Source organism: Streptomyces sp. NPDC004266, assembly GCF_042874095.1.
GTDB lineage: Bacteria > Actinomycetota > Actinomycetes > Streptomycetales > Streptomycetaceae > Streptomyces.
On sequence record NZ_JBIAMM010000008.1, the window covers coordinates 213,345 to 326,214 of the forward strand.

At 73.2% G+C, this 112,870-nt stretch carries 99 protein-coding genes, 1 tRNA gene, 2 pseudogenes and 1 riboswitch (2 of these 103 only partly in view); of the genes and pseudogenes, 53 read left to right on the plus strand and 49 right to left on the minus strand.

Features of this window, described 5'->3' with window-relative positions; all coding sequences use genetic code 11:
* The 3 genes in view from ACFYUZ_RS20945 to ACFYUZ_RS20955 are tightly spaced (each overlapping or abutting the next) and all read right to left on the minus strand, a layout consistent with a single transcriptional unit that may run on beyond the window.
* Positions 1-1,311, minus strand: partial view of a flavin monoamine oxidase family protein gene (locus ACFYUZ_RS20945; protein ID WP_389311352.1) — the 5' portion only. 66 nt of this gene lie to the left of the window's left edge; the window shows 1,311 of its 1,377 coding nt (coding positions 1-1,311); the start codon lies at positions 1,309-1,311; its stop codon lies off the left edge, out of view.
* Positions 1,308-1,604: an acyl carrier protein gene (locus tag ACFYUZ_RS20950; RefSeq protein ID WP_389311354.1), complete on the minus strand. Its 297-nt coding sequence runs from the start codon at positions 1,602-1,604 to the stop codon at positions 1,308-1,310. Before ACFYUZ_RS20950 ends, ACFYUZ_RS20945 begins: the two co-directional genes overlap by 4 nt.
* On the minus strand, positions 1,594-3,144 hold the full coding sequence (locus ACFYUZ_RS20955; RefSeq protein WP_389311356.1) for an amino acid adenylation domain-containing protein: 1,551 nt from the start codon (positions 3,142-3,144) through the stop codon (positions 1,594-1,596). The genes ACFYUZ_RS20950 and ACFYUZ_RS20955 overlap by 11 nt, the downstream gene beginning before the upstream one ends.
* An 843-nt stretch (positions 3,145-3,987) precedes the next feature.
* Here ACFYUZ_RS20955 and ACFYUZ_RS20960 point away from each other — a divergent pair.
* From ACFYUZ_RS20960 to ACFYUZ_RS20970, 3 genes are read left to right on the plus strand one after another with little or no spacing between them, the layout of a single operon-like run.
* Positions 3,988-5,676: a GMC oxidoreductase gene (locus tag ACFYUZ_RS20960; protein ID WP_389311358.1), complete on the plus strand. Its 1,689-nt coding sequence runs from the start codon at positions 3,988-3,990 to the stop codon at positions 5,674-5,676.
* On the plus strand, positions 5,673-7,220 hold the full coding sequence (locus tag ACFYUZ_RS20965; protein ID WP_389311360.1) for a patatin-like phospholipase family protein: 1,548 nt from the start codon (positions 5,673-5,675) through the stop codon (positions 7,218-7,220). Before ACFYUZ_RS20960 ends, ACFYUZ_RS20965 begins: the two co-directional genes overlap by 4 nt.
* 16 nt (positions 7,221-7,236) lie before the next feature.
* The gene (locus ACFYUZ_RS20970) at positions 7,237-9,075 is read left to right on the plus strand and encodes a hypothetical protein (RefSeq protein WP_389311361.1); all 1,839 of its coding nucleotides are present in this window, start codon (positions 7,237-7,239) and stop codon (positions 9,073-9,075) included.
* Positions 9,076-9,172: 97 nt separating this feature from the next.
* Here the strand turns inward: ACFYUZ_RS20970 and ACFYUZ_RS20975 are convergent, their stop codons facing one another.
* Positions 9,173-10,507 carry a M64 family metallopeptidase gene (locus ACFYUZ_RS20975; RefSeq protein WP_389311363.1) on the minus strand — a complete coding sequence of 445 codons (1,335 nt, stop codon included), beginning with the start codon at positions 10,505-10,507 and terminating at the stop codon, positions 9,173-9,175.
* Between the two features lie 178 nt (positions 10,508-10,685).
* Between ACFYUZ_RS20975 and ACFYUZ_RS20980 the strand changes: the two genes are divergently transcribed.
* The 3 genes and pseudogenes from ACFYUZ_RS20980 (at position 10,686) to ACFYUZ_RS20990 (ending at position 13,037) form a co-directional block, all read left to right on the plus strand.
* Positions 10,686-12,026, plus strand: coding sequence for a helix-turn-helix domain-containing protein (locus tag ACFYUZ_RS20980; protein ID WP_389311364.1), 1,341 nt, complete (start codon positions 10,686-10,688; stop codon positions 12,024-12,026).
* 589 nt (positions 12,027-12,615) lie between these two features.
* Positions 12,616-12,759, plus strand: a pseudogene (locus tag ACFYUZ_RS20985) (hydrolase); the annotation flags it as partial.
* Between the two features lie 101 nt (positions 12,760-12,860).
* Positions 12,861-13,037, plus strand: coding sequence for a substrate-binding domain-containing protein (locus ACFYUZ_RS20990; RefSeq protein ID WP_389311366.1), 177 nt, complete (start codon positions 12,861-12,863; stop codon positions 13,035-13,037).
* On the opposite strand, the gene ACFYUZ_RS20995 is transcribed toward ACFYUZ_RS20990, so the two are convergent.
* A complete protein-coding gene (locus tag ACFYUZ_RS20995) occupies positions 13,021-13,947 on the minus strand; it encodes a S41 family peptidase (protein WP_389311368.1) in 927 nt (308 codons plus the stop codon). The two genes, ACFYUZ_RS20990 and ACFYUZ_RS20995, sit on opposite strands and share 17 nt — an antisense overlap.
* A gap of 584 nt (positions 13,948-14,531) precedes the next feature.
* On the opposite strand from ACFYUZ_RS20995, the gene ACFYUZ_RS21000 reads away from it, so the two are divergent.
* Positions 14,532-15,770 carry a Rieske 2Fe-2S domain-containing protein gene (locus ACFYUZ_RS21000; protein ID WP_389311370.1) on the plus strand — a complete coding sequence of 413 codons (1,239 nt, stop codon included), beginning with the start codon at positions 14,532-14,534 and terminating at the stop codon, positions 15,768-15,770.
* Between the two features lie 574 nt (positions 15,771-16,344).
* On the opposite strand, the gene ACFYUZ_RS21005 is transcribed toward ACFYUZ_RS21000, so the two are convergent.
* The 3 genes from ACFYUZ_RS21005 to ACFYUZ_RS21015 all read right to left on the minus strand — a co-directional run bounded on the left by ACFYUZ_RS21005 (position 16,345) and on the right by ACFYUZ_RS21015 (position 18,715).
* Entirely contained in the window at positions 16,345-17,643 is a 1,299-nt protein-coding gene (locus ACFYUZ_RS21005) for a zinc-dependent alcohol dehydrogenase (RefSeq protein WP_389311372.1), read from the minus strand.
* 7 nt (positions 17,644-17,650) lie between these two features.
* Entirely contained in the window at positions 17,651-17,896 is a 246-nt protein-coding gene (locus ACFYUZ_RS21010; protein WP_389311374.1) for a hypothetical protein, read from the minus strand.
* Between the two features lie 300 nt (positions 17,897-18,196).
* Positions 18,197-18,715, minus strand: a complete 519-nt coding sequence (locus ACFYUZ_RS21015) for a hypothetical protein (RefSeq protein WP_389311376.1) — start codon at positions 18,713-18,715, stop codon at positions 18,197-18,199.
* A gap of 189 nt (positions 18,716-18,904) precedes the next feature.
* Here ACFYUZ_RS21015 and ACFYUZ_RS21020 point away from each other — a divergent pair, with 189 nt between their 5' ends.
* The 3 genes from ACFYUZ_RS21020 (at position 18,905) to ACFYUZ_RS21030 (ending at position 22,521) form a co-directional block, all read left to right on the plus strand.
* The gene (locus tag ACFYUZ_RS21020) at positions 18,905-19,465 is read left to right on the plus strand and encodes a hemerythrin domain-containing protein (protein WP_389311378.1); all 561 of its coding nucleotides are present in this window, start codon (positions 18,905-18,907) and stop codon (positions 19,463-19,465) included.
* Positions 19,466-19,573: 108 nt separating this feature from the next.
* The gene (locus tag ACFYUZ_RS21025) at positions 19,574-22,030 is read left to right on the plus strand and encodes a molybdopterin oxidoreductase family protein (RefSeq protein ID WP_389311380.1); all 2,457 of its coding nucleotides are present in this window, start codon (positions 19,574-19,576) and stop codon (positions 22,028-22,030) included.
* Positions 22,027-22,521 carry a hypothetical protein gene (locus ACFYUZ_RS21030; RefSeq protein ID WP_389311382.1) on the plus strand — a complete coding sequence of 165 codons (495 nt, stop codon included), beginning with the start codon at positions 22,027-22,029 and terminating at the stop codon, positions 22,519-22,521. The genes ACFYUZ_RS21025 and ACFYUZ_RS21030 overlap by 4 nt, the downstream gene beginning before the upstream one ends.
* 57 nt (positions 22,522-22,578) lie before the next feature.
* Here the strand turns inward: ACFYUZ_RS21030 and ACFYUZ_RS21035 are convergent, their stop codons facing one another.
* Positions 22,579-23,514, minus strand: a complete 936-nt coding sequence (locus ACFYUZ_RS21035) for a UbiA family prenyltransferase (protein WP_389311384.1) — start codon at positions 23,512-23,514, stop codon at positions 22,579-22,581.
* 78 nt (positions 23,515-23,592) lie between these two features.
* On the opposite strand from ACFYUZ_RS21035, the gene ACFYUZ_RS21040 reads away from it, so the two are divergent.
* The 4 genes from ACFYUZ_RS21040 to ACFYUZ_RS21055 all read left to right on the plus strand — a co-directional run bounded on the left by ACFYUZ_RS21040 (position 23,593) and on the right by ACFYUZ_RS21055 (position 27,368).
* Complete coding sequence (locus tag ACFYUZ_RS21040) at positions 23,593-24,675, plus strand: type III polyketide synthase (protein WP_389311386.1); 1,083 nt, start codon at positions 23,593-23,595, stop codon at positions 24,673-24,675.
* Positions 24,676-24,688: 13 nt separating this feature from the next.
* Complete coding sequence (locus ACFYUZ_RS21045) at positions 24,689-25,225, plus strand: isoprenylcysteine carboxyl methyltransferase family protein (RefSeq protein ID WP_389311388.1); 537 nt, start codon at positions 24,689-24,691, stop codon at positions 25,223-25,225.
* Entirely contained in the window at positions 25,222-26,253 is a 1,032-nt protein-coding gene (locus tag ACFYUZ_RS21050; RefSeq protein WP_389311390.1) for an NAD(P)/FAD-dependent oxidoreductase, read from the plus strand. Before ACFYUZ_RS21045 ends, ACFYUZ_RS21050 begins: the two co-directional genes overlap by 4 nt.
* A 65-nt stretch (positions 26,254-26,318) precedes the next feature.
* Positions 26,319-26,460: riboswitch (SAM riboswitch) on the plus strand.
* Between the two features lie 185 nt (positions 26,461-26,645).
* Positions 26,646-27,368, plus strand: coding sequence for an IclR family transcriptional regulator (locus tag ACFYUZ_RS21055; protein ID WP_389311392.1), 723 nt, complete (start codon positions 26,646-26,648; stop codon positions 27,366-27,368).
* A 119-nt stretch (positions 27,369-27,487) separates the two neighbouring features.
* Here the strand turns inward: ACFYUZ_RS21055 and ACFYUZ_RS21060 are convergent, their stop codons facing one another.
* Together ACFYUZ_RS21060 and ACFYUZ_RS21065 are read right to left on the minus strand one after the other, a co-directional pair.
* Entirely contained in the window at positions 27,488-27,856 is a 369-nt protein-coding gene (locus ACFYUZ_RS21060; RefSeq protein WP_389311394.1) for a VOC family protein, read from the minus strand.
* 56 nt (positions 27,857-27,912) lie between these two features.
* Positions 27,913-28,152 (minus strand): hypothetical protein, encoded by a 240-nt coding sequence (locus ACFYUZ_RS21065; RefSeq protein ID WP_389311396.1) that lies wholly within the window; start codon positions 28,150-28,152, stop codon positions 27,913-27,915.
* Between the two features lie 107 nt (positions 28,153-28,259).
* Between ACFYUZ_RS21065 and ACFYUZ_RS21070 the strand changes: the two genes are divergently transcribed.
* From ACFYUZ_RS21070 to ACFYUZ_RS21080, 3 genes are read left to right on the plus strand one after another with little or no spacing between them, the layout of a single operon-like run.
* Positions 28,260-28,895 carry a metal ABC transporter ATP-binding protein gene (locus tag ACFYUZ_RS21070; RefSeq protein WP_389311398.1) on the plus strand — a complete coding sequence of 212 codons (636 nt, stop codon included), beginning with the start codon at positions 28,260-28,262 and terminating at the stop codon, positions 28,893-28,895.
* Positions 28,892-29,770 (plus strand): metal ABC transporter permease, encoded by an 879-nt coding sequence (locus tag ACFYUZ_RS21075; RefSeq protein ID WP_389311400.1) that lies wholly within the window; start codon positions 28,892-28,894, stop codon positions 29,768-29,770. Before ACFYUZ_RS21070 ends, ACFYUZ_RS21075 begins: the two co-directional genes overlap by 4 nt.
* Complete coding sequence (locus tag ACFYUZ_RS21080) at positions 29,719-30,528, plus strand: metal ABC transporter solute-binding protein, Zn/Mn family (RefSeq protein WP_389311402.1); 810 nt, start codon at positions 29,719-29,721, stop codon at positions 30,526-30,528. The genes ACFYUZ_RS21075 and ACFYUZ_RS21080 overlap by 52 nt, the downstream gene beginning before the upstream one ends.
* A 50-nt stretch (positions 30,529-30,578) precedes the next feature.
* Here ACFYUZ_RS21080 and ACFYUZ_RS21085 read toward each other — a convergent pair whose 3' ends face one another.
* Both ACFYUZ_RS21085 and ACFYUZ_RS21090 read right to left on the minus strand, forming a co-directional pair.
* Positions 30,579-32,237, minus strand: coding sequence for a class I adenylate-forming enzyme family protein (locus tag ACFYUZ_RS21085; RefSeq protein ID WP_389311404.1), 1,659 nt, complete (start codon positions 32,235-32,237; stop codon positions 30,579-30,581).
* Complete coding sequence (locus ACFYUZ_RS21090; protein ID WP_389311406.1) at positions 32,234-34,021, minus strand: CoA transferase; 1,788 nt, start codon at positions 34,019-34,021, stop codon at positions 32,234-32,236. Before ACFYUZ_RS21090 ends, ACFYUZ_RS21085 begins: the two co-directional genes overlap by 4 nt.
* 164 nt (positions 34,022-34,185) lie before the next feature.
* Between ACFYUZ_RS21090 and ACFYUZ_RS21095 the strand changes: the two genes are divergently transcribed.
* Positions 34,186-35,361: an acyl-CoA dehydrogenase family protein gene (locus ACFYUZ_RS21095; RefSeq protein ID WP_389311408.1), complete on the plus strand. Its 1,176-nt coding sequence runs from the start codon at positions 34,186-34,188 to the stop codon at positions 35,359-35,361.
* Positions 35,362-35,405: 44 nt separating this feature from the next.
* Here ACFYUZ_RS21095 and ACFYUZ_RS21100 read toward each other — a convergent pair whose 3' ends face one another.
* Positions 35,406-36,500 (minus strand): sugar ABC transporter permease, encoded by a 1,095-nt coding sequence (locus tag ACFYUZ_RS21100; RefSeq protein ID WP_389311410.1) that lies wholly within the window; start codon positions 36,498-36,500, stop codon positions 35,406-35,408.
* Entirely contained in the window at positions 36,497-37,627 is a 1,131-nt protein-coding gene (locus ACFYUZ_RS21105) for an MFS transporter (RefSeq protein ID WP_389311664.1), read from the minus strand. Before ACFYUZ_RS21105 ends, ACFYUZ_RS21100 begins: the two co-directional genes overlap by 4 nt.
* A 323-nt stretch (positions 37,628-37,950) precedes the next feature.
* On the opposite strand from ACFYUZ_RS21105, the gene ACFYUZ_RS21110 reads away from it, so the two are divergent.
* The 5 genes from ACFYUZ_RS21110 (at position 37,951) to ACFYUZ_RS21130 (ending at position 42,667) form a co-directional block, all read left to right on the plus strand.
* Positions 37,951-38,655 (plus strand): hypothetical protein, encoded by a 705-nt coding sequence (locus ACFYUZ_RS21110; protein WP_389311412.1) that lies wholly within the window; start codon positions 37,951-37,953, stop codon positions 38,653-38,655.
* Between the two features lie 150 nt (positions 38,656-38,805).
* Positions 38,806-39,504: a sigma-70 family RNA polymerase sigma factor gene (locus ACFYUZ_RS21115; RefSeq protein WP_389311414.1), complete on the plus strand. Its 699-nt coding sequence runs from the start codon at positions 38,806-38,808 to the stop codon at positions 39,502-39,504.
* A gap of 366 nt (positions 39,505-39,870) precedes the next feature.
* Positions 39,871-40,533 carry a hypothetical protein gene (locus ACFYUZ_RS21120; RefSeq protein ID WP_389311416.1) on the plus strand — a complete coding sequence of 221 codons (663 nt, stop codon included), beginning with the start codon at positions 39,871-39,873 and terminating at the stop codon, positions 40,531-40,533.
* Positions 40,534-40,639: 106 nt separating this feature from the next.
* Positions 40,640-42,091, plus strand: a complete 1,452-nt coding sequence (locus ACFYUZ_RS21125) for a PepSY-associated TM helix domain-containing protein (protein WP_389311418.1) — start codon at positions 40,640-40,642, stop codon at positions 42,089-42,091.
* Between the two features lie 177 nt (positions 42,092-42,268).
* Positions 42,269-42,667 (plus strand): molybdopterin-binding protein, encoded by a 399-nt coding sequence (locus ACFYUZ_RS21130; RefSeq protein ID WP_389311420.1) that lies wholly within the window; start codon positions 42,269-42,271, stop codon positions 42,665-42,667.
* 21 nt (positions 42,668-42,688) lie between these two features.
* Here the strand turns inward: ACFYUZ_RS21130 and ACFYUZ_RS21135 are convergent, their stop codons facing one another.
* Positions 42,689-44,227: a PucR family transcriptional regulator gene (locus tag ACFYUZ_RS21135; protein ID WP_389311421.1), complete on the minus strand. Its 1,539-nt coding sequence runs from the start codon at positions 44,225-44,227 to the stop codon at positions 42,689-42,691.
* Between the two features lie 240 nt (positions 44,228-44,467).
* Here ACFYUZ_RS21135 and ACFYUZ_RS21140 point away from each other — a divergent pair, with 240 nt between their 5' ends.
* The 7 genes from ACFYUZ_RS21140 to ACFYUZ_RS21170 all read left to right on the plus strand — a co-directional run bounded on the left by ACFYUZ_RS21140 (position 44,468) and on the right by ACFYUZ_RS21170 (position 52,451).
* Entirely contained in the window at positions 44,468-45,310 is an 843-nt protein-coding gene (locus ACFYUZ_RS21140; RefSeq protein WP_389311423.1) for an FAD binding domain-containing protein, read from the plus strand.
* Positions 45,307-48,090, plus strand: coding sequence for a molybdopterin-dependent oxidoreductase (locus ACFYUZ_RS21145; RefSeq protein ID WP_389311425.1), 2,784 nt, complete (start codon positions 45,307-45,309; stop codon positions 48,088-48,090). The genes ACFYUZ_RS21140 and ACFYUZ_RS21145 overlap by 4 nt, the downstream gene beginning before the upstream one ends.
* A 147-nt stretch (positions 48,091-48,237) precedes the next feature.
* Positions 48,238-48,750 carry a molybdopterin-dependent oxidoreductase gene (locus tag ACFYUZ_RS21150; RefSeq protein ID WP_389311427.1) on the plus strand — a complete coding sequence of 171 codons (513 nt, stop codon included), beginning with the start codon at positions 48,238-48,240 and terminating at the stop codon, positions 48,748-48,750.
* 110 nt (positions 48,751-48,860) lie between these two features.
* Positions 48,861-49,250 carry a molybdopterin-binding protein gene (locus ACFYUZ_RS21155; protein WP_389311429.1) on the plus strand — a complete coding sequence of 130 codons (390 nt, stop codon included), beginning with the start codon at positions 48,861-48,863 and terminating at the stop codon, positions 49,248-49,250.
* Between the two features lie 93 nt (positions 49,251-49,343).
* Entirely contained in the window at positions 49,344-50,159 is an 816-nt protein-coding gene (gene modA, locus ACFYUZ_RS21160; protein WP_389311431.1) for a molybdate ABC transporter substrate-binding protein, read from the plus strand.
* 92 nt (positions 50,160-50,251) lie between these two features.
* Positions 50,252-52,207 (plus strand): ABC transporter permease, encoded by a 1,956-nt coding sequence (locus tag ACFYUZ_RS21165; protein WP_389311433.1) that lies wholly within the window; start codon positions 50,252-50,254, stop codon positions 52,205-52,207.
* Between the two features lie 25 nt (positions 52,208-52,232).
* Positions 52,233-52,451, plus strand: a complete 219-nt coding sequence (locus ACFYUZ_RS21170; RefSeq protein WP_389311435.1) for a pyridoxine 5'-phosphate oxidase C-terminal domain-containing protein — start codon at positions 52,233-52,235, stop codon at positions 52,449-52,451.
* Between the two features lie 126 nt (positions 52,452-52,577).
* Here the strand turns inward: ACFYUZ_RS21170 and ACFYUZ_RS21175 are convergent, their stop codons facing one another.
* Complete coding sequence (locus ACFYUZ_RS21175) at positions 52,578-53,042, minus strand: hypothetical protein (RefSeq protein WP_389311437.1); 465 nt, start codon at positions 53,040-53,042, stop codon at positions 52,578-52,580.
* 233 nt (positions 53,043-53,275) lie between these two features.
* Complete coding sequence (locus tag ACFYUZ_RS21180; protein ID WP_389311439.1) at positions 53,276-53,977, minus strand: hypothetical protein; 702 nt, start codon at positions 53,975-53,977, stop codon at positions 53,276-53,278.
* A gap of 261 nt (positions 53,978-54,238) precedes the next feature.
* Between ACFYUZ_RS21180 and ACFYUZ_RS21185 the strand changes: the two genes are divergently transcribed.
* A complete protein-coding gene (locus ACFYUZ_RS21185) occupies positions 54,239-55,747 on the plus strand; it encodes a DUF4246 domain-containing protein (RefSeq protein ID WP_389311441.1) in 1,509 nt (502 codons plus the stop codon).
* 103 nt (positions 55,748-55,850) lie between these two features.
* On the opposite strand, the gene ACFYUZ_RS21190 is transcribed toward ACFYUZ_RS21185, so the two are convergent.
* Positions 55,851-56,705, minus strand: coding sequence for an RNA polymerase sigma factor SigF (locus tag ACFYUZ_RS21190; protein WP_389311443.1), 855 nt, complete (start codon positions 56,703-56,705; stop codon positions 55,851-55,853).
* A gap of 259 nt (positions 56,706-56,964) precedes the next feature.
* On the opposite strand from ACFYUZ_RS21190, the gene ACFYUZ_RS21195 reads away from it, so the two are divergent.
* Positions 56,965-57,387 (plus strand): ATP-binding protein, encoded by a 423-nt coding sequence (locus tag ACFYUZ_RS21195; RefSeq protein WP_389311445.1) that lies wholly within the window; start codon positions 56,965-56,967, stop codon positions 57,385-57,387.
* Between the two features lie 30 nt (positions 57,388-57,417).
* Here ACFYUZ_RS21195 and ACFYUZ_RS21200 read toward each other — a convergent pair whose 3' ends face one another.
* The 4 genes from ACFYUZ_RS21200 to ACFYUZ_RS21215 form a co-directional block, all read right to left on the minus strand.
* On the minus strand, positions 57,418-57,822 hold the full coding sequence (locus ACFYUZ_RS21200) for an STAS domain-containing protein (RefSeq protein ID WP_389311447.1): 405 nt from the start codon (positions 57,820-57,822) through the stop codon (positions 57,418-57,420).
* Complete coding sequence (locus ACFYUZ_RS21205; protein WP_389311449.1) at positions 57,819-58,937, minus strand: B12-binding domain-containing protein; 1,119 nt, start codon at positions 58,935-58,937, stop codon at positions 57,819-57,821. Before ACFYUZ_RS21205 ends, ACFYUZ_RS21200 begins: the two co-directional genes overlap by 4 nt.
* Positions 58,934-60,616 (minus strand): PP2C family protein-serine/threonine phosphatase, encoded by a 1,683-nt coding sequence (locus ACFYUZ_RS21210; protein WP_389311451.1) that lies wholly within the window; start codon positions 60,614-60,616, stop codon positions 58,934-58,936. Before ACFYUZ_RS21210 ends, ACFYUZ_RS21205 begins: the two co-directional genes overlap by 4 nt.
* A gap of 228 nt (positions 60,617-60,844) precedes the next feature.
* Positions 60,845-61,675, minus strand: a complete 831-nt coding sequence (locus tag ACFYUZ_RS21215; RefSeq protein WP_389311453.1) for a DUF1206 domain-containing protein — start codon at positions 61,673-61,675, stop codon at positions 60,845-60,847.
* A 154-nt stretch (positions 61,676-61,829) separates the two neighbouring features.
* Here ACFYUZ_RS21215 and ACFYUZ_RS21220 point away from each other — a divergent pair, with 154 nt between their 5' ends.
* Positions 61,830-62,087, plus strand: coding sequence for a WhiB family transcriptional regulator (locus tag ACFYUZ_RS21220; protein WP_389311666.1), 258 nt, complete (start codon positions 61,830-61,832; stop codon positions 62,085-62,087).
* A gap of 151 nt (positions 62,088-62,238) precedes the next feature.
* Here ACFYUZ_RS21220 and ACFYUZ_RS21225 read toward each other — a convergent pair whose 3' ends face one another.
* Together ACFYUZ_RS21225 and ACFYUZ_RS21230 are read right to left on the minus strand one after the other, a co-directional pair.
* Positions 62,239-62,703 carry an ATP-binding protein gene (locus ACFYUZ_RS21225; RefSeq protein WP_389311455.1) on the minus strand — a complete coding sequence of 155 codons (465 nt, stop codon included), beginning with the start codon at positions 62,701-62,703 and terminating at the stop codon, positions 62,239-62,241.
* 118 nt (positions 62,704-62,821) lie between these two features.
* Complete coding sequence (locus ACFYUZ_RS21230) at positions 62,822-64,033, minus strand: PP2C family protein-serine/threonine phosphatase (RefSeq protein WP_389311456.1); 1,212 nt, start codon at positions 64,031-64,033, stop codon at positions 62,822-62,824.
* Positions 64,034-64,140: 107 nt separating this feature from the next.
* On the opposite strand from ACFYUZ_RS21230, the gene ACFYUZ_RS21235 reads away from it, so the two are divergent.
* A complete protein-coding gene (locus ACFYUZ_RS21235) occupies positions 64,141-64,653 on the plus strand; it encodes a MarR family winged helix-turn-helix transcriptional regulator (RefSeq protein ID WP_389311457.1) in 513 nt (170 codons plus the stop codon).
* A 119-nt stretch (positions 64,654-64,772) separates the two neighbouring features.
* Here ACFYUZ_RS21235 and ACFYUZ_RS21240 read toward each other — a convergent pair whose 3' ends face one another.
* The 4 genes from ACFYUZ_RS21240 to ACFYUZ_RS21255 form a co-directional block, all read right to left on the minus strand.
* The gene (locus tag ACFYUZ_RS21240) at positions 64,773-65,948 is read right to left on the minus strand and encodes a PP2C family protein-serine/threonine phosphatase (protein WP_389311458.1); all 1,176 of its coding nucleotides are present in this window, start codon (positions 65,946-65,948) and stop codon (positions 64,773-64,775) included.
* A 61-nt stretch (positions 65,949-66,009) separates the two neighbouring features.
* Complete coding sequence (locus ACFYUZ_RS21245; RefSeq protein ID WP_389311459.1) at positions 66,010-66,378, minus strand: STAS domain-containing protein; 369 nt, start codon at positions 66,376-66,378, stop codon at positions 66,010-66,012.
* Between the two features lie 56 nt (positions 66,379-66,434).
* Positions 66,435-68,918, minus strand: a complete 2,484-nt coding sequence (locus ACFYUZ_RS21250) for a SpoIIE family protein phosphatase (RefSeq protein WP_389311460.1) — start codon at positions 68,916-68,918, stop codon at positions 66,435-66,437.
* A 120-nt stretch (positions 68,919-69,038) separates the two neighbouring features.
* Complete coding sequence (locus ACFYUZ_RS21255) at positions 69,039-72,791, minus strand: HAMP domain-containing protein (protein WP_389311461.1); 3,753 nt, start codon at positions 72,789-72,791, stop codon at positions 69,039-69,041.
* Positions 72,792-73,078: 287 nt separating this feature from the next.
* Between ACFYUZ_RS21255 and ACFYUZ_RS21260 the strand changes: the two genes are divergently transcribed.
* The gene (locus ACFYUZ_RS21260; RefSeq protein ID WP_389311462.1) at positions 73,079-73,306 is read left to right on the plus strand and encodes a DUF5133 domain-containing protein; all 228 of its coding nucleotides are present in this window, start codon (positions 73,079-73,081) and stop codon (positions 73,304-73,306) included.
* Positions 73,307-73,443: 137 nt separating this feature from the next.
* On the opposite strand, the gene ACFYUZ_RS21265 is transcribed toward ACFYUZ_RS21260, so the two are convergent.
* Positions 73,444-73,605 carry a DUF5670 family protein gene (locus ACFYUZ_RS21265; protein WP_030690925.1) on the minus strand — a complete coding sequence of 54 codons (162 nt, stop codon included), beginning with the start codon at positions 73,603-73,605 and terminating at the stop codon, positions 73,444-73,446.
* An 82-nt stretch (positions 73,606-73,687) separates the two neighbouring features.
* Positions 73,688-73,960, minus strand: coding sequence for a hypothetical protein (locus ACFYUZ_RS21270; RefSeq protein ID WP_389311463.1), 273 nt, complete (start codon positions 73,958-73,960; stop codon positions 73,688-73,690).
* 160 nt (positions 73,961-74,120) lie between these two features.
* Between ACFYUZ_RS21270 and ACFYUZ_RS21275 the strand changes: the two genes are divergently transcribed.
* Both ACFYUZ_RS21275 and ACFYUZ_RS21280 read left to right on the plus strand, forming a co-directional pair.
* Entirely contained in the window at positions 74,121-75,713 is a 1,593-nt protein-coding gene (locus ACFYUZ_RS21275; protein ID WP_389311464.1) for an FMN-binding glutamate synthase family protein, read from the plus strand.
* 32 nt (positions 75,714-75,745) lie between these two features.
* Positions 75,746-77,476, plus strand: coding sequence for a thiamine pyrophosphate-dependent enzyme (locus ACFYUZ_RS21280; protein WP_389311465.1), 1,731 nt, complete (start codon positions 75,746-75,748; stop codon positions 77,474-77,476).
* Positions 77,477-77,587: 111 nt separating this feature from the next.
* On the opposite strand, the gene ACFYUZ_RS21285 is transcribed toward ACFYUZ_RS21280, so the two are convergent.
* From ACFYUZ_RS21285 to ACFYUZ_RS21320, 8 genes are all read right to left on the minus strand, one after another.
* Entirely contained in the window at positions 77,588-77,797 is a 210-nt protein-coding gene (locus ACFYUZ_RS21285) for a hypothetical protein (protein ID WP_389311466.1), read from the minus strand.
* A 168-nt stretch (positions 77,798-77,965) separates the two neighbouring features.
* Positions 77,966-78,334 carry a PRC-barrel domain-containing protein gene (locus ACFYUZ_RS21290; protein WP_389311467.1) on the minus strand — a complete coding sequence of 123 codons (369 nt, stop codon included), beginning with the start codon at positions 78,332-78,334 and terminating at the stop codon, positions 77,966-77,968.
* A gap of 273 nt (positions 78,335-78,607) precedes the next feature.
* Positions 78,608-80,122, minus strand: coding sequence for a DHA2 family efflux MFS transporter permease subunit (locus ACFYUZ_RS21295; protein WP_389311468.1), 1,515 nt, complete (start codon positions 80,120-80,122; stop codon positions 78,608-78,610).
* A gap of 186 nt (positions 80,123-80,308) precedes the next feature.
* Positions 80,309-80,815 (minus strand): DinB family protein, encoded by a 507-nt coding sequence (locus ACFYUZ_RS21300; protein WP_389311469.1) that lies wholly within the window; start codon positions 80,813-80,815, stop codon positions 80,309-80,311.
* 143 nt (positions 80,816-80,958) lie between these two features.
* Positions 80,959-81,849: an AraC family transcriptional regulator N-terminal domain-containing protein gene (locus tag ACFYUZ_RS21305; RefSeq protein WP_389311470.1), complete on the minus strand. Its 891-nt coding sequence runs from the start codon at positions 81,847-81,849 to the stop codon at positions 80,959-80,961.
* A 119-nt stretch (positions 81,850-81,968) separates the two neighbouring features.
* Entirely contained in the window at positions 81,969-82,508 is a 540-nt protein-coding gene (locus ACFYUZ_RS21310) for a YbhB/YbcL family Raf kinase inhibitor-like protein (RefSeq protein ID WP_389311471.1), read from the minus strand.
* A gap of 147 nt (positions 82,509-82,655) precedes the next feature.
* On the minus strand, positions 82,656-84,062 hold the full coding sequence (locus tag ACFYUZ_RS21315) for a pyridoxal phosphate-dependent decarboxylase family protein (RefSeq protein WP_389311473.1): 1,407 nt from the start codon (positions 84,060-84,062) through the stop codon (positions 82,656-82,658).
* A 188-nt stretch (positions 84,063-84,250) separates the two neighbouring features.
* A complete protein-coding gene (locus ACFYUZ_RS21320; protein ID WP_389311475.1) occupies positions 84,251-85,048 on the minus strand; it encodes a FadR/GntR family transcriptional regulator in 798 nt (265 codons plus the stop codon).
* Between the two features lie 156 nt (positions 85,049-85,204).
* Between ACFYUZ_RS21320 and ACFYUZ_RS21325 the strand changes: the two genes are divergently transcribed.
* On the plus strand, positions 85,205-86,629 hold the full coding sequence (locus ACFYUZ_RS21325; RefSeq protein ID WP_389311477.1) for an MFS transporter: 1,425 nt from the start codon (positions 85,205-85,207) through the stop codon (positions 86,627-86,629).
* 354 nt (positions 86,630-86,983) lie between these two features.
* Here the strand turns inward: ACFYUZ_RS21325 and ACFYUZ_RS21330 are convergent, their stop codons facing one another.
* A complete protein-coding gene (locus ACFYUZ_RS21330; protein WP_389311479.1) occupies positions 86,984-88,117 on the minus strand; it encodes a hypothetical protein in 1,134 nt (377 codons plus the stop codon).
* Between the two features lie 262 nt (positions 88,118-88,379).
* Between ACFYUZ_RS21330 and ACFYUZ_RS21335 the strand changes: the two genes are divergently transcribed.
* Together ACFYUZ_RS21335 and ACFYUZ_RS21340 are read left to right on the plus strand one after the other, a co-directional pair.
* The gene (locus tag ACFYUZ_RS21335; protein WP_389311480.1) at positions 88,380-88,901 is read left to right on the plus strand and encodes an NUDIX domain-containing protein; all 522 of its coding nucleotides are present in this window, start codon (positions 88,380-88,382) and stop codon (positions 88,899-88,901) included.
* Positions 88,902-88,978: 77 nt separating this feature from the next.
* A tRNA-Trp gene (locus ACFYUZ_RS21340) sits at positions 88,979-89,055 on the plus strand.
* Between the two features lie 47 nt (positions 89,056-89,102).
* Here ACFYUZ_RS21340 and ACFYUZ_RS21345 read toward each other — a convergent pair.
* Positions 89,103-89,882: an NAD(P)H-dependent oxidoreductase gene (locus ACFYUZ_RS21345; protein WP_389311482.1), complete on the minus strand. Its 780-nt coding sequence runs from the start codon at positions 89,880-89,882 to the stop codon at positions 89,103-89,105.
* 139 nt (positions 89,883-90,021) lie between these two features.
* Between ACFYUZ_RS21345 and ACFYUZ_RS21350 the strand changes: the two genes are divergently transcribed.
* The 3 genes from ACFYUZ_RS21350 to ACFYUZ_RS21360 all read left to right on the plus strand — a co-directional run bounded on the left by ACFYUZ_RS21350 (position 90,022) and on the right by ACFYUZ_RS21360 (position 92,683).
* On the plus strand, positions 90,022-90,870 hold the full coding sequence (locus ACFYUZ_RS21350; protein WP_389311484.1) for a helix-turn-helix transcriptional regulator: 849 nt from the start codon (positions 90,022-90,024) through the stop codon (positions 90,868-90,870).
* Positions 90,871-91,002: 132 nt separating this feature from the next.
* Complete coding sequence (locus tag ACFYUZ_RS21355) at positions 91,003-91,623, plus strand: phosphoribosylanthranilate isomerase (protein WP_389311486.1); 621 nt, start codon at positions 91,003-91,005, stop codon at positions 91,621-91,623.
* A 193-nt stretch (positions 91,624-91,816) separates the two neighbouring features.
* Positions 91,817-92,683: a D-alanyl-D-alanine carboxypeptidase family protein gene (locus tag ACFYUZ_RS21360; RefSeq protein WP_389311667.1), complete on the plus strand. Its 867-nt coding sequence runs from the start codon at positions 91,817-91,819 to the stop codon at positions 92,681-92,683.
* 69 nt (positions 92,684-92,752) lie between these two features.
* On the opposite strand, the gene ACFYUZ_RS21365 is transcribed toward ACFYUZ_RS21360, so the two are convergent.
* A complete protein-coding gene (locus ACFYUZ_RS21365) occupies positions 92,753-93,301 on the minus strand; it encodes a GNAT family N-acetyltransferase (protein WP_389311488.1) in 549 nt (182 codons plus the stop codon).
* A gap of 510 nt (positions 93,302-93,811) precedes the next feature.
* Here ACFYUZ_RS21365 and ACFYUZ_RS21370 point away from each other — a divergent pair.
* The 6 genes from ACFYUZ_RS21370 to ACFYUZ_RS21395 all read left to right on the plus strand — a co-directional run bounded on the left by ACFYUZ_RS21370 (position 93,812) and on the right by ACFYUZ_RS21395 (position 101,677).
* On the plus strand, positions 93,812-94,063 hold the full coding sequence (locus ACFYUZ_RS21370; RefSeq protein WP_389311490.1) for a hypothetical protein: 252 nt from the start codon (positions 93,812-93,814) through the stop codon (positions 94,061-94,063).
* A gap of 123 nt (positions 94,064-94,186) precedes the next feature.
* Positions 94,187-94,993, plus strand: coding sequence for an HlyD family efflux transporter periplasmic adaptor subunit (locus ACFYUZ_RS21375; protein WP_389311491.1), 807 nt, complete (start codon positions 94,187-94,189; stop codon positions 94,991-94,993).
* Positions 94,994-95,142: 149 nt separating this feature from the next.
* Positions 95,143-97,260 (plus strand): NHLP family bacteriocin export ABC transporter peptidase/permease/ATPase subunit, encoded by a 2,118-nt coding sequence (locus ACFYUZ_RS21380; protein ID WP_389311669.1) that lies wholly within the window; start codon positions 95,143-95,145, stop codon positions 97,258-97,260.
* A gap of 1 nt (position 97,261) precedes the next feature.
* On the plus strand, positions 97,262-100,225 hold the full coding sequence (locus tag ACFYUZ_RS21385; RefSeq protein WP_389311493.1) for an NHLP bacteriocin export ABC transporter permease/ATPase subunit: 2,964 nt from the start codon (positions 97,262-97,264) through the stop codon (positions 100,223-100,225).
* 110 nt (positions 100,226-100,335) lie between these two features.
* The gene (bla, locus tag ACFYUZ_RS21390) at positions 100,336-101,256 is read left to right on the plus strand and encodes a class A beta-lactamase (protein ID WP_389311494.1); all 921 of its coding nucleotides are present in this window, start codon (positions 100,336-100,338) and stop codon (positions 101,254-101,256) included.
* Positions 101,257-101,266: 10 nt separating this feature from the next.
* Positions 101,267-101,677 carry an SRPBCC family protein gene (locus ACFYUZ_RS21395; RefSeq protein ID WP_389311496.1) on the plus strand — a complete coding sequence of 137 codons (411 nt, stop codon included), beginning with the start codon at positions 101,267-101,269 and terminating at the stop codon, positions 101,675-101,677.
* Between the two features lie 37 nt (positions 101,678-101,714).
* On the opposite strand, the gene ACFYUZ_RS21400 is transcribed toward ACFYUZ_RS21395, so the two are convergent.
* Positions 101,715-102,398 (minus strand): class I SAM-dependent methyltransferase, encoded by a 684-nt coding sequence (locus ACFYUZ_RS21400; protein ID WP_389311497.1) that lies wholly within the window; start codon positions 102,396-102,398, stop codon positions 101,715-101,717.
* Between the two features lie 227 nt (positions 102,399-102,625).
* Here ACFYUZ_RS21400 and ACFYUZ_RS21405 point away from each other — a divergent pair, with 227 nt between their 5' ends.
* The 3 genes from ACFYUZ_RS21405 (at position 102,626) to ACFYUZ_RS21415 (ending at position 105,565) form a co-directional block, all read left to right on the plus strand.
* On the plus strand, positions 102,626-104,020 hold the full coding sequence (locus tag ACFYUZ_RS21405; RefSeq protein WP_389311499.1) for a rhodanese-like domain-containing protein: 1,395 nt from the start codon (positions 102,626-102,628) through the stop codon (positions 104,018-104,020).
* A 91-nt stretch (positions 104,021-104,111) separates the two neighbouring features.
* Positions 104,112-104,684: a rhodanese-like domain-containing protein gene (locus ACFYUZ_RS21410; RefSeq protein WP_389311501.1), complete on the plus strand. Its 573-nt coding sequence runs from the start codon at positions 104,112-104,114 to the stop codon at positions 104,682-104,684.
* A complete protein-coding gene (locus ACFYUZ_RS21415) occupies positions 104,681-105,565 on the plus strand; it encodes a sulfite exporter TauE/SafE family protein (protein ID WP_389311502.1) in 885 nt (294 codons plus the stop codon). The genes ACFYUZ_RS21410 and ACFYUZ_RS21415 overlap by 4 nt, the downstream gene beginning before the upstream one ends.
* Positions 105,566-105,628: 63 nt before the next feature.
* Here ACFYUZ_RS21415 and ACFYUZ_RS21420 read toward each other — a convergent pair whose 3' ends face one another.
* Together ACFYUZ_RS21420 and ACFYUZ_RS21425 are read right to left on the minus strand one after the other, a co-directional pair.
* Positions 105,629-105,757 (minus strand): hypothetical protein, encoded by a 129-nt coding sequence (locus ACFYUZ_RS21420; protein WP_389311504.1) that lies wholly within the window; start codon positions 105,755-105,757, stop codon positions 105,629-105,631.
* A gap of 46 nt (positions 105,758-105,803) precedes the next feature.
* A pseudogene (locus ACFYUZ_RS21425) lies at positions 105,804-106,088 on the minus strand (DUF4232 domain-containing protein); the annotation flags it as partial.
* 1 nt (position 106,089) lies between these two features.
* Here ACFYUZ_RS21425 and ACFYUZ_RS21430 point away from each other — a divergent pair.
* Positions 106,090-106,341 carry a hypothetical protein gene (locus ACFYUZ_RS21430; protein WP_389311506.1) on the plus strand — a complete coding sequence of 84 codons (252 nt, stop codon included), beginning with the start codon at positions 106,090-106,092 and terminating at the stop codon, positions 106,339-106,341.
* Between the two features lie 155 nt (positions 106,342-106,496).
* Here ACFYUZ_RS21430 and ACFYUZ_RS21435 read toward each other — a convergent pair whose 3' ends face one another.
* From ACFYUZ_RS21435 to ACFYUZ_RS21450, 4 genes are all read right to left on the minus strand, one after another.
* On the minus strand, positions 106,497-109,589 hold the full coding sequence (locus ACFYUZ_RS21435; RefSeq protein WP_389311507.1) for a glycoside hydrolase family 3 N-terminal domain-containing protein: 3,093 nt from the start codon (positions 109,587-109,589) through the stop codon (positions 106,497-106,499).
* Between the two features lie 38 nt (positions 109,590-109,627).
* Positions 109,628-111,538 (minus strand): ricin-type beta-trefoil lectin domain protein, encoded by a 1,911-nt coding sequence (locus ACFYUZ_RS21440; protein WP_389311509.1) that lies wholly within the window; start codon positions 111,536-111,538, stop codon positions 109,628-109,630.
* Between the two features lie 369 nt (positions 111,539-111,907).
* A complete protein-coding gene (locus tag ACFYUZ_RS21445) occupies positions 111,908-112,663 on the minus strand; it encodes a hypothetical protein (RefSeq protein WP_389311511.1) in 756 nt (251 codons plus the stop codon).
* Between the two features lie 103 nt (positions 112,664-112,766).
* Positions 112,767-112,870 carry the 3' end of a hypothetical protein gene (locus ACFYUZ_RS21450; protein ID WP_389311512.1) on the minus strand. Its footprint extends 907 nt past the window's final position, so only the last 104 of its 1,011 coding nucleotides appear in the window; its start codon lies beyond the right edge, outside the window — the gene reads right to left on this strand; it ends in the stop codon at positions 112,767-112,769.

Consider the following 112,870-nt stretch of genomic DNA (forward strand, 5'->3'; position numbering starts at 1 on the left):
GAAGAACTCGGTGCTGGTCTCCGTTCCGGCCCAGTGCACCCGCAGGTGGGGTGCCGTCAGTCCCGGGCCGTGCCGCACCCAGTCGCCGGGCCCGAAGAGGGCGGCGTAACAGCCCTTGCTGTACGTCTCGTTGACCCAGTCGGTCACGTGGAAGCCCACGGGGTCGGGAAGCATCGGGAACAGCCGGGCCGCCTGCTCGAACGCCGCCGAGCGCTGCTCCCGCGGATCGAGCGCCGCGAAGCGATGGGCCTCGGCGCCCGTGACGAAGCCGGTGAGGACGCCGACCCCGGCTCCCGCAGGCGAGTCGTCCACGGTGGACAGCAGCGGTCCCCCGGCGTTCACCGACCACCCCGACAGGCCGTGGTCCCGCCAGACCGGCGCCGGGTACACCAGGTGCACCTTGACCGCGCAGCCCCGCGCGGTGCGGTCGCCCGCCCGGCGAGCCGGCGGCTCGGGCCGGTGGTCGACGGCGTCGGCCGGCAGGGGCGGCAGGGCCATGACCGCGACGTCGGCCCGGTACTCCCCCTTCGGGCTGCGGACGGTGACCCCGTCGTCGTCCTGGTGCACGGCGTGGACCGGCTCCCCGAGCCGCACCCCGGCCCCCAGCCGGGCGGCCAGCCGCTCGCACACCTGGTGGGCGCCCCCGTCGATCCGGTCCTGCTGGGCACCGCCCTCGAAGGCGTTCAGGTAGCGCAGTCCACCGCCCGACCGCAGGTAGAAGGCCACGTGCAGGATGGACACCCCGGCCGGGTCGGCCGCCATCATCTCGCCCAGGAAGAGCGGGAAGAAGAGCCGGGCGTCCGGGTGCGTGAGGTGCCGCTCGGCCCATGCCCCGGCGGTCAGGGCGTCCAGCTCCTCGGCGCCCGGCGTGAGCCACGGGGCGTCGGGGCGGACGGTCGCGGTGAGTTCGTCGAGCCTCTCGAAGAGGTCGCCGAGGGCCACGGCGTTGAGCGGGGGGAACCGGCCGTCCCGGGTGGTCTCCTCGGTCCCGAGGGCGAAGCGGCTGGCTCCCCGCATGACGGTGGGCGTCGCCTTGAGGTCCAGCTCGGCCATCAGGGAGTGGAGCTCCGTGTGCCGGTCCCCCAGGTAGGCGGCGCCCGCGTCCACCCACGCCCCTTCGGAGACCTGGAGTCCGCGGGCCCGGCCGCCCACCCGGTCGCGTGCCTCCAGTACGGTCACGTCGATCCCGGCGGCGGCGAGTTCGGTCGCGGCCGTCAGTCCGGCGAACCCGGCTCCGACCACCACGGCGCTGGTGACGCCTCCGGAACGTCTGGGGCCGCCGTCGGCCGGGGTCTCGTCGCGCGCGGTCACCGGGCGTCCGCGATCTTCTCGGCGAGCAGTCCGGGGGTCGGAGCGCCGAGGAAGTCCTCGAAGGTCAGCTCCACCCCGTAGGAGCGGGCGACGGCGCTGAGCACCCGGGTCGCGACCAGCGAGTCGCCGCCGAGGAGGAAGAAGTCGGAGTCCGCCGAGACGTCCTCGGCCTCCAGGACGCGCCGGAAGATCGCCACCACGCCCTCGGTGTCGGCACCGGCGCGGGAGCCGTCGGGGGCGCCCGGGCCTGCGGGCGGGTTCCCGGCGGCTGAGGCGGTGGTGTCAACGCTCATCAACGGTCTCCTTTGACCTGTTCACGGTTGCGTAACGCTGGTGCGAGGCTCTCCTGTCGACCTTGCCGCTCGTGGTCAGCACGAGGTGCGGGACGACGGCGATCCGGCTCGGCACGAGATGGGCGGGCACCCGCTCGCGCAGGTAGGCCCGCAGGTCGCCGTCGAGGTGCCGCGTTTCGGTGCCCGGTCTGGGCACCACATAGGCGACGAGTGCGGCGCGGCCGACGCTGACGGCTCCGGTGACGGCCACCGCGTTCACCGCGGGGTGGCCGGCGAGGTGCGCCTCCACCTCGGCCGGATCGACGCGGATGCCCCGGATCTTGATCTCGTCGTTCAGCCTGCCCTCGTGGGTGAGGAGGCCGTCCGGCGTCCTGCCGACCCGGTCTCCGGTGCGGAACCGGCGTTCGCCGCCCACGACCGCGTACCCCTCCTCGGTGGCCCGGGGCATGCCCAGATAGCCGAGGGCCACCGCCGGGCCGCCGATCAACAGCTCGTCCTGGTCCCCGATGTCCTCCACGACGTGGGCCAGGGGCCGGCCGATCGGCGCCCTGGTACCGCTCGCCCAGTCCCAGCCCGGGACCGGGGCACGGGGGCCGTGCAGGTCGACGGCGTGGGTGATCAGGGTGGTCTCGGTGCATCCGTAGGTGTTGACCAGGCGGACGCGGCCCGTGTCGAGGCGGCTCCAGTCGGCCAGCCGGGCGGGACGGACGGCCTCTCCGCCGATCACCATCAGCCGGACGCGTTCGGGAAGCGCCGTCCCCTCCTCGGCGAGGTGGAGCACGAGCTCGTGCCAGAAGGCCGTGGGGAGGTCGAGGACGGTGACGCGTTCACGCTCGACCATCCGCAGGAACCGCGGGAAGGATCCCGAGTGCGCCTCGCGGTCGAACACCAGGGTGGCGCCGGCGGTCAGTGTCGGGAGGATCTCCTCCAGCGAGGTGTCCCAGTTGAGCGAGGCGAACTGGAGCACCCGGTCCTCCTCCGTGAGGGAGAAGAGGTCACGGAGCGAGCGCACGGAGACCGAGATGGCCCGGCGCGGTGTCACCACCGGCTTGGGCCGGCCGGTGGAGCCCGAGGTGAAGAGGATGTACGCCGGTGCTTCGGGACTCGTGTCCCGCCCGGGGCCACCGGTGGTCGCCGCCGTGACCGGCCCCGTCTCCTCCTGGTCTAATCGGATGACCGGCAGGCCGAGTCGGGGGTCGAGGGCCGCGCCGGTGCCGATGGCCGCGCGGCAGTCGGCCGCGGACGCCATGTCCTGCTGGCGCGCCGGTGGAAAGGACGGATCGACGGGGCAGTAGACGCCTCCGGCCGTCAGCACGGCGAGCAGCGCGACGACGGTTTCCGGGGTGTGCGTGGCCGGCACGGCGATGGCTCCGTGCCAGGGTCCGAGCCGCTCCGCGAGGCCGTTCACGAGCTCCTGCAGCCGGCGGTACGTCACGACCCGTCCTTCATGGACGAGTGCCGCGCGCTCCGGGTTGCGAAGAGCGGCTTCCGTGAAGGCCTCGATGAGGTCCGGGGTGGTTCCTTGGGTCTCGCACTGCATCGACTTGATCGCCCCAAATAAGCTTGAAAGCGCCTGTCCGTGCCCGACGAACGGGGACTCTACAGGCGAACTAGTGTTGCCACAATGGGAGTTGTGGAGAATCGGATGATCTCCGTGGACGCGGCGTGACGGCGGGCGCTCCAGCAGGTCAGAGCCCCTGCGGGGGTTCCGCTTCCGCTTCGGGACGGAGGACGTCACCGGAGGCGCCCCCACCGCGGAGGGCGGTGCCGGGCCCCGCCCCCGGGGGCCGAAAGTGACGGGTGGGTGACCGGGTTCCTCGCCGGGCTCGCCGTCCGGCATCCCGCCGAACCTGCGCGACCTGTTCGAGCCGCCCTTCCTGGAGGACGGGGTGCGGATCCACACGAACTCGTGGGGCCCGGTCACCCCGGGCCTTCCGTACAACCAGAGTGCGCGCGAGGTCGACCGTGTCAACGACGTCGAGCAGGTCGGCTGGCGGAACGTCCCCGCCGGGGAGGCCGAGGTCGTCGTCGGGGCCTTCCGGATCACCCGGTCGCCCAGCCGTATGCCGTCGCCTGGCGCGTTTTCTGACCGGTACGGCCGCGGTGCCGACGCGTGGAGCGGCTCCGGGGTCGCGCGTCGGGCGACGCGGAGTGACCGGGAGGTCGCGCATCGCGACGGTCGGACGCGGCGCGTCCGGTCCTCCTCGAAGGCTCCGGCCCCACCGCGCCGGCGCACGAACGCCCTGACCGGTGACGGCCGACGCTTCGACATGCGCTTCACCACACGCGGGTGAACCATGGAGGGAGGTCGTGCGTGCGGCAGCCGCAGGCGAGGGGGAAGTCAAGGCAGCTGTTCCGGCTCCGACTTCCAGAGGTGGCGAGCGTGGACGTTTTCGATGCCGTCGTCGTCGGGTCGGGTTTCGGCGGGTCCGTGACGGCGTATCGCCTGGCCGACGCCGGCCTCCGCGTATGCGTCCTCGAAAGGGGGAGGCCGTTCCCTCCCGGGTCCTTCCCCCGCAGCCCCCACGAGGCGGCCAAGAACTTCTGGGACCCGGATTCCCGGTTGTACGGGATGTACGACATGTGGAGCTTCTCGAAGATGGACGCGCTCGTGTCCAGCGGGCTGGGCGGGGGGTCGTTGATCTACGCGAACGTGCTGATCCGCAAGCCGGAGAGCTGGTTCGTGCACGAGTCCTTCGACGGCGGCTACGAGGACTGGCCCGTCACCCGTGCCGACCTCGACCCGCACTACGGATCCGTCGAGACCATGCTGGGCGCGCGGAAGTACCCCTTCGACGTGGAGCCCTACCGGAGCACGCCCAAGACCCTCGCCATGCGCCGGGCGGCCGAGCGACTGGGGCTGCCGTGGGAACTCCCGCTGCTGGCCGTCTCCTTCGGGGACCCCCCGGTGCCCGGAGCCCCCCTCGACGGCGGCGAGGACAACCTGCACCACAGCCCGCGCTATGCGTGCAGGCTCGTCGGCGAATGCGACCTCGGCTGCAACTTCGGCAGCAAGAACAGTCTGGACTTCACCTACCTCAGCGCGGCGCACCGGCTCGGGGCGGACCTCCGGACCCTCTGCGAGGTCCGCTCGTTCGAACCGGTCCGAGAGGGCTTCCAGGTCTCGTACATCGAGCACCGCGCCGCCGGGGACGAGGACCCCTCGGCTCCTCCCGTACGGCGTACCGTCGGGGCCAGGAGGCTGGTCCTCTCCGCCGGCACGCTCGGCACGACCTATCTGCTGTTGCGGAACCGCAGCGCCTTCCCGGCGCTCAGCCCAGCGCTGGGCACGCACTTCTCCGGGAACGGCGACTTCCTCGGGCTGGTGTTCAAAGCCCGGAAGAGGCGTCGGGACCGGCCCGGCGAAACGGTCCCACGCCTGCTGGAGCCGAGTTTCGGACCTGTCATCACGAGTGCGATGCGGGTGGACCGCAAGGGGAGCGGCGAGGGGGACCGGGGGTTCTACGTCGAGGACGCCGGATACCCGGAGTTCCTCAACTGGCTCGTCGAGGACAACGTCCTCACGATGTCCAACCGGGTCGCGAGGTTCCTGCTGCGGCGAGGGTGGTCGCAGCTGACCGGGACCGCGCGCAGCCGTGTGGGGCGCCAGCTCGGCGACGCCCTGGGCAAGGGCCTGTTCACCGCGACGTCCCTCCCGCTGCTCGGCATGGGAAGGGACGTCCCCAACGGCCGGATGTTCCTCCGGGACGGGAATCTGGACCTCGACTGGAAGCTGGCCGCCTCCGATCGGTACTTCGACCAGATGAACGAGACCATGGAGCGCGTGTCCCGCAGTCTCGGCGGGCACTACGCCGCGAATCCCCTGTGGTTGCTCAACCGCCTCATCACCGTGCACCCCGTGGGCGGCGCCCCGATGGGGCGCACCCGTCGGGAAGGCGTGGTGGACTCCTTCGGCCGCGTGTACGGCTGTCCGGGACTGTCGATCGCCGACGGCTCGGTGCTGCCCGGCCCCGTCGGCCCGAACCCCTCGCTCACCATCGCGGCGCTGGCCGACCGGTCGGCCGACCGCATCATCGAGGACCACCGGCAGAACTCTGAGGGCCCCTCATGACGACCGGACAGGGCACCGCGCCCCGCAGCGGATCCCCGCGCAGATCTCTCCTCCTCGCCGGCGGCGGGCTGAAGGTGGCCTACCAGGCGGGCGTCCTCCAGGTCCTGCTCGACGAGGCCGACCTGACGTTCGACCACGTAGACGGCGCCAGTGGGGGCGTGTTCAACCTCGCGATGTACTGCCAGGGGATGTCCGGGCGCGAGATCGCGGACAACTGGCGCGGGCTCTCTCCGCTGAAGGGCGTCACCCCGAACTGGCGCGAGCTGCCCAAGGGGCCCTACGCCCGCTCCCTCTTCACGCTGGACGGCTACCGGCGCCACGTCTTCCCGGACTGGGGGCTGGACTGGGAGCGGATCCGGGCCACCGACCGTGAAGCCACCTTCAACCTCTACAACTTCAGCGCCAACGAACTGGAGCCGGTGACCGCCGACCGCATGGACGAGGACCGGTTCTGTGCCGGGGTGGCGCTGCCCATGTGGTTCCCCCCGGTCGTCATCGACGGGCAGACGTACATCGACCCGGTCTATCTGACCGACGCGAACGTGGAGGAGGCGATCCGGCGGGGCTGCGACGAACTGTGGATCATCTGGACGGTCAGCCGGAGGCACCGCTGGCGCGACGGCTTCGTGGCCAACTACTTCCACATCATCGAGACGACGGCCAACGGCCGGCTGCAGCACTGGCTGCGCCGGATCGAGACCAGCAACGCCGCCATCCGCGACGGGGAGGAGGGAGAGTTCGGGCGCCCGATCGAGGTCCGGCTGCTGAGCGGCGAGGTCCCCCTGAACTACCTCATCAACTTCAGCCGGGACCGATTCGCCCAGGCCGTGGAGCTCGGGGTCCAGCACGCGCGCCGCTGGTGCACGGACCAGGGGATCCCCTGGAAGCCAGGTGAACCTCCCGGCACCCCCGACGACCCGACCCGCATGCGCTTCACCGAACGCATGGTCGGCCGTGTCGTCTTCGGGGAGGAGGACGCCCGGAAGGCGGCCTCGTCGGCGGCCGGAGCCACCGCCGACATCGCCCTGCACCTGACCGTGGACGTCCGGGGAATGGACCGCTTCCTCGTCGGGCCGGAGCACGAGGCCGAGCTGAGCGGAGAGATCCTCTGCCAGGAGCTGGGCGGTCGCCTTCCGGTCGAACGCGGAACCTTCCAGCTGTTCGTGGAGCACTCCGACCCCCAGCACCTGCGGATGCGCTACCGCCTGTTCTTCACCGACCGGGCCGGTCACCGGCTCACCCTCAGCGGGTACAAGGACGTCAGCGAGGACTCCCGTCGGGGGATCTGGAAGGACACGTCCGTCCTCTACACGCACGTCCTCCGCGGTCACGTCGATGCCGACGAGGAGTCCGGGGCCGAGTCGGTGGCCGCGGGAACCGTTCACATCCGCCCCGCCGACTTCCTGAAGCAGCTCACCACCTTCCGGGTCGAAGCGCCGACGCTGCGGGGCAGGGCGACCACCCTGGGACGGTTCGGGCGGTTCTTCCTCGGCAAGCTGTGGGACGTGTACGCGCAGAACGTCCTGCCCTGGTCCCCGCTGTGACCGAGGAGGAGCCGACGTGGACTTCCGTGAACTGCGCAGACACGCGGACGGGCTCCGGTTCACTCCTCAGGAGCCGGTGCGCTGGCTCGCGCCGAAGGAGCTGGCGCGTACGGCGGTGAAGGTCTGCCTGGCCTCCGTCTTCGCCGGCTACTCGGACAAGCGAGAGATCCAGGGCGCTCTGGAGGCCGGTCTCCTGCGGGCGCCGCTGGCGGATCCCGCTGCCGAGGAGATCTGGATCGACTTCGTCGCGGACCTCGGCGACGGATTCGAGGCGACGGCCTCGGTGGCATCCGCCCTGGGGGCGGACCGACTCGCCGTCGAGGGGCCCGGCCCGCTCCCCCGTGGCTCGCTGCTCGTCCTCGGCGGGGACCAGGTGTACCCGGTGGCGTCGGCGACCGGGTACGAGGACCGGATGAAAGGGCCCTATCGCGCGGCGCTCCCGTCGGCGACGGACGAGCCGCTCATGGTCGCGCTGCCGGGCAACCACGACTGGTACGACGGACTCACCGCGTTCCTGCGGATGTTCGCCCAGGAGAGCGCGATCGGCGGCTGGCAGACCCGGCAGACCCGGAGCTACTTCGCCGTGGAACTGCCGCAGCACTGGTGGCTCGTCGGGCTGGACAGTCAGCTCGGCACCTATTTCGACGCCCCGCAGCGGCGCTACTTCGAGACCCACTTCTCGCCACGGCTGCGCCCGGGTGACGGCGTGATCGTCTGCTCGGCCGAGCCCACCTGGCTGAGGAGCGACGAGAGGGCCGACGCCTTCAACTCCCTGCACTGGTTCGACCGCAACATCGTGCGCTCCCGCTTCGACCGGACGACCCGGCGGCGCGAGGAGACGGGCGCCTCGATCCGCCTGTGGCTGACCGGCGACAAGCACCACTACGCCCGCTACGCGGAGCGGCTGCCCGACGACGGGGCCGGGGCCGACGACGCCCTGCCCCCGGACCCCCGGCGGCGCCAGATGGTGACGTGCGGCCTGGGCGGGGCGTTCCTCGCGTCCACCCACAGGCTCCCGAAGGCCCTGCCGCTGCCGCCGGCCACCTCGCGCATGCGGCAGAAGGACCGGCCTCCGACGGCCTTCGCCCTCGCCCAGCACACGTACCCGGACGCGGCGGAGTCCCGCTCGCTCGTCCGCGCGATCGCCAAGCCCTGGTCGCGGTACTGGCTCCCGCGGCGCAACCCCGGATTCGCCGTGCTGGCCGGGGTGGTGCAGATGGTGCTCGTCCTGATCATGAGCGGCGCGTTCGCGCTGGCCGAGGGCCGGCACAATCCCGTCGAGGCCCTGCGGAGCGCCGGTGTCGACGATCTGCTCGGCCTGCTCTGCACCAGTGCCGTGCTCTTCGCCCTGCCCTTCGTGATCGGCTGGTGGAGGGGGCTGCTGCGCGAGCGGCGCCCCAGGGCGCCGTCCGGTCCGATCGTGGCCGTGCTGTTCCAGGTGGCGGTCGCCGCCGCGGCCCTGACCGTCGTCGTCGCCATCGCCCGGTCGGTCCCGTCCTCCTGGAACGGCTTCGCGTTCCTGGCGATCCTGCTGGTCGTCGCCGCCGTGACGGGCGCTTCCCTCGGCTCCCAGCTCTTCGCCCTGTGGGTGCTGTGGACGAACCGGGGCCTGGTCGCCGAATGGCAGATGTCCGGGCAGTCCATCGACGACCACAAGGGCTTCCTCCGGATGCACCTCGCGCGGGACGGCACGCTCACCCTCTACCCGCTGGCCCTCGACGGGACCTGCCGGAACTGGGAGTTCGACGAGGTCACGGACGAGGAGGGCGTGTGGAGGCGTCCGGTGCCCGAGCCGGCGCCGACCGTGCGGCTGATCGAGGAGCCCGTCGTGATCGCGCGGCACGGTCGGGGGTGACCGCGAGGAGGTACCGGACCGGGCTCGGGCCGCGTCCCGACGGACCGGACGCCCTGAGGGCGTCCGGTCCCGGGCGTCGCGGTCGACTCCGCCCTCGTCAGCGCACGCGCCAGGTGAGCGAGTTGCTCGTCGCCGCGCGGACGCCGGGGTCGCGGACGGCCGCCGTGGTGTCGGTGACCGTGGCCGTGACCCGCTGGCCGCTGCGGACCGCGCCGAGCTCCGCGGGGGTCACCGACAGGTCGCCGGTGGCCCGGGTGACCTGCTTCCCGTCGACGTACCAGGTCAGGACCGGGTTCGCCAGGCCGGACACCGGGGCGAGCCGGACGTCGAGCGCCTGGGTCGTGCCGACCCGCTTGCCGGTCGGCACGGTCGAGGTCACGGCGTCCGCGTAGGTGTAGAAGCCCTTGATCATCGCCTCGCGCCCGACGTGGTTGAACTGCGTGGAGGCCAGGGTCCGCATGAGGGAGGTGCTGGTCGGGCGGTAGACGCCCGTCTCGTAGTAGTCGCCGCCCTCGTAGGTGCCGATCACGGAGCCGGTCGGGTCCTGCTCGCCCAGCCAGCGGTACCACTTGCTCGTGCCGAGGTCGGCGGCGACGGAGATGTTGGCGCTGTCGGAGGAGGGGTACGGGTAGGCGCCGTAGCCCGCGTACTGGTACTCGTCGGCCAGCAGGCCTATCGAGTGGCCGAGTTCATGGGCGCCTATGAGGTACGACTGCGGGTTGTCGGAGGACATGGTCGCGATGCCGTGGTACGACGCCCCGGCGGGCGGGGTGGAGAAGCTGTAACCCGCGCCGCCGTACTTGGTGGAGTTGGCGATGACGAAGACGATGTCGGAGGCGGGCGCCCGGTCGGCGTACGTGGTGACCTTCGACGTGTCGACGCAGAGCAGCCTCTCCGTGTCCTCGCAGAAGAAGTAGGAGCTGAGGGCCGTGTTCTTCACGACCCCCGCGGTCGGGTCGCCGGAGACGCCGGACTCGGCGGAGGCGGCGTCCACCAGCCAGACGTTGAACAGGCCGCGGTAACTGGCGTACGGCTCGATGGCGAAGACCGCGTCGAGCGTGGCCTGCGCGTCCGCGTGGAAGTCGGCCTGCTGCCCGGCGGTGTAGCCGTCGCCCATGACGACCAGGTCGAGCCGTCCGGAGACCGGTCCGGTCTCCTGGACGGCCGTGACGGCGGCGGAGGTCGGGGCGGGCGCGGTCGCCGACCGGTGGCCGGAGATCCTCGCCGGGGCCCGGGCCGGGACCCTCTTGTGCCGGGGCTCGGCTCCGGGGCCGTCGAAGTACTCGGCCTCGTGCGTCGCCACCGTGCCGGAGCCGGCGACGGGAACGGGCTCCGCGCCGGCCGCGTTCGCGCCGGCGAGCAGGGCGGCGGCGGTGACGGCGGCGCCGACGGAGACGATCCAGCGGGTGCGGGCAGATCCGTGTCCGGGCACGGGGACCCCTCTCAAGCGATGAGTTAACTGTGCTTAACTGGGCGCTTAAGCTAGGGGGTTGGGAGCCGGGGACACAAGACCCGGGGCGGGAAGAGCAGAGCGGGCGGACAGCGCGGAAGCCGCCACGGCCGCGCTCTCACCGGCGGCGACAGGGGGAGGGACTGGCATGATGGAGCGCATGGCGAAGCGGGACGACCCCGAGACCATCGGCCACAGGGTGCAGCGGCTGCGGCGCGAGCGGGGGCTGACACAGCGACAGCTGGCCGAGCCCTCCTACACCCCCGCCTACGTCTCCACGCTCGAGGCCGGCCGGGTGCGCCCCTCCGACGAGGCGCTGCACCATATCGCCGACCGTCTCGGCGTCGCCTTCGAGGAGCTCGCCACCGGACGGCCCGCCCGCCTCGCGACCGATCTGCGGCTCCGGCTCACCGAGGCGCAACGCGTCCTCGCCGTCGGCCAGGCCGAACAGGCCGCCCTCCAGTACGCCGAGCTGCTCGCGGAGGCCGTGACGCACGGGCTCGCCGAGGAACAGGCCACCGCGCTGCTCGGGCTCGGCGAATGCGGTCTCGACACCGGTGACCTCACGGCCGCCCGCGAGCACTTCGAGCGCGCCGAACAGGCCCTGGCCGAGGCCTCGCTGCCCGCCCGCGTCCCGGCCCGACGCGGCCGCGCCGTCACCCACTACCTGGCCGGCGAACTCCGCTACGCCGTCTACCTCCTGGAGTCCACGCTCGACGAGATCAACCGCGCCGGACTGCACGACCCCGACGCCCTGCTCCTGCTCCACACCGCCCTGATCAGCCCCTACATGGACATGGGCGCGCAGGCCCGCGCCGCCCAGGCCGCGGAGCTGGCGCTCGCCCTCGCCCCCCAGGCCGGGGATCCGGCGCTGATCGCCCGGATGCACCGCTCGGTCGCCCGCACCCTGCTCGCCGAGGGCAGGATCGCCGAGGCCGACGCCTCGCTCGCCAAGGCCGCCGAGATGTACCACCAGCTGAAGATCCGCACGGAGCTCGCCAACTGCCGCTGGATGCGGGGGTACGTGTACGCGCAGAACGGCGAACTCGACCGCGCGGAGCAGGAGTTGCGCGCCGCCCTGGCCATGCTCGCCTCCCACCGCGCCACCCTCTACAGCAGCCAGGTCGCCGTCGAGCTCGCCGACGTGCTGCACCGGCGCGGCGCGTCCGAGGAGGCGTCGGATCTCCTCCGGGGAGTGCTCGGGGGCCTCTCCCCGGAACGCGGCGCGGTCCACGCGGCCGCCGCCCACCGGCTGCTGGGCATCATCGCCGAGGACGCCCAGGACACCGAGGCGGCCGAGCAGCACTACGTCCGCGCCCTGGGCCTCCTGGAACGGGCGGGCGCCGCGGGCGACCTCGCCGACCTGTGCCGGCTCCTCGGCGACCTGCTGCGCCGCACCGGCCGGGTGGAGGCGGCCCTCGACGCGTACCGCACGGGCCTCGGCCACCGCACGGCCGGCACCACCACGCTCGGTCCGGCGCCCGCGCAGCCGCTCCTGTAGAGCGGCACGGGGCCGGCGTGCGCTCCGGTCGTGGCGACGGCCCCGCCGGCCGCGGATCGGAGGGAGTCGCCCCTTCACCCCCGTGGAGGCGCGCGGACCGCCCCAAAGATCATCCGCTGTTAACGGCCGCGTTCCGAAGTCTTCGGCAAGTCCCCCTGGTCTCGCAGGCGTTCAGTTCCCTACGAAGAAGTGACATGAGCGCTTTCGCTCTCAGCGCCCTGACCGCACTCGCCACCGCGTTCACGCCGACCACCGGCCCCGTGACCCCGGTGACCGTCACCGCCACCGTGGAGACTCCCGCGGTCCACGACGACGAGGCGGGCGGCAACGCCGACGCCGCCGACCCGGCCGTACGGGTCGACGCCGCCCCGGCGCCGCACCGGTCTTCGCCGCCGCCGAGACCGAGGACACCCTCGACCTCCCCGCCGCCTTCACCCTGCCCGACGGCAGGACCTGGACGACGAGGAGTTCGAGCCCCCGAAGCCGGTCGACCGCGTCCACGGGTAGGGCACGCCCTGGACGTACGACGCGGCGGAGGAGGAATGCGTCCTCGACACCGCGCACAACCCCAGGCTCCGGCGGTGAGCACCTGCGTGCCGACGCGGAGGGCCTCGCCGTCCACCACGCCGGGGACGGCACCGGGGACGTCCTCGCCTCCAGCCAGGGCGTCAACGACCACGTCGGCTCCTTCCGCGTCGGCGGCGGCACGGTCGACGGGATGCAGCACTCCGACGGCTCCACCGTGGTCAACGTCCCCTTCGGCGGGAACTTCCCCGAGGGCCTGCTGGTCACCGGCTGCAGGAATCCGGGATTCGCGTCCCCGACGACCTGGCCGTGGTCACCTACGACGACGAGCCGGCCACCCTCGCCGATCCCCCGCTCACCGCCGTCGCACCCCCCAGGCGCGCGGTGGGCGCCGAGGCCGTCGAGCTGCTCGTCAGGAGACTGGAGGACCCCGGGCGCCCGACGCACGACCTCATGCTGAACCCCGTCCTCAACGTCCGGAGTTGAGGGACCGGTCCGCCAGCCGGGCGAGGGCCAGCGTGTGAGCGCGGTCGAGGGAGTCGGCGGCGGCGCAGGGGACGTCCGGCTGCACGCCGGTTCCCTCCCAGTTCGTGCCGGAGACGGGGTTGACGGCGCGGCCGACGGGGACGGTGACTTCCAGGTGCGGGTGCACGGTCCAGCCGTTGCACGGGTGTGCGCCGCCGCGGGTGCGCTCGCCGACGACCACGGCGCGGCCGAGCTGCTGGAGGTCGTACGCCAGCTCCTCGGCGGCGGAGAAGGTGCTGTCGCCGGCCAGCACGTACAACGGCTTGCTGCCGCCGAAGCGCGCTCCGGGCACGTGCGGCTGGCTCCAGGACTGCTCGCTGCGCTCGCCGTCGCGCCAGTACATGGTGTTGAGGTGGGTGCGCCCGTCGAGCAGGTGGCTGCAGACGAAGGCGACCGTGTCCGGGTCGCCGCCCCGGTTGGCACGCAGGTCCACGATCAGCGCCTGGGCGCGGGAGGCCAGGGTGAGCGCGGCGCTCAGCGGTTCGGCGGCCCACTCCAGGGGGAACAGCATCGGTGCCAGCTCCACCACGGCGACCCCTCCGTCGAGCAGCTGCACCCGGGGCGCACCGCCCAGCGAGGTGTCGAAGTCCCGGCGCATGGCGTCGAGGGCGGCCGCCCCCCGCTCCGGGGGGACCGGGTCGGCGTGGTGCCTCAGCCTCAGGTGTCGGTCGCCGTTGACGGACTGCAGGTCCGCGGTGACCAGCCGGGCGAGCTCCGCGGCGTCGTCGACGTCGTACGCGCCCTCGGTGAGGCGCCCTCGGAGCAGGACGGCGAGCTGCTCGGCCGTCTCGGGGAAAACGTAGTGCTCGGTCAGCAGCCGAACCGTCTCGTCGATGACGGGGGCCGGAGGAAGCTTCGTCGAAGTCGTCACGGCAGGGAGTAGAGCACCGCCCTCGCGAAAGCGTCAAAGGGTAAAAGGATGCGGGCACTTCGGTACGCGTGATCAGCCCCCTGCCCACCGTCTCCCGTCCCGGTCGAGGCCGACGACCGGCCGCCGCGCAGACCGGTCCGCTCAGCACGACGCACCTGACCGCGCGCCGTCGTCCACCTCGCCGCAGGCGTTCCGGCCCGCGCGGTGCCGAACACCCGGCCTGGAGGGAGGGCCGAGGCAGCGCTCCGCCCGCGCTCCCTCCCCTCACGGTCGGGCCGGGAGCGCCGACGGCCGAGGCCGCGGCGGTCGCGGGTCCCGGCCGGGCGGGCGGGACGTGGCCGGGCCTCGTCGTCCCCGAGGGGACCCGGTCGCGCTCGACGGCGCCGCCGTCCCGCGGAGCGGCGACGACGGTCACCCGCGCGGACCCTCCCTCCAGGCGTCGCCGACGGCGGGAGGCCAGGATGGACGGTGCCGGGACCTCGTCTGTCGCTCGGCGGGCCGGTGTGCGGGCCGGCTCGACCGGGCCCCGCGCGCCGGAGTCCCGCGTGCCCGATGTCCCACCCGACGGAACAAAGGGAGTGCGCATGGCCGAGACGCAGTCTGGTGGCGGCACCACGCCGCCCGTCCTCAGCGGTGACGGTGTCCAGCGGTCCCTGCACACGACGCCGCGGTCCGCGGGCCTTCCCGACCTGCGGCGCGTGGGCGCGAACCCGGACCACTGGTATCCGGTCGCGCTGTCGAGGAAGGTGCGCCGGGGGCGGGCGTACGCGACCGCGTTCGCCGGCGAGCGCATCGCGCTCTACCGCGGTGAGAGCGGCGCCGTACACGCCCTGGAGGACCGGTGCGCGCACCGGCAGGTCCCCCTGAGCATGGGCGTGGTGGAGGGCGAGACGCTCCGCTGCTGCTACCACGCCTGGGCCTACCGCGGTGACGGCCGCATCTCCCAGATCCCCTACCTCTCCAAAGGGGACGGCCGGCCGCCGCGCGGGGTGCGGGGCTACCCCGTTCGCGAGGCGTACGGCCTGGTCTTCGTCTTCCCCGGGGACCCCGAGAAGGCGGCGGAGACCGCGTTGCCGGAGCTGCCGGCCCACGGTTCGCCGCAGTACCGGACCATGACCTTCTCCCGGACCGTGCGCTGCCACTACTCCTTCATGCACGAGAACCTGCTCGACATGAACCACCAGTTCCTCCACCGCGGCGTCGTGGGCAGGCTGCGCCCGGAGCTCCTGAGCCACCGGGCCGAGGGGCGGACGGTGGAGGCCCGGTACCTGTTCACGCACACCGGAGGGAAGCGGAACCGCAGCGCCGGCCTGCTGGCCGGTGAGGGCATCGGCGGTTCGGCCACCAGTGACGTCATGACCATCCGCACGGAGTACCCGTACCAGACGCTCGACCTGGTTCCGGAGAAGGCCGATCATCCGGCCCTGCGGCTCTGGGCGGCGTACGTGCCCGAGGACGCCGAGCAGCGCACGTGCCGCGCCTACGGCCTGCTCATGATCGAGAAGCCCGGGATTCCCGCCGCCCTCCATGTGGCCTGGCCGTTCATCCGCCGTTTCGCCGAGCGGGTCTTCGCGGAGGACCGGATGGCCGTCGAAGCGGAGCAGAGGGCGTGGGACGAGCAGGGCGAGGACCGCAACCACGAGGTCTTCCCGGTGATCCTGGACGTCCGCGAGGTGCTGCGCACCCACGGCGTCCCCCTTCGTTCCGGGGCCGCCGCCTGCGACCCCGCCGCCTGCGACGGCGCGCTCCGCGGGCACGCCCCTCAGGGGGAGGACGACGCCTTCCGGGACCCGCGGCCTTCACCCGCCCGGCCGGGCGGGTGAAGGCGGACCGTACCGGGCGTGCCGGCGGCGCCGGCCGTAGCGGGCCCCCGTACGACGAGCCCCTGCGGCTCCGGGTCCGGGGGGTGTCCTCGCACCTCAGGAGGCCGGTGACGGTGGTGCCGCCCAGGCCGGTGCCGCCCGCGTCGGCCTCCGGGGTGACGGGGCCGGTGATCGAGCCGCCGTCGCACAGCACGACGGGTCGAGCGGTGTCCCGGACGGTGAACCGGCCGTCGAGTCGCGCGCCGCAGAGGGTCAGGGCGAGCGCTCCTTCGGCGGAGAACGGCCCGGTGAACGCGGCGCCCGAGGCGGCCGGGGCGCCGCCCGCCTCGACCCGCACCGGCCCGGGCCGACGGGCTCCGGCCGCCGGGCGCAGCAAGCCGCTCGCGCGCTTTCCCACCTTCGTCGACGCCGAGCACCGCTTCGGCACCGCCGCCCCGTCGTACTGGACGGCGGCCGCCCCCAGCGGAAGCTCGCCCTCCCTGGGCGGCTGCTCCGACGTCCGGGCCCTCTGCCTGGACGTGCGGCACGGGCCTGACAGGTGGTCAGGTTCCGTGCTCCCCCGGCCTGTTCGGAGTCAGCCGGCGTTCTCCTCGTGGGAGCCGGCGGTGGTGGCGGCTCCGGTGCCGGCCTCCTCGCCCATGCCCGGCGCGACGGCTCCCCGGTCGTCGAGGCCGAGCGCGACCTTCGTCCAGCCGGCTTCCCTGCGGTCGAAGGCCCGGTACGCGTCGATGGCGTCCCCGAGTCCGGACCAGCGCGTGACGAGGGGGGTCGGGTCGAGCGTGCCGGAGCCCACCAGCGAGACGAGACGGGGCACATAGCGGCGGTGGTTGCAGTTGCCCGCCTTCAGCGTGAGGTTCTTCATGAACGCCTCGCCGAACGGGTAGTGCTGGACCTGCGGCGGATAGACCCCGACCGTGCCGAGGGTTCCTGCTTTGGCCACCATCTGCACCGACCAACGGGCCGCGAGGGACGGCGCGTCCCCGGCCACCCAGGTGTCCCCGTCCGGGTTCTGTTCCGGCGCCGCCTCGGCGCGTTCGTGCTCGAACTGCTGCGCCTGGTCGCGCAGCGCCTCGGCCGCCGGCCCGTGCGACGGGCGCTGCGCGTCCACGCCCACGGCGTCGATCACCCGGTCCACGCCGATGCCGCCGGTGAGATCGAGCACGGCTTCGACCGGGTCCTCGCTGTTGAAGTCGACGGTCTCCGCGTGCTGGCGCCTGGCCAGGTCCAACCGGTCGGCTATCCCGTCGACCACGATGATCCGGCCGGCGCCCTGCAGACGTGCGCAGCCGATCGCCGCCTGCCCCACCGGGCCGGCTCCCACGATCGCGACCGCGTCACCGTCACCGACCTCCGCGAGCTCGGCGCCGAACCAAGCCGTCGGATAGATGTCGGAGAGGAGGACGGCCTGGTTGTCGTCCACGGTGTCGGGCAGCGGCACGAGTCCCACGTGCGCGAAGGGCACCCGGGCGTACTCCGCCTGGAGTCCGTCCAGGCCTCCCGCCGCCTCGGGGCCGCCGAAGAAGACGGTGCCCGCCCGCGGGCCCCCCGGATTGGCGTTGTCGCACTGCGCGTAGTAACCCGCCCGGCAGTAACTGCACGTGCCGCACGCCACCGTCGACGGCACCACCACCCGGTCACCGGGCCGCAGGTTGCGCACACCGGGCCCCACCTCCTCGACGACGCCCACGGCCTCGTGGCCGAGGATCCGGCCCTCCTTCATGCCGGGCATCGTGCCGCGGACGAAGTGGATGTCGGTTCCGCAGATCGCGGAGGTGGTGATGCGTACGATCGCGTCGTACGGGTCCTGGATCCTGGGATCCGGCACCTCGTCCAGGCGTATGTCGCCGGTGCCGTGCCACACGACTGCCTTCATGACGGCGTCAGCCTTCCATGCGTGCGCGCAGGAGTCGCTTGCCGAGTTCGGCGCCCTTGCGGCTGTCCGCCTGGGCCTTGCGGAAGAGTTCGACGACCTCGCTGTCGTTCTCGCGTTCCGCGTCCTGGATGTAGGTCTCCAGCCGCAGGGCGTTGGCCAGGCAGCTTTCGACGTACCAGAGGAGGTTGTAGTCCTTGTCCTTCGTGCCGGTGACTCCACCGGTCTCGGTGCCGCCGGCCGTTCCGCTCGTCATGGGTCTCCCTCTTTCCCTTGAACTGCCGCGTACGGCCACTGCCGCGTGCGACAGCTGCCGCGTACGACCCGACCGGCTGCCCGAGCCGCCGGAGGCACCGACGACGCCGTCGGCCTCTGCTTCCTCGCGGCCGGGGTACCGGGGTCGTGGTCTGGCGGTACCCGGTGCCCCGTTCCGTATGCGGACCTCCGCGCCCCCGCAGCGGCGGAACCGCGCTTCGCGCGCCGCGTCGAGGCCACGCCCCGCTCCGGCGACCCGGAGCCCGAGCCCGTCGATCCGCGGTGGACATCCGCCCGGCGGTCAGGCGGGCAGGGCGGCCTGGAGGCGGTCCCGGAGTTCCGCCCCGTGGAGATCGGCTATCGGCGCCAGGACGTCGGGGTGGCGCAGGAGGGCCGCCGACCGGTGGTCCTCCTCCGTCGGGTCGGTCAGGCGGCGGAAGGCCACGGGTGCGGTGCCGCCGTGCGCCGCGGCGACCGCTTCGGCGGCGCGGGAGGCCAGAGCCGGGGAGCCCAGGAGGCAGGCGGCCCAGCTGGTCACGACCTCGTCGACCCAGGAGCGCCAGGCTTCGGCGCACTCCGGCGCGGTGGCGTCCGCACCGGTGATCCAGTCGAGCCGGGACGCGCCTCCCGGCCCCGAGAGGGCCACGAGTTCGGCGTCCAGCTCCGTGGGGTAGCGCAGCAGGGCCGCCACCGTCACGGCCTGGCGGGCCTGGGCCTCCGCGAGGCCGCGCTGCAACGCGCCTCGGGCGGGCGGGTAGGCCTGGACGAGCCACTGCGTCGTCGCCGCCACGATGGGGGAGAGGAAGTCGTCTGCGGGCACGGCTGACCGTCCGTACGGAGAAGAGGCGGGAGAAGACCCCGGCACGATAACCGGCACCCCGCAGACCCGAAATGACGCAGGTCACGCGGCCCGGAACAGCGACACGCTGACAGCCGGGAATGACGGCCTTTTCCCCTCCCCTCGCGCTTCATTGGAAGTCCACAGCGGAAAAGGGAAAAGGAGAGGGACATGGGACACGGTGGCGATGTCATCGCCGAGCTCACCGCCGACCACCAGGAAGTGGAGGAGCTGTTCGCGAAGATCCAGGGGCTTCCTTCCGGGGACTCCCGCAAGAGGAACTACGCGGATCAGGTCACCATGGAGCTGGTGCGGCATTCGGTCGCGGAAGAGTCCTACCTCTATCCGGCGGTCCGGGAACACGTCCCCCAGGGCGACGAACTGGCCGACCAGGAACTCCGCGATCACGCCGCTGCCGAGCGCACGATGAAGGAGCTGGAGGGCTGCGCCGCCGACGATCCGCGGTTCGACGAGCTGATGACGCGGCTCATGAACGAAATCCGCTCCCACATCGCCGACGAGGAGAACGACCTTTTCCCCCGGCTGCGGCAGGCGTGCTCCGCCGACATGCTGAACGAATTGGGCGACAAAGTGCGGCAGGCCAAGAAGACGGCGCCGACCCGTCCCCACCCCTCCGCTCCCGACACGCCCCCGGCCAACAAGCTCCTCGCCCCCGGAATGGGTCTCGTCGACCGGCTGCGGGATGCCATGACCGGGCGCGGCAAGGACTGAGGCGCCCGCGTCCCGGTCCCGTGGGCCGGGACGCGCACCGCTTGGCCGGAGGCTCCAGGGGTAGACGCACGCCACCGAAAGGCCGGAAGGGAAAGGCGGAGGTGTCGGATGGATTCTCCGAGCGACCGCATCGCACGGCCCTGGGGCGGACGGACCGCCTACGGGCCCGGCGGGACATGGCCGGCCCGGGTGGACACGCACCTCGCCGAGGGCGTCACAGCGGCCGATGTCGAGCGATGGGTGCAGTCCGCGTCGCTGCTGCATTCGAACGGGGACGCGATGGACATCGCGGTGCGGGACGGCCGCATCGTCGGCGTCCGGGGACGTGCGGCGGACCGGGTGAACCGGGGCCGGCTGGGGCCGAAGGACCTCTTCGGCTGGCAGGCCAACCACGCCGCCGACCGGTTGCGCGCTCCGCTGGTCCGGGAGGGCGGCCGGCTGGTCGAGTGCGACTGGGACACGGCCATGGGCCGCGTGGTGGACCGCTCCCGTGAGCTCCTCTCCGCCCACGGCCCCGGAGCGATCGGGTTCTACACCACCGGGCAGCTGTTCCTGGAGGAGTACTACACCCTGGCCGTTCTGGCCCGCGCCGGGGTCGGCACCAACCACCTCGACGGCAACACCCGTCTGTGCACCGCCACCGCGGCCGAGGCGCTGAAGGAGTCGTTCGGCTGTGACGGCCAGCCCGGCTCGTACGCGGACGTGGACCACGCGGACACCCTCGCCCTGTTCGGCCACAACATGGCCGAGACGCAGCCGGTGCTGTGGATGCGGGTGCTGGACCGGCTGGAGGGCGGGGACCCACCGCGACTGCTGTGCGTGGACCCCCGTCCCACGGTGGTGGCCCGGCGCGCCGACGTCCACCTGGCGCCCCGCCTCGGAACCAACGTCGCCCTGCTCAACGCGCTCCTGCACGAGATCATCCGGAACGACCGGATCGACCACGCCTTCGTGGAGTCGCACACGGTGGGCTTCGAGGAACTCCGCAAGCAGGTCGCGGAGTGCACTCCCGCCTGGGCCGCGAGCGTCTGCGACGTGCCCGCCGCGGCCATCGGCCGGGCCGCGGAGCTGCTGGGCGGCGCCGAGCGGCTCCTGTCCACGGTGCTGCAGGGCGTCTACCAGTCGCACCAGGCCACGGCGGCCGCCGTCCAGGTCAACAACCTGCACCTGATCCGCGGGATGCTGGGACGGCCGGGCTGCGGCGTCCTGCAGATGAACGGCCAGCCGACCGCCCAGAACACCCGCGAGACCGGTGCCAACGGCGACCTGCCGGGCTTCCGCAACTGGCAGAACGACCAGCACGTCGCCGACCTGGCCCGGATCTGGAACGTCGACCCGTCGGACATCCCCCACTACGCCCCGCCGACCCCGGCGATGCAGATCTTCCGCTACGCCGAGCAGGGGTCGGTGCGCATGCTGTGGATCAGCGGCACCAATCCGGCCGTGTCCCTGCCGGACCTCGGCCGCATCCGCGGCGTCCTCGGGCAGGAGGGTCTCTTCACCGTCGTCCAGGACCTGTTCCTCACGGAGACCGCGCAGCTGGCCGACGTGGTGCTGCCGGCCGCGACGTGGGGCGAGAAGACCGGTACGTTCACCAACGCCGACCGGACCGTCCACCTCTCGGAGAAGGCGGTGGAGCCGCCGGGGGAGAGCCGCCCCGACCTGGACATCTTCCTGGACTACGCGCGGCGCATGGACTTCCGCGACCGCGACGGCGGCCCCTTGGTCACGTGGAGCACGCCCGAGGAGGCGTTCGAGGCGTGGAAACGCTGCAGCGCCGGCCGGCCGTGCGACTACACGGGGCTGACGTACGAGAGGCTGCGGGGCGGCAGCGGCATCCAGTGGCCCTGCAACGAGGACGCTCCCGACGGCACCGAGCGCCTCTACACCGAGGGCATCAGCTGGGCGCGTCCCGACGTCTGCGAGAGCTACGGCAAGGACCTGGTCACCGGCGCGTCCGTCGAGGTGGTCGAGTACCGGTCCCTCAACCCCGACGGCAAGGCGGTCGTCAAGGCCGCCGAGTACCTGCCGCCGCACGAGGACACCAGCGAGGAGTACCCCCTCCAGCTGACCACCGGCCGCACCCTCTACCACTTCCACACCCGCACCAAGACCGGCCGGGTGCCGCAGCTCGACGCCGCGGCCCCGGAGGTGTGGGCGGAGCTGAGCCCCACCGAGGCCGCCGCCCTGGACCTCCGCGAGGGGGACCTCGCCCGGATCACCACGGCGCGGGGGTCGCTGCGGGCCCGGGTCCGGATCACCGACATCCGCGACGGGCTCGTCTTCGTGCCCTTCCACTACGGCTACTGGGACACCCCCGGAGGCCATGGCCCCGCCTCGCCGGCGGAGGGCCGGGCCGCCAACGAGACGACGATCACCGACTGGGACCCTGCCTCCAAGCAGCCCCTGTTCAAGACGGCGGCGGCCCGCGTCGAACGCGTCGCACGCGGTGACGGCACGCCGGCTCCCGCCCCGACCACCACCGCCTCCGCCCCGTCCGCGCCGGACGGCGTCCCGGCCACCCGTGGAGGGCCGCGGGCCTACGCGACGGAGGAACGGCCATGAACGGCATCGCCCTCACCCTGCGGGCGCTCCACCGCGGCGAGCGCCGCCTGGAGCGGGAGCTCGCGGCCGTCGCGGACCGCCACCGCGCGGAGCACGAGGTCCACCACGTCGCCACCGATCTCGCCCGCTGGTCCGACGAGCACGCCGGCCGCATCGCGGACGCGGCCCGGGCCTACGGGCTCGACCTGCGGGGCGGCGCGGAGGAGGAGGCCGACGAGGGACCGCTCTCCCGGGTGCGGGAGAAGGCCGCCGGGTGGCCGGGGCACCGGCCGGAGCCCGGTCTTCTCCTCCTGCGTGACCTGCGCTCCCTCCACCTGGCGGCGGCCGGGAACTCCCTGTACTGGGAGATGCTCGCCCAGTACGCCCAGGCGGCGAAGGAGGACCGGCTCCTGACCCTGGCCTCCGACTGCCACCCGCGGACACTGCGGCAGATGCGCTGGACCAACACCATGATCAAGGTGGTCTCGCCGCAGATCCTCACCGGTCTCTGAGCCGAGCTCGCGGGACTCCGGCCGTCCGCGTCCACCGGGCGTGGCGGCCGTCGTCGGTCACGGCCAGGGCCGGCCGGCGGGCGGCGCGCTTCCGGCCAGTACCAGGAGCGCGGCGTCGAGGCCGGCCATGGCCAGGACCGCGACGAAGGGCACGCGTCCGCGCATCGGAGCGGGCGGTCCGGCCACCGCCACCACGCAGAGCGCGAGGGTCACGCCGAGCAGGCCCGCCCCGGCCGGGGACACCCGGCCCGTCGGGCCCGCCGTCAGCATCACGCAGGAGGCGAGGGCCAGGACCGCGGCCGACGCCACGGACCCGCGCCGGCCCGTTCTCTGCGGGAGTCCGCGCACCCCGGCCGCGAGGTCGTCGTCGATGTCCGGCAGGACGTTGGCGAAGTGGGCGCCGGTCCCCAGGAGCGCCGCCGCGGCGGTCAGCCACAGGGGTGGCCACGGGCGGCCGGGGAGAGCCAGCGTCAGGAACGCGGGCAGCAGTCCGAAGGCGACGGCGTACGGCAGCCAGGAGAGGACCGTCCGCTTGAGCCACAGGTTGTACGTCCAGCCGGCGGCGACGCAGCCGAGGTGCACCGCGCCGGCCGGGAGCCCGCGGCCGAGTGAGAGCGGGACGCAGACCAGCAGGGCCAGACAGGCCGCCGTGCCCACCGTCCCCGGCCGCGCGGCCCCCGTGGCCAGTGGCTTGTCACGGCGTCCGGCGGCCCGGTCGCGCCGCAGGTCCAGCCGGTCGTTGCACCATCCGATCGACAGCTGGCCCGCGGCGACCGCGGCCACCGCCCCGGCCCCCGGGCCGAAGTCCAGCCCGGAGGCAGCGGCCAGCAGCGCCGCGAGGAGTGTCACCGCCGCCGCCGGCACCGGGTGACTCGCCTTCAGCAGGCCTACGACGACCGGAAGTTCCCTCCGGCCCGGAACAGCCGGGACGGCGAGGCGGTGGGTTCCCTCGTCCGTGGTGGGGCGGCTTCCTTCGTCCGTGGTGGGGCGCACCGCACCACGCTAGGCGACGGCGCGCCCATGACCTCCGGGTTGAGGGTGTCGACGCCTCACCGTCCCTATGTTGGAGCAATGACCCGCGTCCTCGCGGTGAGCACGGCCTTCCCGCCGCACCGCTACATGCAGCACGAGATCACCGAAGACCTCGTCTCCGGCCTGCCGCCCGGATCCGACAGGGACGTCGTGCGCCGGTTGCACGCGGCCGTCGGCGTGAAGAGCCGTCATCTCGCTCTGCCCCTCGACCGCTACCGCGACCTCGGCGCTTTCGGCGAGACCAACCGTCTCTTCGTCGAACTGGCCACCGCGCTGGGCGCCGAAGCCGTCGAACGGGCTCTCCACGGCGCCGGCGTGCGCCCGGAGGACGTCGACCTGGTCGTCTCGACGACCGTGACCGGCATCGCGACGCCCTCCCTGGAGGCCCGCCTCGCGGCACGGATCGGCCTGCGGCCCGACGTCAGGCGCACGCCCCTGTTCGGGCTCGGATGCGCCGCGGGCGCCGCCGGTCTGGCGCGCGTCCACGACTTCCTCGACGGCCGGCCGGAGGGCACCGCGCTCCTCCTCTCCACCGAGCTCTGCTCGCTCACCTTGCAGCGCGCCGACACGTCGCCGGCGAACCTGGTGGCGAGCGGTCTGTTCGGGGACGGGGCCGCCGCGCTCGTGGCCGTCGGCGGTGACCGCTCCCCCGCGTCCTCCCGTACGGCGTCGCCCCCCTCCGGGTCCTCCGTGCCGAGCGTCGTGGCGGTACGCAGCCGCCTGTACCCCGGGACCGGGCACCTGTTGGGCTGGGACGTCGGCGACTGGGGCTTCCGCATGGTCCTCGGGCCCGAACTCCCCGAACTGGTCAGGCTGCACGTGACCGAGGAGGTCGAGTCCTTCCTCGCCGCGCACGACCTCAAGCCCGGTGACGTGGGGGCATGGATCTGTCACCCCGGCGGCCCGAAGATCCTGGACGCGCTCGCCGAAGGGCTCGGTCTGCCGGACTCGGCCCTCGCGGCGAGCCGCCGCGCCCTGGCCGCCCACGGCAACCTGTCCTCCGCGTCGGTCCTGCAGATCCTGGAGGACACCCGGACCGACCGGCCGCCGCCCGGGACGGTGGGCCTGATGCTCGCCTTCGGACCCGGCTTCTCGTCCGAACTCGTCCTCCTGGCCTGGTGAGGCCGGAGTGACCGTGACGCTGTACACCGTATCGGTCCTGCTGGTCGTCGCCGAGCGCTTCGCGGAACTCGCCGTGGCGCGACGCAACGGCACCTGGAGCCGGGCCCGGGGCGCCCTCGAGCACGGCGCCGGGCACTACCCGGTCATGGTCGTCCTGCACGCGGCGCTCCTCCTCGGCTGCCTCGTCGAGCCCCGGGCGGCCGACCGGCCCTTCCTGCCGCTGCTCGCCTGGCCCGCGCTCGCCCTCACGCTGGCCGCCCAGGCCCTGCGATGGTGGTGCATCGGCACGCTCGGGCCCCGCTGGCACACCCGGGTGCTGATCGTCCCCGGTCTCCCGCTCGTCGCCTCCGGCCCCTACCGCCGCTTCCGGCATCCCAACTACGTCGCGGTCGTCGTCGAGGGCGCGGCCCTGCCGCTGGTGCACACCGCCTGGCTGACCGCCCTGGGCTTCTCGCTCCTGAACGCGGCGCTGCTCGCCGTCCGCATCCGCTGCGAGAACACCGCGCTGGCGCCTTCGCACGCCCTCTCCTCCCCCGGTGCCGCGTCGTGATCGACCTCCTCGTCGTCGGCGGCGGGCCGGCGGGACTGGCCACCGCGATCCACGGAGCGCGACGAGGCCTCGACGTCATGGTCGCCGAGCCGCGGCCGGGGCCGATCGACAAGGCCTGCGGAGAGGGGTTGATGCCCTCGGCGGTGCGCGCCCTGAGCGCCCTCGGCGTACAGGTGCCCGGCCCCCGCCTCCGGGGCATCCGCTACGTCGACGCCGTCGGCGACCGAAGCGCCGAGGCCCGGTTCCGCGCCGGGGCCGGTCTCGGCGTACGCCGGACCGTGCTGCACGAGGCGCTCGCCGCCCGGGCCGCCCGGCTCGGCGTTCCGGTCGTCCCGCACCGCATCCGCCGGGTGACCCAGTCCGACGCGTACGTGACCGCCGACGGGATCACCGCCCGCTATCTCGTGGCGGCCGACGGGCTGCACTCCCCGACCCGGCGCGCGCTCGGCCTGACCGTACGGCCGGCCGCCACCCGGCGACACACGCCCCGGTACGGACTGCGGCGCCACTACGCCGTCGAGCCGTGGACCGATCTGGTCGAGGTGCACTGGTCCGCCGACTGCGAGGCGTACGTCACTCCGCTCGGACCGCGACAGGTCGGCGTCGCCGTCCTCACCTCACGCCAACTCCCCTTCGACGAGCAGCTGCTGCGTTTCCCCCACCTGGCCGCCCGGCTGCGCAGCGCCGACAGGACACCGGTCAGGGGCGCCGGGCCGCTCCGCCAGCAGGCCCGTTCGCGGGTGGCCGGCCGGGTGCTGTTCGTCGGCGACGCCGCCGGGTACGTCGACGCGCTGACCGGCGAGGGCCTCACCCTGGCCCTGACGGCGGCGGACGCCCTCGTACGCTGCCTCCGCGAGGGCCGCCCGCAGGAGTACGAACGGGCCTGGTGCCGCTTGTCCCGCAGCTACCGCCTCCTGACGGGGTCCCTGCTCTGGGTCCGGAACCAGCCGCCGCTGGCCCCCCTGATCACTCCGGCGGCTGCCCGGTTCCCCGGCCTTTTCCGGGGCGCCGTGAACCTGCTCGCCTGACCGTCGTCCCCCGTGGCCGGAAAGCCGTTGGCAGGTCGCCCCGGGAGTCTTGTATGGTTCCTCCCGAATCATCCAGAGGGGTGGAGGGACCGGCCCTACGAAGCCCCGGCAACTCCCCGGTCGACTCGGCGTTCCCTGTTCGCGCCGTGCCGTCGGGATCAGTGCCAACTCCGGCCCGCGCCAACGTGGCGCGGGAAAAGATGAGGAGACACGGTGCTCTCTGTGCTGCCCTTCGCCCAGGCTCTGCCCACGCCGGGCTTCCCCCGTACCCGTCTCGTGACCGCGGTGCATCGGCCGACCGCTTCGGCCCTTTCCCGCTGATCACCCCTGCCCTCCCCGGGCGAGGCCTCCGCGAACCACGGCTCGCGGACGAGACTGGAGTACCCCTTTTCGTGAACGCATCCGATGTTTCCAGTGGTGTCGGTGTCCTCGACAAGGCCACCGTGATCCTCGGCGCGCTGGCGGCGGGCCCGGCCACTCTGGCCGAGCTGGTCGCCGCCACCGGCCTGGCACGGCCCACGGCCCACCGGCTCGCCACCGCGCTCGAACACCACCGCATGGTCGCCAGGGACCTGCAGGGCCGCTTCGTGCTCGGCCCCCGGCTCGCCGAGCTCTCGGCCGTCGCGGGCGAGGACTGCCTGCTGGTCGCGGCCGGCCCGGTCCTCACCTCGCTCCGGGACACCACCGGGGAGAGCACACAGCTCTACCGCCGCCAGGGTGAGGTGCGCGTCTGCGTCGCCGCCGCCGAACGGGCCGCCGGCCTGCGCGACATCGTGCCCGTGGGCTCCGCACTCCCCATGAAGGTGGGCTCCGCCGCCCAGGTCCTGCTCGCCTGGGAGGACCCCGAACGCTACTACCACGGTCTGCAGGGGGCGCGCTTCACGGCCACCGCCCTCGGCGGCGTACGGCGCCGGGGCTGGGCCCAGTCGATCGGTGAACGCGAACCGGGAATGGCCTCCGTCTCGGCGCCGGTGCGCGACCCGGCCCATCGCGTCGTGGCCGCCCTCACGGTCACCGGCCCGATCCAACGCCTCACCCGTCACCCCGGCGCCCGGCTCGCGAAGGCCGCCGTCGACGCGGCCGACCGCCTCACCGACGCCATGCGCCACTCCTGACCGCGGTGCCGTCGGCAGGAGGCCGGGGCGGTCGCAGAGGCGGTGAGGGGTGTACGGGTCGACAGCGGCCCTCCGCGCCCGGCACGGTGGCCGGGCGTTACGAGCGGCGGGCTACGGCGTCACCGGGCGGGGATCGGCTGGGTGAGGTTCACCGGGTTGCCGTCGGGGTCCTTGATGTGGGCGACGCGCTGTCCCCACGGCATGTCGTTGGCGCCGCCGCCGACCGAGCCTCCCAGCGCCGCCACCCGGCCGAGCGTCTCGTCGACGTCGTCGACGCCGATGCTGAGCAGGATCCGCGGCGCCTCCCGGTCCCCCGGGTCCGCCGTGGCCACCAGCCCGAGGTCGGTGTCTCCGATGCGCAGGCCGAGGTAGAAGAGCGGGCCTTCCTCCGGGATCCGGGAGACCTCCTCCGCGCCGAACAGTTTCGTGTAGAAGCCGAGCAGGACGTCCGGGTCGGCAGTGAGGATCACCGGCTGGATGGTGGACATGGCACTCCTGTCGTGAACGGTCGTGTCACCGGGTGGACCGTTCGGGGACGGAGAACTCATCGGCGGGGAGGAAACCGTGCCGCTCCGGCTCGGGGGGCGCGGCCGGACCTGCCCCAGCGGCCCGGGCGTGAGTTCCGGACGGTGCCCCGGGCCTCGTGCTCCGGCGTCTCCTCCGGGTTCGTCGCCGCGTCCGCGCCCGGTTCGCGGCGGACCGGCCAGAGCGCGAGTTCGAGGCCGGAGGTGCTGCCGCCGGCGGTGACGGGGTCGCCGTCGCCGACGACGCGGGCGTTCCTCACCAGGCCGCCCTCCGCGGTTCCCGCCTGTTTCCGGGAACCCGGCGCTCCGTCCGTCCGACTCCTCCACCGCACGAGCACGGCGGTACGGCGGCGCTGAAGGGCACGGGATGGGCGGACTGGACATACGGATGCGGGGTGTCGCGTGCCGGCACGGCCGTACCGAGGCGGTCGCCGGGGTCGATCTGGAGATCGCCGCCGGCGAGCGGGTGGCGCTGACGGGGACGAACGGGTCCGGGAAGACGACGCTGCTGCGCGCGGTCCTCGGGCTGCACCGGCAGGTCGGCGGCACCGTCGAGGTCGGCGGGCGGTCCGCCCGCACGGCGGCCGAGTGGGCGTGGCGGCGGCGGTCCTGTGCGTGGATCCCGCAGAAGCCGGCCGCCGGGAGGTTCCCCCTGCGCGGGGACGAGCTCCTGGCGAGCAGCGGCGCGCCGGCGGAGGCGGCCGGGGGCGCCGAGCGGCTGGGCGTCGGGGCGCTGACCGGCCGGCCCGTGGACACGCTGTCCGGTGGGCAGTTGCAGCGCATGTACCTGGCACGGGCCGTCGGCTGCGTCGCGGCCGGTGCGCGGGTGCTCCTCGCCGACGAGCCGACCGCCGCCCTCGACTTCGCCGGGCAGGAGGAGGCCGCCGACGTGCTGACCGCGCTGCCGGTGACGCTCGTCGTGGTGACCCATGACCGGGCGCTCGCCGAGCGGTGCGACCGGGTCCTGGAGATGGCCGCCGGCCGGCTCAGGGAGGTCCGGTGACTGCTCTCGCGACGGCCGACCTCGGGGCCGTGCTCCAGCTCGTGCCCGTCCGGCGGGCCGGTGTCGCCCTGCTCCTGGCAGCCGTCGGGCTGCCGGTGATCGGCGTGATCATCGTGGGCCTCGACATCATGCCGGTGCGCTTCGCGATGATGCACGTGGCCCTGCTCGGCATCGCGGTCGGCCTTCTGACCGGACTGGATCCGATGCTGTGCGCGCTGGTGGCGTGCGCCCTCTCCGGAGCGGGGGTCGCCCCGCTGGCCCGTACGCCCGGCGGACTGTCCGGCGCCATGGGCCTGTTGATGAGCCTGGCCGTCGCGGCCGCGCTGCTCGTCCTCGCCGTCTCCGGGGTCGACGCCTCGGGCGCCTTCGCGCTCCTGTGGGGCTCGATCCTGTCGGTCGGCACCGCCGACCTCGTCGTCCTCGCCGCGCTCGCCGTGGTCGTCCCGGTCCTGTTCCGGTGGAGGCGCAGGGACGTGGCCCTCCTCCTGTACGACCGTGAGCTCGCCGAGTGTTCGGGCGTACCGGTCCGCCTCCTCACCACCGCCCTCCTCGTGCTCGTCGCGGTCGCGGTCGCCGGCACGATCAGACTGACCGGTGCCCTGCTCGTCGACGCGCTCACCCTGCTGCCCGCGCTCGCCGCGCGGCGGCTCGGCCGCTCGCTGTGGTCGATGACCCTCTGGGCGGTCGGCATCGGCCTCGCCGTCAACCTCACCGGCTTCCTGCTGGCCCTCTGGCTGGACTGGCCTCCGGGCCCGGTCCTCGTCCTCACGGCGGGGGCCGTCGTCCTCGCCGCGCACCTCGTCCCCGAACGGAGAAACAGCTCATGGCGCGCACCCGCGTCCGTACCCCCCACATCGCTTCCCTCGTCGCACTGACCGCGGCGGTTCCGCTCCTCACCGGATGCGGGAGCGAGGACGCCTCGGGCCCGGAGGGGCACAAGGCCGCGGGGCACAAGCCGGTGGTGGTGGTCACGACCACCTGGGAGGGGGCCTTCGCCAAGGCCGCCGGGGCCGAGGACGTCACGGTGATCGTGCCGCGGTCGGTCCACCACGCCCCCGACTACGACCCGAAGCCCTCGGACCTGGCCGCCGTCGCGAAGGCCGACTTCGTGCTGTACGCGCCGTTCGAGCCGTACGCCGCGAAGATCAAGGAGGCCGCCGGGTCGAAGGCGAAGCTGGTGGAGGTGAACCTCGACAACGACCCGGCGAAGGCGGGCGCCGAAGTCACGCGCCTGGGCGGGCTGTTCGGTACGGAGGAGGCCGCCGCACGGTTCAAGGAGCGCCTCGACGGTGAGGTCGCCGAGCTGAACGGCGAGCTCAGGGCCGCGTGGCCGGGCGGGAGGAGCCCGTCCGTCGCCGCCCAGGTCTTCACCGGGTGGGCCGCGGGGCTCGCCGGCGCGACGACGGTGGGGACGTACGGCCCCGAGCCCGTCACCCCGGCCCAACTGGCCGCGCTCTCCGCGAAGAAGCCCGCTTTCGTCCTCGACAACGCCCACATGTCGGCGGGAACCGTCCTGCCCGACACCGGCGCCGAGCAGGTGGAGATCGTGAACTACCCGGGCGAGGACCTGGACCTGCTCGCCGTGTACCGGGGCGCGGCCGCCGAGCTGAAGAAGGCGATGAGCGGATCCTGACCGCATGCGGTGAGGGGAGGGTCGCGCGTCGGCGCGGCCCTCCCCTCCTGTCATGCCTGCGCCGGTACGGTGGACCGCCCGTCCACGGCCCGGCGTCTGAGCGCGGCCCGGTCCGGCTTGCCCGCGGCGGTGAGCGGCAGCGCGTCCAGGACCAGCACGTGCTCCGGGTGCTTGTGCCGGTCCACGCCACGGGCGGTGAGGTACGTGCCGAGGCCGTCCGGGGTCGGGCGCTCCACGCCCCTGGGCACCACGCAGGCCACCAGCCGCTCCCCCATCAGCGGGTCGGGGACGCCGACGCAGACGACGTCCCGGACCGCGGGGTGGCCGGTCAGTTCGCGTTCCACCTCGGCCGGGCTGATGTTGGCGCCGCCGCGTATGACGACGTCCTTGAGGCGTCCGACGACGTGCAGGACGCCGTCCTCGTCGAGGTAGCCGAGGTCGCCGGTGCGGACCCAGCCCTCGGGGGTGCGGTAGCGGGCGTCGAGGTCCGGGGAGGCGACGTAGCGGAGCGGGGTCATGGGGCCGCGCGAGACGATCTCGCCGATGTGTCCGTCGGGCAGCGGTTCGTGGCTCTCGGGGTCGGCGACGCGGATCTCGGCGACGCGCGGGTCGGGCCGTCCCACGACGGTCCCGGAGCGGTCGGTCGGCGGGACCTTGTGGTCCAGGCCGGTGTGGCAGTTGACGCCGTCGGCCGATCCGTACAGGTTGACGACGGAGCATCCGAACGCGTCCGCGGCGGCGGACGCGGTGGCTTCGTCGAGCGGGGCGCCCCCGAGGACGAGCGCGGTGGGGGCGGGCACGTGCCCGCCCGTTCGCTCCAGGTGTTCCAGCATCATCCGGATCATGGTGGGGACGCCGAGGACGTGGGTGGGCGTGTGTTCCCGCATCGCCGCGAGCGCGGCCTCGGGGGTGAAGTGGTCGATCAGGACGAGGGATCCGCCGTGTCGGGCGAGGGTGACGGCCGTGCCGTTCGAGCCGAAGGCGGAGCCGAGCGGGACGAGGAAGAGGCACCGGGGCGGGGTGTCGTCGGGGATGAGGGAGGCGAGGAAGTTGCCCCGCCCGCCGGCCAGGGCGTTGTGGGAGTAGGCGATCATCTTCGGCTCCGCCTCGGAGCCGGAGGAGACGAGGATGCGGGCCGCTCTGTCGGGGTCGGGCCGGGCCGCGACGAAGCGGGCGGGGTCGGTGCGCAGGAGCCCTCGGAGAGGAATCGTTCCTTCGGGTGCGGCGCCCGGTCCGGCGGAGACCACGTGCCGGAGGGCCGGCAGGGCGGGCCGGAGCGCGGCGAGGCCGGCGGCGTGGGTCTGGCCGCGGTGTTCGGTGGCGGCGACGACGGCGACGGCCTCCGCGCGGCGCAGCAGGCACTCGGCCTCCACCGCCCCGCGCCCCACCGGGAAGGGGAGGGCCACGGCCCCGAGGGCGGCGACGGCCAGGTCGGCGATGACGGCGTTTCGGTGGTTGGGAAGCTGGACGGCGACGACGTCGCCGGGGCCGACGCCGAGCCCGCGCAGGCCCTCGGCCAGGCTTCTGACCTTGCGGTCGAGAGCCGTGTAACAGAGTGCGCCCTTGGCGTCGAGGATCGCCGTCCGGTGCAGATCGGCGATCTGCCGGGCCCGGAAGAGGCTGTAGAGGTCGAGGTCCGGGCAGGTGCCGTCCAGCGCCCATGAGCGGCGGAGTCCGGCGGGCAGCAGGTCCGTGAGGGTGACGGTCACAGGAGGCTCCAGGGGTCGGGGACGGCGGGGGCGCCGTGCGCGTCCCGGCCGATCGGGCCGGACAGGCGCGGGTCGTGCCGCAGGTCGGACAGGTCGGTGGTGACGGCGGTCGCGGTCAGGCCGTGGGAGCGCAGCCGGTGCAGGGCGTCCTCGGTGCACATGCCGCTCAGGTCGTACGCGGCGGCGGCCGCCGCGCAGGGGTCGCTCGGCGCGATCCAGCCGTCGGAGGTGCGGACCGGGCGCCGGAACCCGGCCGGCGGCCGGGGGTCGTGTCCGCGCCGGACCCGTTCCAGGGCCGGGGCGAGCAGCGTGTCGGCCGCGCCGAGGAGCGAGGAGTCGACCCGTACGCCGTGACCGGTGCGCTCGCGCAGGAGCAGACCGGCCAGGACGGCCTCGGCGCCGTGCAGGCCGCCGAGGACGTCGAGCAGGGTCATGAGGGAGGGCGCGGGCGGCTCGTCGGCGGGGTGGACGGCCTCGCCGACGCCCGTACGGGCCTGCACCATGAAGTCCGTGCCCATGGGGGCGTCCGGGATCCGGTCCGCCCATCCACCCGTGTAGGCGTGGACGAGGGCGGGGTTGGCCGCGGCCAGGTGTTCGGCGTCGAGTTCGAGCTCGGTCGCCTTGCCCGGGGCCCAGTTGTGCAGGAACACGTCCGCCTCGGCGGCCAGTCCGCGCAGGCGGCGCCGGTCGTCGGGCGACTTGATGTCGATCTCGACGGCCTCCTTGCCCCGGTTGAGGGCGAGCCAGCGGGCGGAGACGCCGGAGCAGGCGGGCGGCATGCCGCGCAGCGGGTCCCCGCCCGGCGGCTCGATCCGGATCACGCGGGCACCCAGCAGGCCCAGCAGGTGGGCGGCCAGCGGTGCCTGGATCCGGCGGCCCGCCTCCAGGACCGTCATTCCCTCCAGCGGCCGGACCGGGCTGACCGGCCGCGCGGCCGCGGGAACGCCGGGCAGGAGGAGGCGCAGGGACCAGGGATCCGCCCCGTCGTCCTCCGTCGCGCGCTCCGCGAGCGCGCGCAGGGGACACACCTCGGCTCCGGAGGCGGCGGCCGCCTGACGGATCCGTTCCAGGGGATGCGTGCGGGCGATCTCGTGCAGGACCGGCGGGAAGGGCGCGCAGGCCGTCGCGTACCGGAACTGGAACGGCCGCCAGCCCGCCCGCATCGCGTCCGCCGGAGCGTCGAGGGCCCGCCAGAAGCCGGCCCAGGCTCCGGGGTCGAGTGTCTCCAGCTCGAAGACGACGCCCTCGGCCGACGTGAACGGCGGGCCGCCGACGCCGATGCCGACGGCTTCGGGCTCGTCGGCATCGGAAGCCGCCAGGTACTGGGAGACGGCGAGCAGACCGGCCCGGTCGGCCGTGGTGGTCACGTGGCGGGGGCCGTCGCCGCCGCGCGCCTGGGCGACGAGCCCGGCGAGGAGCCCCTGGACGGTGAGCACGCCGGTGGCGGTGGCGAGGTGGTCGACGCCGAGGCCGCGCGGCGCGCCGTGGCGGCGGCCGTGCACGGCCATCACGCCGGTGGCGGCCTGGGCGGTGGCCTCGTCCTCGATCCCGGAGCCGGGCGCACCCCAGCCGGTACGGGCGGTGACGGGCGCGAACCCGGCGCCGCCGAGAGCGATCTCCGCCGACGCCGTGTCCCGCACCCGCCCCCCGAGGCGTCTCAGGTGGTCGGCGACGACCCTGGTGAGGGCCGAGGGGCCACCGATGTCGAAACACAGGGCGTCGAGCGGACGCGGGACGTCGAGCGGGCGGCGGACCTCGGTGTGCGGAGGCGCTGATGACGCCATGCCTCTCCTCTCCTCGCGCGGCGATGGCCGGCGCACGGGACTGTCACGGGCGCGGGAACCGGCGGGCGGGTGCGCCCGACCACTTCCACGGGCAGGCAGTCGTACGCGCGTTCTGCCGAGTTCCCCGAACGGAGGAAACAGTGACGGATCATGAGGTAAGGGTCGTGGCCGGCGATCTCGATCTGCTGCGGAAGCGGGTGTCGGCGTTCGTCCGCGACCGCGTGTGTCCGCGCGAGTCCCTGCTGGACGCGGGTGGTCCGACCGCCCGGGACCTGCGGGGCCGTTTGCGGGCGGAGGCCCGGGAAGCCGGACTGTGGGCCCTGCCGCTGCCGTCCGGACTGGGCGGCGGAGGACTGCCGTTGCGCGCGTACGCGTCGATCGCCGAGGCCGAGGGCGCCAGCGACCACGGACCGGCCGCCCTCGGGTCGGCGCCCTTGCTGGACGTGACCATGCTGTCGCGGCACGGCTCGTCGCGGGTGCGCGCCGAGTACCTCCGCCGTCTGGTCTCCGGCGGGCTGCGCACCTGTTACGCGATGACGGAGCCGGACGCTCCCGGCACCGAGCCGCTCCTCACGACCACGCGGGCGGAGCGGCGGTCCGGTGGCGGCTGGACGGTCACGGGGCGCAAGTGGTTCGTGTCGAACGCGGCGGACGCGGACCTGGTGACCGTGCTCGCCCGGACGAGCGGGACCACCGGGGACCGCGACGGGCTGTCCCTGTTCCTCGTCCCCACCGGCTCGCCCGGCTTCCGGGTGGTCCGCGAACTGCCCGTCCTCGGGGCCACCGGCCAGTACGAGATCGCCCTCGACCACGTGGACGTCGACGAGGACCACCTCGTCGGCGAACCCGGTCGCGCCCTCGCCCTCGCGGGCGAGCGCCTCCAGCTGGGGCGGACGCTGCGGGCGTTGCGCTGGGTCGGCCAGGCGCAGCGCGCCTTCGACCTCCTGTGCGAGCGCGCGGTGGGACGGCAGGGCGCCCGCGGGCCGCTCGCGGACCGGCAGCTCGTCCAACAGCACGTCTTCGAGGCGCTGTTGGCGATCCGGACCACCCGTCCCCTCGTGTACGAGGCGATGGACCTGGTCGCGGAAGGGCGCGAGGCCCATGTGGAGGTGGGCCTGGCGAAGACCGCGGCGGCCCGCACGCTCCAGGAGGTCGCCGACCGCGCCGTCCAGGTCTTCGGCGCCGCCGGCCTCGGTCCGGACACGCCGCTCCCCGCCCTGTTCCGTACGGGGCGGACGGCCCGGATCCTCGACGGCCCCGACGAGCAGCACGTCTCCGCGGTCGCCCGGCGCGTGCTGCGGAGCCCGCGGCGGCCGGGACCGGCGGTCACGCCGCTCTGAGGCCGGGCCGGCCGGCGCACGCGGCCTTCGGCCCGGATCGGCGGTCACACCCGCCCGAGGTCGACCCGACCGACGAGCGCGGCCAGGCCGAGGGCGAGGAAGAAGTCCCCCCAGACGAGTTCGTGGCGGGCGGCGGTTCCGCTCCTCGCGTCGTAGCAGCCGTCCAGGAGCATGCCGGCGGGGCGGGAGCCGCCCGGCCGGCTGAGGTGGGCCTCCACGAGCCTGCGCAGGACGGCCTCCGCACGCCTTCCGCACGCCTCCGCCCACGCGGCCCCTGGAAGGCGCGCGAGCTTCAGCAGGGCGACCGCGGCGATGGCGGCGGCGGAGGTGTCCGGAGGGGCTCCGGGCTCATGGGCCTCGGCGGGCGGGACGAGCGGTCCGTCGAGGAACTCCCCCTGCCGGAGCAGGAGTTCCACCGCTGAGGCGAGTCGGTCCGCGCGCCAGGACGGGCCGTCCGCCCGGAGCAGGCCGTCCGCGGCCGCCAGGAGCAGCCAGGCCTCGCCCCGGGTCCAGCCGGGCGCGGGGTCGTTCTCCGCCGCCCAGGTCCCCCGCGTCCGGTCCCGGCGCCACGCCGGACAGGGCCGTCCTCCCTCCTCCCCCGACAGGCACAGGTCGAGGTGCCGGTGCAGGTGGGCGGCTGCGGCCGCCCGCCCTTCCGGTCCGGCGGACCCCAGGAGGGGCACGAGGCCGGGGACGCCGTCGGCGCGGGCCCGCAGCCGCGGGCCGCCGAGGGCCGCGCCCCACGGGACCAGGCCGAGTGCCGGGTCCCACGCGGCGAGCGCGGCCTTCGCCGCGCGCTCGCGGAGGGCGGTGGCCACGCCGTCCTCGGTGGCCAGGGCCGTCCCGTACCAGAGGACGAGGCCGCGGGCGGCGGTGTCGGCCTCCGCCCAGGGGGCGAGCCGGGCGGTGGCGGCGGACGCCGCCGAGCGGTCCTCGGCCCTGCCCGTGTGCCGGGCGCGCAGCCAGAGCAGTCCGGCCCAGAATCCGCCGGTCCACGAGCCGCGCCCGGTGGTCGTCCAGCGGCCGTCGGCCGGGTCCGCGTACAGCGGGAAACGGCCGCCCACCTGCCCGAGGGTCTCCTCCACGCGCCGGAACAGGAGATCCAGCGCCCCCTCGGCCCGGTCCCTCGCACCGGTCACCTCGCGCCGCCCCGTCCCGTACGCCGGTCACGGACCGCCCAGAGGAAGCCGACGGCCGCCGCGAGGGCGAACTCCCCTGCCACCACGGCCCATCCGGCGCCGTACCGGCCACGCTCCGCGAGCAGTCCGAACAGCGGCGGCCCCAGGGCGAAACCCGTGAAGAAGCCGGCCGCGACCAGCGCCGAGTCCTGCCCGGCCCGCCCCGGTGCCGAGCGCTGCATCACGAGGACCATCGACACGGCGTTGCCCGAGACGGCGAACACCCCCACCGCCACGGCCGCCGCCCACACCAGCGGCTCGACCAGGACGGCGGCCGCGAGCAGCACGGCGGCTCCGACGGCCCCCACGGCGAGCAGGCCGGGGAGCCACGGGGCCCGGCCGGGCGTGGCGGCACGGGACCAGCCGATCCGGCCGGCGATCCCGGCGACGCCGAGGACCGCGACGAGGGCGCCCGCCACCGCCGGCCCCATGCCGAGCCGCTGGGCTCCGAACAGCGCCACGTACGTGTTGACGGAGGCGATGCCCGCGCCGAGGAAGAGCGAGAACCCGGCGAGCCACGGCACGGGGCCGTCGGGCGGGGCCGGCGCGGAGGCCGCGGCGCCCGCCCCCGGCGGCGGGTCGGCCGGCAGCGCCCACCAGGCCCACAGGGCGGCGGCGAGCGCGGCCGCGGCGGCCACCCAGGCCGCGCCCCGCCAGCCGAGGAGACCGGCCACCGCCGCGAGCGGCAACCCGGCCGCGAAGGCACCGAGTTGCACTCCGGACTGCTTGGCACCCGTGACGGCACCCCTGCGCGGTCCCGGGACGGACGCGAGGATCGCCTTGTTCGTCGCGGGGTTGGCGAGCGCCTGCGGGAGACCGCCCAGCGCGACCGCCGCGAGGAGCGGGGCGGGTCCCCGGGCCGCGCCGATCAGCCCGAGGGCCGCCGCCGAGACGGCGAGCAGGGCGACGAGGGCACGCCGGGGGCCGACGCGGTCCACGGTCCGGCCGCCGACGGGCGAGAGCACGGCGGCCGTACCGAACCCGACCGTGGTCGTCAGACCGAGCAGCGTCTCCGACAGGCCGAGGCCGTCGACGAGACGCGGTCCGAGCGCACCGAGCAGGAAGAGCTGCATCACCGAGAAGGCCATGGCCGTCGTCAGCAGCGCGGTCAGCCCGCGCGGCGCGACCCGCCCGGCCTCGGTGGCCGAAGCCGCCACCGCACGCGTGGACTTCACGTGGCCCCCTCCCCCGCGACGGCCGGTCCTTCCGCCGTCGACGTGGAGAAGTCGTCGCGAACGGGCCGGGAGTTCCCGGGGCGTACTTGTGGGACGCACCACAGTCGCGTACTCATGACACGGCGGGCCGAGGGGGCGGCCTCGCTCGGCGACGTACCCGCTCCGCCTCCGCAGAAGGGTGCAAGGATGGGCGCGCCATGACCCCAGGCCGATGTTCGCGAGGAGTGCGGGCCGCGATGTTCGCGGCCGTCTGCGTGCTGCTCGCGTCCACCGGTCACGTCCTGATGTCGGGTCAGGACCTCCCCGCACCGGCGCTCGGCCTCGCCTTCGTCGGCACGCTCGCCGTCGCCTGGATCCTCGCGGACCGCGAGCGCGGCCTGCCGGCCGTGACGACGGCGGCCGTGGTCGTCCAGGGCGTGCTGCACGCGGTGTTCTCCGCGTACCAGCAGCACGATCCCGTACCGGTGCCTCCGCCTCACACGGCGACGGGCCGGATGGACACGGGGGGCCACGCGGACATGGCTCACCTGCCCCTGCATCACATGCCCGTGGACCACATGGGCATGGACCACATGGCCATGGGGCACATGGCGATGGGGCAGGGAACCCTGGGGCACGCGGCCATGGACCAGGCGGCCGTCGCCCACGACATGACGGACATGCCGTCGTCCCTGGGCATGCTCTCCGCACACCTCCTCGCCGCGCTCCTGAGCGGACTGTGGACGGCGTACGGCGAGCGGGCCGTCTTCCGACTCGTACGGACCCTGCCCCTGGGGCTTTTCCGGCCCGTGCGACTCCTGCTCGCCGCCGTCGTCCCCGTACCGCCGCGGCGTCCTCGCCTCCGGCCCGGCCGCGCCGGTGACGAGCGCGCTCCCCGACGGCTCCTGCTCGCCCATTCCGTCATCTCCCGGGGCCCACCGAGGGCGTTCGCTGTCGTCTGACAGCCGGAACCCCGAGCCCGACGGCGCGCGATCCGCGCCACCGTCGCTCGGGCACCGGCCCCGCCGCCGTGGCGGGCCGTGACCCCTCACCGGCGCCGCCGCGCTCCTGCGCGCCGCCGGATTCCCCTTGCCCCGTAAGGACGTGTGGCGATGACGCCTGCCCATGACCCCCTTCCCCAGGGACCCACCGGACCGCCCCGCTCGGGGTACGCGCCGGACGCCGACACCGACGCCGCGACCACCCGGCTCGCTCTCGCCGCGCGGGACGGCGACCCCGCCAAGGCCGACCTGTTCGTCCGTGCCCTGCACCGCGACGTGTGGCGGTACGTGGCGTACCTGAGTGCCGACCGCCAGGCGGCCGACGACCTCACCCAGGAGGTCTTCCTCCGGGCCATCGCCGCGCTGCCCCGCTTCCAGGGGCGGTCCTCGGCCCGCACCTGGCTCCTCTCGATAGCCCGCCGCACCGTGGTCGACAGCCTGCGGCACGCCGCCGCACGCCCCCGCCTGTCCGACCGCGAGGACTGGCAGGCGGAGGCGGAGCACACCCAGCCCCTGGGCCTGCCCGGCTTCGAGGACGGGGTCGCCCTCGCCGAGCTGCTGGACTCGATCCCGGCCGAACGGCGCGACGCGTTCGTCCTGACCCAGCTCCTGGGCCTGCCCTACGCCGAGGCCGCGGACGCCATCGGCTGCCCGGTCGGCACGGTCCGCTCGCGGGTCGCCCGCGCCCGGACGTCCCTGGTCTCCCTGCTGCGGGGCGACGGGGAACCCGACCGGGCGGCCGACCGGGCGGGGGCCGGAAGCGCGGTTCCCGCGCGGAGGCGGGGCACGAGAGCGCTCGCCCTCGCCTGACCCCCGTACCGGGCGGACGAGGGGGGTGGGTCCCCGGCCCCGGGCGACCCGCCCCTCCCGCCGGAACCCGAGCGTCCCGCGGTCCGGCTCCCGCCCCGTGGTCCGGCTGCTCCGGACGCTCGCCGTCGACGAAGGGCGGCGGGCACCCGCGGTCCCGCTTTCCGCAGGAGGGCGCATGTGATTCCGCCCACCCCGAAGGGCTCGTTCCGCCGCTCTCGCCACGCCGCCGCCCCCGCTCCCCGGGGCGAACGGGCGCTTCTCGTAGGCAAGTTGGCGGCACGACAGGTCGGCCCGTACCGCGCCGGACGCCGGAGGACGCCGTCGAGAGGTGCCGTCGCTCCGACGGCCGCTGGATACCTTGTGCCGGTGGGGGGACGGGACAGCTGGCCGAGACGGACTTCGAGGGGTCTGCTCTGCGCTTCGGCGTCCCTGTCGCTGGGCGCGGCCGGCCACGTCGCCGCCGGGGGTTCACTGCCGGGGGCTCGCGGCCTCGCGACGGTCCTCATCGGACTGACCGTGCTGGGCACGGCGCTCTCCGGCGGTCGACGACGGCGGCGTTTCGACGTCTCGGTGCTCGCCCTGGGCGCGACGCAGTTCGCCCTGCATCTGGTGTTCCACCGCCTGACGATGCCGCCGGCCGGCGGCTCCGGTCACGGAGCCATGACCGGCGGGCACCACCACGGCGCGGGCATGGCCATGTCGGCGCGCATGGCCATGCCGGCGGACACGGTCATGCCGGCGGACACGGGCGCGTCCGGCTCCGGACACGGGATGACCGCCTCGATGACGTCGGGGCACGCCCTGGCCACGCTCGGCACCGCCCTCTGCGTGATCCACGGGGAACGGGTCCTGCGGCGGCTCGCCGTCCTCCTCCTGACCCGGCTCCCCCTCGCCGTCCCCGTCCGCTCCCGCCCGGCGCCGCCCGCGGGGCGTCCGCCGGCGCCGTTCACGGCGGGCCACGTACGCCTCGGCGTCCTCCTCGCCCGCTGCTGTCCCCGACGAGGCCCTCCCCCGGTGGTCCCGGCCTGATCGCACGGACGCGATCACGACACCCGCCCTCGCGGCGGTCCACCTCACCTTTCGGCTTCTTCGCACGCGCGCCTTCGTGACGCGTGCGCACCTTTGGGGATCACGCATGTCCGCAACCATCGACCAAGACCCGCAGAGAACGGCTCCCGCAGCCGGGGCGGCGCCTGCCGGGCGCTCCTGGCAGGGCGTACGGGCCCTGCTCGTCCGGCTCCACTTCTACGCCGGGGTGTTCGTCGCCCCGTTCCTGCTCGTCGCCGCGCTCACCGGCCTCGTCTACACCTTCACCCCGCAGCTCGACCAGCTCGTCTACGGTGACCAGCTGCGCGTCGAGCGGGTCGGAGACCGGCCGCGCCCGCTGTCCGAGCAGATCGCCGCGGCACGGGCCGCGCACCCGGAGGGCGGCCTGGCCTCCGTGACCACCCCGGCCGAGCCGGAGGACACCACCCGCGTGGTGCTCTCCGTGCCCGAGCTGGGCGAGAAGCAGCGCACCGTCTTCGTCGACCCCTACACCGCGAAGGTGAGGGGCGACCTCACCACCTCGTGGGGGTCCACCCCCCTGACGACCTGGCTCGACGAACTGCACCGGAGCCTGCACCTCGGCGAGGCCGGCCGTCTGTACGCGGAGGTCGCGGCCAGCTGGCTCTGGGTGCTCGTCGTGGGCGGCCTCGTCCTGTGGCTCGGCCGCGGTCGCGGTCGGCGCGCCCGGTCCGTCCGGGGCGCCCTGCTGCCCGACCGTGCCGCCCGCGGCGTGCGCCGGACCCGGAGCCTCCACGCCGCGACCGGTGTCTGGCTCGCCCTCGGTCTGCTCTTCCTGAGCGCGACCGGCCTGACCTGGTCCACGTACGCCGGCGAGCGCTTCGGGCAGCTCCTCGACGCCGCCGAGGGGCACGCGCCGGAGCTGGACACCCTGCTGCCGGGCGCCCCGTCGGCCCCCGAGGCCGGCGGCGACGAGCACGCGGGCCACGCCGGGCACGGCGGGGCCGCCGAGCCCGCCGACCCGGATCCGGCCGCCTTCGAGGCGGCGCTCGCCACGGCCCGCGGGGCGGGCCTGGGCGGCAGGGTGGAGCTCACTCCGGCCGCCGACGCCTCCAGCGCCTGGGTCGTGGCCCAGAAGGACGACGTCTGGCCGGTGCACTACGACCGGGTCGCCGTCGACCCCGCCAAGGGCGAGGTCACCGCGCACACCCGGTGGGCCGAGTACCCGCTCCTCGCCAAGCTGTCGAAGCTCGGCGTGCAGGGCCACATGGGCGTGCTCTTCGGGATCGCCAACCAGATCGTGCTCGCCGTGGTCGCGCTCGGTCTGATCCTCGTCGCCTTCTGGGGCTACCGCATGTGGTGGCAGCGCCGCCCGACCCGCGAGGGCCGCGCGGCCCTCGCCGGCAGGGCCCCCGCCCGCGGCGCCTGGCGCCGCGTCCCGCTTCCCGCGCTCCTCGTGGGCGTCCCGGCGGTCGCCCTCCTCGGCTGGGCGCTCCCCGTCCTGGGCTGCACGCTGCTCGCGTTCCTGGTGGTGGACGTCGTCACCGGTCTCGTGCAGCGGACGCGGACGGCCCGCGCGTAAGGACGGCTGATCGCGCCCGTACGGCGGAAGGGGGTGGCACGGCGTCCGCCGCGCCGCCCCCGTCCTCGCCGCACGCCCGCGCGGCGCCGCCCGTGGGCGGCGGAGGCTCGACGAACCGGGCGGGACCCGGCCCGCCCGCATGCCGGGGGAGGTCGGGACGTGGCCTAGAGTGCGACGGTGCCGTCATACAGCATTGGGCAGGCCGCGCGGCTGCTCGGAGTGAGTTCGGAGACCGTTCGCCGGTGGGCGGACGGCGGCAGGCTCGCCATGGAGCGGGACGGCTCCGGCAAGCGGGTGATCGAGGGGACGGCTCTGGCCCGCTTCGCGCGGGAGCGGGGCGCCGGGCTCCACGCCGTCCCGGAGGACGACGTGCCCACGTCCGTCCGGAACTCCTTCGTGGGGATCGTCACGGGGGTACGGGTGGACGACGTGGCCGCGCAGGTGGAGGTGCAGTCGGGCCCGCACCGGCTGGTCTCGCTGGTGACGCGGGAGGCCGTGGAGGAGCTGGGGCTCGACGTCGGGGTCACGGTGACCGCCCGGGTGAAGTCCACGAGCGTGCACATCGACGTGCCCTGACCTCTTCCGGCGGCGGGGCCCTCAGTGGCAGAGCAGTGCCGCGCGCAGGTCCGCCTTGTGGTCGAGCCGTGACAGGTCCCGGCCGGTGAGGGCCTCGATGCGTTCGACGCGGTAGTGGACCGTGTTGACGTGGACGTGGAGGGCCTCGGCGGTCCTCGCCCACGAGCAGTCGTGCGCGAGGAAGACCTCCAGGGTCTCCAGGAGCATCGCGCTCGACCCCCGGCCGGCGCCGAGGAGCGGTCCCAGGACGGTCCGGCGGTACACGTCCCGTACGTCGACGGGGACTCCGGCCAGCAGCTTGCCCAGCCCGTCGAGGTCGCCGAGGCCGGCGACGCGGGACGACGACGGCGTTCCGGAGCGGACCGCCGCCAGGGCGTAACGGGCCTGGGGCAGGGCGGTGTTCAGCCCCTCGGGACCGACGGCGGACGCACTCACACCGGCGTGCAGGACGAGGTCCGGGCTACAGGCGTGGATCAACGGCCACACGTCGCCCAGCCGTGCCCGTACCCCCGGCGCCGCTTCCTTCCCGTGGGCGACGACCGCGACGGCCTCACCGCCGGTGCCGTCGGCGACCGCGAAGGCGACGGACGGCACGTGGCGCAGCGCCTCCGTGAGCGCGGCGACGCCGACGGCACCGCCTTCCCCGTGCGGCTCCGCCGCCGTGACGACCACGGTGTACGCGTCCCTGCCGGCGAGACCGCACGAGGCCAACGCGGCCCGCACGCGGTGGGCGTCGGAGCGCGGGGCGCCCATGGCGTCCACGAGCTCCGCGAACGCGGCAGCGCTCGCCGCCCGGTTCCGGTCCTGCCGGCGCCGGTGCCGGCCGAGGAGTTCGGCGATCTCCTGGAGGACCCGCGGGGGCACCCGGCCCGCCTCGGGCAGGTGGAGGTGCCAGCTGTCGTAGGCGGTACCGCCGTCGGCCTCGACGCGTACGGTCGTACCGTGGCCGCCGCGCACGAGTTCCGCGGCCCGCCGCGCGGGCAGTTCCGTCCGGGCGGCGCCGGTCCGGGCGACCGTACGGCCGCTGCCGGTCAGCAGGTGACAGGCCGGGGCGCCGAGGTGGGCGAACGCCCGGACGAGCAGCTCACCCGCCGTCGCGCCGTTCTCCAGCGCGCGGTCGAGGTCCAGGCGGACGTTCTCCGGCAACGCGAAGTGGTCCGTGGGACGGCGGCTGAGCTCGCTCCACTGCCGGAGGTAGACCGCCTCGGTGATCGTCCGGAAGGTCGTGTGCGCCGGCACGGCGATCAGGGCGACGCGGTGCGCGCGGCACGCCTCGGCCAGCTCCCGGGGCACCTCCCCGTGGGTCTCCTCCCCCGCGAGCAACGCCACCGCGCCCGCCTCGCGCAGAGCGGAGACGAAGCGTTCGGTCTTGCCCGGATCGCCGTCCCGGCTCCACCACACGAGTCCGCTGAGGACGATCTCCCCCGGCTGGAGGAAGCGCGCCGGATCCTCCAGATCGGTCGCCGTCACGCCGCCGATCTCCTGGCCGAGCAACGCCTCGTCACCCCAGACGAGGGAGAGGTCCAGACGGTCGAGACGGAGGAGGTGGTCGACGTGCATCAGAGGCTCCTAGCGAGGTCGCGGGAGAGACCCGCACTCACATTAACGAGGCGAATGCGAGACGAGACATCGTAGATGCCAAAGCCAGGTCGTAGAAAAGCTCTTGGTTGATTCTCCAGGGCACGGCTCCGCACGGTGAATGTTTTCCGGCTTCCCGTCCAGTCGTTCCGCCGCTCTCCCCCGGCTTCACTGGCCTGAGGGAACCGGTCGGAGCGCACCGGGCGGAAGGCATGGGGAGAGATGGATCTGAACACGATCGCGGACGTGAGGGACGCGCGTCGGCACGAGCCGTGGCGGCCGGGCGACGCGTGGCTGGGCGGCGGGACGTACCTCTTCTCCGAACCTCAGCCGCATCTGCGCCGGTTGGTCGACCTGAGCCGGATGGGCTGGGAACCGCTCGTCCGGCACGAGGACGGCTCGCTGGAGATCGCGGCGACGTGCACCGTCGCCCAGCTGTCCCGCTTCGGGCGGCGGTCCCTGGACGCGCCCGCGGCACCGCTGTTCGAACGGTGCTGCCGGGCCTTCCTCGCCTCGTTCAAGATCTGGAACATGGCGACCGTCGGCGGCAACCTGTGCAACGGCCTGCCCGCCGGGCCCATGATCTCGCTCGCCGCCGCGCTCGACGGCACGTGTCTGCTCCGGGCGCAGAACGGCTCCACCCGCGAGGTGAAGGTGGCCGATTTCGTGCGGGGCGCGGGCGTCAAGGACCTCGGGGAAGGCGAGCTGCTCCGCTCGGTGACGCTGCCCGGCCGGGCGCTGGAGTGCCGTACGGCGTTCCGGCAGGCCTCGTTGTACGGCCTCGGCCGCTCGGGCGCGCTGGTCATCGGGACGCTCGACCCGCTCGACGGCTCACTGGCGGTCACGGTGACGGCGGCGACCACCCGCCCCTTCCGGTTCTGGTTCCCGCTGCCGCCGGACCGCGAGCGACTGCGCCGGGCGATCGACGAGGCGGTCCGCCCCGACGAATGGTTCGACGACATCCACGGACTGCCCGCGTGGCGACGGCACATGGCACTGCGCCTCGCCGAGGAGGTCCGCCGCGAACTGACCACCCCCGACGGCCCCCGGGAAGGCGTCCGATGAGCTTCGACATCCAGGTCAACGGCCGTCCGTTCGACACCGAGCCGCGCGCCGGCCAGTGTCTGCGCACCTACCTGCGCGAGCGAGGCTGGTTCGGCGTGAAGAAGGGATGCGACGCCGGTGACTGCGGGGCCTGCACCGTGCACGTGGACGGGGAGCCCGTGCACAGCTGCCTGTATCCGGCCGTACGGGCGGAGGGCCGCTCCGTCACGACGGTGGAGGGACTGGCCTCCCGGGACGGCGGACTCCACCCCGTACAGCAGAAGTTCCTCGACGCCCAGGGCTATCAGTGCGGCTTCTGCACCGCCGGCTTCCTCATGACGACGGCCGCGCTGGAGGCCGAGCGGGGCTCGGAGCACGACGACGGCAAGCTCGACGACCTGCCCCGGGCCTTCAAGGGCAACATCTGCCGCTGCACGGGCTACCGGGCGATCGAGGACGCCGTGCGGGGCGTGCGGCACACCGAACGGCCCTGTGCGGGAAAGGCGGTGGGGCGGAACGTCGGCGCGCCGGCGGGGCCGCAGGTCGTCACCGGCACCGCCCGCTACACCTTCGACGTCGAGGTCCCGGGCCTGCTGCACATGAAGCTGCTGCGCTCGCCGCACCCGCACGCCCGGATCGTCGCGATCGACACCACGGCCGCGCTGCGCGTCCCCGGCGTGGTGGCCGTCCTCACCCACGAGGACGCACCGGCGACGCTGTACTCCTCCGCCCGCCACGAGCACCCCACCGAGGACCCCGACGACACCCGGGTCCTGGACGACGTCGTCCGGTACGTGGGCCAGCGGGTCGCGGCGGTCGTCGCCGACAGCGAGCGGGCCGCCGAGGAGGGCTGCCGTCGCGTCGAGGTCACGTACGAACGGCTCCCTCACGTCACCGACCCGGAGGAGGCGATGCGCCCCGGCGCGCCCGTCATCCACGAGGGCAAGGGACCGGAGGTGCGCATCGCCCGGGTCGAGAACAACGTCGCGGGCGAGGTCCACGGCGAGATCGGCTCGGTCGAGGCCGGCTTCGCCGAGGCGGACGTCGTCCACGAGGAGACCTTCCGGACCCAGCGCGTCCAGCACGCGAGCCTGGAGACGCACGGCTGCGTGGCGTACTTCGAGCCGAAGGAGGACGGCGGCGGGGAGCGCCTCACCGTGCGCTCCTCCACGCAGACGCCGTTCTTGACCCGGCGGGCGCTGTGCGCGCTGTACGGCCTGCCGGAGGACGAGGTCCGCGTGGTCGCCGGCCGGGTCGGCGGCGGCTTCGGCGGCAAGCAGGAGATGCTCACCGAGGACGTCGTGACCCTCGCCGCGCTGAAGCTGCGCCGACCGGTGAAGCTGGAGTACACGCGGGCCGAGCAGTTCCACGGGGCGACCACCCGCCACCCCTTCACCATCCGCATCAAGGTCGGAGCCCGCGCCGACGGCACCCTCACCGCCGTGCGGATGCGGGTGGTGTCCAACACCGGCGCGTACGGCAATCACGGCCCGGCGGTGATGTTCCACAGCGTCGGCGAGTCCTTCGCCGTCTACCGCGCCCCGCACAAGAAGGTCGACGCCTACTCCGTCTACACCAACGTCGTCCCGGCCGGCGCCTTCCGCGGCTACGGCCTGGGCCAGGTCACCTTCGCCGTCGAGTCCGTGATGGACGAACTCGCCCGCCGCCTCGGCATGGACCCCCTTGTCTTCCGCGAGAAGAACGTCATCGGCCCCGGCGAGTCCCTGCACAGCCCGATCGGCGAGGAGGAGGACCTGCACATCGCCTCGTACGGCCTCGACCAGTGCCTGTCCGTCGTGCGCAACGCCATCGCCGAGGACCGCAGCGCCGAGGAGGCGCCGGAGGGCTGGCTGGTCGGGCAGGGGACCGGGATGGCGATGATCGCGACCGGGCCGCCGGGCGGCCACTACGCCGACGCCCGCGTCTCGCTCCTGGAGGACGGGACGTACGACGTCGCCGTCGGCACCGCCGAGTTCGGCAACGGCACCACCACCGTCCACCAGCAGATCACCGCCGGCGCCCTGAACACCACCGAGGACCGCGTCTCCGTCCGACAGTCCGACACCGACGTCGTACGCCACGACACCGGCGCCTTCGGCTCCGCCGGCACCGTCGTCGCCGGCAAGGCCGTCCTCCTCGCCGCCACCTCCCTCGCCGAACGCCTGCGCACCCTCGCCGCCCGCCACACCGGCGTGGCGCGGCACCTGTGCGTGCTCGGCGCCGAGGCCGTCGACTGCGCAGGCCGTACGGTGACGCTGAAGGAGCTGTACGAGGCGGGGCACGCCCTCGGCGCGACCGGGGAACTGGCGGCGGACGGGCACTGGGGCGGCTCGCCGCGCTCGGTGGCCTTCAACGCCCAGTGGTTCCGCGTCGCGGTGGATCCCGACTCGGGCGAGATCCGGATCCTGCGCAGTGTGCACGCCGCCGACGCCGGAAAGGTCATGAACCCGATGCAGTGCCGCGGCCAGGTCGAGGGCGGGGTCGCGCAGGCCCTGGGCGCCACGCTCTTCGAGACCGTCCGGGTCGACGAACGCGGCGAGGTCACCACCGCCGCCTTCCGCCGCTACCGCCTGCCCCAGTACGCCGACGTCCCCCGCACCGAGGTGCACTTCACGGAGACGTCCGACGCGATCGGTCCGCTCGGCGCCAAGTCGATGAGCGAGAGCCCCTTCAACCCCGTGGCCCCCGCGTTCGCGAACGCCCTGCGCGACGCGACGGGCATCCGCTTCACCGAGCTGCCGGTGACCCGCGACCGCGTCTGGCTGGCTCTCGACCGGGAGGCACGGAACGTCGGTCGATAGACCGGGAGGATGTGAGCCATCACCTCGTAACAAGCTCACAAATACCGTGCAGTAGGCCGAATCAGGGTGGCAAACACGGTTCCTCGCTCCGATGGTCGGGTATCACTGCGCGCAGCCGCCGCACCGACCGCCCCGAAGGGACCGACGATGAGCCTCCCCAGTGCCGTGCCTCACGCCCCGTCCGTCACCACGCCCGCGCCCCCCGGCTCCTTCGTGCTCTGGGGGGACGTGGCCGGCCCGGCCACTCTCGCCGTCGCCGATCTGCGCGAAGGGTGGGAGCAGCACAGGGCGGAGGTGGTCTTCGACTGCGCCACGGCGGGGCCGCAGCACCACACCTTCACGGGTCCGCTGCTGCGCGAGGTCATGGCCGTGGCACGCCCCGGCTTCGACCCCGCCCGCCGCAAGGAACGCTCGCGCTTCCTGGTGTCCGTGAGCGGCGGCGACGGCCACCACACCGTTCTGTCGTGGGCGGAGATCGACGCCGACTTCGGCAACGCCCCCGTACTGCTCGCGACCCGCGTGGACGAGGAGGACCTCGATGCCGTCGGCACCCAGCTCGTCGTCCCCTCCGACCGCTGCGGCGCCCGCTACGTCAGCGCCGTCACGGGGATCTGGATCGGTGCCCACCGGCTTCCCGGCACCCCTCCGTCCGAGGACTGAGACCACCGGGCGACTCCGCTTGTCCCTTTCTCCAAGCCTCCTCTCATCCGCGATGGAGGGTCCTACATGTTTGTTGCAGATGAGAGGCAGAGGGCCCTACGGTGTCGCATATGCAGTCCTACACCATCGGGCAGGCCGCTCGTCTGCTGGGCGTTAGCCCGGACACCGCCCGGCGCTGGGCGGACGCGGGCCGGGTCGCGACCCACCGCGACGAGAGCGGCCGGCGCGTCATCGACGGCAGGTCGCTGGCCGCGTTCTCCGTGGAGATCGCGCAGGACGGCGACGAGGACGTGTCGTACACGACGGCACGCAACGCGTTCCCGGGCATCGTCACGGCGATCAGGCTCGGTGACATCGCGGCCCAGGTCACCATCCAGGCCGGACCGCACCGCCTGGTCTCCCTCCTCACCCGCGAGGCCGTGGAGGAGCTGGGACTGGAAGTCGGCATGCAGGCCACCGCCCGCGTGAAGTCGACCAGCGTGCACATCGACCGCACCTGACCCCTCACGCGGTACCGCAGAAGCATCGGCCGTCGGCGCGGCCGGCCTCCCACCGCACCTTCCGTTCTTCGTCCCCAAGGAGTCCAGACCCTCATGTCCCTCGTCCTCACCCCCGCCAGACGCCGTACGGCCGCCGCCGTCCTCACCGCCGCCCTGCTGGTGCCGCTCGCGGCCTGCTCGTCGAACGACGACACCAAGAAGGACACGGGCGGTTCGGCGGGCTCCGGTTCGAGCTCCGCGCCGCAGGCGAACCTGACCGTCCTCGCGGCCGCGTCCCTGACGGACGTCTTCAAGACGGCCGGCGCCGCCTACGAGAAGGCGCACCCGGGCACGAAGATCACCTTCTCCTTCGCCGGCTCGCAGGAGCTCGTCGCCCAGGTCGCCCAGGGCTCGCCCGCCGACGTCCTGGTCACCGCCGACACCAAGAGCATGGACAAGGTGAAGGCCGACACCGGCACGCCGGCCGTCATCGCCAAGAACCGGCTCGTCATCGCCACCGGCAAGGGCAACCCCTTCAAGGTCGACGAACTGAAGGACCTCGCGGACACCAAGCTCAAGGTCGTCCTCGCCGCGCCCGAGGTACCGGCCGGCAAGTACAGCAAGAAGATCCTCGACGCCCAGAAGATCACCGTGAAGCCGGTCTCCCAGGAGCCCAACGTCCGCGCGGTGCTCAGCAAGGTCGAGCTGGGCGAGGCCGACGCCGGACTCGTCTACAAGACGGACGCCGAGAGCGCCAAGGGCAAGGTCGACGCCGTGGAGATCCCCGACGCGCAGAACGCCGTGGCCTCGTACCCGGCCGCCACGCTGAAGGACTCCAAGAACGCCGAGGCGGCCGCCGCGTTCGTCGCCTGGCTCTCCTCCCCCGAGGGCCAGAAGATCCTCCAGGACGCCGGCTTCCAGAAGCCGTAACCGTCCGGGATCACACCGATCGCGAGGGGCTGCCCGTACCGGGGGGACGGGCAGCCCCTCGTCCTCCATGCCCCATCTCCTCGGGACCATCGATGAAACGAGCAGGCTCGCGTCCTTCCGGCACCCGTCCGCCCCTCCTGCTGGCGCTGCCCGCGCTGGCGGCCGTGGCGTTCCTGACCCTCCCGCTGGTCGGCGTCCTCGCGCGGACCGAGTGGAGCGGACTCGCCGGCCATCTGAGCTCCCCCGGCACGGTCCAGGCGCTGAAGCTCTCGCTCCTCGTCTCGTTCTGGGCGCTCGGCCTGTCGCTGCTGCTCGGCGTGCCGCTGGCGTGGCTCCTCGCCCGGGTGTCCTTCCCCGGCAAGGCGCTCGTCCGCTCGCTGGTGCTGCTGCCGATGGTGCTGCCGCCGACCGTCGGCGGTGTCGCGCTGCTGCTCGCCTTCGGGCGGCGGGGGCTCCTCGGGCCGTGGCTGGAGTCGACGTTCGGCGTCACCCTCCCCTTCCACACCTCGGGCGCCGTCCTCGCGGCCACGTTCGTGGCCATGCCGTTCCTGGTCATCAGCCTGGAGGGCGCGCTCGGCGGGCTGCGGCCGCGGTACGAGGAGACGGCGGCCTCCCTGGGCGCCTCGCCGGTCCGGGTCTTCTTCACCGTCACCCTGCCCATGGTCGCGCCCGGCGTCCTCGCCGGCGCCGCCCTGACCTGGGCGCGGGCGCTGGGCGAGTTCGGCGCGACGATCACCTTCGCCGGCAACCTCCCCGGCACCACCCAGACCCTCCCCCTCCAGGTCTACCTGCTGCTGCAGGACGAGCCCGAGGCCGCGACCTCCGTCTCCCTGCTGCTGCTCGCCATCGCCATGGCCGTACTCGTCGCCCTGCGCGGACGATGGACCGGCGCTCCGGCCGACCGGAAGTCCCGGCCCGCGCCCGAAGCCGAAGCCGCACCCGCACCCGCACCCGCACCCGCACCCGAGGGGAGTCCCGCGTCCCTCTCCCCCGAGGCGAACGGGTCCGGCGAACGCTGGTCCCTGCACGCCGAGGTCACCGGCTTCACCCAGCTCACCCTGGACGCCGAACCGGGCACCACCATCGCCGTCGTGGGACCGAACGGCGCCGGCAAGACCACCCTGCTCCGCGCCCTCCTCGGCCTCACGCCCCGCGCCCACGCCCACCTCACCCTCGGCGCCGTCGACGTCACCGGTCTGCCCCCGCACCGCCGCCGGGTCGCCTGGGTGCCACAGGACGGCGCCCTCTTCCCCCACATGACGGCACTCGCCAACACCGCCTACGGCCTCCGCTCCCAGGGCATCCCGCGCGCCGGAGCCCGGCGGGAGGCCCAGAGCTGGCTCGACCGTCTCGGCGTCGGCCACCTGGCCCACCGTCGTCCCGGCCAGCTCTCCGGCGGCCAGGCCCAGCGCGTCGCCCTCGCCCGGGCCCTGGCCGCCCGGCCCCGTCTGCTCGTCCTCGACGAACCGCTCGCCGCCCTCGACCAGACCACCCGCGCCCACGTCCGCCACACCCTGCGCACGCACCTCGCGCGCTTCGGCGGTGTCTGTCTCATCGTCACCCACGACCCCGTCGAGGCCGTCTCCCTCGCCGACCGCGTCCTCGTCCTCGACAACGGCCGTGCCCTGCAGGACGACCACCCCACCGAGGTCACCCGCCACCCCCGCTCCCCCTGGGTCGCCCGCATGCTCGGCCGCAACGCCTGGCCCGGCGCGGCCACCACGGACGGCCTCGCGCTCGACGGCGGCGGCACCCTCGTCGCGGCCGATCCGCCGCCCCCCGGCACCCCCGCGCTCGCGATCGTCGCGCCCGAGGCGGTGTCGCTCCACCGCGAGAAGCCGACCGGCAGCCCCCGCAACGTCTGGCCCGGCACCGTACGCGAGATCACCGCCAGCGGCAGCCGACTGCGCGTGCTGATCACCTCCGACGACGCGCCCGACCTCGTCGCCGAGATCACCCCGCAGTCCGCCGCCGAACTGGGCCTCGCCGACGGAGTGCCCGTCTGGACCAGCGTCAAAGCGACCGAGACGACGGTCATCCCCCTCTGACCGGCCGAGACGAAGCGAGGAGCACATGACGGAGAAGGACGCCTCCAAGGTGCGCGACCGGGCCCTGCGGGACAGCCCCGCCAGGATCGAGGCGGAGCCGGACCTCGTCGACCCCGCCTGGACGCTCCACGCCGTCGTCCCGGACGTCGTGGAGTTCCGGCAGGCCGCCACGACCCGCGCCCACGTCCGGCCGCGGTACGAGCGGGAAGGAGCAGACCGGCAGCGACGACAGCTCCGGCCCTGACACCCGGTTCTCTCACGTGGCGCGAGTGCTCGGGCGGCGGAGAGGGAGATCACGGTCGGCTTCACCAGGGACTGGACCGCGCCCGGGCCTTCGACCGCTCGCCGAACCGCCGATGGACCGCTGCGTCTACGGCTTGCTGGAGCACACGGTCTCGGTCCAGGTCGCCCGGAGGTCACGGCAGACAAGGGCGAGTGTGCCCTCCCAGCAGGCGATCTCGTGGCTACAGCCGCCCTCGTGCGGCAGGATCTCGTCGAGAATCACGGTTCCCAGGCCCGTCCCCGTGGCGTCGGCGAGATCGACGACGAGGGACGACACGCCCGTGTAACGGATGACCAGGTCTTGATCGTGCTTCCAGCAGTTGTGCCGGAACTCGATCTCCACCTCCTCGTCGCCGACGCTTCGGACGGCCTGAAGCGTCAGGTCTTTCACGCATCGCCCGCTGCGGAAGTCGTAGTGGTCGCCGTCGGTGGCGAAGGCCCGGGCACCGGGTGGCAGATCACCGGAGATCGAGGGCAGGTGCCGCAGATAACCCGCTGGGTCCAACACCCCTGTCAGGTCACCGACCTGCGCATCGACATCGACGTACTCCATCGTCCTTCGCCCCCCGCTCCTGACTTCCTGCCGTCCGACGAAGCGCCGCACGCCCCCTCGCACCTTGCCCGACGAACACCGTGACCACCGGCCGCCCCGACGGCACAAGCCCCTGCCCACCGGCACACCCTCGGCGGTGGCTTCGGCATCGTCCCGCCCTTCACCCTGGTCTGGCACGACGCCGGCATCGCCCGGCAAGCCCTGGCCGATGAGGTGTCCCAGGGAGGACTCACCTACTTCGAGGACGTCGTCCGGCTCCTCGAACTCCGCGGAGCCACGGTCGTCCTCGACTGACCGCTGTTCGGCGGTGTCACCGGTGCGGGCAGGTCCAGAGCGCGGCCGAGGGCGGAGGCGACCGGGGCGGCGTAGGCGGGCAGGTGTCGGGCGGCCCAGGCAGCGGCCAGCTGGAGGAAGTCGACCAGGTCTCGCTCCGCGCCGACGAGCAGGCCGCGCAGGTCCGTGACGGGGACCTCCATCACCGGGCTGTCGTCGCGATCCGCGTCGACGGTCAGCCGGACGAGTTCGCCGTCACGCTCGGCGAGTGGGGACGGGTCGTGGCCGAAGGAGGCGCAACCGGTGCCGTCGACGACCTCCAGCCAGTCGCGCCTCTCGTCCAGCCCGTGACAGCAGCCCGGCAGCAACGTGGTGCCGGTCGTGGTGTCGGTGATCCGCAGGCCGCCGGACGCGAAAAGGTCCTCCATGGTGAGCAGTCCGTGCAGGAAGCTCCCGAGCGGGTCGGCGGGCCGTGGTGGGCGGCCGTCGTGCTCGGGGTCGATGTCGTTGCAGTCGGCGATGCGCATCACCGCTGTGCCGACCTCGGCAGGATCGAGCGCTCCGTTGAGCGGCAGGAAGCCGTACGGCGCGGACTCGACGACCGGCCAGAGGGTGAAACCGCCGGAGGCGTGGACCTCAAGGACGGGCTGCAGAACGATCATCCAGGAAGTGTGCGGCACGTCTGCTCACGCCGCACGGCGATTATCGCGCGAGGGGAGGGATCCCCGCCCCGGTAGGGGCAGTTCCTCGCACGGGTCAAGTCGCCGTGGGTCGAACAGGGTTCAGGGACGCCGCGCTCGGGGTACCGCCGGGCACCTTCATCGGTGACGCCGCGGGCCGGCGGCGGCAAGGAGCACGTGGGGGTGTCAGTCCGCTGAAGTATCCTTCCCGCCACCGCACACCGACTCGGAGGACCAAGAGAATTGACCGGCCTGTCCCCTTTCCCGCTGCCCTTTCATTCTTCCCGTTCCCTACCGTTCGCGACGCCCCGAACGCTGCGGGAACTCCAGATGATGCGGTGCAGCTCGCACATTCGGGCGAAGCCGGGATGGTTCGACAAGATGAACGATGCCGACATCGTCGCCCGGTGGACGCGGGAAGCGGTCGCCCAGGGGCTCACCGAAGCGCAGGTGCGTTACGTGCTCGCCGAGCTCGCGCATTACGCGGCGTTGCGGGACGGACGGACCGGCGTCGAGGTGTCCGCCGTCGACGGGGTGTGGCAGTCGGACGCCCTGGTCGACGACAAGCTCAGGTCCCGGCTGCGCGAGGCGGTCCGGGTTCTGGAGGAGGTCCCCGAAGCGGAGCGGGACTGGCATCCCGGATCCGACGGCCAGGTGCTGGATCTGGTTCATCCCTCCCTGTTCTGTCTGGTGAGGGAGGTGAGCGGCGCGCCCGAGCGGGCTTGGCTGAACCCGACGAACCACTACTCGAAGTACGAGTTCTCGGAGAAGTTCCAGTGGCTGCCCACGGACGTCGACGTCAGTGAGGACGGCGAGGTCGCCTTCCGTTCGTACGTCAACAACGTCCACCCCGAGACTCATCACGAACTCGCCTCCGTCCTGCCGGACTTGTTCGCGCGCATGCGCCCGCTGCTGGAGAACGTGCTCACCGATCTGCGCCATCCGCGGCCCCCGCGGATCGAGGCCGATCCCTACGAGTGGTACGACTCGGAGCCGGTGTATCCGGACAAGTCCTCCTACAGCGACGACGAGGCCTATGCCGAAGCCCGCCGTGCGTGGGAACGGGCTCAGGACGACTGGTGGGAGAACCGCCGCCCGGTCGTCCCGGACGCCCCGGTCTTCACGCCGCCCGAGGTGCCCGAGGGGTCCGCCCGGGTCGATCTGCGCGGCCGCGGTCTCCAGGTCATCGTCAAGCTCGCCACCATCCATCTCACCCCGGAGAAGCCCGAGTACGCCGGGGGGTCCTGGCACGTCGAGGGAATGCTGAACGAGCGGATCGTCTCGACCGGCATCTACTACTGGGACAGCGAGAACATCACCGAGAGCCGGCTGAGTTTCCGGGCGGCGCTCGACGACCCGGAGTACGAGCAGAACGACGACAACGGTGTGCGTGAGGTCTACGGCCTGGAGAACGAGGACGCGCTGAACCAGGTGCTGGGATCGGCGGCGACCCCGGCGGGCCGCTGTCTGGCCTTCCCGAACGTCCTGCAGCACCGTGTCGACTCGTTCCGCCTCGCGGATCCCACTCGCCCGGGGCACCGCAAGATCCTCGCGTTCTTCCTGGTCGACCCGTCGGAGAAGATCGTCTCGACCTCCGACGTGCCACCGCAGCAGCCGTGGTCCGACACCTCGACCATGACGCTCGAACAGGCCCAGGAGTACCGCGAACAGCTCATGAGGGAACGCAAGTTCTTCGTCGACGAACACAACGAGCAGCTCTACGAGCGGGAGTTCTCCCTCTGCGAGCACTGAAGCCCTTCGCTCCTGAAGGGGTTCGGGTCAAGGCGCGCGGCCGGCCCGGTCCGGGGCCGTTTCCCCGGGCCGGGCCGGCCCCCGCGCCCCGTGGGCCGTCGGATCAGCTGCTGTCGGCGAGCATGCCCTCACGCAGGCGGTTCAGCGTGCGCGAGAGCAGGCGGGAGACGTGCATCTGGGAGCAGCCCAGCCGTTCCCCGATCTGGGCCTGCGTGAGTTCTTCGACGAACCGCAGATGGATGATCCGCCGGTCGCGCTCGTCGAGCTCCTCGATGAGCGGGGCCAGGGCGTGGAAGTCCTCCACCAGCTCCATGGCGGGGTCCTCGCTGCCGATGTAGTCGGCCAGGGACGCGTCCCTGCTCTCGTCCTCGCCGCTCAGCGCGGCGTCGAGCGAGGAGGAGTTGTAGCCGTTGGAGGCCAGCCGCGCCTCGGTGACCTCCTCCTCCGTGAGGCTCATCAGCTCGGCCAGTTCCTTGACCGTCGGCATCCGGCCCAGGCGCGTGCTCAGCTCTTCGGTCGCCTTGGCCAGCTCCACGCGGGCCTCCTGCAGGCGGCGGGGCACGTGGACCGCCCAGGAGGTGTCCCGGAAGAACCTCTTGATCTCCCCGACGATGTAGGGGACGGCGAACGTGGTGAACTCGACCTCCCGGGAGAGCTCGAAGCGGTCGATCGCCTTGATCAGGCCGATCATGCCGACCTGGACGATGTCCTCCATCTCGTCGGCGCGGTGCCGGAACCGCCCGGCCGCGTAGCGGACCAGGCTCATGTTCATCTCGATGAGGGTGTTGCGCGCGTACTGGTACTCGTGGGTCCCCTCCTCCAGCACCGTGAGCTGCTGGAAGAAGACCTTCGACAGGGCGCGGGCGTCCTTCGGCGCGACCGCCAGCGGGTCCGGGACCGCCGGCAATGCCTCCGTCCCGACCTCAACGCCCGTGGTCGACAGCGTGGTGACCGTCACACCTTTCCCCTCTCATCCTCGTCCCGAACCCGGATTCGTGGCCCGATGGCAGCCCGCCTACCCGGACTACGCAGGTCCATTCCAAATTTTTTCCCGGGACGCGCGTGTCGGGCATGATGGGGCGTCAGCCACCGGCGCCACACGGTCCGTCGCGGCCGTCCCGGTCGCGCCCCGCCCGGGCCGGATCGCCGGCCCCCGGGTTCCCGCGCCGAGGGGCAGGGCAGACGGAACGTGCAGCACGGCCGAGCGGAGGAGAGACATGGCGCGGGACCCCTCACTGAGAGCTGTCGGATGGGCGCGCACGCTGCCCGTCAGCAGCGGCGTGAAGACGGCGCGGGACTGGACGCGTGAACACCTGGCGGCACTCGGCTGGGACCGCACGGCGCCGGATCTGATGGACTCCGTCGTCCTGGCCGTCTCCGAACTGGTGACCAACGCCCACGTCCACGCCCACAGCGACGCGCAGCTCATCCTGACGTGGGACGAGGAGTGCCTGCACGTGACCGTGCACGACGCGTCGTCCCACGTGCCCGAGCAGCGTCGTCCCGACGACGGCGCCCTCGGCGGGCGCGGCCTGCTCCTGATCGACGCCCTCGCCGACGACTGGCAGGCCCGCCCCTGCCCCCGCGGCAAGGACGTCACCGCCTGCTTCCGGCCCCCCTCCTCCGTCCGGCCGTCCTGAGGCCTCGCCGACGCGGCGGGCCGCGCCCCGTCAGGGGCCGGGAAGCTGAGGGCTCTCCGTCTCCTCGCCCGGGGCGACGCCGTCGGACTCGGCCGTCCCGGGTATGCCCGTCAGGTGCTGGTACGTGCCGGTGAGCAGGAGCAGCCTGTCGAGGAAGGGCGGCCTGCGGTCGATGTGCAGCCGTGCTCCCGCCGCCTCGGTGTCCCGGTGGAGGGCCAGGAAGGTGGAGAGGCCCATCGAGTCGCACAAGGTCATCCGGGCGCAGTCGAGGTGGACGTGCGAGAGGCCGGGGACCGAGGAGAGGCGGTCGCGGACGGCGTCCAGCAGTTCGTCGGCGACGTCCCAGGCGAGGTCGCCGGCGAGCTCGGCGTACAGGACGCCGTCCTCCTCGGTGACGATCGCCAGTTCGAAGGTGTGGTCGGGGAATGCGGTCATGCGTGGAGTCCGGAGGCCTGGGGTGCGGGTACGCGGGTGAGGGCGCGACGTCCTGCGGCCAGGTGGGCCTGTGCGCGGGGGAAGTCGTGCTGGGCTTCGGAGAGGAGGTCGAGCGCGGCGAGCAGGGCGCCGGTCGGGACGCCGCGGACGCGGAGGACCTCCGCGGTCCAGGTGAGGAAGCCGGTGAACAGTTCGGCGTCGTCGGTGTAGAGGGACGCGGCGAGGAAGTCGACGATGTGGGCGATGTCCTCGGCGGTCCGTTCTCGCTGCTCCTCGGTGTACGCGGCCATGGCCGGGACCTTGGCCTCCAGCCCTTCGAGAACGCCGCGGGTGAGCTGGGTCCGGGCGCGGGTGACGAGGGTGTACTCCTGGTCGAGCAGATGGGGCAGGCCCTGGTCCGGGCCGGCCAGGACTCCCTCGGGACGCCGCGGGCCCTCGGCCAGGAGGGAGGCGGCGGCGCGGGCGTCGGGCGCCCACCCGTCGGCGCCGAGCAGTCGGGCGTATCTGCCGTCGGGACCGAAGGCGGCTCCGCCGACGATGACGGGGATCCCGATGGCCTGGACGGCGGTGACGGCCGCGTGGGCCGTCGGCAGGCGGACGGGCAGGGACGAGGAGAGCGCGACCACGTCCGCACCGGTCTGGTGGAGGTGCGCGATCAGGTGCGGGGTGGGGACGTGCGCCCCGAGGTAGTCGACGAGGAAGCCGCGGCCGCGCAGGACCTCGGCGAGGAGGCGGGCGGGCAGGGCGTGCCACTCCCCGTCGACGCAGGCGACGGTGACGCGCCGCGGGGTCGTCCCGTCTCCCCCCGGACCGGCCCGTCGGGGGCGGCGGGAGGACGGGGTCCGATGGGCGAGGGCCGCGACGATGCGGTCCTGGATGGCCGTCGCGGCGTGCTCCTGGGCGACGCTGATCCGGCCGGCCGCCCATTCGCGGCCGACCCGGGCCTGTACGGAACCGATCACGTCGAGCAGGACCTCCTCCACCGGTGTGCCGGCGTCACAGGCGTCGAGGACCGCCGCGGCGGCCGCCGCCTCGTCCCGCTCCCCCAGGGCCGCCCACAGCCGCTCGCGGGTGCCGGCGAGGTCGGTGGAGGAGGTCGTGGTGTGTGTGGTCATGCGGTGTACCTGCCCCGGGTGTGACCGTTGACCGCGGACAGATGGGTGGTGCGCGGTGCGGTGATCGCGACGATCGCCATGTCGTCGTGCGGGCCGCCGCCCACCCAGTCGCCCGCGATCATCTGCATGCGTTCGACGACGGCCTCCGCCGGCAGTCCGACGCAGTCGGCCAGGGCGGTCCGGAGCCGCTCCTCCCCGAACATGGCCGATCCGAGCGGCCCGCCCCGGGCCTCGGTGATGCCGTCCGTGTAGAGCAGGCACGTCTCCCCGGGCGCCAGGTGCACGGTCGCGGACCGGGAGGTGACCTCGGGCAGCGCTCCCACCAGGGTTCCGCTCGTGTCCACCTCCTCCACCTCTCCCGTGGTGCGCAGGATCAGCGGCCCGGGGTGGCCGGCGCTGGTGAGCCTGAGCCGTACCCGTCCGCCCGTCCGTCTCACCGAGGCCAGGACCAGCGTGGCGAACCGGGTGTGACGGGCGGTCAGGAGGGCTCCGTTGAGCAGCCTCAGGACGTTCTGGTGGTCGTCGGCGAGGGGCAGCAGCGCGTGCAGGGTGCTACGGATCCTGCCCGTGAGCACGGCGGCCTCCAGCCCCTTGCCGCACACGTCCCCCAGGACGGCGAGCGACTCCTGGTCGGCGTCGGCCCCGGCGTGCACGTCGTAGAAGTCGCCGCCGATCCTCTCCGTGGCGTGGGAGGTGCGGTAGCCGCCGGCGAAGTCGACCCCGTGGACGTGGTGGAGCTGCGGCGGGAGGAGTTCGGCGATCAGCACGCGGGTGATGCGCGCCTGTTCGGCGTACATCCGCGCGGCCGACAGTGCGGCGCCGGCGCGGGCGGCGAACAGCCGGGCGAAGAGTTCCTCCGAGGCGTCGAAGGCCGTCCGGCCGCTGCGCCGCAGCAGGATGAGGGCGCCCGCGGGCACGCCGTGGCCCGGCAGCGAGGTGATGGAGACGGATCCCGGGTGCCCTTCCATGCCTTCGGGCACGGCCCATTCCGGCAGCTCGGCCGGATCGATCCACCGGGCGGGCACCGGAGGGAAGCCCTGGAGGGCCTCGGCCAGGCCGGAAACCGCCGTGGGGTCCATCGTCACCTGGCGCCCGGTGACCCGCTCCCCCACCGCGGTGACCACACCGTGCCGGTTCCGCACGGGCGGGGAGATCACGAGCGCCGCGTCGGCGAGGTGGGCCGCGGCGAGCAGGACCGTCTTCTCCAGGCACCGGTCCGGGTTGAGCGAGGACAGCAGCTGCGTGGAGACCTCCGCCAGGAGCGCGGTGCGTTCCTGCTCGGTCCTCAGGGCCTCCTCCGCCGCGGTCAGGTCGGAGTCGTCGACCAGCCACCAGGCGACGTCGCCGTGGCCGGAGTCGGTGGGGTGGGCCCGCAGGAGGCGGCCCTCGTGGCTTCCCCGCAGAGCGGGTCGCCCCGCGCGGACGGACTTCTCCACGGGTCGCTTCCGCGGGGGACGGGCGAGCCGCCGGTGGGCGTCGGCCAGCCAGCCGGGGACGACCTCGTCCAGCCACGCGCCGACGTCCATCCCCGGGAAGAGGTCCGCCGCGGCGTCGTTGAACTCCACGACACTGCCCCGGCCGTCGGCCACCAGGGCCGGGTGGGGCGATCGGAGCCAGGAGGTGCCCGCGACCGTGGGGGTGCCCCGCGACCGGCCGGGCTCGTCTTCGAAAACAGTCATATGCGTGGCCGCCCGTGGGGCCCGCCACCTTCCCGCTCGACGACACTCGTCCGTCCACCTTTCACCAGTGCGCGCCGCACATCAAGTGAACCCCCCTCTTCCGGTACGGACCGGGCCCCCGTCCACCACATCCCCACCTCCCCGGCACGGGAGCTTCACGGAAAGGCCGCCCCCGGGCCGGGGCCGGGGCGACGGGACGGCGGCGGGGTCGGGTGCGACGGGGCGGGATCAGAGCTCGCGCCACTTCGCCTGGCCGAAGGAGAAGGCTCCGAAGAGCACGAGGCCGACGGCCACGACGAGCAGCAGCCAGGGACCCGCCGGGGTCTGCGCGAACGAGCGGATCGTGTCGTCCATGCCCTTCGCCCGGCTCGGGTCGAACGCCGTGGCCGCCCGCACGCCGGAGAGCCCGAGCGCGGCGAAGACGAGACCGCGCCCGATGCCGCCGGCCACGCCGGTCACGTCCATGAAGCGGCGCTGGTACGGCGACAGGCTCCCCCATGCCAGGTGATCGCGGTACTTCCGCATCACCGCCCTGCCCGCGATCCACAGCCCGGTCACCAGGATGCCGACGGCGACCGCGCCGACCCACCAGCGGCCGCCCGGGAGTTCGAGCAGGCGGGCGGTGATGTCCCGGCTCTGCCGGTCGGTCGAGCCCTCGCCGCTCCCCCGCTCCCCCGTGGCGAAGGAGAGGACGAGGAAGGCGGAGACGGCGTAGAAGACGCAGCGGCCGGCGGACAGTCCGCGTCGATACACCTTGTCGCCCCCGGGACCGGCCGCTCCGAGGACCGTCTCCGACAGGCGCCACGCCGCCATCCCCGCGAGGCCGATGCCCAGGGCCCAGAGGAGGACGGCACCGAACGGGGTGGCCGCGAGGTGCGCGAGGGCTCCTCCCCGGTCGGCCTGCTCTCCCGTCCCCGTCAGTCCGATGCGTACGGCCAGCGCTCCGACGAGCAGGTACAGCACGCCCCGCGCCGCGAAACCGGCCCGGGCGCCCGCCCGTACGGCCTCGTCGCGGACCGCTCTCCCCGTCCCGGGCACATGGACCTTCGCTGTGGTCATGTCGACTCGCTCCTCTCGGTCGACCTCCGGATGCCCTGTCCGTGCCGGGCGAATCAGCGCCGGGCGGTTTCGGTCGCGGACGGGCGGTCAGGCGGACAGAGACCGCTACCGACGCATTCACCAGGAGGATCACATGGACACCCGGGAGGGCCACATGGACGGCTGGCGAGCGGCCGCGGCCTGCCGCGAGGTGGACCCCGACCTGTTCTTCCCCGTGGGGGTGGGCCCCTCCGCGGTCGTTCAGGCCGATGAGGCCAAGGAGGTCTGTCGGCGTTGTCCGGTGCGGGCGGAGTGCCTGCGCTGGGCCATGGACGACTCCCGTCAGGTGACGGGGGTGTGGGGCGGACTCACCGAGAGCGAGCGCCGTTCCCTCCGACGGCGGTCGCGCCGCACGTCCAGCGAGCGGCGCTGAGGTCCGGCCGGCGCCGTCGGAGGGCGGCTTCCGGCCGGACGGGCGTCCGTAGGGGCCGCTTCCGGCCGGACGGGCGCCTCCGAGAGTCGCTTCCGCTTCCGGCACGCCCGGTCCCGTCGGGGCCGGGCGTGCCGCGTGGGCGCACCGGCCGTCAGGCTCCCGCCTCGGCGTCCGCCGGCACGAGGGAGAGGCGCGCCCGGACCCGCTTGCCGTCCGGCTCCGGCTCCACGCTGACGCTCTCGCAGACGGCGACGACGATCTCCACGCCGTGCTGTCCGATCCGGCGCGGGTCGTGTCCACGGGGTACGGGGGCGGCCGCCGCGCGGTCGAACACCGAGATCTCCAGGGCGTCCTGCCGCAGCTCGAGGAGCAGCCGGCAGGGGCCGGAGGTGTGCCGGACCGCGTTGGTCACCAGTTCGCTGACCACCAGCTTCGCCAGGTCGACGCGTTCCCGCGTCACCGGTTCCCGCCGGACGGCCGGAGCGGCCGCGAGGAAGTCGGCGGTGAAGGCGCGGGCGGATCCGATCGCTCCGCCGTCGGCGGCGTTGTCGAACACGGCACTCGCCGACAGCAGGGGCTCGGGTACCGCACGCTCCGCGGTGATGGCGTCCGTCATGGCCCTGGCACTCCCCTCGTACGGATGGGCGGGCGCACTGGGCACCTCGTACTCCGCCTTTCCCCTCTTCGCGGTTTCCACACCGCCCGCATCGGGGATCACGCCCACCGCCGCCGTGTCAGGGGGAGGGGGGCGGGGGCGGACCGCCGTCCCCGTCCGTCGCCGCACCGGATCGACCGGCCTCGGGTCCGTGCCAGTCGAGGCAGACGACGAGGACGGCGTCCGGTACGTCGCGGGGGGTCTCCCGCAGTGCCCGGACGACGGCGCCGGGGGCGTCCGCGCAGCTCGGACGGCCGGTCAGCGCCAGGGCGCGGGCGACGGGGGCGTCCAGCGACCCGTTCTCCCCTCCGTGCGGGGGGTCGCCCGGGTCGCAGGCGACGAAGACGAGCCGGTCGCCGGGCAGGAGGCGCAGGCGCTGCGTGTCGTAGACGGTGTCCTCGAACATGCCGAGGGGCAGTTGGCGGTCCAGTTCGATGCGCTCGGTCGTGGTTCCGCGCGACCGCCAGAGCGTCGGCGACCCGGCGTCGACGACCTCGATCCCGCCGGTGGCCAGGTCGAGGCGCAGCAGGAGGGCGGCGAGCGGGCTCTTCCCCCGGTACTGGCCGTAGAGCGCCTGGTCGGTGAGGCTGGCCTGCCCCACCAGGTCGAGTCCGGCCCGCCGGGCGTTGCGGATCGCGTTCAGGGCGAGGGTGCTCACCAGGGCGGCCGGGGTGCCGGGGCCGGTGCCGTCGGCGACGACCAGGAGCAGCTCGTCCTCGGTCACGCTCCAGTCCAGGAGGTGTCCTCCCGAGGTGTAGGCGGGCTCCCAGTAGGCGTGCAGGTCGAACGCCGGCCCGGTGCAGGCCCGGCCCGGGAGGGTGTCCCACTGCATCTCCCCGGCGACGGTGAGGGCGCGCGTCCTGCGGGTGCTGCGGTACAGGTCGGTGTGGCGGTCGGCGACGCGCAGGGCGTGTCCGAGGGTCTCGGCGACGCGGCCGAGGCTCTCGACGGTCTGCGGGGTGGCGCGGTCCGGGGGCAGCAGGACCACGAGGACGCCGAGCCGGTCGCCGCGGACGGTGACGGGAAGGCAAACGGTCGCCGTGGGCCCGTCATCACGGAAAAGATATGGTTGCTGCGTGCGGAGGACGCGACCGACGGGCCCGGTGTCCACGGGCACGTGCCGCGCCCCGGCAGGTGTCTGCGCGGGCCGCACGGGGCGCAGCGACGTGAACCCGTAGTCGATGAGCAGCAGGTCGGCACAGGACGCGCCGTACTGCTGCGCGAGACTGGTACGGAGGGAGTCCAGGAGGAGGTGTGGTGCCGCCCCGCGCAGTGCGCTTTCCACTGTCACGTGTCGATCCACCGAATCCGTACCGCCTTCTGGAGAGATGTGGAGATGTCCGGTCCGTCGGAAGGCCGACGTCCTCGGCCCCGGACGCCCGAGGAGTGTCGGCAGGCATGAACACCAACCCCGCCCCGTCCCAGCCGGAGCGGCAGCAGACGACTCAGGCCGCCCGGGAGCTCATCGAGCTCCTGGAGGTGCTGTGGGAACGCGGCCGGGACATGGTGTCGCCGACACCGGTGTCGGCGAGTCAGCTGCGCGTGCTGTACAGCCTGGACCGCGAGGAGGGGATCAGCCTCCGCACGCTGGGCGACCTGCTCGGGTCGGCGCCGCCTTCGGTGAGCCGCATGTGCGACCGGTTGGAGGCGCTGGGTTTCGTCCAGCGGCTGCCCAGTTCCGTGAGCCGGAGACAGCTGGAGCTGCACCTGACCGTCCACGGCAAGGCGTACCTGCGGGACCTGCGGGCCCAGCGCGAGGAGGCCCTGCTGGCGGTCGTCGCCGCCATGTCGCCGACGAGCCGCAAGGCGCTGCTGCGGGGCCTCACCGGCTTCCAGGAGGCACTGGGAGAGGGCACGTCGGCGGCCTCGTCACGCCCTGACACGCCGCTGAAGGGCGTCAGTTCGGCCTGATCTCCGCGCGCCGCCGGCCTCGGCCGGCCGCACACTCCATGTCCCCACTGCCACCCTCCGGTCATCCTTTGACGCGTTCAACCGGGCACGAGCCAGGTGTTGCCCCAAGGATACAGTTGTCACACGGCAACTGTTGACGGAGTCCCGTACCAGTCGAGGCAGAGCACGAGGGCGTCGTCCTCCAGCGGGGTGCCGCCGTGGTACGCGGCGAGCTCGCGCAGCACCGCCTGCGGCACGTGCGTGGGCGGAAGGAGCCGTGTCCCGCTGAGCGCGCGGGCCAGCGCCCGCTCCCCGTAGCTCTCCCCCTCGGGCGAGCTGGCGGCGTACACCCCGTCGCTGCCGAAGAGCAGACGGTCCCCCGGGCGCACGGTGAACCGCTCGGGCACATAGAGGGAGTCCTCGAACATGCCGAGGGGCAGCTGCGCCTCGAAGGAGACGGACTCGACGGAATGGCCCCGCAGCCGCCACAGCCGGGGCGAACCCGCGTCCACGGCCTCGACCTCGCCCGTGGCGAGGTCGAAGCACAGGAGGAGCACCGACACGAAGGCGCTGCCCCGGTACTGCGCGTACACGGCCTGGTCGGCCAGGGCGGCCTGGTCCGCGAGCCCCAGACCGGCCCGGCGGGCGTTGCGGAGCGCGTTGATCGCCAGGTTGGTCAGCAGGGCGGCCTCGATCCCCTCTCCCATGCCGTTGGTGACGGTCAGGGTCAGCCGGCCGGCCGAGACCGACCAGTCGTAGTTGTCCCCGAAGATCGCGTAGGCGGGTTCCAGATGGGCGCCGAGGGCGAACTCGGGACGGGCGCACGAGCGGCCGGGAAGGAGCTGCCACTGCATCTCGGCCGCGAGGGTGAGCCGCGTCGCCCGCCGCGCCAGCACGTACAGGTCCGTGTCCCGCTCGGCCACCAGGATCTCGTGCCCGAGCGCCTCGCAGACCTGGCCGAGACCGGGCAGCGCGGTCCCGACGTCGGCCCCCGACGGCAGCCCGACGGTGAGGACGCCCAGCCGGTCTCCCCTCACGGTGACGGGAAGGTGGACCAGGAGCGCGTCGGACCCGCGGGTGACGTACGGCTCCTGGGCTCCGAAGGCGCGCCCCTGCGGACTGTCGTGGATCGGGACCGACGGCGCCACCCCTGGCCTGCGCTCGACGAGCTGGAGGGTCCGCACTCCGTAGTCGGCCAGACGGAGCTCCACCCACCGGGCGCCGCAGCGCTCCCGCAGGGCGTCCTCGACGACGCTCACCAGCTGGTGCGGAGCTGCCCTGCGGAGCGCCTGCTCCACGTCGGCGATCTCGTGCACGTTCTCCCGCTTCCTTCCTCCCCTGGCGCGGTCCCGTACCCAGGGCCGCACCGCCCTTCGTCTACCTCGCGCCGCCGGCGGCGGCCAGCGCCTCGGCCACGCCGGCGTGCGGCGGGATCGTGGTCGTCACTCCGGTGATGTCCAGGATGCGTCGCACCGGCGACGTCGGCGCGGCGAGGTACAGGTCTCCCCCGACGGCGCGTGCCTTGTGGACCGCTCTGATCAGGACGTTCAGACCGGACGAGTCCATGAAGCCCAGTGCGGACAGGTCGAGGACGAGACGGGCCCGTCCCTGCCGGAGCTGTTCCGCCAGGTGGTCGTCGAGCAGCTGGGCGGTCTCCATGTCGAGTTCGCCCCCCAGGGACAGTACCGCTGTGCCGGTGTCGCGGATCGTGACGTCGACGTTCAGGTTCAGTTCTCGCTCGGACATGTTCCCTGCTTTCCACGGTGAGGGGTACGGACGGTGGGCGGGCGGGCAGTCGGCGATCAGGTCACCTGGACACCGATCAGACACGTGTCGTCGTCCGTGTCCGACTTGCTGCGCGACAGCAGCAGGTCCAGTCGTCGTTCGAGACCGTCGGCAGGCAGCCGGGCGGTGGCCAGCAGCTGGGTGACGGAGTCGTGCACGGAGGTGTCCCGCCGTTCGACGAGACCGTCGGTGTACATCAGCACGGTGTCGCCGGGTTCGAGCCGGAGCTCCGCCTCCTCGTACTCGGCCTCGGCGAGGGCCCCGAGCAGCAGCCCTCGGAGCAGCGGCAGGTCGGCCGCCTCGCTCTCCCGGACGAGCACCGGCGGGAGGTGCCCCGCCCGGGCCCAGCGCAGCGTGCGGCTCTCGGGGTCGTAGATCCCGCAGACGGCGGTGGCCGTGACGTGGGCCGTGAGGTGGTGGGCGACGCTGTTCAGCCAGGACAACAGCTGTCCCGGCCCCGCCCCGGTGACGGCGAGGCCACGCAGGGCGTTGCGCAGGACGACCATCCCGGTGGCGGCCTCCACGCCGTGGCCCGCGACGTCCCCGACGCACAGGAGCACCTTCTTCGACGGCAGCACGACGGCGTCGTACCAGTCGCCGCCGACCAGGGACTCGGACTCGGCCGGGCGGTAGCGCACGGCGACGTCGAGTCCCGGTGCGTCGAGCGGCGGTTTGGCCGGGGGCATGATGGCGTGCTGGAGCTGGAGGGTGAGCCGGTTGCGTTCCTCCGCCTCCTCCTCGGTGGCGACGAGACGGTCGCGGGTGGCCGTGAGGGCGACCTCGGTCCAGTGCTGCGCCGAGATGTCCTGGTAGGCGCCCCGGACCGCCTGGAGCCGGCCGTCGGAGCCCAGGGCCGGTTCGGCGATCACCCGGATGTGGCGCGTGACCCCGTCCCGGCGCAGCAGGCGGAAGGCCGTGGAGCCCGGCCGTCGCTGGTGCAGGACGGAGTGGAGGAAGTGCCGGATGGTGTCGGCGTCGTCGGGGTGGACGTGCGCCGCCAGGTCGCGCAGGGAGACGGGCGGTTCCGTCTTCTCCCTGCCGAAGAGGTCGAAGAGCTGGCCGTTCCAGGTGATCTCCCCGGTGAGGACGTCCTCCTCGAAGGCGCCGACACGGCCGAGCCGCTGGGCGTGCTGCAGCAGGCTGGCGAGGCGGGCCGAGTCGTCCTCGATGCGCCAGATGAGGAAGACGCTGTCCCCGTGCCGGCTGATGCTGATGTCGGCGAGCGAGGAGAGCGGCACCTGGTCCACGAGCGCCGTCAGCCGCGTCCGCCGGGAGCGGAAGGGCTCGCCCGTGGCGTAGACCCGCTCGATCTGTTCGAAGAGTTCGCTGCCGCCCGCCGTCGCGGGATACGCCTCCAGGAGCAGCGCCCCGTCGATGGCGCTCCGGGGCCGGCCGGCCGGGTCCTGGAAGAGCGCGTTGGCGTGCCGGATGCGGAAGTCGGCCAGTCTGCCCGCCTCGTCCAGGTGGGGGGTCAGCACGAGGGCGGGGTCGTGGAGGCCGTCGGCGAGTTCGGCCAGTTCCAGCGGTCCCTCCCCGCCGGGGGCGAGGGGGCGCGTCGGCGCGGCCTGGGCGGGGAGCGCTTCCAGGGTGTGGGCGCAGAGCTCGGCGAGGGCTTCGATCTGGCGCTCCACGGCCTGGGGCTGGGGGTCCAGCGGTCGGTCCCAGCAGATCTCCAGGACGCCGTGGATGCGGCCGCCGGTCCCGGCGGGGACGACGACCCGGCCGCCGTCGGGGTGGCGCGTGCGTCCGATCGAGGGGATGCCTGCGGCCGCCAGGGAGGGGTACCAGACCGTACGGCGGCCGGTGAGCGCCTGCCGGGCCGCGGTGGTCACGCCCGGCGGTACGTAGTGCCAGCGGGCCGCCTCGTCGGAGCCGAACCCGGCGTGGCCGCGCAGGCTCAGCGAGGCGTCCGGGCCGGTGGTCCAGATGGCGACGGCGACGGCGCCGAGGGGTTCGAGGGCGTGCGCCAGCAGCGACTCGGCGACGGACTGGGTGTCGCCCGCGCTGAGCGCCGCGCTCTCGGCCGTGCGCAGGCGCACGCCGACCGAGGCGTCGGCTCCGGCGGCCCGGCCGGGGTCGCCGGACCCGTCGGCGGTGGTCCTGAGGAAATCGCCGGCGGCTTCGGCGACCCGGTCACGGGCCGCCTGGTTGATGATGTCCGCGGCCAGCTCCAGCTGGGAGAGCCCGGCCTGGTCGGCCAGCTCGGCGAGCTGCCTCGCCGCCTGGGCGGGGCCGCAGCCCAGACGCTCGACGATCACGCCCTTGGCGAGTTCGACCAGGGCGCGCCCCTCGGCCGCGGCGTGGGCGGCGCGCACCTCGCCGCGCAGCCGTTCCACCGTGGCCGCCAGGCGGCCGGCCGTGAGGCGGTCCTGCGCCGGCGAGCGGTCGCCGTCGGCGGGGAACTGGTCGGGGACGGCCACCGCGGCCGCGCCGGGCGCCGGGGCGTCTTCCCCGTGGGGATCGGAGTAGGTGTCTCCGTCCCCGAGGTGGGGGCCACTCACGTCGACGACTCCTCGGGTAGGGCTGTCTCGGGTCCGCCGGACGGGCGGGACCGGGTCGCGCCGGGAGGGCGCGGTGCCCGCCGCGGGGTGCGGTACGGGCCGGTGGGGGCGGCCACGGGGCTACCCGTCGTTCAGCCAGCGGCTGACGCAGGCGATGAGTTCGTCGGCGTCGACCGGCTTGGTCACGTAGTCGCTGGCGCCCGCGGCGAGGCTCTTCTCCCGGTCGCCCGGCATCGCCTTGGCGGTGACCGCGATGACGGGCAGGCCCGCGTACTGCGGCATCTCCCTGATCCGCGCGGTCGCCGTGTAGCCGTCCATCTCCGGCATCATCACGTCCATCAGGACGAGGTCGACGGCCGGGTGCGCGAGGAGCGCCTCGATCCCCTTCCGGCCGTTCTCGGCGTGCAGCACCTTGATGCCGTGCAGCTCCAGGATGCCGCTGAGGGCGTAGAGGTTGCGGGCGTCGTCGTCGACCACGAGGACGGTACGGCCGTGCAGCGTGGTGTCGATGGCCTGCGGCTCCGGGGCCCAGTGCTCTCCCCGGACCAGGGGCACGACGTCGCCGGGCTGCTCCGCGGACAGGTGCAGGGCGATCCGCTCGCGCAGCTCGTCGAGGCTGGAGAGGAGTTCCAGCGGCCGGCGGCGGGCCAGCTCCTGGAGGGCGCGCTCCTGGTCGGCGGCGAGCCGGCGGTTGTTGTGGGCGAGGACCGGGACGGTGCGCAGGGCCTCGTCGCCGTCCATGGCCTCCAGGAAGCGCAGGGCGTCGCCGTCCGCCATGTCGACGTCGAGCACGACGCAGTGGAACGGCTGGGTGGCCAGCGCGGCGGCGGCCTCCTGAGGGCCGACGACCGCGATCAGCTCGATGCCCTCCCGGTTGGCGTGGCCGCCGTCGGCGTCGAGTTCCGTGAGGGCGTTCTCGGCGACGAGGGCGAGGAGACCGCGCGGGCGCTCCTCGATCACGAGGAGGCGTCGCGTCGGCCGGGTCGAGTGCGTGCCGGGGCGCGCCGGGAGGACGGGGACGTCGTTCCGGTCCGGCGCCGCGGCCGGGAGGGCCGCCCGGTCGTCCGCCGTCGCCTCGGTGAGGCCCGGCTGTTCCGTGAAGTCGGGACGGGTGACGGGCAGGTAGAGGGTGAAGGTGCTGCCCTCGCCGGGCACGCTGGCGACCGTGAGGGCGCCGCCGAGCAGATAGGCGATCTCGCGGCTGATCGACAGGCCGAGGCCCGTGCCGCCGTACTTCCGGTTGGTCGTCCCGTCGGCCTGCTGGAAAGCGCCGAAGATGGCCTCCAGGTTCTCGTGGGCGATGCCGATGCCGGTGTCCGTGACGCGGAAGGCGACGACGGGGCCGCCCCGGTGGACGGTCGCCGGGAGTTCGTCGTCCGACACCGGTTCGATGCGGAGTTCGACACTGCCCTGCTCGGTGAACTTGACGGCGTTGGACAGCAGGTTCCGCAGCACCTGCCGGAGCCGGGAGTCGTCGGTGACGAGGTCCACGGGGACGCCCGCGGCGGTGGAGACCGTGAAGGCGAGGCTCTTCTGCGAGGTGAGGGGACGGAAGGTGGCCTCGACGTAGTCGAGGAGCTTGCGGAGCGCCACGCGCTCCGGGTTGAGGTCCATCTTCCCGGCCTCCACCTTGGACAGGTCGAGGATGTCGTTGATCAGCTGCAGCAGGTCCGATCCGGCCGAGTGGATGATGCCGGCGTACTCCACCTGCTTGGCCGTGAGGTTGCGGGTGGGGTTCTGGGCGAGCAGCTGGGCCAGGATCAGGAGGCTGTTGAGCGGGGTGCGCAGTTCGTGGCTCATGTTGGCCAGGAACTCGGACTTGTACTTCGAGGCGAGCGCGAGCTGCTGGGCGCGGTCCTCCAGCTCCTGCCGGGCCTGCTCGATCTGCATGTTCTTGGCCTCGATGTCACGGTTCTGCGTCGCGAGCAGGGCCGCCTTCTCCTCCAGCTCGGCGTTGGAGCGCTGGAGTTCCTCCTGCCGCGCCTGGAGCTCCTCGGTGCGTGAGCGCAGCTCGCCCGCCAACCGCTGGGACTCGTCCAGGAGTTCGTCGGTACGGGCGTTGGCGACGATCGTGCTGAGGTTGACACCCACCGTCTCCATGAGCTGCTCCAGGAAGTCCCGGTGCACGGAGGTGAAGGGGCTGAAGGACATCAGCTCGATGACGCCGAGCACCTGGTCCTCGACGACGATCGGCAGCACCACCAGACTGCCCCGGGTCGTCCGGCCGAGTCCGGAGGAGATGGCGACGTAGTCGGCGGGGACGTTCTCGGCCGCGATGGTGCGGCGGCTGCGGGCGGCCTGTCCGACGAGCGACTCGCCCAGCCGGAAACGGTCCTTGCCCCCGTCGCCGGCGGGCCGGCCGTAGGAACCGACGAGGCCCAGCTCGATGCCGCCCTCCCCCTCTTCGGCCAGGTAGAACGCGCCGTACTGGGCGGCCACGAGCGGGGTCAGCTCGTCCATGACGAGTTCGGCGACGACGGCGAGGTCCCGGGGGCCCTGCATCAGGGCGGAGATCCGCGCCAGGCTGGACTTCAGCCAGTCCTGTTCCTGGTTGGCCCGGGTCGTCTCGCGCAGAGAGCCGACCATCGCGTTGATGTTGTCCTTGAGCTCGGCCACCTCGCCCGACGCCTCGACCGTGATCGAGCGGGTCAGGTCGCCCTCGGCGACGGCGCTGGCGACCTCGGCGATGGCGCGGACCTGTCGGGTGAGGTTTCCGGCGAGCTCGTTGACGTTCTCGGTCAGCCGCTTCCAGGTGCCGGAGACGCCCTCCACCTCCGCCTGTCCCCCGAGCCGGCCCTCGCTGCCGACCTCGCGGGCCACGCGGGTCACCTCGGCCGCGAACGAGGACAGCTGGTCGACCATCGTGTTGATGGTCGTCTTCAGCGCCAGGATCTCGCCGCGGGCGTCCACGTCGATCTTCTTCGACAGGTCGCCGTTGGCGACGGCGGTGGTGACCTGGGCGATGTTCCGGACCTGGCCGGTCAGGTTGCTCGCCATCGAGTTGACGTTGTCGGTGAGGTCCTTCCAGGTGCCGGCCACGTTCGGCACCCGGGCCTGGCCGCCGAGGCGGCCCTCGGTCCCCACCTCGCGGGCGACACGGGTCACCTCGTCGGCGAAGGACGAGAGCTGGTCCACCATCGTGTTGATGGTGTTCTTGAGCTCCAGGATCTCGCCGCGCGCGTCCACGGCGACCTTCTTCGACAGGTCGCCGTAGGCCACCGCTGTGGCGACGTGGGCGATCGCCCTCACCTGCGCGGTGAGGTTCCCCGCCATGGAGTTGACGGAGTCGGTCAGGTCGCGCCAGGTGCCGGAGACGCCCTGCACCTCGGCCTGACCGCCCAGCCGGCCCTCGGTGCCCACGTCCCGGGCCACCCTGGTCACCTGCTCCGCGAAGTTCGAGAGCTGGTCCACCATCGTGTTGATGGTGTTCTTGAGCTCCAGGATCTCGCCGCGCGCGTCCACGTCGATCTTCTGGGAGAGGTCTCCCTTGGCGACGGCGGTGGCCACCTGGGCGATGTCGCGGACCTGGGTGGTGAGATTGCCGGCCATGGCGTTCACCGAGTCCGTCAGATCGGCCCAGGAGCCGGAGACGCCGGGCACCACGGCCTGACCGCCCAGCGTCCCTTCCGTACCGACCTCACGGGCCACTCTCGTCACCTCGGAGGTGAACAGGGAGAGCTGGTCCACCATCCCGTTGAAGACCGTGGAGATCTCGCCCATCAGGCCGCCCGCCTCGTCGGGCAGGCGGGTGCCGAAGTCACCGTCCCGCACCGCCGTGAGACCGGCCAGGAGCTGTCGAAGCTCGGGCTCCGCCACCGCGCCCGGCTCCGGCCGGTCCCCGGTCGAGGAGCCCTTGATCGTCGTCTCAGACATGCCCCATCCTCGTTCGCCATCAGGCATCCACTTACGGACCGTCCGGTCACGGTCACGTGCCGCACCGTCCGCTCTCCCGTGACGGCTCCGGCCTCGACCGTTGCCGTACGGCAATGATGACGACCCTACCCTTCCGTGATCGACAGGAGGAGGGCGGTGCCGCGTCAGGCGGCCGGAACACGCCGTCGACCGGTTTTTCGAACTCTCTCCGGCATGCGACGCCGGAGCCCGGGTACACGGCGCGTCGAGCCGGGCGGTGGACGCCCTGACGACGAAGGGAGTAGCACGTGCTGATGGCCCATCCCGCGGTCCTGCGCAATCTCGTCGAGCAGTACGAGACACTCGAGGTGCTCCGGGCGGAGAACGGCAGCGACGAGGTGCGGCGGCGCATGGACGACCTGGCGTACACCCTGTGCGTCTCCACCGGTACGCGCGACGTGGACGCGGCGCTGATCGCGGCCCGCCATCGGCTGCCGGGCGCGCGCCCCGAGGACGACTCCGTGCTGACCGCCTGAACGCGTGAGCGAGCCCGGCCCCCTCCTTCCGGAAGGAGGGGGCCGGGCTCGCTCACGCCCTGGCGGGTTCACGCCGGTGCGGGGTCGTCCACGGTGCGAACCCGCACCGTGGACGACCCCGCACCGTGGGTGACCGCCTACCAGCGGTACCAGCGGCCCGTGCTGCCCTTCGGCCGGGCCACGAAGCCCAGCAGCCACAGGACGAGCACGATCACGGCGATCCACCAGAGCGCCTTGACGGCGAAGCCGAAGCCGAAGAGGAGCAGGGCGAGGAGAAGAACCAGCAGCAGGGGAACCATGCGTATCGACCTCCTGGAACGAGACGTGCTCAGGAACAGATGAACGGGGTGTGCGGCGGAGAGGAGGGAATCCCTCCGTCCCTCAGAAGCGGCGTCCGAAGAGCCGGGCCACCGGGCCGCGGCCGCGTCGCCCGGCCCGCCGTCCCAGCGCGTACGCGGCGGTGATCGCCGCCGTCGCGCTCACGGCGGCACCGGCCGTCACCACCGTGAGCGAGCGGACGGCGGTCCACGGCCCGTCCTCGGCACCACGGGCCGCCGGCGCGGCCGCACGGGCCGCCTCGGCCGGCGGGACCGGAAGGAACAGCAGCTCCCCCATGGTCACCGGGGCGCGCGGCGTTCCGACGCGGTCGGACACGGCGTACGGGCCGGACCGACGGAAGGGATTCTGGCCACTCTTCTCCGAAGCACTCATGAGGGTCGTCTCGCCGGACGCGCCCGCCGCAAACCTCGTCCGTCGCGCCGGGCGCCCTCCGGCGGCGCGCTTGGCCCGGCGGATCCGGGACAGACGGCCCCGCATGCTGACGCTTCTTCTCGCGGGCCTCCCGGCTCTCACCGCCCTCGGCACCGGCCTCCTGGCCGTCCTGGTGTCCCCGTGGTGGTGGTGCGCGGCGGGCCCCGCGCTCCTGCTCGCCGCGGTGGCGTCGTACGACCTGCTCCAGCGGCGTCACTCGATCCTGCGCAACTACCCGCTCCTGGGGCACCTGCGGTTCGCGATGGAGAGGATCCGTCCCGAGGTGCAGCAGTACTTCATCGAGCGGAACGTCGACGGCGCGCCCTTCGACCGGGACACGCGCTCCATCGTCTACGAACGGGCCAAGGGGACCGACGCCGAGGACCCCTTCGGGACGGAGCTGGAACTGGACCGGCCGGGCACCGACCACCTCGTCCCCTCCATGTCCCCGTGCCCGGTGCCCACGCAGCCGCCCCGGGTCCGGATCGGCGGTCCCGACTGCGCCAGGCCCTACGACATGGCCCTGCTCAACGTGTCCGCGATGAGCTTCGGCTCCCTGTCGGACCGGGCGGTCCGGGCCCTGAACGAGGGCGCCCGGCGCGGTGGTTTCGCCCACGACACCGGTGAGGGCGGGATATCGGAGCACCACCTGGCCCCCGGTGGGGACCTCGTCTGGGAGATCGGCACGGGCTATTTCGGCTGCCGCACGGAGGACGGCGACTTCGACCCGCGGCAGTTCGCAGAGAAGGCCGCCCTCGACCAGGTCGCCTGCGTCCTGCTGAAGATCAGTCAGGGGGCCAAGCCCGGCATCGGGGGCGTGCTGCCCGGCTCCAAGGTCAGCGGGGAGATCGCCTCGGTCCGGGGCGTCCCCGAGGGCCGCACCGTGATCTCTCCTCCGTACCACCGCGTCTACCGCACCCCCAGGGAGCTCGTGCGCTTCGTGGGCCGGATGCGGGAGCTCGCCGGAGGCAAACCGGTCGGGTTCAAGCTGTGCGTCGGATCGCGCCGCGAGTTCCTCGCCGTGTGCAAGGCGATGCTGGAGGAGGACGTCACACCCGACTTCATCGTCGTCGACGGGGCCGAAGGCGGCACCGGCGCCGCACCGCTGGAGTTCGCGGACGCCGTCGGGCTCCCCCTCACCGAGGGCCTGACGACGGTCCACCGGTCCCTCGTCGGCGTGGGACTGCGCGACCGGATCCGGATCGGCGCCTCCGGCAAGGTCGCCACCGGCAGCGACATCGTCAAGCGGCTGATCCAGGGCGCCGACTACACCAACTCCGCCCGGGCCATGATGTTCGCCCTCGGATGCGTCCAGGCCCAGCGCTGCCACACCAACACCTGCCCCGTCGGGGTCGCCACCCAGGACAGCCGGCGCGCCCGGGCACTGGACGTCGAGGACAAGGCGCGCCGCGTCCAGCGCTTCCAGGAGGCGACGGTCAAGAGCGCCCTGCAGATCATGGCCGCCATGGGCGTCGACGAGCCGGGCGGCCTGACGCCCGAGATGCTGCTGCGCCGGGTCGGCCCGGACAGCGTCCTGTCCCATGCCGACCTGTACGCACCGCTCGAAGCCGGACAGCTCCTCGCGCCGGCATCGGTTCCGCCTTCATGGGCAGGCGACTGGAAGACGGCCCATCCGGACCGGTTCACCCTCCGGTGACCCGGTCGTCGTCCCTCGTGAAAGGAGACCCCATGCCCCGTACCGTCGCCCAGGTGATCGTCGACGGTCTCGCGGACCTCTCCGTCGGCCACGTCTTCGGCGTGGTCGGCGACGCCCTCAATCCCCTCACCGACGCCATCCGGGTCACGGACGGCATCGAGTGGACCGGCTTCCGCCACGAGGAGGCCGCGGCCTTCGCCGCCGGCGCCCACGCCCAGTTGTCGGGCGAGCTCGGGGTCTGCATGGGCACCGTGGGACCCGGCTCGGTCCACCTCCTGAACGGGTTGTACGACGCGGCCAAGAGCGGTGCCCCGGTCCTGGCGATCTGCGGCCAGGTGCCGTTGTCGGAGGTGGGCGGCGACTACTTCCAGGAGGTGGACAACGACCTCCTGTTCCGGGACGTGGCCGTGTACCGGGCCACGGTGACCTCCCCCGCCCAGCTGCCGAGGCTGCTGGAGTCCGCGGTGCGCGCGGCCGTGACCCGCCGGGGCGTGGCGGTGCTGACCGTCCCCGGGGACCTCGGCGACCGGAAGGTCGAGGACGACCGGCCGACGCGGTTCGCGCTGCCCCGCCCGGCCGTGACCCGGCCCGACGACCCGGCCCTGGCCGAGGCGGCGGAGGCGGTCGCCGCCGGCTCCCGGGTCACGCTGCTCGTGGGGCGCGGTGCCCGGGACTCCCGTGAGGAGGTCCTGCGCACCGCCGAGCTCCTCGCGGCGCCGATGGTGCTCACGCTCAAGGGCAAGGAGGGCTTCGAGGAGGACAACCCGTACGAGGTCGGCCAGACGGGCCTGATCGGCAATCCGGCCGCCGCCCACGCCCTGGACACCTGCGACACGCTGATCCTGCTGGGCACCGACTTCCCCTATCGCGACTGGTACCCGGAGGACTGCCGGGTCGTGCAGATCGACGTACGGGAGGAACACCTGGGCCGCCGGGTCCCGGTGGACGTGGGGCTGGCCGGGGACGTCGGCGCGACGCTGCGGGCCCTGCTGCCGCTGCTCGCCCCGGTCGAATCCCGGTCCCACCTCGACGAGGCCCGCGAGCGCTTCCTGCGGTGGCAGGAGGGGCAGGCGGACCTGGCCGACCCCGCCCACGACAAGCGTCTCCTCGGGCGGGTGCGGGCGGTCTTCGACAACCGGTCCGAGGAGATCCGCCCGGAGGCGCTGGCGGCCGCGGTGGACCGTCACGCGGCCGACGACGCGATCTTCACCTCCGACACCGGCATGGCCACGGTCTGGCTGTCGCGTTTCGTCAGGATGCGCGGCGGCCGCCGGCTGATCGGCTCGTACAACCTCGGCTCCATGGCCAACGCCATGCCCCAGGCCATCGGTGCCCAGCTGTGGGCCCCTGACCGCCAGGTCGTGGCCTTCTGCGGCGACGGCGGCCTGAGCATGCTGCTGGGCGACCTCCTGACCATCCGGTCCGAGCGGCTCCCGGTCAAGCTCGTGGTCTTCGACAACCGCCGTCTCGGCATGGTCAAGCTCGAACAGGAACAGGCCGGGCTTCCCGAGTTCGGGACGGTCCTCGACAACCCCGACTTCGCCGCGCTGGCAGAGGCCATCGGGATCCGCGGCATCCGTGTCACCGATCCGGCGGAGCTGGACGAGGCCGTACGCCGGGCGCTCGCCGATCCCGGCCCGGTGCTCCTGGACGTGGTGACCAATCCCGCGGAAGTGGCCGTGCCCGGCAAGCCGACGGTGTCCCAGGGCTGGGGCTTCGCCATCGCCAAGATCAAGGAGAACCTGACCTCGGGCGACGGGTGAGCGGTGTCGCCCGGTGTGCCTCGGCCCGGGACGGAGCGAGGGCTCCGTCCCGGGCCGAGGCACACCGCCGAGGACCGCCGGGGGCGCGCGGCGAAGGGCTCCGCCGTGCGCTCAGTCGTTCTCCGGACCCGCCTCGCTCGCCCGCCGCCGCGCGTCCTCCTGGGCGCTTCGGCTGGGGGAGAGGGCGTCGGCCGCCTCACCACCCCGCTCGTCGTCCTCCCGCGGGTCGGTCTCCGCCTCCTCCACCTCCTGGAGGACCTCCTCCACAGCGGTCTTCGGACGGTCCCCGTCCCGCTCCGGACCTCGGTTTCCCTGGGTCATGTCTCTCCTCCTCGCCTTTTCGCGTACACGTCTCTGCTACCCGCCGGCCCGTGATCGACCCCGGCCGCTTTCGACCGTTCTCCTCCGGCCGTTCCCCCCGGAGCGGGAAAAGCAAAAAAGGGGAGGGCCCGAACTCGTCGAGTTCGGGCCCTCCCCTTCACACCGGGTTCAGACCACCGGACCCCCGAAAGGGCCTCCCATTCCGTAATAGGTGCCCAGTTCCTGGCGGTATCCGGGGTCGCCGAGGTGCTTTTCACGGTGGAACTCGGGAGCGTTCTTGATCTGTTCCTTCGTCCGGTCGACGAAGACCTTCCGGTCGTCCAGGTCGATGCGGACCACGGTGGAGGCCGGCAGGAGGACCTCCTTGCCGAAGATCCAGACCCCGGTGTCCACGACCAGGTAGGCGTCGTCGACCTCGTCGGAGTGCTTGTCCACCTTCCCGATGCCGCCGTCGATCGCCTCGACCTTGTAGCCGGTGAGATCGGTACCGGCCAGGTGGCCCGCGGTCGACTTGTAGCTCCAGACGTGCTCAGTCACGCGAAAACAACTCCTTCGGTGGACGAGGACGGCCGACCGGATCCCGGCCGCCCTTCTCTTCCGTGTGTTTCACCACGGGCTCGGCCCGCTTGGGATCCGCTTGCCCCGGCCTCGACGGCCCATGCACCCGATCTCACACGGAACAAGGCGATCCACCTCGGCGCCCTCGGCTCGAACAACTCGAATCCGGCGCCGACGGGCTCCGTCACGAGCAACGGACCCGGAAAAGGAAAACCGGTTTTCCTTTTCCGGGTCCGGCGTGCCCGCCCGACGTCAGCGGGCGGGAGAGTGGGCGGTCTTGTCCGTGGTGCCGTCCTCTTCCTGGGCCTCCGGTTCGGCGGGCTGCTCCGGGACGGGCGGGGTACGGACCAGCAGCGCGACCAGCACGGTCAGTCCGCCGATCACGGCGCCGACGCCGAATCCCCACCGGATGCCCGTCGCCAGGGCGCCGGTGGCGTCGGCGCCGCCGGCCGCCGCCGTGGCGGCGTGTCCCGACATGACGCTGATGACCAGGGCGGTGCCGGCGGCGGCCGCGACCTGCTGGAGCGAGCCCAGGATGGCGGAGCCGTGGGGGTAGAGGTGCGGCGGCAGGACGGACAGGCCCGAGGTGAAGACGGGGGTGAACACGAACGCCATGCCGGCGCTCAGAGCCACGTGGAGGGCGAGCACCAGCCACGGCGAGGTCTGTTCTCCCGTCAGGGCGAACAGGGCGAGGCAGAGCGCCGTGAGCACGGCTCCGGGTACGACCAGACGGGGGGCGCCGAGCCGGTCGTAGAGCTTGCCGACCTGTGGTCCGAGCAGGCCCATGGTCAGGCCGCCGGGGATGAGGAGCAGCCCGGTCTGCAGCGAGGTGAGGCCGGCCACCTCCTGGAGGTAGATCGGCAGCAGGATGAAGCCGCCCATGAGGGCCATGAAGGACAGGCACATCAGGCCGAGCGCCACGGAGAAGTGCCGGTACGTCAGGGTGCGCAGGTCGAGCAGCGGTGTCGACGAGCGCTGCAGTGCCAGCTGTCGCCACGCGAACAGGCCCACCAGCACGCCGCCGGCCACGGTCGTGACCACCGGGGGCACGGGGGCCTGGGCCGAGCCCTCGGCACCGAGCCCGCTCAGGCCGTAGACGAGGGCGCCGAAGCCCATGGCCGCCAGGGGGACGGACAGCCAGTCGATGGGGCCGGCCTGCGGCTCGCCGATGTTGACCAGGTGGCGCCGGCCGAAGAGGGCCATGGCTCCGGCGATGGGCAGCACGGCCAGGAACAGCAGGCGCCAGGTCCCCAGTTGCAGCAGCACGCCGGAGGCCGCGGGGCCGAGGGCCGGTGCGACGGAGATGACGAGGGTGATGTTGCCCATGACCCGGCCGCGGTCGTGCGGGGGCACGAGGGTCATCAGCGTCGTCATGAGCAGCGGCATCATGACGGCGGTGCCGCTCGCCTGTATGACACGGGCGGCCAGCAGCACGGGAAAGACGGGCGCGGCCGCGGCCAGAGCCGTGCCGGCGAGGAAGAGCGCCATGGCGAGGCCGAAGGCGGTCCGGGTCGTCACGCGCTGGAGGAACCATCCCGTCACCGGGATGACGACGGCCATGGTGAGCATGAAGGAGGTGGACAGCCACCCCGCGGCGGCCGCGGTGACCTCGAACTCGCGCATGAGCCGCGGGATCGCGTTGACCATGATCGTCTCGTTGAGGAGGACGACGAAGGTGGACAGGACGAGGATCCGCAGCACGGCGGTGACTCGGGCGGCCGGGAGCGTGGGCGGCGCGTGGGGTGCGAGCATGGTGCCTTCCGTCATGTGAGTGTCCTCCGCTCGGGGCGGGTCGCACTGACGGACCGCGACGCCGGGAAGAACTCATCGGTGTTCCCCGATCCTCCTGGCGCCGCCGCCGAGGCTCAACCCATTTACCGGCGCGGCCCCGGCCGACGGGACCGGTGACGGGAAGCCCCTCGGGGGCGGCCCTCCTCCGTGGCTGACGGGCCCTCAGTCGCCGGTCGTGCCGTCGAGCATCTCTCGCAGGATGTCCAGGTGGCCGTTGTGGCGGGCCGTCTCCTCGGTGAGGTGGAGGAGGATCCAGCGCAGGTCGACGTGGAGGCCGTTGCGGACGGCTCGTCGGGCCTGCTCGTCCAGGCTGTGCCCGGCGACCAGTTCGCGGTGGTGGGCGCTCTGTTCGGCGTATTCGTCGAGCAGCTGCGTGAGCGGGAAGTCGACCGCGATGCGCATCTCGCGGTCGGGGTCCTCCTCGGTCCAGGGGCCCTGGTCCTCCTCGCCGAGGAAGACCACTCGGAACCAGTAGTACTCGACCCAGCGGAGGTGGTTGATCAGCCCGCTCATGGTCATCAGCGGTGAGCCCGGCAGAAGCGCCTTGCGCGCGTTCTCCTCGGAGACGCCCTCGCACTTGGCGCGGGCGGTGTCACGTGCGTAGTCGAGGAACGTGGTGAGCTGGGTGCGCTCGTCCCACGCGGGCGGAGTGTCATCGGTTCTGGTCATCGCGTGAAGCGTCACCGATCACCGCGGCCGCTGTCGAGGCAATTATCGATCGCCCCGCCCTGCCCCCTCCCCTCGCCCTGTCCGGCAGGTCGCTGCGGCGATCCGGGGCCGGTCCGGGGCCGGTCCGGGCGGCACGTCGCCCCCTAGGGCACGGCGGCGGCTGCGTGGTCGACGCGCGTGCGTGCCGCGTCGAGGCTCGGCGGTACGCCGAACTGGCGCTTGTACTCCCGGCTGAACTGCGAGGGGCTGTCGTATCCCACCCGGTGGCCGACGCCGGTCACGTCGTGCGGACGGTTGGCCAGCAGGAGACGCGCCGCCTGCAGTCGGATCTGCTTCTGGAACTGGATCGGGCTCATCGCCGTCACCGACTGGAAGTTCCGGTGGAACGCGGAGACGCTCATCCCGGACGAACGTGCCAGGTCCTCGACCCGGAAGGCCTCGGCGTAGTGGTCCCGAATCCAGTCGACCGCCCGGGTGACGTGGTTCAGGCTGCTGTCCGCGAGGCCCAGTTGGCGGACCGCCTCGCCCTGCTCCCCCGTCATGAGCCGCCACAGGATCTCGCGCTTGATCAGGGGGGCCAGCACCCGGCGGTCACGCGGTCGGTCCAGCAGGCGGAGCAGGCGGACGATCGCGTCGATCAGCTCGGCCGGGGCCTCGCTGACCATGATCCCCGGCCGAGGCGACCCGGCCGGTCGCGGCAGGTCGCCCGGACCGGCCTGGAGCATCAACTCCGCGATGACGGCGGGCTCCAGCGTCATCCCGAACCCGAGTTGCCGTCCGCCGGGTGCGACGCGTCCGGTCACCGGCAGGTCGGCCGAGGTGACCAGGTACTGGCCGACCCCGTACTCGTACACCCGCTCCCCGAGGGCGAGCCGTTTGGCGCCCTGCGCGATGACGGCCAGCATCACGCCCGACATCGCGTACTCCGGCTCGGCGCCCGGGTCGGCCCGGCAGATCCGGACGCCGTCGACGGCCGTGTTCCGGTCGGGTCGTGCGTGCCGTTCCAGCAGGTCGCGCAGCTCGTCGAGGGACATGCGCCCATCTCATCACGCGCTGACACGTTCCTCTCCGCCGGCGAGAGGATCGTGCAAGAACACGCGACGATCGTGCGGGCGTCCCGCGAAGCGCAGGCCGCTCCCACGCCGTCGCGCGCCTACTCCCCGGCGTCCTCGTACACGGCGATCAGCCGGCCGCGGGCGAGGGTGTGGAACCGGAGGTGGAAGCCGACGAGTGCCGGCGACGCGTCCGCATCCGGCCCCAGCTTCTCCCGGTCCACGGCGTACACCGTGAACACATAGCGGTGCGGACCGTCCCCCGGCGGCGGCGCGGCCCCGCCGAAGTCCTTGCCGCCGTAGTCGTTCCGGGCCTGCAGGGCCCCGGCGGGGAGCCCCTCGAAGCTCCCGGTCCCGGCCCCGGCGGGCAGCTCGGTGACGTCCGCCGGGATGTCGAAGACCGTCCAGTGCCAGAACCCGCTGCCGGTCGGCGCGTCCGGGTCGTAGCAGGTGACCGCGTAGCCACGGGTGCCCGCCGGTCCGGCCGACCAGCTCAGCTGCGGTGAGGAGTTCCCCTTCGCGTACACGTGCGCGTCCGGCAGGGTGCCACCGTCCGTCAGGTCCTCGCTGCCGACCGACAGCTCGGGCACCGGCGGGTGGAAATCATGCGGCAGCGGACGCCGATCCGTGGGGTCGCTCATTCCTGATCCTTTTTCATGCTCTCGATGACATCGCCCGAACGGGCGTGATCGCCATCTGACCACGCCCCGAGCGACGGGGACCGGTCGGCGAGAGGATCGTGCAAGGAGTCGCCACCTTTGTGAACATGTCCTCGGATTCCCGCGGTCCTACGACCGCCCCGGCTCGCCGGAGCCGTGACCGGGCTCGTCGGCGAGGGACGTGACGATCGTCCGCACCGTCTCCTCGGTGATCCCCGGGTGCAGGAACGCCAGACGGGCGACGGTCTCGCCCTCCCAGACGCTGGGGGTGACGAACGCGAGGCCGGAGGCGAGAAGGCGCTTGGACCACGCGTAGTAGTCCTCGGACCGCCAGCCGGTGCGGCGGATCAGGACGACCGTCAGCTCGGGCTCGCGGAGCAGCTGGAGGCCCTCGGTCGCCTCGACGAGGCGGGCGGTGTACCGGGCGATCCCGGCGCCGCGCGCCACGGCGTCCCGGTAGGCGTCGGTGCCGTGCACGGCGAGCGAGAACCACAGGGGCAGGCCGCGCGGACGCCGGGTGAGGTGGTAGGCGTAGTCGCTGGGGTTCCAGTCCGTGTCGTGGTCGGCTCCGTCCGCGCCGTGGATCGCGTCGAGGTAGGACGCGTCCTGGGTGTGCACGGCACGCGCGAGGTGCGGCTCCCGGTACAGGAGGGCCCCGCAGTCGAACGGCGCGAACATCCACTTGTGCGGGTCGACGACGAGCGAGTCGGCGTGCTCGATGCCGCCCAGGCGCGCGCGGAGTTCCGGTACGAACAGGGCGGCTCCGCCGTAGGCGGCGTCTATGTGCAGCCACAGGTCGTGGGCCCGGGCCTGCTCCGCGACGCCGCCGAGGTCGTCGATGATGCCGGCGTTGGTGGTGCCGGCGGTGGCGACGACGGCCACGACGGGGGCGCCGCCGTCGGCCGAGGCCGTCTCGAGCGCCGCGGCGAGGGCCGTGCCGGTGAGCCGGTGGTCCGAGGTCGGAACGACGAGCGGTTCGACGCCGATGATCCGCAGGGTGTTGCCGACGGAGGAATGGACCTGGTCGCTCACGGCGATCCTGACGGGTGCCGTCGCGGCCAGGCCGAGGCGGCGCCTGCCGGTGTCGCGGGCCACGATCAGGGCGGAGAGGTTGCCGGCCGAGCCGCCGCTGACGAAGCACCCTCCGGCGCCCTGCGGCATCCCCGCCAGATCGGCGAAGAGGCGCAGGACCTGGTTCTCCGCGGCGACGGCGCCCGAGGCCTCCAGCCAGGACACGCCGTGGAGGGAAGAGGCCGAGAGGACCATGTCGAACAGGGCGGCCGCTTTCGTCGGAGCGCCGGGGATGAACGCGAGGAAGGCGGGGTGATCGCAGGAGACGACCGTCGGCTCCAGCGCGTCCGTGTAGGTCCGCAGCACGTCGGCCGGGGGGCGCGGCCCCGCGCCGATGGCGTCCTTGAGCGCCAGGGCGAGCTCCTCGTGCTCTCCCAGCCGGCCCAGCGGCGGGGGGTCGAGGCGGAGCCGGTCGAGAAGATGGCCCATGACCTGCTGGGTGAGGTCCTCATCGTAAGCGTGCACGGCGGGCTCCTGTGGGAACGAGCGACTAATTGGATCCTCATCGGACCCAATTAGGACCTTAGGCGGCGCCCCGAGCGCCCGTCAACCGGATCCCGCGCCGCCGCCTTCCGCCCGCCTTCCGCCAGCCACCGGCTTGCCATCCGCCGCCCGCCGACCGTCCGCCTTCGCGCGCCGCGGCGAGGAGCCGCTCAGCCGGAGGTCGAGGCGAACTGGTCCAGGAGGAGCAGGAACTGCCGGTGCGACTCCTGCAGGTGCTCGCGCATCCGGCGCTCGGCCGCGTCCCCGTCGCCCGACAGGACCGCCAGGGCGATCGCCTCGTGCTCCTCGCGGAACGCACTCCCGAAGTCCCGGCCGGTCGGGTAGACCGGCGTCCAGTCCGACCCCAGCCAGAGCGCGTTGCCGGCCACGAACATCTCGGTGCGCGCCCGCGTGACGGCCTCCGCGAGCACCTCGTTGCCGCCGGCCTCGGCGACGCCGAGGTGGAACCGGGTGTCCACGCGGTGGTACTCGCCGAGGTCGGCGACCTTCGCCTCCAGCATCTCGACGAGCCCGCGCCTGCTCGCCGCCGCGCCCCGCTCGGCGGCGAGGCGGGCCGCGAACGGCTCGATGGCCTGGCGGTACTCCATGTAGTCACGCAGGGAGGCGCGGATGCCGGCGGCGACCGCCGCCCTGCCGTCGCGGCCGCTCCGGGGCGCGGGTGCGACCCGGGTGCCGCCGGAGCGGCCCAGGGTGGTGACGACGAGCCCCTCCTCGGCGAGCTCCCGTACGGCCTGGCGGACCGTGTTGCGACCGACCCCGAAGACCGCGGCGAGGTCCCGCTCGGTCGGCAGCCTGTCCCCGGGGCCGAAGCCGCCGAGCGCGATCCGCCGGCGCAGCGCGTCGGCCACGACCGCGTGCGAGGGCGCCTGCCGGGGGCCGGCACCGTTCGCCTCCTTCCCGTTCCGCTTGCCCGCGCCGTCGTTCCGGCTCGCGCTCGTCCCGCCCATGGCCTGCCCCTCGCCTCTGGATTCCGTTCGACTCCGTCCGACCAGTCTATTGGGATCAGTCCGAACCCTATTGACAGTCCACAGGGACCCCCTTAGCGTCGCCCCATCGATTTTGGGTCCACACCGAGCCCAATCGATGTCCCCAAGGAGCCACGTATGAGCCAGTCCACGGGCACCGCAGCCCCCGCCGCCGGGGCGCCACGCCGCTCCGGGCCCTGGAAGATCGCCACCGCCGCGATGATCGGCACGAGCGTCGAGTGGTACGACTTCGGCATCTACGCCACCGCCGCCGCACTCGTGTTCCCCGAGCTCTTCTTCCCCGAGATGAGCCGGGCCCTCGGCACCCTGATGTCCTTCGCCACCCTGTTCGTCGGGGCCCTCGGCCGCCCGCTGGGCGCCGTCCTCTTCGGACACATCGGCGACCGGCACGGCCGCAAGAAGGCGCTCATCTGGTCGATGACCCTGATGGGCGCCGCCACCGTGTGCATCGGCCTGCTGCCCACCTACAGCCGGATCGGCGTCCTCGCGCCGCTGCTCCTCGTGCTGATCCGCATGATCCAGTCACTGGCCGTGGGAGGCGAGTGGGGCGGCGCCGTCCTGTTCGCGGTCGAGCACGCACCGCCCCGCCGCAAGGCGTTCTTCGGCTCGTTCCCGCAGGTCGGAGACGGCGTCGGCTATTTCCTGTCGACCGGCGCCTTCGCCCTGACCGCGCTGCTCGGGCACGACGCGCTGGCGCACTGGGCGTGGCGCGTCCCCTTCCTGCTGTCGGCCGTGCTCGTCGCCGTCGGCCTGGTCATCCGCCGCTCGATGGACGAGTCGCCCGAGTTCGAGGCCGCCCGGCGGGCCGAGGAGGCCGCGGCCCGGGACGGCCGGGGCAGGGAGTCCGCCCCCGTGATCGCCGTACTGCGCCACGACTGGAGGACGTGGCTGCTGGCGACGGGCGCGTTCCTGATCACCGTCGGCGGCTACTACGTCGTCGTCACCTTCATGTCGAGCTACGCCGTCACGGAGCTGGGCTTCACCGACGCCCAGGCCGCGGCCGCCGGAACCGCGGCCTCCGTCGTCGTCATCGTGTGCACCCCGCTCAGCGCGCTGTTCGCCGACCGGTACGGCCTGCGCCGGGTCACGCTCATCGGCGTCCTGCTGCACCTGGTCGTGGCCTTCCCGATGTTCTGGCTCGCCGACACCCGCTCGGTGGCCGGGCTGTGGCTCGCCATGTGCCTGCCCATGCTCGCCAGCACGATCGCGTACGCCTCCCTCGGCACCCTCGCCTCGGGGTGGTTCGCGCCGCGCGTCCGCTACACGGGCCTGTCCATGAGCTTCCAGACCGCGGGCCTGCTCGGCACCCTGGCCCCCGCGGCGACGGCCTGGCTCCACTCCTCCTCCGGGGGGTCCTGGGTCCCCGTCGCGGTCGCGTTCGCCGCCATGGCGGCCGTGAGCGCCGTATGCCTCCTGGCGTGCCGTCCGGCACCGGAAGCCGGCGCGTCCCCGGACCCGTCGAAGGCCGGCCTCGGCGCGGCCGCGGCGGATGCGCTCCCCGGCGGTTCGGACGAGACCGCCGGTGCCGGCCGGACCGGCTGACCGGCGCCCGACGCGCACGAGGCCGCGCGCACCGCCAACGGGCCCCGCGACGCCCGCCACCAGCTCGTGCACGTCGAGTGTCTCCCTCCGCAGGACGTCGGCCGGTTCGCCGAGCTCGGCGTCGTGGTCTGCGTGCAGGTGCGGCACCGCGCCCCGGACGGCGGCGACTCATGGGTGCCGGCCCGGACGATCGTCGAGGGGCGACGGTCTTCCGCCGCTGAGCCCACGGGTCCTCGCCCGAACCGGACGGCGTGCCGCGCTCGCGCCCGCCGTCCACCGCCCGCCGTCCACCGTCCGCCGTCCGCCCTCTGCCGGGCGTCGTCCGGTGCGCGGCGGAGGCGGCGCATGACGGCGTCAGGCGCGGCGGCAGCGCTCCCGGATCTCGGAGATCACGGCCTTCTCGCGTGCGCTGACGGCACCGTCCACGGCGGCCACCCGGTCGGCCACGTCGAGGAGGTCGCCCAGGTCCCCCGGCTCGGCGTCCATGCGCCGCCACACCTCGGCGGGCTCGATGTCGACCAGGCGGGCGAGCTCCTCGTCGACCACCTGGTGCCGCTCACGCACCAGCCTCACCAGATGCCGCATCAACAGCGCCTCGTCGTCCGTCCTCTTCCGGTCCGCCCTGATGACGAGCCACGCGACCCACAGCATCAACCGCGGGTGCCGGCTCCGCCCGCTCAGGCCCTCGGCGATCTCGATCACCCGCGCCTCGTTCCGGAAGACGGCTTGCGCGTGGCGCCCCGCGAGCAGCGTCGTGTAGCGGTTCAACGCCACCGCGAGGGGGACGCCGACCGCGGGGATGCCGATCTTGATGACGTTGCGCTGCAGGAGGAACTTCCCGACGAAGGGGAACCCCTTCGCGGCGCTCAGCACCGCTCCGGAGTAGAAGCGCTTGATCACCGGCCGCATCATGGCCGGGACCATCTTGATCACGCCTTCCCGGACCACTTCCCCGCTCTTGATCGTGAAGGCCACGCGAATGAGCTTCCACATGTCCTCGGGGTCGGACAGGTCGAGGGGGACCCGGTAGAGGACGGCGATGTCGTGGGCCAGGCGGAGCTGGAGCCGGGTGATGAACGCGACATCGACCATCACGGTGGCGAGGGCCGCCGGGACGGTCGCCGGCGAGGCGCCGCCCAGGCTCCCGAGGGTGGCGACGACGGCCGCCGTGTAGGCCCCGGCGGAGAGGCCGCCTTCGAGCGCGGCGTACCGGGCCGCCATCTTGATCCGCTGGTCGACGACGGCGTCCGCGGGTACGCCCTCGTAGCGCTCCTGGAAGTACTGCCAGTCGACCTTCTCCGTGTAGGAGTTCAGGGCCTGGGCGAGGAGCTTGGTGAACCAGCCGCCCGACTTGATGTCGTCCGTGCTCAGCTCCTGGACGAACTCCCGCAGCTCGGACCGCTCGTGCTCGACGGCCTCCCGGTCGGCATCGCGGTCGACGCCGGTCTCGGTCTCGGTCTCGGCGGCGTCGATCCGAGCTTCGGTCATGGCGAGTCCCCCCAGGCGGTTCAACGTGTAGCCGGATGCCGGGTCGGAACAACCCCGCTGACGTCTCGACACGGCGATTCGGTGACCAGAACACCTTTGTACGGACGCCCCGTTGACGTGTCACCCTAGCGCGCCATCATGCGTGTGGGGCCCTCCTGCCGATCTCCGTGATGATCACCGCGGGGGCCCGTCCTTCTCCCACCGTCCGCAAGGAGGTCGTACGGATGACGAGGTGCTCGCAGGGCGGCGAGGGGGGACCTCTGTGACCGGCTTCCTCCCGCCCGAGGAGTACGCGGCGTCGCTGCCGAAGGCGACCGTGTTCGGCGCCTTCTTCTTCACCGACACGGACGACCGGCCCGTGCAGCTCCACGCCGTCTACAGCGCCGAACACCCCTGGCAGCTGCCGGGCGGGACCGCGGAGGACGGCGAGCGGCCCTGGCAGACGGCGGTGCGGGAGACGGCGGAGGAAACGGGGCTGCTGATCCCCGGACCGCCGCGCCTGCTGGCGGCCGTCTTCGGTCTGCCCGGCGCGTCGTGGCCGCTCGCGACCGCCGGTTTCGTCTTCGACGGGGGACGGCTGACCGACCGGCAGATCGCGGGCTTCACGCTCGCCCCCGAGGAGCACGACGAGGTGCGGGTCCTCCCGCTGGAGGAGTGGCGGGCGCTGATGCCGGTGCAGGACTTCGCCCGTCTCACCGCCCTTTCGGAGGCCCGCCGGACCGGGACGGCGGCCTACGTCGGCGACTGGGACCGGGAGGGGGACGGCGAGGAGAAGGCGCGGTGAGCGCGACGGCCTCGGCGGGGACGTCGAAACCGGTTGGCGTCGAGATCCACCACCGTGTCAGACTGTGCGCACACCGAAGGGGTGTAGCTCAGATGGCCAGAGCGCCGGTCTCCAAAACCGGATGCCGCAGGTTCGACTCCTGTCACCCCTGCCACTGCTTCACACCGTGAACGCCCGGGCCTCGCGCCGCCTCCGCTCCGGTCAGTCGCGTACGTGCAGCCCGAAGCCCGTGCGGCCCTCGGGCTCCAGACCCTCCTTCAGGTGGAGCGAGGGGATCTCGTAGTCGCCGAAGTTCTGCCGGCGGAACGGGATCGGTTCCGTCGACTCCAGGGTGAGCAGGCGCTGTTCCCAGGTCTCGGCGACGCCCCGGTAGTCGTCGTCGGTCATCCGGTCGGTGCCGTACAGCACGAACGGCGGCAGCACCTCGATGCCCGGGTAGTAGAGGATGCCGTGGTGGATCGGGAACAGCAGGTCGTCGATGGGGCCGTTGATCCCACGGGCCGCGTAGTGCGACCGGGGGCCGCCGGCGGTCACCGACAGCAGTGCCCTCTTCCCCGCCAGGGTGCCTTCGCCGAAGCGCTCGCCGTACTTGGTGTCGTTGTGCTCACCGATGCCGTAGGCGAAGCGGTAGGTGAACACCCGGTCCACCCAGCCCTTGAGGATCGCGGGCATCGTGTACCACCAGAGCGGGAACTGGAAGATGATCGTGTCGGCCCACAGCAGCTTCTCCTGCTCGGCCACGACGTCCGGGGTGAGCGTCCCGGCGTCGAAGGCCCGGCCCGAGTCCAGGGCGACCTTCAACGGCCTGGAGGCCGCGGGGCCGTAGTCCGCGGCGTCCACGACCGCCTTCCAGTTCATCGCGTACAGGTCGCTCACCCGTACCTCGTGCCCGGCGGACTCCAGGGTGGAGACCGCGAGGTCCTTCAGCGAGCCGTTGAGCGACTCGGGCTCCGGGTGGGCGTGGACGATCAGCGTCTTCATGGGAACTCCTTCGGATCGGATGCCTTCGATCCTGGGCTCCGCGGCGGCCGGTGTTCAGGGAGGCCCCTTCCGTCGGACCGGACTTCCTGGTAACGGCAGGGCCACCTTCGTGGGCGCGGCCGAGGCCATACTGGAGGGCATGGACGATCTCGCGGGTTTCCTGCGGACCCGGCGCGCCCGCATCGACCCCGCCGCCGTCGGCATCCCCACCGACAGCCGCCGGCGGGTCGAAGGGCTGCGCCGCGAAGAGGTCGCGCATCTGTCGGGCGTCAGCGTCGACTACTACGTGCGCCTGGAGCAGGGCCGCGCGACCCAGCCCTCCGAGCAGGTCCTCGACGCGCTCGCCCGCGTCCTCGGCCTCGACGAGACCGAGCGCGGACACCTCCACCGGCTCGCCCGCCAGCGACGCCGTCCGACGAAGGCACCGGTCGGACGCCTCCGGCCCGAGCTGCTGCGCGTCCTCGACCTGGTCGCCGACGCACCCGCGCTGATCATGAACCACCGCATGGACGTCCTCGCCGGCAACCGTCTCGCCCGGCTCCTCTACGGGCGGCCGATCCCCGGCCTGAACATCGCCCGGCACATCTTCCTCGAGGAGGCCGAGCGCGGTCTCCACGCGGACTGGGAGACGTGCACGCTCGATGTCGTCGGGCACCTGCGCCTGGCCGCCGGCAAGCATCCCGACGATCCCCGGCTGGCCTCGCTCATCGGTGAGCTCGCCATGGGCAGCGAACGTTTCCGCCGCCTCTGGGCCCGTGCGGACGTGCGCGCCCGCACCCATGGGCGCAAGGCGTACCGGCATCCGCTGGTCGGACTGCTCGAACTGCACCACGAGAACTTCGCGCTGCCCGAGGAGTCCGGCATGGAACTGCTGGTGCTGTCCGCAGCCTCCGGCAGCCCGGCCGAGGACGGGCTGCGCCTCCTCGCGGGCCTGGACGCGGACGGGACCCCCGCGCGTCCTCCGGTCGACGCCCGGGTCCGCGAGTGACCGCCTGACGACGCTCGCCTGACGACGCTCGCCCGGCGTCGGGACGCCCCCGGGAACGGTCCGCGGTCCGCGAGCACGCGGGGGGTGAGTAGGCTCGGGGTGCCGCGCCGGGGGCCAGCAGAGGAGAGACACGTGTTCGTGAAGGTGTGCGGGCTCAGGACGACCGCCGACATCGATGCGGCGGTCGCGGCCGGGGCCGACGCCGTCGGGCTGGTGATCAGCGGGACCAGTGTGCGCGGGCTCGACCGGGACCGGGCGGCGCGACTCGCCGCCCACGTCCCGGCGGGTGTCCTGTCCGTTCTCGTGGTCAACGACACCCCCGCCGCCGAGGCCGCCCGCATCGCCGGTGAACTCGGCGTCGGCGCCCTCCAGCTGCACGGCACCGCGTACGGCGAGGAGGATTTCGCGGCCGCGGCCGGGATCTTCCCGCGGCTGTGGCGGGCCACCTCCTTGAGCGACCGGCCGGACACGCGTGTCGGCGCCTACGGCGAGGAGGTCCTCCTCCTCGACTCGCCCCGGGCGGGCTCCGGCGAGCCGTGGGACCTGTCCCTGCTGGAGGCCGCGCGGCCCGAGGGCGCGTGGCTGCTCGCCGGAGGACTCGCACCGCACAACGTCGGCGAGGCGATCGACCGGGCGCGTCCCTGGGGGGTCGACGTGTCCAGTGGTGTCGAGTCCGCTCCGGGCGTCAAGGACCACGATCTGATCCGTACGTTCGTCACCGCCGCGAAGCAGGCCGCCCCGCACGGCGCCTGACCGATGAAGATCACTGCCTTCGCCGTGCATCCCTGAAGCCCTTTCGTGCGTCTTCCATGCGCCGGGTCCGTGTCCGGCCCCGTCGCGCGGTCCGGCAGAACCCGGCCGGCTGCCGCGCGGCCCGGCCCCCGCGGACCCGGAAGACATCGATCTCTACCAAGGGCAGAAGACTTTGCTGACTCCGACACTCGGTCTGCGCAGTGCCGTGACCGTCTCGCTCACGGCCTCGGCCGTACTGGCCGGCGGCCTCTTCGCCGGCCAGGCGTACGCCGCGCCGCCGGTCCCGTCGATCACCGCTCCCGGTGGCTTCGTCATGAACAACGGGACGGGGACGACGTTGTACGGGAAGGCCGCGGACACCCGCCGGTCGACCGGGTCCACCACGAAGATCATGACCGCGAAGGTGGTGCTGTCCCAGCGGAACCTGAACCTCGACGCCAAGGTCACGATCCAGAAGGCCTACAGCGACTACATCGTCTCCAAGAACGCCTCCTCCGCCCGGCTCATCGTCGGGGACAAGGTGACCGTTCGTCAGCTCCTCTACGGCCTCATGCTGCCGTCGGGTTGTGACGCCGCCTACGCGCTGGCCGACAAGTTCGGCACGGGCACCACGCGGGCGGCCCGCGTCAAGTCGTTCATCGGGAAGATGAACGACGAGGCGAGGAAGCTCGGCCTGAGGAACACCCACTTCGACTCGTTCGACGGGATAGGGAGCGGGCAGAACTTCTCGACTCCGCGCGATCTGACGAAGATCGCGAGCAGCGCGATGAAGAACTCCACGTTCCGCACCATCGTCAAGACGAAGTCCACGACGCAGAAGGTGACCACCAAGAGCGGTGGTTACCGGTACATGTCGTGGAGCAACACGAACAAGCTCCTCAGCACGTACAGCGGTGCGATCGGCGTGAAGACCGGTTCCGGTCCGCAGGCCAAGTACTGCCTCGTCTTCGCGGCCACCCGTGGCGGCAAGACGGTCATCGGCACGGTCCTCGCCTCGCCGTCCGAGGCGAACAGGGCGGCCGACGTCAAGAAGCTGCTGGACTACGGCTTCGCCAGGTAGTCGGCGCACGACGGCGTCCGTCCGTCCCGGCTGCCTCCCGCCCGGCGGGAGGCGGCCCGGCGGCGGAACTCACACGGGGTGCTTCGCCGTCGGCCGGACGCCGAACCACTGCTCGGCGCCGTACTCCTCGAACCGGTCCGCCTCGGTGAACCCGAGCTTCGCCGCGAGGCGCACGGCGCGGTCGTTGTCGGTGCGGGTGGTGAGCACCACCGGCTCGCCGGGGAGCGCGCCGGCGTGCCAGTCGAGCGCCGCCGCGCACGCCTCGGCCGCGTACCCGCGTCCCCAGGCCTCCGGCAGGAACATGTAGCCGAGCTCCGCCTCCCGGCCTTCCGGGCGGACGTGCCCCGGGCGCTCCGGGTCCCGCCGGTCGAGCGTGATCACGCCGATCATCGCCCCGTCGAGATCGACCACGAAGAGGCCGGGGCGCCGTCCGGGCACCTCGGGCATCGCGCGGTCGAGTTCGTCGCGCGGTCGAGCGCCGCCTATGTAGGTGCCCACCTCCGGCGAGGCGAACAGTTCGACGAATGCCGCGCGGTCCCGCGCCTCGGACTCGCGGAGCACGAGCCGTTCGGTCTTCAGCGGGGCGGGCGGCCAGAGAGCGGGTCCCAGTTCGGTCATGGCGGGCAACTTAGCGCACGCCCGTACGAGAGTTCGGGAAGTGCGGGCCACGGTGAGGCGGTCGAGTCCCCGGGCGCGGATCACGTACGGCATGGCTCCCGAGGCCCGAGCGGGGCCGAGACGCCCCGGCCCGCCCCGGCCCGCCCCGGTCCGGCCCCGGTCCGCCGTGCGCCCGCCGCGTGCCTGCCGGAAACCTGCACAACGTGTGCGTGTCGAGGGTCGGGGCCTTCACCTTTCCCCGACACCACCGGGGCCGGGGCCGCCCGAACGGAACCGTTCTGTCCGTTTAAGTTCCGCGTGCGGGACGGGGCGGCCGAATCTGTTACTCGGATTCGAGGAGAAGGTGTCGGCATTCGGTGAAATTGGAGTCACGGCCGCTTCCCGAGGTGCAGAAACACCCGCACAGGGGCGTCAACCGAATTTCTCCGGTCAGCCGTTCACGTGATTTGATCAATCCCGCTGCGGCCGCAGAAGACGGATTCCCCCCCCCATGAACGAAGGGTGCGCATCATGCGTCACGACCTTGAGACCGCTGAGATCTCCGACGCCGACCTCGACGCCGTCTCCGGCGGTCTCGTCACCGTCTCCGGCGGCCTCGCCGGCGCCGTGACCGGCGACGTCACCAACCTCCTCGGCACCGTCGGCTCCCTGCAGACGATCCAGGGCGCCGAAGGCCTCGTCGCCGGCGTCCCGGGCCTGGCCGCCGGCATCACCGGTGTCTCGGTGAACACCGCGGGCATCACCGGCATCGCCGGCATCTGAGTCCGGCTTCGCCCGTGAACCCCGGAACCTCCCCGGTTCCGGGGTTCACGGTCACCCCCTGAGAACGACCGCGGAAATCCCGACCGCGGAATGTACGAGAGAATGCAGTCGAAGGAATAGTCCGTGCAGTTCCGCCGCAATGCGCTTTCCAAGCTGCAATCGCCCGAAGAACTCGACGTGCCCGTGCGTTTCGCGCGCCCCCAGGGCCGTCTGGTGCTCGCCGTCACCGTCGTCGTCATGGCCGCCGCCGGTTTCTGGGCCCTCGCCGGCACGGTGACGTCCAAGGTGAACGCCCCCGGCCTCCTCACGCACGCCGAGGGCACCTATCTGCTGCAGAGCCCCGTCGCCGGACAGGTCACCGACGTCCTCGTCGAGGAGGGCCGGCCCGTCTCCCCCGGCGCGCCGCTGCTGACCGTCCGTACGGACCGGGGCGACCGACAGGTCCGTGCCGTCGCCGGCGGCCGCGTCACCACGCTGTACGCGAGGCTGGGTTCGGTCGTCACCACCGGCGCCGACGTGGCGACCGTGGAGCGCGTGACCGACCCGCACGCCCCGCTGATGGCCGTCCTGTACCTGCCGGGCGACACCGCCGCCACGATCCGCGCGGGCGCCCGGGTCGACCTCGGTGTCCAGTCCGTCCCGCGCGACCGGTTCGGCGTGCTCCGCGGGCGGGTCCGCGCCGTCGGCCGCACTCCGCAGACACAGGCCCGACTCGCCTCCTTCCTCGGCGACGCCGGGCTCGCCGCGCGCTTCTCCCGCGAGGGCGATCCGGTCGCGGTGCTCGTCGCCCTGGACCGCTCCCCCGCCACCGCCTCCGGGTACGCCTGGTCCTCCGCGGACGGGCCCCCGCACGCCCCCGTCTCCGGCACGCCCGTCACCGGTTCCGTCCACCTCGCCGCGCAGCGGCCCGTCGACTGGCTGCTCCCGTGAGCGCGTCCCGGGCGGCCACCCGGGCCCGGTCCGGCGGCAGGTCGCGCGGCTCGGCCCGCAGGCTCCCGCCGGCGGGCGGGCCCCGACGCCGCACGCGGCTCCCCGGGGGCCGCCGGCCCGGCACCGTCCGCACCCCCACGGTGCTCCAGATGGAGGCCGTCGAGTGCGGCGCCGCCGCCCTCGCGATGGTCCTCGGGCACCACGGCCGGTTCGTCTCGCTGGAGGAGCTCCGCATCGCCTGCGGCGTCTCCCGCGACGGGTCCCGGGCCGGGAACCTCCTCAAAGCGGCCCGGGGGCACGGGCTCCAGGCCAAGGGCATGCAGATGGACCTGGCCGCGCTCGCCGAGGTGCCCGGCCCGGCCATCCTCTTCTGGGAGTTCAACCACTACGTCGTCTACGAGGGCATGGGCCGCCGTCTGGGCCGGCCCGGCGTGCACATCAACGACCCCGGCAGTGGCCGCCGGTTCGTCCCCATGGACCGATTCGACACCAGCTTCACCGGCATCGTGCTCACCTTCGAGCCGGGCCCCGGCTTCCGGCGCGGCGGCAGCCGGCCCGGCGTCCTCGCCACCCTTCCGGCCCGGCTGCGCGGCACCTCCGGCACCATGGCCGCCGCGGTCGTCGCCAGCCTCCTCCTGGTGGCCGTCGGCGCGTGGGTGCCGGCCCTGAGCCGTACGTACATCGACATGTTCCTCATCGGGCACCAGACGTCCCTGCTCGGCGTGGTCTTCGCGGCGATGGCCACCGCCCTCGTCCTGACCGGGACGCTCACGGCCCTCCAACAGGCCAATCTGCTGCGCGGGCGCATCATCGCCTCCACCTTGGGGGGCGCCCGCTTCCTGCGGCACCTGCTCCGGCTCCCGCTCGCCTTCTACGCGCAGCGGAGCCCGGCCGACCTCGTCCAGCGCCTCCGGACCAACGACGCGGTCGCCGAGACCCTCGCCCGCGACCTGGCCGCGGCGGCGGTCGACGCCGTCGTCGTCCTGCTGTACGCCGTACTGCTCTGGACGTACGACCCCCAACTCACCGTCGTCGGCGTGCTGATCGCCCTGCTCAACGTCGTCGCCCTGCGCGTCGTCGTCCATCTGCGGGCCACCGGCACGCAGAAACTGCGCGCCGAGAGCGCCCGGCTGACCAACACCGCGTACAGCGGGCTCCAGCTGATCGAGACGATGAAGGCCACCGGCGGCGAGGACGGCTTCTTCCGCCGCTGGGCCGGACAGCACGCCACCACCCTCGACGTGCAGCAGCGGCTCGGCGTGCCCAGCGCCTGGCTGGCGGTCGTCGCTCCCGCCCTCGCCGCGCTCAACAGCGCGCTCATCCTCATGATCGGCGGTCTGCGGGCGGTGGAGGGACATCTCACCGTCGGCCTGCTCGTCGCCTTCCAGGCCCTCGTGACCGGCTTCACCGCGCCGATCACCCGGCTCAACGGAGTGGCGGGCCGCGTCCAGGACTTCGCCGCCGACATCGCCCGTCTCGGGGACGTCGAGAACTTTCCCGTCGACCCGGTGCACACCCGCCGGGCGCCGGGCGCCGCCACCCGCCGCCTCACCGGCCACGTCGAGCTGGAGGGCGTCACCTTCGGCTACAGCCCCCTCGACGCGCCGCTGCTCAAGGACTTCTCGCTCACCGTCGGCCCCGGCCGGCAGGTCGCCCTGGTCGGCGGGTCCGGCAGCGGCAAATCCACCGTCTCGCGGCTGATGTCCGGGCTCTACACCCCGTGGGAGGGCGTGATCCGCATCGACGGGATGCGTCTGGAGGACATCCCGCGCGGCGCCCTCGCGGCCTCCGTCTCCTTCGTCGACCAGGACGTCTTCCTCTTCGAGGGCACCGTCCGCGACAACGTGGCGCTCTGGGACCCCTCCGTCCCCGACGAGGCCGTCGTCGCCGCCCTCCAGGACGCCGCCGTGTACGACGAGGTCGCCCGGCGTCCCGGCGGCATCCGCGGCCGCGTCGAGCAGGACGGCCGCAACTTCTCCGGCGGCCAGCGCCAGCGCCTGGAGATCGCCCGCGCGCTGGTGCGCCGCCCGAGCGTCCTGATCCTCGACGAGGTGACCAGCGCGCTCGACGCGGCGACCGAGCAGACCGTCATCGACAACCTGCGGCGGCGCGGCTGCGCCTGCGTGGTCATCGCCCATCGGCTGAGCACCGTGCGCGACAGCGACGAGATCGTCGTGCTCGACCGGGGCACGGTGGTGGAGCGCGGGCGTCACGAGCAGCTCGTCGCGGCGCGGGGCACGTACGCCGCTCTGGTCAAGGAGCACTGAGGTGAACGTCCCCCATCCGCCCGCCGACGTCGCCGGCGTCCGGCAAGGCGGCGCCCCGGACCCGGTCGTCGACGCCCTGGGCGGGCTCGGCACCGCGGTCGACTGCTCCGGCCTGCGCAGCCTCGCCCTCGAAGGCCCGCACGTCCTCTGGCTCGTCGTCGAGGGCGTCCTCGACCTGTTCGCCGTCGACGCGGCGCGGCTGGGCCCCTGGCACTTCCTGGGGCGCCTCGAAGCGGGCGCGCTGCTGCTCGGCCCGGTCGACGGCCCCGCGCACACCCTGATCGGCCGCCCCGCCCAGGGCTGCCTGCTGCGCCGTGTCGAGCTGCGCGAACTGCCGTATCCGGCCGGCCAGGCGTACGCCCCGGAGGGGTACGGGCAGCAGGGACACGAGCAGTGGGCGTCCGGCGGCCAGTGGTACGAGGGGCAGTGGTACGAGGACCGGAGCGCGTACGGCACGGGGGCCGAGGCCCCGCTCAGCCCCCTGGAGCACGCCTTCGCGCTCGGCATCGGGCGCGGGCTGCGCGTCCTGTACCAGGCGGCCCTGGACGGCAGCCCGGGCGAGGCCCCGGGCGCGGCCGACGACGACGTCCTCTGGATGCGGCTCGTTCCCGGGAGCATCGCGTACGGAGCCGCCTACGCGACGGGCCACCAGGGTCACGGGGGGTACGAGGGCGACGGCTCCGGGACCCTCCTCGTGGACCCCGCGACCTGGCAGGGCATGGTCGACCAGCAGTACCGGCTGCTCCACGCCCTGGGCGACTGGGTCGAGCAGCTCGAACGCGACCACGAGGACCGCGCCGCCGCGGGGATCGAGGCCGGTCGGGCCGCCCGCACGCGGGCCGACCACACGCTGCTCGCCTCCATCGGCCGCTCCGGCGGCGCCCCCGGGGGCCGGGTCGCCGACGACGACGCGACCTACGCCGTGTGCCGGGCCGTCGCCGCCGAGGCGCGCATCGCCCTCGCCGATCCGGCCGAGGCGGCCGCGGACCCCGGGCACCTCGACCCCGTCGAACGCATCGCGCTCGCCTCCCGGGTCCGCACCCGGGGCGTCCGGCTGGGCGACCGCTGGTGGCGCGAGGACAGCGGGCCCCTCGTGGGGCACCGCGCGGCGGACGGGGCCCCCGTCGCCCTGCTGTGGCGGCGCGGACGGTACGTGTCCTTCGACCCCGCCACCGGTGAGCGGGAGCGCGTCGGCCGGGCGGGGGCCGCTGCGTTCGCACCACGGGCCGTCATGTTCTACCGGCCGCTGCCCGACCGGCCCCTCGGCCTGCTGCGGCTGCTCCGGTTCAGCGTCCGGGGGACCCGGGCGGAGCTCCGCGACCTGCTCCTCGGCGGGCTCGTCGCGGTCGCCCTCGGCGCGCTGGTGCCCGTCGCCACCGGCAAGGTCCTCGGCTCGTACGTCCCCGCGGCCGAGACCGGGCTGATCGTCCAGGCCGGCTTCGCGATCATCGCCACCAGTGTCGTGTCGGCCGCGTTCATGCTGCTGCAGAACACCGCGATCCTGCGCATGGAGGGCCGCATCGAGGCGACCCTCCAGCCGGCCGTCTGGGACCGGCTCCTCCGCCTGCCGACGACGTTCTTCGCCGGGCGGTCGACCGGCGAACTGGCCGGTGCCGCCATGGGCATCAGCGCCATCCGCCGGGTCCTGTCCGGCATCGGCCCGGTGGTCGTCCAGGCGGGCACCGTCGGCACGGTCAACCTGGTGCTGCTCCTCGTCTACAGCGTGCCGCTGGCCCTCGTCGCGCTCGCCCTGCTGCTGGCCACGGCCGCGGTCTTCCTGGGCCTCGGCCTCTGGCAGCTGCGGTACCAGCGGCAGCTGGTCCGGCTCGACAACAAGCTCGACAACCAGGCCTTCCAGACCCTGCGCGGGCTGCCGAAGCTGCGCGTCGCGGCGGCCGAGAGCTTCGCCTACGCCGCCTGGGCGGGGCAGTTCGCCCGGACCCGCGAACTGCACCGGCGCATCGGGCGGATCAAGAACGTCCTCGCGGTCCTCGGCGCGGTCTGTCTGCCGCTGTGCACGCTCGTCATGTTCGCGCTGCTGGCCGGGCCGGCCCGCGGCAGCCTGTCCGCGAGCGAGTTCCTCACCTTCAGCACCGCCGTCACGATGATGCTCTCCTCGGTCACGCAGCTGACCGGAGCGCTCCTTTCGGCCGCCGCCGTCCAGCCCATGTTCGAACAGATCAGGCCGGTTTTCCGGGAGACGCCCGAGGTCCGCGCCTCCAGTGCCCCGCCCGGTGAACTGACCGGTGCGATCGAGGCCGAGAACCTGTCCTACCGCTACACCGAGGACGGCCCGCCGGTCCTCGACGGCGTCAGTCTGCGGATACGGCCGGGCGAGTTCGTCGCGATCGTCGGGGCCAGCGGCTGCGGCAAGTCCACGCTCCTGCGGCTGCTCATCGGCTTCGACCGGCCGGCCTCCGGCACCGTGCGGTACGACGGCCAGGACCTCGCGGCCCTGGACCTGGCGGCCGTGCGCCGCCAGTGCGGCGTCGTCCTCCAGAACGCCCAGCCGTTCTCCGGCTCCGTCCTCGACTGCATCCGCGGCGCGGGCGCGCACCCGCTGGAGGACGTGTGGGCCGCCGCCGCGATGGCGGGCCTGGCCGAGGACATCAAGGCCATGCCCATGGGCATGCACACGATGCTGTCCGACGGCGGAGGCACCGTCTCGGGCGGCCAGCGGCAGCGGCTGATGATCGCTCAGGCGCTCGTCCGCAGGCCCCGCGTCCTCTTCTTCGACGAGGCGACGAGCGCCCTCGACAACGAGGCCCAGCGGATCGTCATCGAGTCGACCCGCGCCCTGAACGCGACCCGCGTGGTGATCGCCCACCGGCTGTCCACCATCATGGACGCCGACCGGGTGATCGCCCTGGCGGACGGACGCGTCGTCCAGGAGGGCACGCCCGCCGAACTCCTCGCCGACACGAACGGGCTGTTCCACGAGCTGGTCCGGCGGCAACTGGGCTGAGGCCTCCGCTCCCCGGCCGTGAGGTCGTCGCGCGGCCCCCGCGGGGTGAAACCGCACGGGCCGTCAGAGCGTGTACGCGTACGGCAGTGATCATCGCGGAAGGAAGCACCTTGCACTCCAACGGATTAGGACCGTCCCGTCGTACCGCCCTCGCCCTGGGCGTCGGCACGGCACTCACGGCCGCGCTCGCGGTGGGCGGAGGAACCGCGCAGGCCGCACCGGAGGCGGGCGGCGTCGTCGCGCGGCTGCGGCGCCTGGAGCGGGAGCACACGGCGCGGCTCGGGGTGTTCGCCCGTGACATGCGCACGGGCAGGACCGTGGCCCACCGGGCTGACGAGCGCTTCCCCATGGCCTCGTTGTTCAAGACGCTGGCCGTCGCGGCCGTGCTGCGCGACCTCGACCGCGACGGGGAGTTCCTCGCCCGGCGCGTCCACTACACCCAGGCGTACGTCGACAGGTCGGGCCTCTCGCCGGTCGCCGGGCTGGCCGAGAACGTCTCGAACGGCATGACCATCGCCGAACTCTGCGACGCCACCATCCGCTTCAGCGACAACACCGCCGGCAATCTGCTCCTCAAGGAACTGGGCGGCCCCACCGGCGTCACCCGCTTCTGTCGCTCGATCGGGGACCGCGTCACCCGGCTCGACCGGTGGGAGCCCGAGCTCAACTCGGCGGAGCCCTGGCGGGTCACGGACACCACCACCCCGCACGCCATCGGCCTCGACCACGCCCGCCTCGTGCTCGGCGACCTCCTGGAGCCCCGCGACCGCGAGCGGCTCACCGACTGGATGCTCCGCAACACCACCAGCACCGAGAAGTTCGGCCGCGGTCTGCCCGCGGAATGGCTCCTCGCCGACAAGACCGGCTCCCCCCGCTACGGCGGCGCCAACGACGTGGGCATCGCCTGGCGGCCGGACGGCACGCCGATCGTCCTGGCCGTCCTCAGCACGCAGCCCGAGGAGGACGCCCCCACCGACAACCCGCTGGTGGCCGGGACGGCGGAACTGCTGGCGGAGGAGTTCAGCCGGTAACGTCGCCGCCATGAACGCCACCGGCAAGGAATCGCGCCATCTCAGCGTCCACGTCGACCGGACCGTCGACGAGGTCTACGCCTACGCGTCGGACCCGGCCAACCTGCCCGCGTGGGCCCACGGGCTGGGGGGCTCCGTCGAGAAGGTCGGGGACGAGTGGGTCGCGGACTCCTCCCCCCTGGGACGCGTCACGGTCAGGTTCGCGCCCCGCAACGAGCTGGGCGTGCTCGACCACGACGTCACGTTCCCCTCCGGGGAGACCTTCCACAACCCGGTCCGCGTGATCGCCGACGGCACGGGAAGCGAAGTGGTGTTCACCCTCCGCCGGCAGCCCGGCACGAGCGACGCCGACTTCGAGCGCGACGCCGCCACGGTCGCCGCCGACCTGAACCGGCTCAAGGAGCTGCTGGAGTCCGTCTAGTCGCGCGCCCGCTCGGCCGGGGCCCGCCGGAGCGGGCTCAGCGCAGTCGGCGGGCGCGCAGCACCACGTCGTGGGTGTGGTGCGCGCCGGCCCCGCCGTCGGGTGCCACGCGGGGCCGCTGTTCGTCCACCTCCACCACCCAGGCGTCGTCGAGCGCAGCCGCCACCATCGAGGGCCAGACGTAGTCGGCCGGGTCGAAGCCGCTCCCGTCCGGCTGTCGGGTCTCCATCCCGGCGTGGTGGACGAGCAGCAGCACGCCGCCGACCGCGACGGCCGAGATCAGCGCGCGTTCGGCCGCGGCGTCGGGCGTGCGCAGCAGTGCCGGGTACTGCGCGGAGACCAGGTCGAAGGAGGCCGGCGGGAGCGCCGCCTCCGTCAGGCCGGCGTGGACCCAGCGGACGGCGACGTCGGCGTCCCGCGCGTGCTCGGCCGCCCGCTCCAGTGCCACGCCCGAGACCTCGAGGCCGGTCACGTCCCAGCCGCCGCGTGCGAGCCAGACGGCGTCCGCGCCCTCGCCGCAGCCGACGTCGAGCACTCGGCCGGGGGTGAGCCCGGCGACCTCGGCGACGAGCGCGCCGTTGGGCCGGCCGCTCCAGAGTCTTTCCCGGTCGGCGTAGAGGTCGTCCCACTTCGCCCGTACCGCGGGGTCTCCGAGGTATCCGTCGGTGGGCGAAGGGGTGCGGGCGGAGGCGGGCGTACCCGCCGCGGTGTCGTCGGTCACGGACGCACCGTCGCCCATCGTGCCCCGCTCACGCCACCGCTGTTGCCGGTCCGGCAAATCGACGGCGCACACGATGATCCAAAATACCCGGGGGGGTATTTGACTTCGCCGCGACGCCCCCCTTACGGTCGAGTACGAAAATACCCATGGGGGTATCGAGTGGCGGCGCTTCGATGCGCGATCCGCGCTCCGGCGCATCGACGTGCGCCCCTGACGAAGGGATTGCCGTGTTCTTCGCGCAGTACTACCTCGACTGCCTCTCCCAGGCGTCCTACATGATCGCCGACGAGCACACCGGCCGGGCGGTGGTCGTCGACCCGCGCCGGGACGTCTCGGAGTACCTGGCCGACGCCGCCGCGCACGGATTCACGGTGGTCGGCGTCCTCAACACCCACTTCCACGCCGACTTCGTCGCCGGGCACCTGGAGATGGCGGACGAGACCGGCGCCTGGATCGGCTACGGCCGGCGCGCCGAGACCGAGTACCCGATCCGCGAGCTCGCCGAGGGCGAGCGGATCTCCCTCGGCGACGTCACCCTGGAGATCATGGAGACGCCCGGGCACACCCCGGAGTCGATCAGCGTCCTTGTGTACGAGCGGGCCGAGGACGAGGTGCCGTACGGCGTCCTGACCGGCGACGCGCTGTTCATCGGCGACGTCGGCCGCCCCGACCTGCTCGCCTCGGTGGGCGTGACCGCCGAGGAGCTCGGCGCGATGCTCCACGACAGCGTGCAGAACAAGCTGATGGGGCTGCCGGACGAGGTCCGGGTCTTTCCCGCGCACGGCGCCGGATCGGCCTGCGGCAAGAACCTCTCCACGGAGAAGTCCTCCACGATCGGCGAGCAGCGGGCGACCAACTACGCCTGCGCCCCGATGGGCCGCGAGGAGTTCGTCGCGCTCGTCACCGCCGGACAGCCGGCCGCGCCCGGTTACTTCGCGTACGACGCCGAGCTCAACCGCAAGGACCGCGCCCGCTACGACGCGTCGGCTCCTCGTCCGCTGGCGCTCGACGAGTTCACCGGGCTGCGAGCCGCCGGCGCGCTCGTGGTCGACGCGCGCGACCCCCAGGAGTTCGCGGCCGGACATCTGCGCGGCGCGGTGAACGTCCCCGCCGACGGCCGCTTCGCCGAGCAGGCCGGCACCGTCCTCCACCCGGCCGCGGAGCTGCTCGTCATGGCCCCGCAGAACCGGGAGGAGGAGGTCGTCACCCGCCTCGCCCGGATCGGCTTCGACCGGGTCGTCGGTTACCTGCGCAACCCCGAGGACGCCCTGGAGTCACTCGCCGAGGAGGTCTCCCCCGCGAGCCGGGTCACCGCCGCGCAGCTGCGCACCGCCCTCGCGGGCGAGCGGCCGCCGGTCGTCGTGGACGTCCGCACCTGCGGCGAGCGCGCGGCGAACGGTTCCATCGAGACGTCCCTGCACATCCCGCTCGGCGAACTCCCGCACCGTACGACCGAGTTGCCCACCGACCGGCCCCTGGTCCTGCACTGCGCCGGCGGTCACCGCTCCTCCATCGCGGCGAGCCTGCTGCGGCAGCGCGGCTTCCGTGACGTCTCCGACCTCCTCGGCGGCCACGCCGCCTGGGCCCTGACGGCGTCGCCGGCCGAGACCCTCGACGCCTGACCACCCCCCCTCGGGCCACGTCGCCCGCGACCCCTCACCACCTCGCGCATACCCCCCCGGGTACGCTCGGACCGACTTGAAGTGGAATCCCATGAGCACCACCCCCGCCCTCACGCCCGCCGCGCTGCACCGGCTCGTCCAGGAAGGGCGCGCCCCGCGACTGCTCGACGTGCGGACGCCCGGCGAGTTCCGTACGGCGCACATCCCCGGCTCGTACAACGTGCCGTTGAACACCCTGATCGAGCACCGCGCCGAGCTCCTGCCCCACCTCGACGGGGACGTCGTGCTCGTCTGCCGTTCCGGACAGCGCGCGGCCCGGGCCGAGGAGGTCCTGGCCGGTGCCGGGCTGCCGGACCTCCGCGTCCTGGAGGGCGGCGTCGTCGCCTGGGAGACGGCCGGCTCGCCCGTCGAGCGGGGTCCGGAGCGGTGGGACATGGAGCGTCAGGTCCGGCTCGTGGCCGGCTCGATCGTCCTGGCCACCGGCCTGGTCGGGGTGTTCGTCCCGGGCGCCCATCTGATCGGCACCGCGATCGGGGCGGGTCTGACCTACGCGGCCCTCAGCAACTCCTGCGCCATGGGCGTGCTGCTGTCCAGGCTGCCGTACAACCGCGGGCCCCGCACCGACGTCCGCACGGTGATCGCGGGGCTGCGGAGCACGTCGTGACCGCCCTGGTCGTCGCGGCGTCCCTGCTCGTCGGCCTCAGCCTGGGCGTCCTCGGGGGCGGCGGCTCGATCCTGACGGTGCCGATCCTGGTCTACCTGGCCGGGCAGGACACCAAGGAGGCGATCGCCACCTCCCTGTTCGTGGTCGGCGTGACCAGCCTCGCCGCGCTGCTCCCCCACGCCCGGGCCCGCCGGGTCCACTGGCGGACCGGTCTGCTCTTCGGCGGGTTCAGCATGGCCGGCGCGTACGGCGGCGGGCGGCTCGCCGAGCACGTCCCGGGGACGGCCCTGCTCGTCGCCTTCGCCCTGATGATGCCGGTCACGGCGGTCGCGATGCTCCGCAGGCCCCGGCGCGGCAGGGAGAAGGCCCAGCGGGTCCACGCCGAGCCGTCGCCGAGGCACAGCGCGGTCAAGGGTCTCGCGGTCGGCGCGGTGACGGGGCTGGTGGGCTCGGGCGGCGGTTTCCTCGTCGTCCCGGCGCTCGTCGTCCTCGGCGGGCTGCCGATGGGCGTCGCGGTCGGCACCTCGCTCCTCGTCATCGGCATGAACTCCTTCGCCGGGCTCGCCGGACACCTCTCGGGCGGCCGGCTCGACTGGGGCCTGGCCCTGACCGTGTCCGCCGCGGCGGTGGCCGGCAGTCTCGTGGGCGGCCGGCTCGCGGGCCGCGTCCCGCAGGACGCGCTGCGCACGGCGTTCGGCTGGTTCGTCGTCGCCATGGGCGCCTTCGTGCTCGCGCGGCAGCTCGGCACCGCCGTGTGGACCCACCCGGCCGCATGGGCGGTGGCCGGAACCGCTCTGACCTGCGTCTTCGCCGGACGGATACGGCGGACCTGGCGCCTCTTCGCCACCCCGCCGCCGGGGGACGCGGGAAACACGCCGTAAGCCCCGCCCTCCCCGGGCGGTACCGCGGCCGGCTCCGGCCGGCCGCGGCGGAAGAGCGGGCGGCTACAGGCTGAGCGCGTCCTCGGCGTTGTCCATCCACGCGGTGACCGAGTTCTCCTCGGAGACGTTGAAGCCGGGCGTCGAGGCCTTGAGCGGCACCTGCTTCAGGTCGGACTCGGTCTCCATGGTCATCGCGATCGAGGAGACCGTCTTGCTCTTGGGCCCCTTCAGGCCCCCCCATGAGTCCCGCGTAGGCGGACTCGCCGGGGGCGAGCCGGATGGCCTCCTCGATGCCGGGGGCGGCGCCGCGCTCCGTCGCCTGCCCGTCCAGGTCGCCGAAGGTCACGACGGGGTGGCCGAGCACCCGGCACGGCTTGCCGCTCTTGTTGGTGATCTTCAGCAGGTAGCTGCTGGTCGTGGACTCGGCCAGACTCGCCGTGAACGTCACGTCGTACGTGCTGCACGGGAAGACGTCGTAGTCCGGATCGGTCGACGGCGAGACCGGCTTGGCGGGCGTCGGCACCTTGACCGGCTTCGACGGCGTGGCGGGCGTCGACGGCTTCGACGACTCGGCGGGCTTCGTGGGCTTCGACGGCGTGGAGGGGGTGGCGGCGGGGGGCGTCGCGGTCGGCGCCGCGGGGCCGCCCGCGGCGCCGTCCTCGGAGGGCCCGCAGGCGGTCAGGGCCAGGGCGGACGCGGCGACGAGGACGACGGCGGCTCTGCGAACGGAACTCATGGTGGTACTCCCCCCGATGACAGCGCGCGAACTGCGCTGAGGTGAACACCAGGTTCGCGCCCCCGCTTCACGGTTCTGTGACGGAGCCTTACCGAAATCACCACGGTGCGCCCCAGCCGCCCCGCGGGGGCCTTCCCGGTCCCGCCGCCTCCGCGGACGGCGGGACCGGGAAGGTCCGGCGCGCTGTCCAGCCGGTCAGCCCGCCGCGCGGAAGGCCTCGGTCAGCCGGCCGACCGCGCCCGCCGGGTCACCGGTGAGCAGCAGGTGGTCCGCCTCGGCGAACGGCTTCGCCGTCCTCTCCGTGACGTTCTGCCCGATGCGCTCCTGGACGATCAGCCGGGCCCGGCCGACGAGTCCCCGCGCCGCGGCGGAGTCCCCGTGTCCGGCCTTCTGGAGGGCGCGGGCGGCGAGCCCGATCGCCCGGAGCGCCGGCTCCCCTCCCCCCGGTGCGCGGTGGAGCGTGGTCAGGCCCCAGCCGTACGGGAACTGCGGGTCGTAGCGCGTGTCGCCCACGTTCAGCGGCAGCTGGTCCTCCGACCTCGGCCAGCTCACCGGGAGCTGTCCGGTGAAGGGCCGCCGTCCGTACAGGACGTCCGCCACGCCGTCGCCCTCCGTCCCCGGCAGCCACGACGCCACCAGGGCGTCGATCGCGGGCAGCCGGTCGCCGATGAGCTGGGGGCGGCCGGAGACGACGAGGACCGCGCACGGCATCGCGGCGCAGACCCGGTCGACGGCCGCCCGGTCGGCCGCGCTCAGTTCCAGGTCGTGCCCGTTGCCCACGTCGCCCACGCCCTCGGCGTAGGGCGTCTCGCCGACCACCACGACACCGACGTCGTGTCCGGCGGTGGGCGCGGTGGCGTCCTGGGAGTACGTGAGCGTGGTGCCGGGACCGGCGGACTTCCGCATCGCCTCCAGGATCGTGGTGCCGGTGGTCGTCCGGCCCGAGGCGCCCTGCCAGGTGACGGTCCATCCGCCGGCCTGGTTGCCGAGGTCGTCGGCGTTGGATCCCGCCACGTACACGTTCTGGCCCGGATCGAGCGGCAGCACACCGCCGTCGTTCTTGAGGAGCACCTGCGAGGCGGCCGCCGCCTCCCGCGCCACCGCGCGGTGCTCCGGCGAGCCGACGGCCGCCAGGCGGGTGGTGTCCGCGTACGGCTTCTCGAAGAGGCCCAGGCGGAACTTCTGGGTGAGGATCCGGGCGACGGCGTCGTCGATCCGCGCGGTGGGGATGCGGCCCGCCTCCGTCTCGGCGACCAGTGTCCGGGTGAACTCCTGGTAGTTCGTCGGCACCATGATCATGTCCAGGCCGGCGTTGACCGAGGTCCGCACGTCGCTCGGGTAGTCGCCGGGGATCTGGTCGATGGCCTGCCAGTCGCTGATGACGAAGCCCTCGAAGCCCATCCGGTCCTTCAGCACGCCGTTGATCATCTCGGCGTCCGCGTGCATCTTCACGGGTCCCCGGTCGTCGCCGAGGACGTCGAGCGAGGAGTAGGAGGGCATGACCGTGCCCACTCCGTGCTTGACGGCCTCGGCGAACGGCGCGAGGTGGACGGCCTCCAGTTCCCGGCGGGTGACGCGGGTGACGCCCTGGTCGATCGTGTACGCACCGGTCGTCGACGAGCCGTAGGCGGTGCCGCCGTCCCCCACGAAGTGCTTGGCGGTGGTCAGCACCTTGTCGTTCCGGTCGAGGTCCCGGCCGTCCGGCGCGCCCTGCATCCCGTCGATCACGGTCTCCATGGCGGTGACGAGCGCGGGGTCCTCGCCGAAGGACTCGTAGGAGCGGCCCCAGCGTTCGTCCCGGGTCACGCACAGGCAGGGGGCGAAGTCCCAGGGCACACCGGTGGCCCGCACCTCCCGGGCGGTGACGGCGCCGGTCCTGGCGGCGAGGCCCGGGTCCCGTCCGGCGCCGATCCCGATGTTGTGGGGCATGATCGTCGAGCCGACGACGTTGTTGTGGCCGTGCACCGCGTCCACGCCGTAGATCAGCGGGATCTGCAGCCGGGTGGCCCGGGCGCGCAGCTGGTAGGCGTCGACCATGCGGGCCCACGCCTCCGGCGTGTTGGGGGTGGGGACGGAGCCGCCGCCGGAGAGCAGGGAACCGAGGCCGTAGCCCGCGATGTCGCCGGGCGAGCGCAGGGCGTTGCGTTCGGCCTGGGTCATCTGGCCGGCCTTCTCGCGGAGCGTCATCCGGGAGAGGAGGTCCGCGACGCGCTTCCTCACCGGCAGCCGCTCGTCGAGGTAGGGCAGTCCGTGCGCGTCGACGACGACGGCCGGTGTCTCGGCGGGTGCCTCGGCGCCGTCGACGGTCAGCTTCACCGGGATCGTCTCGGCCTCCTCGGCGGCCCCGTCCTTCAGGGTCGGCACGGTGATCGAGCGGGTCGTCCCGGACGGCGTGCCGGCAGGGAAGACGAGGCTGCCGGAGACCGGGGAGTAGTCCTTCCCCGGCTCGGCGGGCCCGCCGTCGTCCGTCGTGTACGTGACGGTGACGGGTCCGCCGGTGGGCGAGGAGCCGGTGGTGGTCACCGAGACGTCGATGCGGGCCGTTCCTCCTTCCTCGACGGGGTGGACCACGGCTCCCGTGGTGACACGGGTGCCGAGGGCGGGGTCCGCCTTCCCGTACAGCTCGACGCCGTCGAGGGCGAAGCGGCCGGGCGCGCCGGTCGGCAGCGTGAGCGCGTACCCCCACATGCGGTCGAGGCCGAGGACCTGGTCGATGCCGCCGACCGGCTGGTAGTCGGCGCGGTAGCGGAACTCGGAGAAGGGGATCTCGACGAGGTGCCAGCCCTCCCAGTCGTCGGTGAAGGAGGTCGTCCAGAGTTCGGAGGCCTCGCCGTTCGCCCCGCCGTCCTTGATCTCGAAGCTGATCCGCTTTCCGGAGCCGGGCGGCAGGGGCGCGGTGTTCTGCCCGTACCACCAGAAGCGGATGCCCTTGTGGGCGGTCCAGTCCTGGGCGGGCCGGTCGAAGGCGAAGTCGTGGGTGAACCCGCCCCAGCCGCTGATGTCGTAGCGGCCTTCGAGGACCTTGGTGCCCTCGGGGGCGTCGGCGCGCTCGGCGAGGGTGAGCGCGGGGTGGTCGTCGGCGTCGCTGCCCCAGGTGAAGAGGCCCTCGGCGGGCGGTCCGGTGAAGGGGACCTCTCCTTCGAAGCGGTCGACGGACCAGGGCGCCGGTTCTCCGTCGGCGTCGGGGGCGGCGGCGCTGGGCACGGCTCCGGCGAGCAGTCCGGCGAGGACCGCGGTGGCGGCGAGCGCGGCGGCGCTCGCCCTTCTTCGGTGGCGCGGGTGCGGCATGCGGGCTCCTCGGAAGAGGGGGTCGGGGAGAAGGGGGTTCAGGACGGCTGGTGGGTCCACTTCTGGTTGGCGCCGCCCGTGCAGGTCCAGATCTGCGTGCGGGTGCCGTCGGCCGAGGAGTTGCCGGTGACGTCCAGGCACTTGTTCGCTGCCGTGTTGACGACGTCATGGGTCCCGGGGTCGTACGACCAGCGTTGCGCGCCGGTCCCGTTGCAGGTGTAGAGCTGCACCTTCGTGCCGTCGGCGGTCGCGGCGCCGGTGACGTCGAGGCACTTGCCGAGGGCCCGGACGGTGCCGTCGGCGGCGAGCGTCCACCGCTGTGCCGCGGTGCCGTTGCAGGTGTGGAGCTGGACCGGGGTGCCGTCGGCGGTGGCGGCTCCGGCGACGTCGAGGCACTTGCCGGCCAGGCCGGTCAGCGGGCCGGTCGGGGCGGTGCCGCCCGGTGTCCCCGCCCAGGTGAAGGTGGCGGTGGTGCGGGCCGGCAGGGTGTACGTGAAGGACTGGCCGCCCCAGTCCACGCGGAGGGACCGTGCCGCTGCGCCGCCGTTGTGGGCGATGAGGGCCTTGGAGCCGTCCGGGTTGCGCCAGGCGACGTTCGGCAGGCCGGGGTCGTCGGTCGAGGCGATGCGGTACGCGCCGGGCCGGACGAACTTCGTGAGGTGTCCGGTCGTGTAGTACTCGATCGTGTAGTCGACCTGCCCGGCGCGCGCTCCGCCCTCCTGCACGGTGATCAGCCCGGTGCAGGTGCCGCAGCCGCCGTTGTGCGGGCCCATGTCCTGGTTGAGCGCCAGGCTCCACTTCACCAGGCTGCTGCTCCAGTTGCGCGCGTAGGAGACGATGTCCTTCAGGTCCTCGTCGTGCTGGTCGGTGATCCAGGTGCCGCCGGAGTGTTCGGTGCTGAACTGGCGCACCGACGGGTACTGGGCGTGGACCTGGCTGCCGACGGCCGGGTCGCCGGCGTAGCCGTGCCAGGCGATGCCCCCGAAGAGGGGGTCGTTCCGTACGCCCGCGTCTCCGAGGACGGCCGCGCCGAAGTTCGCGTAGTCACCGTAGTTCCAGTCGTGCACGAGGACCTTGGTGGTGATGCCGGCCGCGCGGAAGGCGGGGTAGACGTGGTTCTTCGTGAACTCGACCAGGCCGGAGGGGTTCCAGCTCATGCCGGGATAGTTCATGGCGGTGGGGTTGCCGGCCTGGCAGCAGTTCGGCTCGTTCTGGACGGAGAGGTAGTCGACCTTGATCCCGGCCGCCTGGTAGCTCTGGACGTACTTGACCAGGTACTGGGCGTAGAGCGGGTAGTACTCCCACTTCAGCCAGCCCATCTGGTCCATCCGGCCGTTGTCCTTCATCCATCCGGGGGCGCTCCACGGCACCCCCTTCACGCGGAGGGCCGGGTTGAGCTGCTTGGCCTGGACGGTCAGCAGCCGCACGTTCGTGTCGTAGCCGTTCGCGCCGAAGTCGGAGAGGTCGCAGCAGGTGTCGTCGAGGGAGACGTTGCCGGGCCGGGAGAGGTCGGAGGCGCCGATGGGGTTGCGGACGAAGGAGAGGCCGATGCCGTCGGTCGGCGAGAACAGCTTGCGCATGACCTCGTCGCGGGTGGCGGCGCTGACCGCCCCGCCGCGCAGGAGGTGTGCGGTGGTGTCCGTGAGGGAGGCGCCGCCGCCCTCGAACTGCTGGTAGGTGGTGGCCTCGTCGACGGCGACGGTGTGGCTCGCGCTGCCGCCCGCGGGGCCGAAGGCGGTCGGTGCCTGCGGGGCGAGTCCCCGGGTGACGGTACGGCCTCCGGCGTCGGAGGTGGTGGTCAGCCAGACGTCGACCCGTTCGCCGGCGGCCTGTGCGACGCCGGGGCCGGTCATGACCAGGCCGCTCGCGAGGAGGGCGCCGGTCACGAGGGCGGCGAGGCGGCGGGGGCGCGATCGGCTCCGCCGTACGGACGACCGAGGTACGGACAACCAAGACCTGTAATGCACCTGACATGCCTTTCGGTGGGGGCGCCACGGCGCCGCGGCGGTCCGGGCGACCCGGACCGCCGCGCGCACCGCAGGGCGGCAAGGCTTATATCAAGGTGTGAAGTTATGGAGGCGGCGAACCCCCGTCAACCCCTCCTGCGGTCAACTCCTGAACACGGGCCACGGGTTCGCGTCAGGTTCGTCCGGCCGCCGGACGGCTCCGTGACCGCAAAAACCGTTCGACCGAACCGAGACCCCCGCCCCAAGGTCGGCGACGTGGCAACGAAACTCAATCGCACGGTCGCCACGAGTTACGACAAGCTCACGGTCCGCTACGAGGCGACTGTGCTGGTCGCAGCGATCAACGAATGGCTATGAATCTGCCTCACGCGTCATCACGTATGTGTTCCCGATGTCGGGATCGCCGTAGAAGAAGAACAGCTTCAACTCGTCGTGCTGATCGCGGTCCACGTAGAAGGACCACGAGTATGTCGATGGGGGTTCGGTAGTCGAGGCATCAGTGGCCGTCACGGGGGAACGGCTCTCCAGTCGGGTCCGGGCTGTCAGTGTGAGTCGGACGACCTGTCCGCCATCGTCGTCGGCCAGTTGCCAGGTTCCCGTACCGGAGAGGCGCCATCCGTCCTCGAAGTCGAAATCCTGCCCGTCGAGCTTTTCCAGAAGAGCCGTTCCGTCTTTGCGGAGCACCACGCGGGTCCCCTCGACGTTTTCCCAGCCGCCGGCGACTTCGGCCGCCGTAGTGTCGTGGATCCCTGTTCCCTCGTAGTACTGATAGGGGCCGGCACATGCCGTCAGGGCAGCCAGAACCACCATCAAGCCACCGAGGGCCGCCCCCCACGCACGCAGCCTGCTTCTGCCCGCCACCAGGACCCCCACCCTCAGCCCGTATCGGCCAACCGGTACGGGTGGGCCGTGGAGAGATACCTTGCCAGACTCGTTGAACGCGTTCAACTGAACCCCGACGAACTGGTCAACGCCGACCTCAAACACAGCCTGCCCAAGCAGCACCGAGCCCGCGATCAGGCCGAACTCGCCACGGAGACCAGCCGCTTCTTCCGCCGACGCAAGCGTCAGCCGCACATCGTCCGCGGCTACTTCGGCGGCCTGCACGTCCGCTACGTCCTGGACGAGAACCCCATGAGTTTCTGATCAATAGCATCGATGTCAGGAATGGCACGACGATCGGGTGAACCGGCCGCTGGACCAAACCAGATCAGGCGATGGCCCAGCGCTGAACTGTCTCTTCGTCGTGAGTGAGCCAGGTACCGTCGCCGAGCGGCACGGCAGTGACCCCTGGCGGCTGCGGGTAGTCGAGTT

Coding starts and splice junctions, on each gene's coding strand:
- ACFYUZ_RS21140 (WP_389311423.1), top strand. CDS start 44,468: ATGGATCTGAACACGATCGCGGACGTGAGGGACGCGCGTCGGCACGAG.
- ACFYUZ_RS21195 (WP_389311445.1), top strand. CDS start 56,965: ATGGCGCGGGACCCCTCACTGAGAGCTGTCGGATGGGCGCGCACGCTG.
- ACFYUZ_RS21245 (WP_389311459.1), bottom strand. CDS start 66,378: ATGTCCGAGCGAGAACTGAACCTGAACGTCGACGTCACGATCCGCGAC.
- ACFYUZ_RS20950 (WP_389311354.1), bottom strand. CDS start 1,604: ATGAGCGTTGACACCACCGCCTCAGCCGCCGGGAACCCGCCCGCAGGC.
- modA (WP_389311431.1), top strand. CDS start 49,344: ATGTCCCTCGTCCTCACCCCCGCCAGACGCCGTACGGCCGCCGCCGTC.
- ACFYUZ_RS20980 (WP_389311364.1), top strand. CDS start 10,686: ATGGCGAAGCGGGACGACCCCGAGACCATCGGCCACAGGGTGCAGCGG.
- ACFYUZ_RS21125 (WP_389311418.1), top strand. CDS start 40,640: ATGTCCGCAACCATCGACCAAGACCCGCAGAGAACGGCTCCCGCAGCC.
- ACFYUZ_RS21145 (WP_389311425.1), top strand. CDS start 45,307: ATGAGCTTCGACATCCAGGTCAACGGCCGTCCGTTCGACACCGAGCCG.
- ACFYUZ_RS21105 (WP_389311664.1), bottom strand. CDS start 37,627: ATGGCCTTCTCGGTGATGCAGCTCTTCCTGCTCGGTGCGCTCGGACCG.
- ACFYUZ_RS21170 (WP_389311435.1), top strand. CDS start 52,233: ATGACGGAGAAGGACGCCTCCAAGGTGCGCGACCGGGCCCTGCGGGAC.
- ACFYUZ_RS21165 (WP_389311433.1), top strand. CDS start 50,252: ATGAAACGAGCAGGCTCGCGTCCTTCCGGCACCCGTCCGCCCCTCCTG.
- ACFYUZ_RS21255 (WP_389311461.1), bottom strand. CDS start 72,791: ATGTCTGAGACGACGATCAAGGGCTCCTCGACCGGGGACCGGCCGGAG.
- ACFYUZ_RS21325 (WP_389311477.1), top strand. CDS start 85,205: ATGAGCCAGTCCACGGGCACCGCAGCCCCCGCCGCCGGGGCGCCACGC.
- ACFYUZ_RS21180 (WP_389311439.1), bottom strand. CDS start 53,977: ATGATCGTTCTGCAGCCCGTCCTTGAGGTCCACGCCTCCGGCGGTTTC.
- ACFYUZ_RS21300 (WP_389311469.1), bottom strand. CDS start 80,815: ATGACCAGAACCGATGACACTCCGCCCGCGTGGGACGAGCGCACCCAG.
- ACFYUZ_RS21025 (WP_389311380.1), top strand. CDS start 19,574: ATGGATTCTCCGAGCGACCGCATCGCACGGCCCTGGGGCGGACGGACC.
- ACFYUZ_RS21395 (WP_389311496.1), top strand. CDS start 101,267: ATGAACGCCACCGGCAAGGAATCGCGCCATCTCAGCGTCCACGTCGAC.
- ACFYUZ_RS21225 (WP_389311455.1), bottom strand. CDS start 62,703: ATGACGGACGCCATCACCGCGGAGCGTGCGGTACCCGAGCCCCTGCTG.
- ACFYUZ_RS21350 (WP_389311484.1), top strand. CDS start 90,022: ATGGACGATCTCGCGGGTTTCCTGCGGACCCGGCGCGCCCGCATCGAC.
- ACFYUZ_RS21365 (WP_389311488.1), bottom strand. CDS start 93,301: ATGACCGAACTGGGACCCGCTCTCTGGCCGCCCGCCCCGCTGAAGACC.
- ACFYUZ_RS21030 (WP_389311382.1), top strand. CDS start 22,027: ATGAACGGCATCGCCCTCACCCTGCGGGCGCTCCACCGCGGCGAGCGC.
- ACFYUZ_RS21310 (WP_389311471.1), bottom strand. CDS start 82,508: ATGAGCGACCCCACGGATCGGCGTCCGCTGCCGCATGATTTCCACCCG.
- ACFYUZ_RS21005 (WP_389311372.1), bottom strand. CDS start 17,643: ATGAAGGCAGTCGTGTGGCACGGCACCGGCGACATACGCCTGGACGAG.
- ACFYUZ_RS21010 (WP_389311374.1), bottom strand. CDS start 17,896: ATGACGAGCGGAACGGCCGGCGGCACCGAGACCGGTGGAGTCACCGGC.
- ACFYUZ_RS21000 (WP_389311370.1), top strand. CDS start 14,532: ATGGCCGAGACGCAGTCTGGTGGCGGCACCACGCCGCCCGTCCTCAGC.
- ACFYUZ_RS21090 (WP_389311406.1), bottom strand. CDS start 34,021: ATGGCGTCATCAGCGCCTCCGCACACCGAGGTCCGCCGCCCGCTCGAC.
- ACFYUZ_RS21330 (WP_389311479.1), bottom strand. CDS start 88,117: ATGACCGAAGCTCGGATCGACGCCGCCGAGACCGAGACCGAGACCGGC.
- ACFYUZ_RS21150 (WP_389311427.1), top strand. CDS start 48,238: ATGAGCCTCCCCAGTGCCGTGCCTCACGCCCCGTCCGTCACCACGCCC.
- ACFYUZ_RS21285 (WP_389311466.1), bottom strand. CDS start 77,797: ATGACCCAGGGAAACCGAGGTCCGGAGCGGGACGGGGACCGTCCGAAG.
- ACFYUZ_RS21115 (WP_389311414.1), top strand. CDS start 38,806: ATGACGCCTGCCCATGACCCCCTTCCCCAGGGACCCACCGGACCGCCC.
- ACFYUZ_RS21345 (WP_389311482.1), bottom strand. CDS start 89,882: ATGAAGACGCTGATCGTCCACGCCCACCCGGAGCCCGAGTCGCTCAAC.
- ACFYUZ_RS21200 (WP_389311447.1), bottom strand. CDS start 57,822: ATGACCGCATTCCCCGACCACACCTTCGAACTGGCGATCGTCACCGAG.
- ACFYUZ_RS21305 (WP_389311470.1), bottom strand. CDS start 81,849: ATGTCCCTCGACGAGCTGCGCGACCTGCTGGAACGGCACGCACGACCC.
- ACFYUZ_RS21370 (WP_389311490.1), top strand. CDS start 93,812: ATGCGTCACGACCTTGAGACCGCTGAGATCTCCGACGCCGACCTCGAC.
- ACFYUZ_RS21060 (WP_389311394.1), bottom strand. CDS start 27,856: ATGTCCACCATCCAGCCGGTGATCCTCACTGCCGACCCGGACGTCCTG.
- ACFYUZ_RS21380 (WP_389311669.1), top strand. CDS start 95,143: ATGGAGGCCGTCGAGTGCGGCGCCGCCGCCCTCGCGATGGTCCTCGGG.
- ACFYUZ_RS21155 (WP_389311429.1), top strand. CDS start 48,861: ATGCAGTCCTACACCATCGGGCAGGCCGCTCGTCTGCTGGGCGTTAGC.
- ACFYUZ_RS21175 (WP_389311437.1), bottom strand. CDS start 53,042: ATGGAGTACGTCGATGTCGATGCGCAGGTCGGTGACCTGACAGGGGTG.
- ACFYUZ_RS21070 (WP_389311398.1), top strand. CDS start 28,260: ATGGGCGGACTGGACATACGGATGCGGGGTGTCGCGTGCCGGCACGGC.
- ACFYUZ_RS21135 (WP_389311421.1), bottom strand. CDS start 44,227: ATGCACGTCGACCACCTCCTCCGTCTCGACCGTCTGGACCTCTCCCTC.
- ACFYUZ_RS21435 (WP_389311507.1), bottom strand. CDS start 109,589: ATGCCGCACCCGCGCCACCGAAGAAGGGCGAGCGCCGCCGCGCTCGCC.
- ACFYUZ_RS21420 (WP_389311504.1), bottom strand. CDS start 105,757: ATGACCATGGAGACCGAGTCCGACCTGAAGCAGGTGCCGCTCAAGGCC.
- ACFYUZ_RS21215 (WP_389311453.1), bottom strand. CDS start 61,675: ATGACCACAGCGAAGGTCCATGTGCCCGGGACGGGGAGAGCGGTCCGC.
- ACFYUZ_RS21220 (WP_389311666.1), top strand. CDS start 61,830: ATGGACGGCTGGCGAGCGGCCGCGGCCTGCCGCGAGGTGGACCCCGAC.
- ACFYUZ_RS21410 (WP_389311501.1), top strand. CDS start 104,112: ATGAGCACCACCCCCGCCCTCACGCCCGCCGCGCTGCACCGGCTCGTC.
- ACFYUZ_RS21280 (WP_389311465.1), top strand. CDS start 75,746: ATGCCCCGTACCGTCGCCCAGGTGATCGTCGACGGTCTCGCGGACCTC.
- ACFYUZ_RS21205 (WP_389311449.1), bottom strand. CDS start 58,937: ATGACCACACACACCACGACCTCCTCCACCGACCTCGCCGGCACCCGC.
- ACFYUZ_RS20955 (WP_389311356.1), bottom strand. CDS start 3,144: ATGCAGTGCGAGACCCAAGGAACCACCCCGGACCTCATCGAGGCCTTC.
- ACFYUZ_RS21210 (WP_389311451.1), bottom strand. CDS start 60,616: ATGACTGTTTTCGAAGACGAGCCCGGCCGGTCGCGGGGCACCCCCACG.
- ACFYUZ_RS21275 (WP_389311464.1), top strand. CDS start 74,121: ATGCTGACGCTTCTTCTCGCGGGCCTCCCGGCTCTCACCGCCCTCGGC.
- ACFYUZ_RS21235 (WP_389311457.1), top strand. CDS start 64,141: ATGAACACCAACCCCGCCCCGTCCCAGCCGGAGCGGCAGCAGACGACT.
- ACFYUZ_RS21265 (WP_030690925.1), bottom strand. CDS start 73,605: ATGGTTCCCCTGCTGCTGGTTCTTCTCCTCGCCCTGCTCCTCTTCGGC.
- ACFYUZ_RS20965 (WP_389311360.1), top strand. CDS start 5,673: ATGACGACCGGACAGGGCACCGCGCCCCGCAGCGGATCCCCGCGCAGA.
- ACFYUZ_RS21080 (WP_389311402.1), top strand. CDS start 29,719: ATGGCGCGCACCCGCGTCCGTACCCCCCACATCGCTTCCCTCGTCGCA.
- ACFYUZ_RS21320 (WP_389311475.1), bottom strand. CDS start 85,048: ATGGGCGGGACGAGCGCGAGCCGGAACGACGGCGCGGGCAAGCGGAAC.
- ACFYUZ_RS21020 (WP_389311378.1), top strand. CDS start 18,905: ATGGGACACGGTGGCGATGTCATCGCCGAGCTCACCGCCGACCACCAG.
- ACFYUZ_RS21110 (WP_389311412.1), top strand. CDS start 37,951: ATGTTCGCGGCCGTCTGCGTGCTGCTCGCGTCCACCGGTCACGTCCTG.
- ACFYUZ_RS21295 (WP_389311468.1), bottom strand. CDS start 80,122: ATGACGGAAGGCACCATGCTCGCACCCCACGCGCCGCCCACGCTCCCG.
- ACFYUZ_RS21040 (WP_389311386.1), top strand. CDS start 23,593: ATGACCCGCGTCCTCGCGGTGAGCACGGCCTTCCCGCCGCACCGCTAC.